Origin of the sequence: Zhouia amylolytica AD3, from assembly GCF_000511935.2 — a bacterium.
Taxonomy (GTDB): domain Bacteria; phylum Bacteroidota; class Bacteroidia; order Flavobacteriales; family Flavobacteriaceae; genus Zhouia; species Zhouia amylolytica.
The window spans coordinates 1-115,343 of the sequence record NZ_AYXY01000013.1 but is presented as its reverse complement, the minus strand read 5'-3'; the positions used below and the strand labels follow the sequence as shown (position 1 = coordinate 115,343).

The window sequence follows — 115,343 nt, the reverse complement described above, 5'->3', positions numbered from 1 at the left end:
GATAAACATCATAAAAGTGAACTTGCCTTGCTCGGTGTCTTCCTTATAGGAGCTGTAAAATTTCACCAAGGTATTTTGAACACCAAAAGTTAGCAGTGGCATCAGTATGTTTGAAGCAGAAAGAATGTAACCTACCAATCCATAATACTCATCAGACAAAAAATTAGTATAAAGAAAAAGGGTATTCACAGCACCTATACCAAATCCCATATAGGTATAAATGGTATTTTTAACTGACTGTTTAACTACAACTCCCATTGTTATATTTTCTTTACAACTGTTTAATTACATTACTTAAATGTTCGGTTAAAGCCTTCCTGCTATACTTTTGAAGGCCAATAGGGTGAACTTTAAGAGATGCTTTTTTATAGGCCTGATAATATTCCAGAATTGCCGTTTTCAATCTTGTTTTATCATCATACACAAAGCTTTTTCCTGTATTAGTTTCACGAACAATTTTAGCAGCGTCCCATTGATCCGGGCCAATGGCCAATATCGGACGTTCTGCAGCCATATATTCAAATAACTTACCCGGTATTATACACTGAGTTTCCTTTGCATCTATTTCAATTAACAATAACAGCTGTGAAGCTCTTTGAATCTTCAAAGCCTCATCATGAGTCACATACGCCTGTAAGCTTAATGAAGCCTCCAAACCATAATTTTTTATGCTTTGAACAACAACATCACTCACCACCCCTACTAAATTAATTTTTAAATCTTTAGCAAACGACTCACTTTCTTTTTTTAATTCCGATAGTACTTCCCATAGAACTAAGGGGTTTCTTCCGGACAACAAGGATCCGATGTGTGCTAAAGTAAACTCCTCATCTGGTGTAACACTATCAAAATAACTAACATCATATCCGTTGGTTATAACTTCTATAGGTTGTACTGTGAGTTCCTCAAACTCCTTTTTGGTCGTATAACTCGTAACCATTATTTGATCGGCAGTATTAAGCACTTCATGTTCCAGCTCTTTATGCCTCTCCGCAGCATTTTTTGTTAATTTTAGTTCTTTGTGATACCCAATGGTAGTCCATGGATCCCGAAAGTCAGCGATCCACTTAATACCTGATTGCTGCTTTAACTTCAAACCTATAAGGTGCAAGCTATGCGGCGGACCCGTGGTAATAATAGTATCGATATTATTCTCTTCAAGGTATCGAGACAAATAGGTAACCGAAGGATTAATCCAGAATTTGCGAGCATCCGGTATAAAGAGATTACCCCTTATCCACAACATCATTTTCTCTATAAATGATTGACTTCCCGAGGAGATTACGCCTTTACTGATTTGATTGGTTTTCTTTTTAGAAAATACCGAAGCGACCCCATAAGGCTCAAAAATCGGTTGCTTGATGATCGTAATATCTTCAGGCACTTCTTTTAAAAAAGCAGGATCTTTCACAGGATAGTTTGGATTCTCTGGAATGTATACTATCGGATCAATATCAAAACTCCTTAAATACTTAACAAACTTCAGCCATCGCTGAACTCCGGGTCCACCTGCAGGTGGCCAGTAATATGTTATGATAAGGACTTTTTTCATTCAGATTTCATACTTCGTTTCTCTTTGATCGTATAGCCAATACCCCCGAACAGGATTAAAACCAGAATCAAAGAACCCGCTAAGGCAATAGCACTACCTGTTTGTATTACTTCTGGCTGAAACTTAAACTCAATTGTATGTTTTCCAGCTGGAATGTTTAATGCTCTCAGCACATAATTGACTCTAAAACTTTCCGCTTTTTTTCCATCGATACTAACTTGCCATCCGTGTGGATAGTACATTTCTGAGAAAACGGCCAGGCCGTCATTATTATTATTTGAACGATACACCAAATGATTTGGCTCGTACTTTTTCAGGGATATGTTTGCCAAAGAATCAACTTCGAAGGTTTTTCCACTAATTAAATTTCCAAACTTTGAAACGTCTACTACTGCCTCCGTTTTGAAATTCAGACTATCAAGAGCTTGCATTTCCTGGTCTGCATTTTGAACCGTTTTTAGTGTTTCTACAAACCATGCATTACCATTTGCATATGGATTACGTGCCGGATATAAACCTTTATCATTTTGTTGAATAATATACTTGACATTCAACATATTCAAAGTCCCTATATTATTCTTGGAAATCTGATATTCAAAAAGCTCCTGAAGACGGCCGGGTTTAGCTGCATGATAGCCCCCAACAGAATTATGAAAATAAGATGTTCTAGCCCCATTTAATCCTTCACTTGGATCAAACACCCTAAAATGAGCCGTATCTTTTAATATCTCTACATCTGCTCCATTTGGCTGAAATGGCTTTTCTAATTTTCTTGCTGATACAAAATCTTCCTTATTTACATAGCGCTTATCAACCCCTACCAAATCGAAAATCAACAACAATCCAATTGCGACATAAGCATAGGTTACCTTAAGCTTATTCTTTAAATAAGCATACAATACAATTGCTATGACTAGTACAAATCCGAAACTACGCAATAAATCGCTCGAATACATTGCTTTTCTGTCCTCCTTTAGAAAGTCCATTAATTCCGGAAGACCCATTTGTGAAAACTGTTGCGAATAATAGGCATCGTTCAACGCATCAAAACTAAAGAACCCTTTACCAATAAACAGTACGACAATCAAACCTCCGATAATTGCTCCCGCCCTTTTTAAGGCATCTAACTTTTGTTTATGGTCTACCTCCGGTGAGAACATACGACTCAATCCGACGATCCCCAATACAGGAATACATAGTTCGAGAATTACCTGAATGGAAGATACAGCTCTAAACTTATCATACATTGGCATATAGTCAATCATCAAATCGGTAAGAATACTAAAGTTCTTACCCCAGGAAAGTAATAAGGAAAGTATGGTTCCTCCAACCAGCCACCATTTAAGACGACCTTGTACCAAAAACAGTGCTAAAACAAATAAGAATACCACCACGGCCCCAATGTAAGCGGGTGCTGCTACTATGGGTTGATCTCCCCAATAGGTAGGTAGGCCGGAAGTAAAACTTTTAGCCTGATCTCGTGGCACTCCCTTGTTTACAAGGTATTGGTACGTATTGGAATCCTCTCCAAGCGCTTCACTGTTACCGCCACCAAAAAGCCTGGAAGCGAACAAATTTAAGGATTCCGCTTTTCCATAACTGTATTCGGTTATATAATCGTAACTTAAACCATCTGAATTTTCTTTTGGACTACCGTCTGGATTTATTGTCAACTCACTTGTCCCCCGGGTACTCCAATCGGCATATTGCTTGGTGGCCATTATATTGGTAGCATTGGTTGCTACCCCAAGAATAACAGCACAGAACAACAATCCTACTGTTTTAAAAAAATGTGGTAGCTCTTTCTTTTTAAAGGCATCTAATAAATATACGACCCCTAGAACCACAACCAGCAACATCAAATAATAGGTCATCTGAAAGTGGTTGGCATTAATTTCCAGCGCCATAGCTATGGCAGTTAATAAGAAACCCCAAATATATTGCCGCCTGAAACTTAATACGATTCCGGCAAGAACCAAAGGAAAATATCCAATGGCATGAGCCTTAGCATTATGTCCTACCCCCAGAATAATTATAAGATATGTTGAAAAGCCAAAAGCCAAGGAACCTATAAATGCTAATTTCCAATCAATTCTGAGCACCAAAAGCAGTATATAAAACCCAATAAAATACAGAAATAAATAATCTGCCGGTCGTGGTAAAAAGCGAATGGTTTTATCTAATTTTTTCACATAGTTATGCGGATAATTAGCACCTAATTGATACGTAGGCATTCCTCCGAATGCACTGTTGGTCCAATAAGGTTCTTCGCCCTTTACTTTTCGGAAGTCATTTTGCTCTTTGGCCATTCCAATATACTGGACAATATCACTTTGAAAAATCTTTTTCCCCTGAAGTACCGGGGAGAAGTATGCCAAAGAAGCTGCAATAAATAAAACAAATACTACAATGTGAGGTACTAACTTTTTAAAGCTAAAGTTCATATAATTGATTTGGTTAGTCTAATTCTTCGAAATCTATATATTCTCCAACTTTTTTAGAAGATTTCGAGGTGTTTTTTTTATTTCTGGTTGGCTTTTTATCGATTACAGTCTCACCTTCTTTCGTCTGATACTGTTCATTTTTATATGTTGCCTGCTGTTGATATTGACCAAATCCCTCCCTAAACTTCTTCTCCATCTTTTTTGATATGTATTTCAGCAAGAATGGGGCTAATACTCTGCCCAATACTTTTAAACCGAAGTATATCAATAGTATAGTTAATAAAACAATTAAAACATCCATTTATTATTTCTTTTTAACCATCAAAAATACAATCTAATAACCGTAAAAACAGAAATAGTAACTTAAAAAAATAATAAAATCGTATATATTTGGGTTAACAGAATAGGAAATTCTAAAGATCAAAAACCCAAAAAATGAAAAATTTAACCTACCTGACATGTTTTTTTCTGTTATTCACTATAAGTGCTAAAGCCCAATATACCGAAGTAATAAATTCCAACAGACCGGGTAATTCCGTAAGTGCATTTTCGGTTGGTAAAAATGTAATTCAGGGAGAAGCCGGATTTTTATTTGAAAAAAGAGAACACGACCTGTTGAGAACCAGTTCAAATTTAAAAAGTGGCGAATTTGCTGTTCGCTATGGATTTCTTTTCGAACAACTCGAAATAATTTGGAATGGTACTTTCACCAATCAAAATATCACTGACAACTCTACGAGTCCTGCGTATAAATACAGTAGGACGGATTTTACACAAAACACAGTCGGCCTTAAATTCCTGGTTTTTGACCCCTTCAAAAATCCGGAAACAAACAAACCGAACTTATACAGTTGGCGAGCTAATAACAGACCTCAGTGGAGTGACTTAATTCCTGCAGTGGCCTTATATGCCGGTATGAACATGAATTTTGGGGATAACCCATATTACCCTACTGAATCTACGGTAAGCCCTAAGGTAATGCTTGCTACTCAAAATCATATAAGCTGGAACTGGGTATTGGTTTCAAACCTAATCTACGACAAGTTCACCGAAGATGATCCGATGTTAAGTTACATTATTACCTTAACTCATACCTTAAAAAACCCTAAATATTCTATTTTTGCAGAACATCAAGGCTTTAAAAGTGATGCTTATGGAGATGGCCTTTTCAGGTTGGGGGGAGCCACGCTAATTAACAAGGATCTTCAACTTGATTTTTCTATAGGGCTGAACACGAAAGACACACCTTCCAGATTTTTGGCAGGAATGGGAATTTCTTATCGTCTGGACTATCATGAAGATGAATTTAAAAAAGTCGATAACGTTTCCAAACAAGAAAAAAAGGCTTTGAGAAAACAAAAAAAACGACAAAGAAAGAATAATTCTTTCAAAGGTTTAGACAATTAAACTACGCAATGATTGAAGTAAGAGAAGCTATTACAAAAAAGGAACTCACCGAGTTCGTAAAATTTCCTTTTCAACTATATAAAGACTCTAAAAACTGGGTCCCACCTATTATCACCGACGAGGTGGAAAGCTTTAATAAAAAAACAAATCCCGTTTTTGAAACGGCAGATGCCCACTTCTATATAGCTTATAAAAACAATAAAGCTGTTGGCCGGATGGCTGCAATTATAAACTGGACCGAAGTTGAAAAGCAACGAATTAAAAAGGTCCGTTTTGGATGGTGGGATGTAATTGATGATGTAGAAGTAACCAAAGCACTTCTTAAAAAGGTGGAGGCATTCGGAGAAAAAAACCACCTGGATTATATCGAAGGTCCTATGGGCTTTTCCAATATGGACAAAGTAGGTGTCATGACCGAAGGTTTTGACCATTTAGGAACCATGGTAACCTGGTACAATTTCCCGTATTATAAAGATCATCTCGAGCAATTAGGATATGTTATAGAAAAAGAATATAACGAGAGTGAATTTTATCTTGATGATGTGAACCCGAAGTACTTCACCAAAGGCAGTGAGTTAGTTAAAAAACGTTATGGTGTAAAAGGTTTGAACTTTACCAAAACCAAGGATTTAATGCCTTATGTAGATCAAATGTTCGCCCTTTTCAATCAGGCCTATGCTAATTTATCTTCCTTTGTATCCATTACAGATGCACAAATAGCCTTTTACAAAAAGAAGTACATTAGTTTTATCAACCCTGAATACATAAAGTTTGTTGTTGACAAAGACGACAACGTAATAGCCTTTGGAATTGTAATGCCTGGTTTTGCTGAAGCTTTACAAAAAACTAAAGGTAAATTGTTCCCTTTTGGGTTCATTCACTTGCTAAAAGCGAAAAAGCAAAGTAAAAGCGCTGTCTTTTATCTGGTTGGTATTCACCCTGAATATCAAAACAAAGGCATTACTGCTGTATTATTTAATGAATTCTATAAAGTATTCTCAGAAAAAGGAGTTAATCATTTTATACGAACTCCGGAATTAAGTGATAATGCGGCAGCCAGAAACATGTGGAAACATTTCAATCCTCAGGTTTTTGTCATGCGGAGAACGTATCGAAAAAATCTATAAAAAAAAGGTTGCCTCTAAAGCAACCTTTTTTAGTTTTCGAACGCTTTGCCCCCCATAGTTTTAATTCTCCATACTATCATCCTTAGCAACAGCCATATTTACAGGGGTTAAATTCTCGTTTCCCAATACACTTTATAACGGTCTTTTAATTTGTAATTTCTTAAGATCACAATCCTTCAATATGCTTATTTTCTTCAGGTAGCATAGGTACTAACCTTTATGTTATCCCCATGTTATCCCCATGTTATCCCCATGTTATCCCCAAATTATCCCTATAATATCCTAAAACAATCCCCTTAATACAGTAAAATATGTTCTGCCTGAAGCAGCATTATATGCTATAAAAGTACAACCTTAAGATTCCGAAGATTGACCGTTCTCTGGAAGATTACCTACCAAGTATGCCCTGTAACTGCTGGTAAATTCACGTAAAAAGAGATCAAAAAAAAAGAGATCAACTGTATTTAACCCAGTTGATCTCTAAATAAAATATTATAAGAAAGCTCTTATTACATAGCTCCCCATTCTTTCAGAGAATCTTTATTCAATTTAACATAATCAGCATTACCTGCTTTTTCCGCGGCTGCCAAAGAAGCCTTAGCTGCACTAATTGCTCCCTTCTTATCTCCTTTTTTAGCTAAAATAAGAGACTTCTGTCTTAACATCCAGAATGGTGGCTCATCACCCGACATTGAAATTGCCTTATCAATCCACATACTTGCCTGATCAAGATCTTTTCCTTCTTGAAGGTAATATACCGCAGCTTGAAAATAATCTCCCGCACCCGGACCTGCCATGGTTTTTTCTATACTGGCTATCGCTTTCTTGGTTGTTGGTACTTCAAAAGGCACACCCACATAGGTATTTTCCCAATAAATACCCATTGAGGCGCCATTATTAGAGAGGTTATTTAAATCGATAGTAAATGATTCCACCTCAAACGGTAGTGAAATTACTTCTACAGTTGCTTTAGCCGCCACTTTACTTTCATCCCAGTTCTCCGGAGTACCCCAATTATTGGTGTCAGCATAAAAAATAACATCCCATGAAGACTTACCCGGCTTGGTAAAAATGGCATAAGAACCTGCTTTAAGTGTCTGGCCATTAACAGTAACATCATCAGAGAAAGTTATGACAGAGTTTGCATTGGCTCCAGTTCTCCACAATTTATCGTAAGGCACCAAATTACCAAATATGGTACGGCCTCGCATTGAAGGACGTGAATAGGTTAAAGAAACATCGGTAAGACCTACCTTTTGCTCAAAATTAGCAGTAGGGCTTGGTGCCGGCGTTTGTACTTGCGCTTCTAATAAAGAGGTTGACATAAAAGCACATAATAAAATTAAAGCTAGTTTTTTCATTTTTAATAATAGTTGATTTATACTATAGCAATTTACATATTTAACATGTTTTGCCTTATTAAATTATATTAAAATTACGATAATTTAAGCTATAGAAACCATATTTGTTTAACTTTGTTTTAAATTACTTAAACAGATTATGATCCATCGCATCCATAAACAACAAGGATTAACTATAAGTATTGACGAAGGTTGGGCATTTTTATCAGACCCGAACAATCTGAGTGTCATCACTCCAGACCATATGCAGTTTAAAATTTTAAACGGAGCGGAAAGCAATATGTATCCTGGTCAAATCATTGAATATACCGTTTGTCCATTCCCAAAAGTTAAAATGAAGTGGGTAACAGAAATAACACATGTTAAAGATCGGGAGTATTTTGTAGACGAACAACGATTTGGACCTTATGCTTTATGGCACCATAAACACTTTTTGAAACCCACTCGTGGAGGCATTATTATGGAGGACCTGATCCATTACAAACTTCCTTATGGATTTCTTGGAAACATCATCCAACCCATGGTAGCGAGACAACTTAAGGATATCTTCAACTACAGGGAAAATAAATTAAAATCTCTGTTTGGAGAATTAAAATATTAGCACACATATATGAAGTCGGAAAAAGTAACCCTTTTTTGGTTTAGAAGAGATTTAAGAATTGAAGATAACCGTGGTCTTTATGAAGCACTGTCTAATAATGAGCGTGTACTTCCTATATTTATTTTTGATGAAGAAATTTTAGTTAAACTACCTGATCAAGACGCTCGCGTTAGTTTCATTCATGAAAAACTTCTGGTACTGAACGATGAGTTATCAAAAAAATATAATACGGGTATAGCTCTTTATCATGGTAATCCTCAAGACATATTTCAATCACTTCTGGTGAGCCAGGATATTAAAAATGTATACACGAATCACGACTACGAACCTTATGCCATCAAAAGAGACCAGGAAATTTCTAATATACTCTCTAAAAATGGTGTCGAATTTTTAACCTTTAAGGATCAGGTGATCTTCGAAAAAAATGAGGTTTTAAAAAACGACGGCGATCCTTATATAGTGTATACCCCTTACATGAGGAAATGGAAAGAAACTTTTAATCCAAATACCGATATCCCTAATTACCAGATTGGAAACGTAACAAAGCATTTTTATAAAGGAGACTTTAATAAATTAAGTTTATCTGATATTGGCTTCAAAAAAAGCAACATTGAAGTACATCCATACAATATTAGCTCCTCCCTGATAGGCAACTATCATCAAACGAGAGACTTTCCTGCCCAGGATGGTACATCTCTTCTAGGTCCACATTTACGTTTTGGAACAGTTAGTATTCGCAGATTAGTAGAAAAGGCCTTAAATGAAAAGGACACTACTTTTCTAAATGAATTGATTTGGCGTGAATTTTTCATGCAGATCCTTTATCATTTCCCACATACAACCACAAAGAGCTTTAAACCTAAATATGATCGAATCAATTGGCGAAATGATGAAAATGAATTTCTGGCCTGGTGCGAAGGAAAAACTGGTTATCCGATTGTTGATGCAGGTATGCGTCAGCTGAACAACACCGGATATATGCACAATAGAATCCGAATGATCACAGCGAGTTTTCTTTGTAAACATTTATTGATTGACTGGCGCTGGGGTGAGGCATACTTCGCACAAAAGTTACTGGATTATGAAATGTCCAGCAATGTTGGGAATTGGCAATGGGTTGCCGGTACAGGGGTGGATGCCGCGCCTTATTTCAGAATATTCAACCCCATTACACAAATTAAAAAATTTGATAAAGATCTCAAATATATAAATACCTGGGTAAAAGACCTCAATGAGTTTAGCTATCCTCAGCCTATTGTTGAACATAAGGCTGCCAGAGAACGATGCCTGGAGGTTTATAAGAATGCCCTTAATTAAAAAAGCCTGATGAATTTGAAATCATCAGGCCTTAAAGTTTTTATTAATCTACTCTTAATATCTTAGCTCCAATCGCTCGTAGACGATCATCGATATATTCATAACCACGATCGATCTGTTCTATATTATGGATGGTTGAAGTTCCTTTAGCAGAAAGCGCTGCTATTAATAAGGAAATTCCAGCCCTAATATCAGGAGATGTCATTGTCGTTGCTTTCAATTGAGATTTAAAGTCATGACCAATTACTGTTGCTCTGTGCGGGTCGCATAATATAATTTTTGCTCCCATATCGATTAATTTATCGACAAAGAATAAACGGCTTTCAAACATTTTCTGATGAATCAATACCTCTCCCCTTGCCTGGGTAGCGATTGTAAGTACTATACTCAACAAATCGGGTGTAAATCCAGGCCACGGGGCATCTGCTATGGTTAAAATTGAACCATCGATATAATTTTGGATTTCATATCCATTTTCATGTTCTGGAATAAAAATATCATCACCTTTTTTCTCAACTGTAATACCGAGTTTAGCAAATACGCCAGGAATAACTCCTAAACTATCCCAATTTACATTCTTAATAGTGATCTCACTTTTGGTCATTGCCGCCAATCCGATCCAACTACCAATCTCAATCATATCCGGTAACATAGTATGATCGGTACCTCCCAAACTATCAACTCCTTCAATGGTTAATAGATTTGAGGCAATACCAGATATTTTCGCTCCCATGCGATTGAGCATTTTGCAAAGTTGTTGCAAATATGGTTCACAAGCAGCGTTATAGATGGTAGTGGTCCCTTTGGCCAATACAGCTGCCATTACGATATTTGCAGTACCGGTTACCGAGGCTTCGTCTAGCAACATATCAGTTCCTGATAAGGTCTCAGCTTCTACACCATAAAAATACTCTTCCCGGTTATATCTAAAATTAGCTCCAAGTTTGATAAAACCCTGAAAGTGGGTATCCAGGCGTCTTCTTCCTATCTTATCTCCACCTGGCTTAGGTATATACCCCTTACCGAAACGAGCCAATAAAGGTCCGACAATCATAATAGATCCTCGCAATCCTCTTCCGTCTTTTTTAAATTGCTCAGACTCCAGATATTCAAGATTAATATCATCAGCCTGGAAGGAATATGAGCCCTTTCCCAGTTTTTGAATTTTAACCCCTAAATTCTCAAGTAAATCGATTAATTTATTTACATCAACTATATTGGGTATGTTGTGAATCGTAACTCGTTCTGGCGTTAGTAATACGGCACATAAGATTTGTAAGGCTTCATTTTTGGCACCTTGAGGAGTTATTTCCCCTTTTAACTGATGCCCGCCTTCAATTTTAAATGTTCCCATAGAAAGTCGGTAAAGATTTTTTAATAACGTTTTTTATTGCGGCCTCCTTTATGATGCTTTTTACCGTTAGATCGGTGCTGTTTGTTAGGTTTGGAACGGATAAGATTTGAGCTGTCTGAAAGATCCTCATCCCATTTGGCCAAGTTAATCTTCCCTCCACTCAACTCATATAAATGTTCAAAGATTACATCATCTTCAACGGTGTCCTTATTCCAGTTTAAGAAACATTTCTTCATATGGTTTGCAATAGTATACTTCAAGGCCTGCTTTAACTCGCCTTCTTCCCAACCGTTACAAACATCAATCATACGTTTTATATTGTTCCCGTAAAACCTGTATTTAGGATGGTTTTGAGGGTATTCCAGCCCTTCCGGACGCTCTGCCAGCATCTCCTTGGTAGGTATTGGAAAAGGTGAATCGACATCTAATTTGAAGTCTGACATGATGAAAAGCTGATCCCATAGCTTATGCTGAAAGTCGGCCACATCTCTTAAATGAGGGTTTAGGTTCCCCATAACTCCAATAATAGCCTTGGCTACTTTATTCCTCTCTTCCTTATCTTCGATAGAAATGGCGAAATCCACCAGTTTCTGAATATGACGTCCGTACTCTGGAATAATTAACCTTGGTCGTTCACTATTATATTCTAAATTTTCAATCAAAACTATTGTTGGTTTTTAATGCATTAAATGTAATGAAGTTACGCAGTATTTCACTTGCAGGAAAGCATCATACGTTGCACTGCAAAATACTAATTTTTATACAATCAACAAATCAATTTATTAAAGAGAGATAATTCCTTCTACTTTTTCCGCTTCCTGATATTTTTCAATTACAGCTTCAGGGGATTCCATTTTTAAAGAAATTGAAATACTAGTATAAGTTCCTTTGGTAGATTTTTTAGTATTTATTACCGCTCCCATATTATCAAACATAGTTTCTACTTCCTTGATTTTATCTTCATCAGTAGGCACTATGAACTTATATAAATACAGGGACGGCCATTTAGTAGTCTCTTCTAAACGACTTTTTAATTTATCGTAAAAAGCTTTTCGATTCTCTTGATTTTCCATTACGCTTAACTAATCGATATTATTTCTTGCAAAGATAGTCTTTAGAATTCAATTTTTAGGTTATCCTCAGATTTCACTATTTTTGAGCCCTGAATAAATGAAACGTGAGTCATAAAAAAATTGTCATTACCGGAGGACCTGGAACAGGCAAAACATCTGTGGTAGATATCTTGAAAGATCGAGGTTATATTTGCTTACCTGAAATATCCAGACAGGTTACGATAGAGGCACAAAAACAAGGAATCGATCAACTTTTTCTAAAGGACCCCCTTCTATTTAGTAAAAAGCTGCTTGAAGGGAGGATATCGCAATTTAATCAAGCTACTAATCATCCTGAAAACCGAGTTTTTTTAGATAGAGGTATTCCCGATGTGGTTGCCTATTTGGATTATGCCAATCAGGACTACCCTGCTTACTTCTCCGAAGCATGTGCTGAACACTGCTATGACCAGGTGTTTCTATTACCTCCTTGGGAAGAGATTTACATTTCTGACAATGAACGTTATGAAAACTTTGAACAGGCCATACTAATTCATGATTACCTGGAAGCTGCGTATAAAAAATTTGGCTATCAACTTTTAGAAGTGCCAACGGGCACCGTTACAGCAAGGGCTGATTTTATTGAGAAATTTATTTAAGCTCTGGAAATTATTACATTAAATTTCGCTGAAAAATATGGGAGGCTTGCCCCCTAATTAGTAACTTTCTCTCATAAACAACAACTTGTATTAATGCTAGACCCTTTAACGGTTTTAAAACAATACTGGGGCTTTGATTCATTCAGAGCCGCACAGGAACAGGTCATCAAAAACCTTTTAGATAAACACGACACGCTTGCCCTATTGCCTACAGGTGGTGGAAAGTCTGTTTGTTTTCAGGTTCCTGCTTTAGTGCAGGAAGGGATTTGCATTGTAGTATCTCCTTTGGTCGCCTTGATACAAGATCAGGTCAATCAATTAAAAAACAAAAACATAAAAGCCATCGGCTTAACCGGTGGATTATCATATAAGGAGGTTGATGCTCTACTGGATAATTGCATCTATGGCAATTACAAATTTCTTTATCTCTCGCCTGAACGTTTACAGCAGGAGTTAGTTCAGGAACGTATAAGACAAATGCCTGTGAATCTTATCGCAATTGATGAGGCTCATTGTATATCAGAATGGGGACATGATTTCAGACCTGCATATAGAAACTGTGTGTGGCTTCGAGAAACGTTCCCTCATATTCCAATCGCCGCTTTAACTGCATCGGCTACCGCAGAGGTACAAGAAGATATTGTCCAAAACCTGAACCTGAGAGCGGTTCAAAGAGTAAAGAGTTCTTTTTCTCGTCAGAACATTGCTTATATGGTTTTTGAGGAAGAAGATAAAAGACATAAACTCAGCCTTATCCTTAAGAAGAACAAAGGATCGTCAATTGTATATGTAACCAGTAGAAAAGCAACTATCAATTTTGCTGATTTTTTAAACAATCAAGGTATCAAAGCTACTTTTTATCATGGTGGTATTTCTTCGGACGAAAAACAAAACAAACTAAAGTTATGGCTCGACAATCAAATTCAGGTAATGGTAGCCACCAATGCTTTTGGCATGGGGATAGATAAACCGGATGTCCGTACAGTAATTCACTTAAACCTGCCTGACAGCATTGAAAATTATTATCAGGAATCCGGGCGAGCAGGAAGGGATGGCAAGAAATCATTTGCAGTAATTCTAAAAAATAAGGCTGACGAACTTCAGGCTGAAGAGCAATTCGTTAAAGTATTTCCGGACAGCAATTTTTTAAAGCTATTATATAAGAAACTGAATAATTATTTTCAAATCGGTTACGGGGAAGACAGAGAGGAAAGTTTCGCATTTAATTTTAATGAGTTTTGTCATATCTATCAATTGAATGGTTTATTGACCTATAACGGCCTAAAAACGCTCGACAGACAATCTATTATCAACTTCACAGAATCGTACAGGAATAAAGTTATTTTACAGTTCGAGGTAAGCTCTAACAGGTTATTTTCATATTTAGATAAGTATCCTAAAATTGAAACTATTGTTCAGGCCATTTTAAGAACATATGGAGGAATTTTTGATCTGCCAACAAAAATCAACACAATTCTCATTGCTCAAAAAACAGCTTCTTCTGAAGCAGATGTGATGCAAGTATTACAGCAGTTACATAAAGATGAAATTATCAACCTTGAAGCTAAAAATACTGATGCTGAAATAACCTTCTTAGTTCCCCGTGAAGACGACCGGGTCATTAATGTCATTGCCAAGGATATTAAAAGTCAGAACAAGTTAAAAGCAACGAAACTAAAAGCTGTATTTGATTATTGTAACACTAGTGATCAATGTAAAAGTATTCAGTTACTAACTTATTTTGGAGAAACTAATTTACAACCTTGTGGTATATGTTCCTATTGCATTACCAAAAAACACAAGAGAGCCTCGAATGAAGTTTTGGATATTGTGGCAGAACAAATCATTAAATTACTAAAAGAAAAGCCGTTATCCTCCAGAGCTATTAATAGCCAATTAACCTTTCGGGAAGAATATATCCTTAGTGCCATACAGATACTTTTAGAAGATGAAAAAATAATTGTAAACGAAAGGAATGAATATCAGTTCAAATAAATAATTTTGAACCAGAAACTATTTAAAATGGAAAGAGATTTAAAAATCGTTTTTATGGGGACTCCCGATTTTGCGGTAGAAACCCTGAAAACTTTAGTAGAAAATAATTATAATATCGTTGGGGTAATTACGGCCCCTGACAAGCCTGCTGGAAGGGGAAGAAAGTTACATCAATCTGCGGTTAAAGAGTATGCCGTTGAGCAGGGTCTTCACGTAATGCAACCAACAAACCTGAAGAGCGAAGAATTTCTGAACGAGTTAAGGTCTCTAGAGGCCAATTTACAAGTGGTGGTAGCTTTTAGAATGTTACCAAAAGCTGTTTGGCAAATGCCAGTTTACGGTACTTTCAACTTACATGCTTCTTTATTACCTCAATACCGGGGGGCGGCCCCAATTAACTGGGCTATTATAAATGGTGAAACTAAAACCGGGGTGACCACCTTTTTTATAGATGAGAAGATAGATACAGGTGCCATGATTTTTCAGGAAGAGGTATCCATTGGTTCTGAGGAAACTGCAGGTATGCTTCATGATAAACTTATGTTTACAGGTGCACAATTGGTTTTAAAAACCGTTAACTGTATTAAAGAAGACAAAATATCCACCAGGATCCAAAATGAAGATGAGCCTTTGAAGGTGGCTTATAAAATTCATAAAGAGACCTGTAAAATAGACTGGGAAGCTTCTATTGACTCCATATATAATCTTATCAGAGGCTTAAGTCCATATCCGGCTGCATGGACAACGCTTTACAATGGTGAAGAAGAAGTATTCATTAAAATTTATAATGCTACTAAAGAAATCATAGATCACGAAGATAAAACAGGAACGCTATCTCTTACAAAGAATAGTATTAAAGTTGCAGTCCGTAATGGATATATTATTTTAAATGAGGTTCAACTACCCGGGAAACGGAAAATGAATGTGAGAGATGTTTTAAATGGTTATGAAATAAAAAGCGATGCTTACGTTCGCTAAAGCCTTATACAGTGCGAGATAAGCAAAATTTGTCGAAAAAAGCTTACTTTATTAACAATAGAGCCGAAGTTATTAACAAAATACCCGATTTCCCTTGATATTACTTGCATGATTGCATAATCCGTATAAATTTGTATAGGCTAATTAAAATTAATGTTTAACCAACAAGTAAGTTTTAAATTCGTTGAATTATGAACAAAACAGAATTAATCGATGCTATGGCAGCTGATGCCGGTATCACGAAAGCAGCAGCTAAAAAAGCATTAGAATCATTTTTAGGTAATGTAGAAGGTACTTTAAAAAAAGGAGGTAGAGTTTCATTAGTAGGCTTTGGTTCTTGGTCAGTATCTAAAAGATCAGCAAGAGAAGGTAGAAATCCACAAACTGGTAAAACAATCAAGATTGCTGCTAAAAATGTAGTTAAGTTTAAAGCTGGTGCAGATTTATCTAGCGCTGTAAACTAACGAACATCAGAATACAGAACATTTGAAGCGCCATTTCGGCGCTTTTTTTTGTGTTTTGAATTATTTTTCATTCCCAAATTTTGATACTTGGCTATTTTTTAATTAAATTTAAGAGTAAATAAACTAGCCAATGGTAGCCTTAAAGCCAAAAAAAGGACATTTACTCATCGCCGAGCCATCTATAATTGGAGACGCTTCTTTCAATCGATCTGTGGTGCTTTTGGCTGAACATAATGAAGAAGGTTCTATTGGTTTTATCCTAAACAAACCCCTCGAGTTCAGGTTAAATGAACTGATTCCCGATATTAAGAAAAATTTCATGGTATACAACGGAGGTCCTGTCGAACAGGATAACCTATATTTTATACACAAGGTACCGGATTTAATTCCGGGAAGTGTAGAAATATCCAGTGGAATCTATTGGGGTGGAGACTTTGAAAAGATCATTGATCTTATCAATGATGGTCGTATTAAAGAATCTGAAATACGTTTTTTCCTTGGATATTCAGGCTGGGCAATCTTTCAATTAGAAAAAGAACTTACCGGTAATTCCTGGATTGTTACAGAAAACAAATACAAAAGTAATGTCATCAATAAATCGGCCAGTTATTTCTGGAAAGAAAAAATGGTTGAACTTGGCGGGGATTATCTTATATGGTCAAATGCTCCTGAGAATCCAAACTTGAATTAGGAAAGTCTCACCTTCACATTTAACTTCCCTATTATATTCTTAGCTACATTAATTTCAAACTGCTTCTTACGGTATTTTGTAATCGGTCTGATACCTGTAATTACGTTCGTAATGAATAGCTCATCGGCTTTTTGAAGTTCGAATGGTGAAATGGATTCTTCTTTTAGTTCGCACTCCTCCACCGACTCCAAGACATTCATAAGCTGTTTTCTCATTATTCCGTTCAAGCATCCATCAGTTATCGGAGGGGTTTTTATCACATTCCCCTTTACTAAGAAAACATTTCCATTTAATGCCTCTACCACGTTCTTGTTATTATTAACCAGCAAGCAATTATCATATTCATTTTCACTGGCATAAATACTTCCCACAACATTAATAATTCTATTGTTACTTTTCAGAGTTGATAATAAGCCAGGTTCTACATAATAATCTTTGAACAACTCTACTTCGTAAGGCGACTCATCAATCACATAAAATGGGTTTTCAATTTCGACTGCCTCAATAACATAACTTACATCATTGTTCTCCGGAAGGTAATATCCGGCAGCATCTCTGAAGACATTCAATCGCACTCTTGCCGTCGTACTCTCCAGTTGATTTGTTTTAATCAAACTGATAATTTCCTTTTCAAGGAATTCTAAAGTAAATTCCATCGGAATATCCATTCTCAAAATACGCATTGAGGACATGAGTCTAAAGTAGTGATCTTCCCAAAAAAGGATTTTAGCATTTACTACTTTTAAAGTTTCGAATAAACCATCACCATAGCGTAACCCCCTATTGTTATGGTTTAAAAATTTACTCTCGTTTGCTAATATATCTCCGTTAAAATTAATCATAAAAAAATGCCTTGAATGAATCAAGGCACAAATATAGTTTATAGTTTATGAATCTTTAAATTAAACTGAACCGATTACATGTTTCAAATCTGAAATCTGGTTTTCCCATAACATTTTAGCTTCATCCACTTCATCTTCCTCAGTAAAGTCCGTCACAATTAGTGAGACATCTTTGGTTATTTCGTCAACTACTATTTTCATCTCAAAATAACTATCATCTTCATTCTGCAACCACTGAAACTTAACCAACACTCCATTCTTCTTTTTCAAGAGCTTAGCCTGCTCTTCAGAGCCATCCCAAATAAAGGTAAACATCTCTCCTCTGGAGTTAACATTATCAGCAAACCATTCAGACAAACCTGAAGGTGTAGAAATATATTGATACAGTAATTGCGGTGACGAGTGTATGGGGAATTCAAGTTCGTATTTTACTTTATCTTGCATGAATTATTACATTTAAATTTAAAAAGACAATATACTTATTTCTTTGAAATGGCAATACTTTTTCCGAAAAAATATTTTTTTTCAATTTTTGATTTGTGGTAGTAAAATTAGTTTCTATATTTGCACCCGCTAAGCACAAAAAAGTCTATCAGACTTTGCTTGGCAAGGATCAGGCGAGGTAGCTCAGTTGGTTAGAGCGTCGGATTCATAACCCGGAGGCCACGGGTTCAAATCCCGTCCTCGCTACGTAAATACTTATTATAAAGCCGGAACAATTTGTTCTGGCTTTTTTTGTATTAAATCATTTAGACTTTCGCTTTTTCATTGATCAAATATTTCGGTAAACCAGACGATCATAACAAGAGGATTTTACGTTAACATACCTGAAAGGGATCATACCTAATAGTTGTTTTTACACAAAAATTGTGATTGATTATTGAAAGAATAAGGGATTAAGCATAGCATCCAGAGATTCCGCAACAAGTGCGGAATGACAGGTGGGAGTGAAAAGTAGATTCTGCAATGAATGCGGAATGACATTGGGTGCGGCTTGACATTGGTACAAAATGGTCCGGCTTCAGTTACTATATTAATGGACTCTTTAACAGGAACGGAATGACAAGTACCATATATGCTAAATCATTTTTCTTCCAAATACGAAAAAGTGTTCCCTGATCGGTTTGGGGCGAAACCAGATTGAAGCAGGTAGTTAATACTTCGGGTAATATCAGGCTTAAGCAGTCTATAAATCCTATACTATTATTTATTGTACAAAGATCTTAATCTATTTTTCAATCCAGACACAACTTTTGAGATTGATCTATTTTATTGCATCTCACCTACCCTAAAATTGTTTTTACAGGAAACCTTAGCACATACTAACAAGCTCTAATTACAAACAGTTATATCCATAACCAAAGTTTTTAAGCCCTACATCTCTTTTCATTACTCAAGCGCTACTTTAACCATACCTTATCTATGCTTTAACCATACCTTATCTATGCCTTTGCACCGGGCCTAGAGCATCTTAACCATATAATGGGGTTGCTTAAAACACCAATAAACCTAATTAAAAAATCCGGACACAACTTTAGGGGTTCTTCAATTCAGATCACCTAAGCTTTACCCGGTCTCTGGGCATAAAAAAAAGGCCGTTTTTTAAAAAACGGCCTTTTCGGTATGATCACAAGATTGAAATATTATCTGGACGCTAAAAAGTCTTTCACATTCTTCGTTATGCGCTCTTCTATATCAGATACATCAGCCTTCGCAAAATCTTCGCCCATTATATTTTCATATAGTTCGATATATCGCTCAGATACTGTTTGTACATAGGCATCGCTCATTTCAGGCACTTGCTGTCCCTCTTTACCCTGAAAGCCATTTTCTATAAGCCATTGTCTTACAAACTCCTTAGAGAGCTGTTTTTGAGGCTCATTTTTGTCCTGGCGCTCCTGATAACCGTCTGCATAAAAATACCTGGAAGAATCCGGGGTATGAATTTCATCGATTAAAACGATTTTACCATCCTTGGTTTTACCAAATTCGTATTTGGTATCAACCAAAATCAGTCCTCGCTCAGCAGCTATCTCTGTGCCTCTTTGAAACAACTCACGCGTATATTTTTCGAGGATTTCGTAATCTTCTTTAGCCACAATTCCTTTGCTCAAAATTTCTTCACGAGAGATATCTTCATCATGCTCTCCCTGTTCAGCTTTTGTTGCAGGGGTGATTATAGGCTGAGGAAACTTATCATTTTCTTTCATCCCTTCCGGCATTGCCACCCCGCATAAGGTTCTTTTTCCTGCTTTGTATTCACGGGCAGCATGTCCTGACAGGTATCCACGGATTACCATTTCTACCTTGAAAGGTTCACATAAATGACCTACAGCTACATTAGGATCTGGTGTTGCCACCAACCAATTCGGAACAATATCCTGGGTTTGCTCCATAAATTTTGTAGCTATTTGATTCAAGATCTGACCTTTATAAGGAATTCCTTTTGGCATCACTACATCGAAGGCAGAGATTCGGTCGGTAGCTATCATGACTAACAGATTGTCATTGATGTTGTACACTTCTCTTACCTTTCCTCGATATACACTTTTTTGGCCAGGGAATTGAAAATTAGTTTTTGTAATTGTATTATTCATTAAAGTTGTGTTGAATTTTGATTGCAAAGATACAAGGGATTTACGAAAAACAATCTACCAAATCGCGCTTTATATCTCTTATTTAAAATTCATTATCGTGTTCAATTTTTTTATAGGCTTCAATAATATTTTTCACCAATCGGTGACGAATAACATCCTTATCATCGAGGTATATTACCCCTATACCTTTCACATTTCCCAACACTAATAACGCTTCTTTCAGTCCTGAAATAACTCTTCTGGGAAGATCTATTTGTCCAGGATCGCCGGTTATCATAAACTTGGCATTTTTACCCATTCTGGTAAGAAACATTTTCATTTGCGAGTGGGAAGTATTCTGCGCTTCATCTAAGATCACAAAAGCATTATCGAGGGTTCGTCCTCTCATAAAAGCTAAAGGAGCTATTTGAATGATCCCTTTTTCGATATAGTTTTCTAATTTTTCAGCTGGAATCATATCGCGTAAGGCATCATACAGCGGCTGCATATAGGGATCTAATTTTTCCTTTAGATCACCAGGCAAAAAACCTAAATTCTCTCCGGCCTCTACGGCAGGTCTTGTCAATATAATTCGTCTTACCTGTTTTTCTTTCAAGGCTTTAACAGCTAACGCTACTCCGGTATATGTCTTCCCGGTACCCGCCGGACCTATGGCAAAAACCATATCGTTTTTACTCATAAGATCCACCAACTTTTTTTGATTTGGAGTTCTGGCTCGTATTAATTTCCCACCTACGCCATGAACCAACACCTTGCCTTCGCTCTCTGCCTCTTCCACACCATTTAAATCTGTACTGGATAAAATACGTTCAATGGTATCTTCATCGAGCTTGTTATATTTACCGAAATGCGTGACCAGCATATCCATTCGTTTATCAAACTCTTCCAGCATTTCTTCATCACCATAGGTTATGATTTTATTTCCTCTGGCAACGATCTTGAGTTTTGGAAAATATTTCTTTAGAAGTTCAATGTTGGCATTTTGTGTTCCAAAAAAGCCTTTTGGGCTTATCTCTGTTAATTCGATTATAAGTTCGTTCAAAAGCTACTGAATTGTGGTTAATAATTGGTTTATCAATTTTAAGGTAAAAAAGTGAATCATCAAATATGGGTAATGAGTTTCTTTTTTAGTAGGTTTGTGGTTCAGATATTATCGTATTAGATAAATGTACAAATCAATATGATATGTTTGGGTTTCTAAGCTTTTTAAATTTAACAAAATATCAACAGTTATTCAATGCCCATTATTACTTTAACAACCGATTTTGGTGAGAAGGATCACTTTGTTGGAGCGATTAAGGGAGCTATTTATAGCGAATCTGAAGATTTAAAAATTGTTGACATCACCCATCACATCAATCCATTTAATATCCAGGAAGCGGCCTATGTACTTCAAAATGCGTATAAAAGCTTTCCGAAAGGCAGCATCCATATTATAGGGGTTGATGCTGAACTAAACCCGGAGAACAAACATATTGCGGTGAAGCTTAACGAACATTATTTTATTGGTGCTGACAACGGAATCATAACACTTTTGTCTTCGGAATTTAATCCTGAAAAGATTGTAGAGATCAATATCCATGATCGTGTTGAGAGTGTTTTTCCGGTACTTGATGTATTTGTTAAGGTTGCTGCTCATATAGCCAGGGGAGGTACTTTGGAAGTGATAGGCAAACTAACTACGAGTTTAAAACCTATCAAGCAATTAATGCCGATAGTTAGCGCTGATGAAACCCAGATATCCGGTAATGTTATTTATATAGACAATTACGGTAATATCGTTACCAACATTTCTAAAAAGCTATTTAATTCCATTCGTCAAAACAGAAAGTTCGAACTATCTGCCCGTAATCATAAGTTCAACACTATTTATGACAAGTACAGCGATTTGGTGAATTTTGATCTTGACGATAATAAACGGGATTACGATGGAAAAAAATTAGCTATATTCAACTCCCAAAATAATATAGAAATAGCTATATACCGAAGTAATCTTAATACCGTTGGTGGTGCCTCTTCCCTATTAGGTCTTGACTATCGCGATACCGTGAGTATTAAATTTATTGAAGGTTAGATAACTGAAATTATATGCTGGTAAGAATTGTAAAAATGCACTTTGAAGAAGATAAGATTAATGAATTCTTGTCTTTCTTTGATAAAAACAAAGAACATATACGAAATTTTGAAGGCTGTCGTTTTTTAGAGTTGTACCAAGACCTCGACCAGGCGAATGTTTTCTTTACCTATAGTTATTGGGATCAAGAAAGTGATTTAGAAAATTACCGTAACTCTTCGCTTTTTAAAGGAGTTTGGGCAACCACCAAAAAGTGGTTTAATGCAAAACCAGCAGCGTGGAGTGTTCATAAAATTGTAAGTTTACCATAATATGACAGCTATTTTAAAACGTGAAATAAAAAGTTTTTTTGCCTCACCTATTGCTTATTTGGTTATTGGTGTTTTCTTGTTACTCAATGCACTATTCTTATGGGTTTTTAAAGGTAATTTCAATATTTTCGATAATGGTTTTGCAGACCTGAACAGTTTCTTTCAATTGGCTCCGTGGATCCTTATCTTTCTAATTCCAGCCATTACCATGAAAAGTTTTGCTGATGAAAAGAAATTAGGAACCTTAGAGTTATTGCTAACAAAACCGTTAAGCTCTTTAGAAATTGTTCTGGGTAAATATTTTGCTGCCTTATTACTGGCGGTTATTGCCTTAATTCCAACTATTCTTTACGTAATCACCATATGGCAACTAGGTAATCCAGTTGGGAACCTAGATATGGGTAGTACTCTGGGATCATATTTCGGTCTGCTATTTTTAATGGCCTCATACACGGCTGTGGGCACCTTTGCCTCTACGCTTTCAAGCAATCAAATTGTTGCATTTATTGTAGCGGTTTTTATTTCTTTCTTCCTGTATTACGGTTTTGAAGGAATTTCGAATTTGTTTGGAAGTATTGCTTATTTCATTTCGGGTTTTGGAATGAAAGCCCACTTCGACAGTATATCCAGAGGAGTCATTGATTCGAGAGATATTATATATTTTTTGAGTGTTTGCACACTTTTTATTGTTTTAACCTCGCTAAGAATAACCAATAAATAATGTGAATTTTGAGCTTTTATAAAAAAAATAACAAAACCATTTTTCTAACAGTTATCATTCTTGTAATTGTTCATTTAATTTCGGGTCGCTTTTACAGTAGATTCGATCTCACCCAAGACCATAGATATACTATTTCTGAAGCTTCAAAAAAGATTATAAACACTTTAAATGAACCGGTGATTATAGATATTCTATTAGCCGGTGATCTGCAGCCAGAATTTAAAAAACTACAAACAGAAACAAGGCAACTATTAGAGGAGTTTGCTGCTATTAACCCAAACATAAAGTTTAGTTTTGTCGACCCGTTGGAAGGGGAGTCTAATCAGAACGAAACAATTTCCAATTTACAACAACTGGGTCTTACTCCATTAAATGTAACGGTTAGTGAAGGCAGCAAAGTATCTCAGGAATTCATTTTTCCCTGGGCTGTTGCCAATTTGGGAAACAAATCAGTTAAAGTTTCTTTATTAAAAAGTAAACTGGGGGCTTCCTCAGAAGAGCGGGTTAATAACTCGGTTCAACATTTGGAATATGGTTTTTCAGATGCCTTCAAGAAACTGACCATTCAGGAAAAGAAAAAGATTGCCGTGTTAAAGGGCAATGGAGAGTTAGATGATATTTACCTGGCAGATTTTTTAACTACGTTAAGAGATTATTACAGGATTGCACCAATTACCTTAGATTCTATAGTTGACAGTCCGCAGAAAACATTAAATCAACTCCAGCAGTTTGATCTTACACTTATAGCCAAGCCTACAAAAAAATTCAGTGAAGAAGAGAAGTACGTACTTGATCAATACATGATGCATGGAGGTAAATCTATCTGGCTTATCGATCAAACAGTGGCAGAGTTGGATAGTTTATTCAATGATCAGGGCAAGACTATTGCATTTCCGAGGGATCTTAATTTAAACGACCTGTTTTTCAACTATGGGGTACGTATCAATCCGGTACTGGTCAATGATCTGTATTTTACTCAAATTGTATTAGCTACCGGAGCCGGCAATGATTCACAATACAATCCTTTACCATGGTTTTATTCACCAATGGTTTTCTCTAAAAACAATCATCCCATCAACAATAACATTGAAGCTTTACGTTTCCAGTTTGCCAATAACATAGATACTTTAAAAAGCAGTACGAAGAAAACAATACTCCTGAGCAGTTCTCCACTTTCTAAAACTGACGGCACACCGCGTGAAATTAGTTTAGACATCATTGGAAAACAACCCGATAAAAACACCTATAATGACGGAGACCAGACTTTAGCAGTATTGTTAGAAGGTACATTTAGTTCTGCTTATCAAAATCGTGTAAAGCCTCTTAAAATTACCGATGCGAAAGATCAGAGTACCGATACGAAAATGTTAGTCGTGGCTGATGGGGACCTCATCAAGAACCAGACAAGTAATGGGCGACCTTTAGAACTCGGGTATGATAAATGGACCAATAACTTCTACGGGAACAAAGAATTTCTACTAAATAGCGTTAATTACATGCTGGATGACAGCGGACTTATAAACATTCGATCAAAGAAAGTAGCCTTAGCATTTTTAGACACTGAGAAAGTTGTTGAACAAAAAAAGCTGTGGCAAGTAGTAAACATAGGGGCTCCCATTGTTTTACTCCTACTGTTCGGGTGGATTTTCAACCTGGTAAGGCGTAAAAAATATACCACATAAATGTTAATAAGTTATTTTCGGTAAAAAATACAATTCAAATATATTTGTAATACGAGTGAAGGCTATGCTTATTTACCATTAGCTTGTTCACATTTGTACCAAATGAAGAAAATTGTAAACCGATGAAATTTATAGTATCAAGTTCGTACCTTTTAAAACAATTACAAGTTTTGGGTGGTGTTATTAATAACAGTAACACACTCCCTATTTTAGATAATTTCCTTTTTGAATTAGATCAAAATAAATTGACGGTATCTGCCTCCGATCTGGAAACTACCATGAGTTCCGTTTTAGAAGTTGAATCTGATGCTACAGGAAGTATTGCAGTACCAGCTCGTTTACTTTTAGATACGCTAAAAACTTTTCCTGAGCAACCGCTTACGTTTGTAACGGAAGATAATAATACCATTGAAATTAGTTCTAATCATGGTAAATACGCTTTAGCCTATGCTGATGGAGAAGAGTTTCCGAAGGCTGTTGAGTTAACAGACCCCAGCGCTACTACGATGTTAGGTGATGTGCTTGCAACGGCGATCAGCAAAACCATATTTGCCACTGGTAATGATGACCTAAGACCTGTGATGAGCGGGGTATTTTTTCAGTTTTCTCCTGAAAATATCCGCTTTGTTTCTACCGATGCTCATAAATTGGTAAAATACGAACGATCAGACATCAAAGCTTCTGAGGTAGCTGAATTCATTATGCCTAAAAAGCCGTTGAACCTATTGAAGGGTATCTTAGGAGGCAGTGAAAGTGATGTAAATATTGAATATAACGAAAGTAACGCTAAGTTTACTTTTGATAACTTTGAATTGGTTTGTCGTCTTATCGATGGGAAATACCCTAACTACGAGGCGGTAATTCCTAAAGAAAACCCGAACAAGCTTACTATTGACAGAACGCAGTTCTTAAATTCAGTAAAGCGTGTTTCGATTTTCTCAAATAAAACTACGCACCAAATACGTTTAAAGATAGCCGGAGCTGAATTGAATATTTCTGCAGAAGATATTGACTACAGCAACAAGGCTGAAGAACGTCTAACATGTGACTATCAGGGTGACGATATGCAAATAGGCTTTAACTCTCGTTTCTTGAATGAAATGTTGAACAACCTGGCTTCTGATGAGGTACAGTTGGAAATGAGTTTACCTAACAGAGCTGGAATCTTAACTCCGATTGATGGGCTTGACGAAGGAGAACACATAACAATGTTGGTAATGCCGGTGATGTTGAATAACTAAGAACCTAACCAACCCTTATATATTAATGGCCTGTGGAGCTTTGCTTTACAGGCCATTATTTTATACGGCGATGTCTGAATGTTATCTTATTTCTGGGATCTTGACCTAACAGCTTTTTTGTACGGGCATGTTGTCCTTCGAACAACTCCATATCTGTTACTTTACCAATACCTTATGAATAATGATATTTAAAAAATAGGCAAGCTTAACGGGTAATAAGGTTTTTCTCCATTGGAGGCCTTAATAGCATTAATAATTGGGAAAATAAAAGCCATTATTCCAACCGCTATTAAAACTAAAATTCCAAATCCGAGTAGAAATATAAGAGGTATACTAAGCAATGCATACACCAGAATACTAATCTGGAAGTTAATAATCGATTTCCCGTGTTCGTCCATTTGTTCAATTTTATCACGCTGGGTAAGCCAGAGTACAAGCGGTACTATAAACCCGCCTACCCCGGTCACATAGTCTAAAAGCTGACTTAAATGGGTCAAAACGATTAATTGATTGTCTTTTCTCATGGTTACTGTTTTTTGATTGATTTATCTATAAGACGCATTTTCATACAGATTGTTACAAAAAGTTTGCTGAATGAACATGAATAAGATTGTTTGGTAAATTGTATTTTTGCACAAATTAAGTATAGGTATGCAAGCTCAAGACAACATTATAGCCTTAGCAACTCCCAGTGGTGCTGGTGCGATTGCCGTTATTCGTATTTCGGGTAACGACGCCATCGAATTGGTAGCTCCATTCTTTAGATCCAAAAGAAATAAAGATCTTACCAAACAAAAGTCACACACCTTACACCTGGGACAAATTGCAGAGGATCAGCGTGTGGTCGATGAAGTTCTGGTATCTATCTTTAAGGGACCTCATTCTTACACGGGGGAAAATACCGTTGAAATATCTTGTCATGGTTCGCCTTATATTCAACAGGAGATCATTCAATTATTTTTACGCAATGGTTGTCGTATGGCAGATGCAGGTGAGTTTACCCTAAGAGCATTTTTAAATGGCAAAATGGATTTAAGCCAAGCGGAAGCTGTGGCTGATCTGATTGCATCTGACAATGCTGCTTCGCATCAAATAGCGATGCAACAAATGCGAGGTGGTTTCAGTAACGAAATTCAAAAGTTGCGTGAAGAACTCCTGAACTTCGCTTCTTTAATTGAACTGGAGCTGGATTTTGCTGAAGAGGATGTGGAGTTTGCGGATCGCACACAGTTTAAAGAGCTCGTTGAAAGAATAGAAAATGTTTTAAAACGACTGATCGATAGTTTTGCCGTTGGAAACGTTATTAAAAATGGAATTCCTGTGGCGATCGTAGGAGAACCAAATGTTGGAAAATCTACGCTATTGAATGCTATCTTGAATGAGGAGCGCGCTATTGTTAGTGATATAGCCGGGACCACCCGCGATACGATCGAAGATGAAATTGCCATTGGCGGTGTTGGTTTCCGATTTATCGATACGGCTGGTATCAGGGAAACCAAAGACGTTGTAGAAAGTATTGGTATCAAAAAGACCTTTGAAAAGATCGAACAATCTCAAGTGGTCGTTTATTTGTTTGACAGTGCTGCCCTGTTTAACGATAAGGTAGATCTAAAACAGGTTCAGGTAGAAATCGAGAAGATCAAAAATAAGTTTCCTCAAAAGCCATTGGTGATTATTGCTAATAAGGTCGACCTATTGTCTAAAGAACAGGTTTCCACTTTAACTACCGAAATTGAGAATATTCACCTTTTATCTGCTAAAACAGGACAAGGGGTTGAAGAACTTACTAATAAACTCCTGGAATTTGTTAATACCGGCGCTTTACGTAATAACGAAACGATTGTTACCAATACGCGTCATTACGATGCGCTGTTAAAATCGTTAGAGGAAATTGAAAAAGTGAAGTTTGGCTTACAGGATGAATTATCGGGAGATTTACTCGCTATTGATATCCGTCAGGCCTTGTACCATTTAGGGGAAATCACAGGTCAGATCTCATCGGACGATCTACTGGGCAATATCTTTGCTAATTTTTGTATCGGGAAGTAAACTCCACAAACTCCTGTTTAATAAAACTATAAGACAAATAAAGCGGAAAATCCTTCCTGGAAATCCCGCTTTTTAATTGTTTATCAGCCCCTTAAACAAGAGCCTGCTTAATCTAGTTGAATGGTGAAATTATTGAAACTGTCTTTACTATAAGAAAGGTGTTGGGTACTGGGTGAGAGGGCAAAATGGGGTGAAAATGTACGCATTATTACCGTTTTCCCATCGGGTAAGAATTCCATGATCCGTAACCATCCGTCTCCTCCGTTACCATGCCATCCACCTCCCATGGCTTGAGCATTAAACGTTATTTGGTTCACTTTTTTCCCGGCGGCATTCTTATCTTCTCTATAGGCAGTATGTGCCTTAAAATTATCAGCTGCTCCAATATGTCCGGAAAATACCATTTGTACATTCGTGGATGGAGCTATCAATTTATCCCAAATAGCTTTTCCATAATTTCCGTTCTCTATGGGGTAATTTTCTTTTTCAATATGCTGGTTTTCCGCATTTAAATACGAATGGGTCAGCACCACTACGGTATGCTGCTGAAAACGATCTTGAGCCAGCACCTCTTTAGCCCATTCCAAGGTTGTATCACGTGGAGCAAATTCCAGATTTACAAACAAAAATTTACGGTCATGTGGAGAAACAAACTCGTATGCGGCATTCTCTATAGAAGGCATTTCGTCTGCATTTTTACCTACTGCTCTTAAGGCTCTGGCATTCATCAAATTTCTATGCGCCGGAAAATATTTAATATAATTGGTCTTCCTGTTTTCTACATTCTTATAACCAAAATCGTGATTACCTGCAGCCAGAATATATGGAACCTCACCATCTAAGGTTTCAAAGGCATGGGAAATAGCCCTCCATTGGTCTCTACTGGGAAGGTTCCCATTTTTATCATCGGGTACCAATAGTTCATTTTGCTCTACGAGGTCGCCCGTGCACAAAACCATCTTAATATTTAAATCATCTATATTTTCACTGATCCAGCCGGTCATGGTTTCCAAAATCCCATGATTTCTTTCAAACTTCACATAGCTCTGGGTATCAGGGAGTAAAATAATGGACCAGGAGTCGGGATCTGATAATTTTGGTGATGTAAATGATTCTTGACCAAAAGAGACTTGAAAAACAAATAGTCCAGCCAAAAGTAGGTTGGAAACGTTACGGAACAATTTCATTCTTTATTTTAATTAGGTAAGATTAATAATAGTATTTAAATATACATTTTTTTGATTGTTTACCAGTGCCATTCATTAAAATACAACGTAAAAATAACCTTCGTTATCGCCACATTTTACACACTCAATTAACTGATATTCAAATAACATTCTTGAGTGGTATTACCCGCTAGTTTAAACATCATGTTTTTCATAAAAAAGCAGTTTAGGTAATTTATAACGATACAGAAGTGGTTGAACATTCTATTCATCTCTCAATGTATTTTGTTTAATTTTATCATAAATAAGTTAAACAAAATAAATTAATTTCTTATCTTTGAATGGCTATGAAGAAATCAGATAAAATAACCCGAGACAAAATCATTTCCTTGTATATGGATTATGTGTTAATTCATAATACAAATCCGTCTTCCGTATACCATTTTGCCTCTAAGAATGGATTTGAGGAGGCAACGTTCTATGCTTATTTTGCTTCTTTTGAAGCTTTAGAGCAAGATTTATTTAAGAACTTTTTTGATCACACCTATACTGTACTCCAAAAAAGTGATGAGTATCAGGAGTTTGATTCACGTAACAAGCTTCTGAGTTTTTATTTTACTTTTTTTGAAATATTGACGGCGAATCGAAGTTATGTCGTCTATGCCTTAAAATCGGATAAACACCGATTGAAGAGTCTTAAGAAACTATCTCAACTGAAGATTGCTTTTTTAGAGTTTATCGAACATCTGGATCTTGAGGTAAAGCCTATGAAACAAAAGGCAATTAATGATTTTCAAAAGAAAACATTAAAAGAAACTGCGTGGATTCAATTGTTACTGACACTAGAATTTTGGTTAAAAGACACCTCCGTCTCCTTTGAAAAAACAGATGTTTTTATTGAAAAGTCAGTTAATACCAGTATGAATTTACTAGACGCTCAAACCCTTAATAGTTTAATGGATTTGGGTCAATTTCTATTTAAAGAAAGAACGACGATATTCTCATGAAAACTATAGATAAAATTCCCACCGGAAAAATACAGCGGGCCTCTAAACTTTTTAAAACCGGGGCCAAAGTAGGAACCAATTATTTAAAATACTATGGTTCTAAACTGATCAATGATGAAGTTTCTGCAAAGGAACGTTTAAACCAGGATAACGCAGAAGACATATACAACAGTCTGAAAGAGCTTAAAGGAAGTGCCTTAAAGGTTGCTCAAATGTTAAGCATGGAAAAAAGCATTTTACCCAGAGCTTATGTGGAAAAATTTTCTCTTGCTCAATTTTCGGTTCCTCCCCTTTCTCCTCCTTTAGTAATTAAGACGTTTAAGAAATACTTCGGGGAATCTCCGGGCGAATTATTCGACAGTTTTAATCCAGTTTCTATTAATGCCGCAAGTATTGGGCAGGTACATCTTGCTGAAAAAGACGGTAAAAAGTTAGCGGTTAAAATTCAGTATCCCGGTGTAGCCGAAAGTATTTCGTCTGATCTTGCCCTGGTGAAACCTGTGGCGATTAAAATGTTTAATCTAAAAGGAAAAGACTCTGATAAATACTTCAGGGAAGTAGAACAAAAGTTATTGGAGGAAACTGATTATATTCTGGAAATTGAACAGAGTATTGCGGTAGCTGAAGGTTGTAATCATATAGACAACCTTAATTTCCCTAACTATTACCAATCGCTATCTTCTGATCGCATCATTACTATGGACTATATGGATGGTGAACACATTTCTGAATTCGTAGCCAATAATCCCTCAAATGAAGCTTCAAATAAGGTTGGACAGGCTTTATGGGATTTTTATATGTATCAGATGCATGTCTTAAAAAAAGTCCATGCCGATCCACATCCAGGGAACTTTTTAGTATCTGATGACCACGAACTACTGGTGCTTGACTTTGGCTGTATGAAGACGATTCCTGACGAATTCTATTATCCGTATTTTGAATTAGCAAAAAAAGAGAATATTGATAACGCATCGCTATTTAGAGAAAAATTATTTGAATTGGAGATCCTCAGACCTGATGATTCTGATGAGGAGATTGCTTTTTTTTCAGCCTTGTTTCACGAGATGTTAAGCTTGTTTACTCAACCTTTCCATGTTCCTTATTTTGATTTCTCGAATCCGGACTTTTTTAATGCTATTGCTGCATTGAGTGACAAGTACAGTAAAAATACAGAACTGAAAAAGTTTAACGGAAACAGAGGTTCTAAACATTTTATCTACATCAATCGAACATTTTTCGGACTCTATAATCTCATGTTTGATCTGAAAGCGAACCAAATCGATATTAATCATTTTAAAAAATACGTGGATGCAGTTTAAGGATACTGATATAGCCAAGTTAGATCACTTATATAAGATTAATTTAATTAATAGCTGCTCAGGGTATAAGTCCGCTAATCTAATAGGTACGAAAAACACCTCTGAAATAAGTAATGTTGCTGTATTCAGTTCCATTACTCATTATGGATCTGCACCTCCATTACTCGGTTTTGTCTTGCGACCGACTACGGTTCCGAGAAATACGTATGCGAACATCAAAGAAACGGGTTCTTATACCATCAATCATATTCACGAAGGGATTTTAGAGCAAGCCCATCATACCTCTGCCAAATATCCAAATACCACTTCCGAATTTGAGATGACTACATTGGAGGAAGAATATAAGGCCGGTTGTTTTGCTCCTTTTGTGAGAGGATGCCCGGTACAAATGGAAATGCAGTTTGTTGAGGCGCATCATATTAAGGCCAATGACACCCTTCTAGTGTTAGGTAAGATCAAGAACTTATTCGTTGATGACGAACTATTATCTCCGGATGGTTTCATCGATCTTTCAAAGGGTCATATTGCGGCTATTAATGGTTTAGATGGCTATACAGTACCTAAGGTACATCTTCGTCAGTCATATCAGCGTCCAAATATATAAGGTTCGCCACTGATGACCCTTCTTGATATAGCAGAAGACAAATACTAAAATTGAATAAGATGAATACGAAAGGAAATGCATTAGTTTGGTTTACCAATAATCTACGTGTAGGTGATAATAATGCACTTTTTGAAGCTTGTTCAAACCATAAGAAGGTAGTTGGACTCTACTGCTTTGATCCCAAACACTTTATCACTACACGATTCGGTTTTAAGAAAACCGGTAAATATCGGGCTCAATTTTTGATTGAAACTGTTTACGACCTATACGAGCAACTTGAAGCTCTTAATATTCCATTGATCATTCGCTACGAGCATCCAGAAAATTGCATTCCTGAGCTATGTTCTGAACATGCTGTTTCTGCTATTTATAAACTTCATGAATGGATGTTCGAGGAGACTCAAACAGAGCAAGCAGTAATAGATCGTTTAGATTCTTCTATTGAAATCATTAAAAGTTCAGATCAATTCTTATATCATCCAGATGATATTCCCGTGGCATTAACTGACATTCCAGAAGTATTTACGGACTTTAGAAAATACATCGAAAAGGACGTGATGGTTCGTCCGATTGCCTTACCAAAGAGAATGCCTGTTGGAAACAATTTTAAAGTAGCGCGCCCTACTATAACACCAGATACTCTTGGGCTACCGGACTTTATCCCTCATCCAAATAGTGCTTTTCCTTTCAAAGGGGGAGAAAACGCTGCGCTAGACAGGTTGCACTATTATATATTCAAGTCTGAAAAACTGAAATCTTATAAAACCACCCGTAATGGGTTAATCGGTATTGATTATAGTACTAAATTTTCTCCTTGGCTCGCTAACGGTAGTTTATCTCCCAGAACTCTTTATCATCGCATTAAGTTATTTGAAAAACACGTTGTCAAAAATCAATCTACATACTGGTTAATTTTCGAACTTTTGTGGAGAGATTATTTTAAATACATCAGTCTGAAACACGGAAATAAAATTTTCCACGGCAATGGTATTTCGGCCTCCAACAAACAATGGGATATTGATTCTAATCTTGTTAAGGCCTGGATTGATGGAGCGACCTCCTCAGATTTTGTCAATGCCAATATGAAAGAATTAAAACAAACTGGCTGGATGAGTAATCGTGGACGACAAAATGTTGCTTCTTATTTTAGTAAAGAATTGAATCTCGATTGGCGTATTGGTGCAGCTTATTTTGAAAGTCTTTTAATTGATTATGATGTGCATAGTAACTATGGTAACTGGCTTTATACAGCCGGGATAGGAAATGACCCGAGAAATCGAAAGTTCAATGTAGACCTTCAAGCCAATCGGTATGACCCATCAGGTACCTATCGAAAGTTATGGCTATAACTAAGCATCTCATGAAAGAAGTTGCCATCATATTTCCGCATCAACTCATTGAGGATTCTCCTTTTCTGGAGCTATCATGCCCAATTTATTTGATCGAAGAGTTTTTATTCTTTCGTCTTTATAAGTTCCATAAACAAAAACTGGTTTTTCATAGAGCAACTATGAAAGCCTACGAGCAACTTTTAAAAGATCGGGGCAAAAATGTTGCCTACATTTCGGCTATGAATAAGCATGCTGATATCAGAGAGTTCATCCCATTTTTAAAGGAAAAAGGGGTCACTATCCTTCATTGTATTAACCCTACTGACAATTGGCTTGAAAAAAGGATTAAAAGCGCAATTGGTGATCTTACCATCAACTGGTATGATTCTCCGCTTTTTATTAATTCTAAATCGGAACTTGAATTCTTTTTCAAAAAGGGTAAAAAGAAATTCTTTCAAACCTCATTCTACAAAGAGCAAAGGCGAATACGCGATATCCTTATGGAAGGTGATCAACCTATAGGGGGCAAATGGACCTATGACACCGAAAACAGAAAAAAATATCCAAAAAACAAACAACCCACAGCCATTTACTTTCCTGAATTAACTGAAGGCTACAAAGACGCTGTACACTATGTTGAAACCAATTTCAAGGAGCATTACGGGACCATTTCAAAAGCTATAAATTACCCCATCAATCATCAACAAGCCAAAGAATGGTTTGATCAGTTTCTCTCCTTTCGGTTCTATGAGTTTGGAATTTACGAGGATGCCATTGTTGCTCATGCACACTTTTTAAATCATAGCGTACTCTCTCCCCTGATCAATGTGGGGCTACTCGACCCCAAGGAAGTCATTAACAAGGCTATCTCATATGCTGACGCTAACGATATCCCCATTAATTCTACCGAAGGTTTTGTTCGACAAATTCTTGGATGGAGAGAGTTTATCAGGGGGGTATATGAAGTAAAAGGATCGCAGGAGCGAACTACCAATTTTTGGAATTTCAACCGAGCCATTCCTGATTCATTTTACGATGGAACGACCGGAATTAAACCCGTCGATGATGTTATAAAAAAAGTTCTGAAGACTGGATATGCACATCATATTGAACGGCTGATGGTGCTTTCAAATTTTATGGTGCTTTGTGAATTTGATCCTGATAAAGTTTACCAGTGGTTTATGGAATTATTCATCGATGCTTATGATTGGGTTATGGTACCCAATATATACGGAATGAGTCTTTTTGCGGATGGAGGTATCATGAGCACCAAACCGTATATTAGCGGCAGTAATTATATTATGAAAATGAGTGATTATGAGGATGGAGACTGGCAAATTATTTGGGATTCATTATTCTGGAGATTCGTTAATGAACATCGCGGGTTTTTCCTTAACAATCCACGTACAAGACTGTTAGTTCGAAACTACGACAAAATGGATGAGAAAAAGCAAGAATCCTTAAAAACCACCGCAAGAGCATTTTTAAAACAACTGGATACTAAAAGTTAACTTTTGGGTGGTTATTTTTTATCTGTATTTATTCAACTTTCAATCGAAAAGTCGAAGCTGGGAGACCTTCTTCATTAAATAAATTTCCTTTACTAAAAGGTTGCCATCCATAATAAACATAGGTTGGCTTCTCCTTAACTTCAATCACAACCTTGTTTCCTTTAATCTTTGCATCTACCGATGATTGGCTATCAATACTAAAACCAGTTAATTCGTTCCCGTATGCTGTTAGACCCTCTCCAACATAATCAAAATACAGATGCAATGCCCCGGATTTATATTTTACACTTTTTACCATCGGACCTGATGGAATTATATTCATCTTATAAACCTCCTTCAGTGCCCACTTTGCCAATCTTTCCCCGACATTTTTCTTATCCCGAGGATGAACATCATTCTTCGATCCAATATCAGAACAAACGGCCATACCTGTGTTTGAAGTCTCCCGAATGAACTTTCTTTGTTCATTTCTGAATTCAGGCCATAACTGACCTTTATAGTGTAAGGTATCTATGGAAGATAACTGAACATAATAAAAAGGCAAATCCGGTGAATTCCAATGCATTCTAAAATCAGACAGCATCAGTCTTTGCAAGTCTTTATATTCTTCTACCCTTTCAGGTTCCTGAGCATTGCTTTCTCCCTGATACCAAAGTATTCCCTTAATTGGAAATTTGGTTAATGATTTAATGCCCGAATCAAAAGCAAATCCGGGTTTATATGCGTGGTTCGGTCCTGAAGAGTCCTTATATATCACTTCAACGTTGCCCACATTTTGATCTCCCCTTTCTCTTATCCATTTTGGCAAGGCTTCATTATTCAACCAATTTCCTTCAACCTTAGCAGAAAATTGATCGGACTTCAACAAAGCATTTTTGTCTATAAATGTTTCAATTGGAGCACCTCCAATCGCCAAATTAATTAAGCCTATTGGTATTTTTTGTTCTTTAATGATCTTACTACCAAAATAATATCCCACCGCACTCATTTTAGCGGCGGATTTCAAATTACTCTGCTCCCATTCCGTTCTATGATAAAATTGATCTTGGCTTAATCTGTTCAGAAGTGAATCACTATAATGAACTCCATATACGCTTTTACCCGCAAAGTTCGGGTTGTAAAATCGCAACAAGGTTTGGTTAACTTTTTTTTGTTCTTGTTTAAAATGCTTCTCTTGGCTTAATGGCCATTCCATATTAGATTGTCCCAGACATAACCATACATCACCTACTAAAATATTCTCAAGCAAGATTTCTTCATTTCCCGAATACACTCTTAATTGCTGCCCTGTAAGGTTTGTATGTTGGGCAGGCAGCTTTAGACTCCAGGTAGCATCAGCAGCTACTTGAGTTTTCACCATCGTTTTTGCGAAGACCACTTCAACCTCTGATCCGGGTTTTCCTTCACCCCATATCGTTACGGGTTCATTTCTTTGTAAAACCATGTAATCTGTAAAAATTCTATTCAGTGAAAGCTGACTGTACAGCTCAACGCTACCTAACACTACAATGCAGAGTACTATGAGTCTTTTATTCATTTTTGGTGGTATTGTCTTTAAATATTAAACTAAAAATATAGCCAAGCACAAAACATGAAACTACTCCTAACAAGGAATACATTAAAAAGTTAATTTCAGTATATACACTTATGTACCATATGAGGATAGCGCTAAGTGCCAAGCCAATTAAGGTTCCGGTGGCATTGGCTTTTTTGGTAAGCATTCCCAACAGGAACATTCCTCCCAATCCTCCGGTAAATAGTCCGAGGAAAGTATAAAACTGATCCCATAAGGATTTAATACCTGAATTAGCCATCCACAATGCTAAGACCACTCCGATCACCCCGGTAATTACAGTAACCAACCGAGCGACCTTCAGCAATTTCATATCGCCTTTAGCAGGGTTATAACGCTTGTAAAAGTCATTACAAAAAGCTGTTGAAACAGAGTTCAGGCTACTACTGATACTTGACATGGCAGCGGAAAAAATACCGGCAATTAACAATCCGGATATCCCTACAGGAAGTTCATTGACAATATACCACGGAAATATGGAATCATTGTTGGATATTACAGGAGACAGTTTTTCAGGCATTTCTTTGTAAAATATAAATAACAAGGTTCCGATACTAAAGAAAATAATCGTTGCAGGAAGTGTTAATACAGCATTGGTATATAAGGTCTTTTGTGAATCTTTTACGTCCGAACTGGTTAAATAACGTTGTACAATGGTTTGGTCTGTTCCCTGGGTAACCATGGCCGATGCTAACCCTCCAATGAATACGACCCAAAAGGTAGTGTCAGTAAAATTAAAATCCATATTGGCCGGATTAAACTTGTGCTTGCTCTCTGCATAAGAAATCATTTCCGAAACGGGTATATCGGTGTGTTGCAAAATCCATATTACTGCCACCACACTACCTCCAAGAAGTACGATCACTTGCAGCACATCGGTCCATATTACAGCTTCTATACCTCCGAATGTGGTATAGATAATACAGATAATTCCCATTATTAAAATACTTACCTCAACCGAAATACCTGTCACAATTGAAATGGCCAGAGAAGGCAATAGTAAGACGATTCCAATCCTCCCAAGCTGAAAAAGGATAAAAGACAAACTTCCAAATGCTCTTGCCAGATAATTAAATCGATCTTCTAAAAATTCGTATGCCGTAGCTATTTTTAATCGATTGAAATAAGGGATGAACAGGAATGCTATAAGCGGTGTTATTGCTATGGCGGCCATATTTAAGAAAAAATAGGACCAGTCTGTTATAAAAGCTTTTGCTGGTATTGCCATGAAGGTTATTGCGCTTAGTAAGGTACCAAACACACTCAAGCCCGAAGCCCACCATGGAATTCTACCACCACCAACAAAATAATCGTCAGTAGACTTTTGTTTATTAGAAAAGTAAAAGCCAATAACCAGGGAAATCATTAAGTATAATGCCAGCACGGTATAATTTAACCAGCCAAACCTGTTGATATCCGTCTGATCGCCAAATTTATAAACTTTAGGTGTCCGTACCCCGGGTGCAACTTCCCCTGAAACGATCATAAAATCATCGTTCATTTTAAAACTCAAGGCAGTTACGGGGATTTGAACCTGCAGGCTATCGTATATAAACCATTTGCCTGTTATGGTATTGAAGGCCAGAATTTCTTTTTGGAACCCCGGATGATTTCTTAAGATTTCCTTCCTCCGGTTGCTTAAATCTAATTTGACAGTATCCTGGTCGGCTGCGATTTCATCCAGATACAGCTGTTCTAATTGATCGAAGAGCCTTTCATCGGAGCCACCATAAACCAATACATGCATAGATCCTTTGGCTTCTGCTGCAGCCCCCATCAATACTTTTTTATCTCCATCTATAACTACATCTCCTTCCTCTTTCCAGACCTCATCTTTTAAATCGTAGCTAAGGAAGCTGGACAACCCTTTAGACTTTTTACCTTTGCGTTCATTTCTACCGCCAATTACATATATTTTTTTTGAAAAAGAACTTTCCTGAACTACAGCTGAATGGACTGCACGTGGAGGTCCTGGAAAATCTTTTAATTTTTCCCACTCTCCCTCCAGCCTATCATCAATTCTATAAAAACTATTTGTACTACCTGAGGGATTCTTACCTCCAATAAGGTATATATATCCCTCCACATGTACAGCTGTTGCATAGGCTAGTGGCTCTGGTAATTGTTGAATTTCTTCAACGGTAATTTCTTCCAGAACATTATTGTATTTTAAAATAAGCACCTGATTTACAATTCCTTTGCTATTATCTCCTCCAATGCATACAACACCTTTTTCGGTAGATACGCAACCTGCATAAGCCAATGGCACAGGTAGTTTTACTTTAGATAAATTCCACTGTTGGTCTTTATAATAATAAATATGATCGTACCATTTTTTATCACCACCTTCCCATGGCATTCCATCGGGAAAATTAGCGCCTCCTGCTGCGATGTAAATATCATTATACACTCCACCTAACATTCCTGCATATCCCAAAGAGGAATGCTTCGTTTTCAGTTTAGAAAAACCCTGAAGTTCTTCTACCTGTAATTTTTTGGCTCCCTGACCAAAGGTGAAGGATATAGATAATATACAGATTAGAAGACATATACTATTTTTCATTTTCATACTTTTTAACATGAATATTTACATCATCAATTCAACAATATATGGAATCATTACAGCTGATATCACTCCGTTAACACACATTGCGAGTCCGCCATATACTCCTGAAACATTACTTAATTCATATGCTTTGGCTGTACCAATGCCATGTGCAGTTGTCCCTAAAGCGACTCCCATTGCGCTATTATTTTTGTTTCCAATGATTTTCAAAAAAACCGGACCAAAAACACTGCCTAAAATACCCGTGAAAATTACAATTCCAGCAGTGATCTCTGGAATCCCCTTTATGGATTGAGCGACCTCTATGGCAATAGGACTTGTTATTGATTTGGGTGCAATGGACTTAATGATTTCCGGTTGGACTTTAAATTGCAACAACAACAGAACTACAGAAACAATCCCTATAATTCCACCGGTGACTACGCTTATCAGAAACGGTTTTAATTGTTTCCACAATTTATTTGAATGTTCATATAATGAAACTCCCAATGCAATAACCGACGGCCCCAACAGCATACTCACCCAGGAGCCTCCATTCCAATAAGCATCAAAATTGATGTCAAGAACATAAAGCGTACCCAAGATGAAAAGCACGGTCCATAGTACTAATCCTGAGGACAAAAAGGAATACTTTTTAATCAACTGCCTGGATGCATAAAAACCCATGAGTGTAATAGAAATTCCTACTATTGGAAGCTCAACATAGTTACTCATTCTTTTCAAATACTTTAAAAAGTTTCATTGTAATGTACATAGCGAGAAAAGTGCTAAGGACTAATGCAATGATAATTTCTGTTAATTTCCCATTTAAAAACTTGTATTGTGTAACTAAACCAACCCCATATGGAACATAGAACAACGACAAATATTTAAGTAAAAAATCTGAGGTAGGTTTTACCTGTTCTAATCTGATCCATTTTAATTTTAAAACCATAAAGATTAACACCATACCTATAATACTGCCGGGAATCGGTAAGTTGAATACCATTTTAACCAATTCTCCTAATAGGAGAAATAAAATGATCAGGATTACAGATATTAACTTGTTTTTATTTTCCATTAATCGCTTTAAATGGATTTACTACGATATTTTCTTCTAACGGCGCAAAGGTGAACATCCAGTTCTGATATGCATTAGTTCCCGGAACCTTTATCAGAATTTCATTCCAGCCTTTCTTTAAAGGAACCATAACAGGTTCCCTTGTCCAATACAACTCTTCGTCTTTCCAGGTAATTTCCTGATCGTCTGCATTCCCCCATCCTGATGTTTTGGACGGTTTCCACCCAGGGTTCTTCCACTCAGGAGCAGGAAGGTTTTCTCCATTAATCCATACATCCCCTCCATGAGCATCCCATGCCCCCTGATCGGGCATACCTCCATAAACTCTATTGGCTCTAAAAGGAGTTTCAAAACCTACCCAAACCGGGATTTCTTTCTCTTCTTCTGCGTAGATGTAGGATAATGCAAAACAGGTTTCTCCGGGTTGAGCATCGGGATAATAACCTCCAAGCTTAAATCTATCTTTAATATAAATGGTATTACCATTAGCTAGTTTATAACGATCCTTTTGATCAAATTTTTCACGAATGGAATTCATAGTCATTTCTATTGCAAGGGAATCCGCAAACTTCATCAATTTCCATTGGTTTTGAGATTGCTCCACATATTGAAAAGGTTTATTTGCAAAATATTTTTCTTTGTGTTGCATCAGGTATTTTTCAAAAGCTTGAAAATAGTCATGTTCTGAGGTTCCTGAAAGGGGTATTTTGGTTAAGTATTCTTTAGAAGCCGTTTTGACATCATGGGTCCATGTTTTCCATGCATAGGTTAACATTGATGGATACAGCGGATTAAATCTAATAAAATCATCCTCTTTATCAAGATTAACATCATGCCACATACATAAAATTCCCCCTTGTACCTTATTCGTTGAACCTTTTCCTATAGGTTTAAAAAATAGTTTTGATATGTGAACAAATGGATCTCCATTATTAATGTAGTTATTCCATGAATCTATTTCTTTATAGGTCTTTTCTTCTATGTGATCTGGCTTCCAGGTTTGTCTTATTACATAATCATTGGCCGGAAGTCCGGGATTCCAGATGATTACTTCACGCTCATTAGCCTCACAGATCGCTACCATTTTGGTGATAAACACTTCAGGATTCTTTATTCTCACCTCATCTGAACCGATATGAATAACAGGGCAAAGTTCTTTAGGAACTTCATCAAAAAACTCATTCAACACCTTTTCGAGAATTTTCATGCCTTCAGGAGATTCCATTTTGTGACCCGTAGCTGTAACAAAAGAATCACTATGCCCTGGCATATCAATTTCCGGTATTACCTGTATGTGCTTATCTTTTGCATATATAATTAGCGCTCTGATTTCCTCATAGGTATAAAATGCTCCAGGGTCTCTGGTAGGGCGATGATTTTCGGCTCCGGTTAATTCGGGATAAGCCTTACTTTCAATTCTCCAGGCAGGTCGGTCTGTTAAGTGCCAGTGAAATGTATTGAGTTTATAACTTGCCATCACATCAAGCTGTGTTTTAAGCAATTCTATACTTTGGAAGTTTCTCCCAACATCAACCATATAACCCCTGATGGGAAATGCGGGTTGATCTTTAATGTTACAAAGCTGAATTCTCGATATTCCTATATCATTGGAAATAAGCTGACGCAAGGTTTGCAATGCATAAAATGCACCTGCATCGCTAGATGTTTTAATGGTTATTTTATTTTTTTCTACGTTTAATTCATAACCTTCCAGGGGTACCTCCTCATCTGAAATAAATTTGATTGTTACTTTAGAATGTTTAGAATTTTCAATACCATACTCACTGCAGATGCGTTCAAGCTCAGAAGTAATATTTTTGTTTAATGTGTTTTCTGAAGTTACTTTGAAGCTCAAAAAATTAACCATCTCCGGTCCCCAGACAACTTCTTGAGGGTATGGTATTAATTTAACCGGAGCTGCATGAAGTTCTTCTGCCGAGTAGTTTGTTTCAAAATTTATGTTTTGTCCTTTTAGTTCTGTTGAAAGACTAAAAGTAAGAAGGGAGGCAAATAAAGTGAGAAATAGTTTTTTCATATTATTTGTAAAGGTTATTTAGGGCTGTATCATTTAGGTCTATAAGAAACTCAGCGATAGCATCACTCGTTGCCTTAAAATAAGCAGCTCCTTTTGCTGCAGTCGCTTTTTCAGGGTTCCCTACCCCGGTATCTTTGGTTACGGAAGTCCATTTGCGTTGCGTAGTTACCCAACCTTCTCTCAGGGCCTTAATGGCAAATTGTTTTGCTTCACCCTTACCCGCTTCTTCAAGGGGCAATACTAACTCAGGAAATAAATGCAATATCATTGCGGTTTCCAGTTCTCCTGCATGATCACCCGGGTCATCAAAATAAGCCTTCGCATTGCCCGCATGCCACCAGTTTAATGCGCATACAAAAACATCCGGAAATTCAACACTTAATTCCCGAATCATTTGTTTAAAATTATTACCTCCATGAGCATTAACGATGACAAGTTTTTGAATCTTTTGCAAATGCAGCACCTGTACGATATCTCTTAAAACTGCATATTGAGTGCTAGGATTCATATTAATGCAAAGGGAAACATCGAGCTGTCCTGTATTGACTCCGAAAGGAACTACCGGGAGCACTATAGGTTTTGCTCCCCGATTCCAGGCTTTTGAAGCTGCTTCTATTGTTACAGATTCCGCCAACATATTATCGGTTCCATAAGGCAAATGATAGTTATGTGCCTCTGTAGCTCCCCATGGTAAAATGGCAACTTCAAAATTCTGGTCTTTTACTTGTTTCCAATTCGTTTCGGCTAATACAAAAGGTCTCATTTTCGTTTATTTTATAAGTTCTTCTATGGCTATTTTTTGAAAATATAAATCTCCGCTGCCCTCATACAAGATTCCTAAATAGTCTTCATCAATTTTGGTTAGGCATGAATAACCATAATTTGATTCTTCATACAATTCAATCTGATATTCTTCCGGCCATGTCATACCATCATCAAAACTTGTTTTTATTGTGATATGGTCTCTCTTCGTTTTTGAATCAGGATTTGAAAAGAATAAAACATGTCCTTTATCCTTCACTTCTGTAGTAATAATGCTGGCCATACAATTAGGTTCTATCAACGCTTTTCGCGAGGTGCTATGTTCGGTCCAGGTAGCACCTAAATCGGTTGTAATTGCCACAGAGCGCCCGTTCTGAGGATCTTTTCTATTCGCTCTGTTTCTATCATCTCTCATATTCAACATCAAACTTCCATCGGTAAGCTGAACCACCTGGGCTTCTGTAGTCTCAGATTTTGCGCCTGTACCCACTTTCCAGGTTTTACCCCTATCTTTACTGTAAATAATCGTAGAATGAGGAATGGCCTCTTTATCTTTGAATTGGGCAGGGAAAACCAATGTTCCATCTTTCATGGTAATTCCCATTCCAGGACCATTAAAGAACAGTTTCCAATCAGGGTTTTTAATTTGTTGTGTTATGTTTATAGGTTCTGACCAGGTTAGCCCGTCATCTTCACTTTTTACTAACATAAACTGGCCGGTTTCTTCCGGAGTCATTCCCTGATCCGATGCCCACCAGGCTCTTTTATCTTTATTTCCATGCAACCATAAGGCCGCAACCCATATAGTGCCTGTATTTTCATCCACCAATACCGCAGGATCTCCAATTCCGTTTTCATCTTGGGGCAAACCACCATATTCTCCCATATCCATAATCACCTTCATCGGTTCCCATGTTTGTCCGCCGTCGGTGCTTCTGCTCATTCCCACATCCACATCTTCCTGAAGATCGACGGCACTGTTATATCTAATATCATATACAGCTATCAATGTTCCGTCTTTAGTAGTAGCTAACCCTGGAATCCTATACGTATCAACATCATCATCGAATTTATTTCTTATCGCTACTCCCAAACGCTGGGCTGGAGCAGGTTCATTTAATAGATTAAGAACACCACCATTGTTAAATACTATGGTTTCCGGAATAGCTTTAATTTTATTACTTAGTTCGGGAGTTCCATTTAATTTCACAGACAACCAGAAATAATTATTTCCCGGTTCCAGATCTAAGACTCCCTGAAAACTAACTTCTTTAGATATTTCAGATACTGAAGAAAGTAAAGTAGCTTCTTTAAAGTTCTCCGTCTTAGCATGATAGACAGAAGCTTCACCAATATTCTTTAAGTCTGTTGTTCCTTCAAAGTTTACCAATATCGATTTAACCGGAGCTAGTTCATCCGTTATTTTTTGTTCGTCAACAGTTAAACTGAATTTGAATATTTTGTTTTTCTCTTTATTAACCAAGACCGGTAAAACAAATTGACTTACTTCTGAGGGCTTTACCGCTTCCGCTATTTCCTTTGATTTTTGATTGCTATCACAAGAGGTAAAGGCAATTAATACTGCCGTTAATAAAATATATGTAAACTTCATTATTTAATTAAAATTTAAAGTTAGTTGATTGTTCTATTTTTTCGAAAGTTTTCCAGCATTGAAACATAGCCCTGGGAACGTGGAAACATCCTTTCCATTTCCCTCCTTTAAGGGTTAGTAATGGTTTTCCTGCTCTATTAAGATAACCAAACCACTCACCATTATCGGGATCCGCAAAATGCGACCAGGCATAGTTATGTACCTTTTCATACCAATCTAAAACCCTTTGGTCTCCTGTATGCTCATATGCTTTTGCCAGTGCCACTAAAGTTTCCAAATGGACCCACCATAATTTCTGATCCCATTCCAGTTGTTGTGGCGGGTTTCCTTTTACATCCATAAAGTAATAAATTCCACCAAACACTTTATCCCAACTATACTCCAATATGGTTATAATGGTTTGTACTGCTTTATTAATTAATTGAGTATCATCATTTCTACTTCCGATATCAATCATGAACCACATGGCTTCAATTCCATGTCCGGGGTTAAGCAATCTTCCCTCAAAATTATCAGAAAAAGAGCCATCTGGATTTACGTTTTCATGAATCAGGCCGGAATCCTTTTGGAGGAATACATTCATGACTTCATTTACACTAAAATCAATGGTCTCCTCCACCTCTTTTTGACTTAACACATCTTCCAACTCCAACACTAAATTAGATAAAATCATGGGTAAGGAAAACCCTTTAAGGGGTCTTACACCTGTTCTTTTTTCGTACTTTCCTTTCGGATCGTCTTTCTTTTTTAAAATATTAAGATACGTGTTTCTGGCTAACTCTTTATAGTCTTCATCTTTTGAAGCTTTGGCATACTGAGCAAAAGCCATGGCTGCAAAACAATCCGAAAAAATATTGTAGGGTTGCACTAGTGGTCTACCGTCCTGGGTAGTTGCGAAAAAGAAGTTCCCATCTGTATCCATCGCTTTCTCTTTAAGAAAAGAAACACCAGATTCAGCTACTTTCAACCAATCTTCTTTAGCTTCCACATTATTGAATAACATAGAAAACATCCAGGCCTGCCGACCTTGCAACCAAATAAATTTATCGGTATCGTAAACCTTTCCATTCTGATCAAGACAGGTAAAATAACCTCCAAATTTATGATCGACAGAATGTCGTTCCCAAAAAGGTATTACGTCATTTAAAAGTGTATTTTTATAATGTTCAGAATATTTCATATCTTTATTATGTATGACATAAAACAAAAATAATATATTCTTTTAATAATCAAGCATTAAATTTGTTAAATACATAAAAGTTTAGTGAATCTTATTGTACTTATAGTAACAATACTATTTTTGCTATGTTTCCCTGAACAAAACAGTACAATTTTAATGTGATAAGGTTTGAATCATGAAAAAATCAGATAAAATACAGCCCATTGACACCCTTTCTCTTGTTGACAAAGTTGAGCTTCGTTTGATGCAGTACTTTAAGGAGAATAACCTTAAACCTGGAGACCCCATTACGAAGGAACTTGATCTGGCAGCATCATTAGGCGTTAGTCGCACTGTGGTTAGAGAAGCCTTACTTCGTTTACGAACCCTTGGATTTATTGAATCCAAGAAACACAAGGGAATGACTTTCAAAGAACCTGATATCATCAATAATTTTGAAAGAATCCTGGATCCGAATTTACTTGGAAATAAGACCTTAAAAAGTCTTTTTGAACTTCGGTTAATTTTAGAAATGGGCATGGCTGATTTTCTTTTTCAATATAAAACGGAAGAAGATCTTGAAGAGTTAGAGCGTATTGTTGAAGAAGAGGAAGCAACCAGTTATGACAAGACTGTTTTTTCACTTGATAAAGAAATAGCATTTCATGCCAAACTTTATCAAATATCAAAAAACACCACTTTACAACGATTTCAGGATCTATTACTACCTGTTTTTGAATACCTATACCAGCAAGATGAGTTTATGAATAACGGGCGTTATGAATATTCTTCCGGACAATTTGTTACGCATCGTATGTTGCTAGACAATTTAAAAGTTGGTACTCCTGAGACTTTCAGAAATGCTATGCGACGTCACCTTGAACCTCATTTTGACAGGGTGTTTCACGATAAGCATATGTAACTAATAAAAGCTTAAAAATTTCCAATAAAAAAGGAGACTGATAAAATATCAGCCTCCTTCTCAACCAAATTAATAAAAAACTAAACTAACTCTGTGTAAATAAACTTCGCATGTTATTCATATCCAGGGGTTTGTTCTAAAGCAGGGTTTCTTCCGATCATATCAGGTGTTATCGGCAGTAAAAGTTTATAAGCTTCTGAAGCCGGCAAAGTTTCTACCTCATCAAAAATATAACTACCACCGGCCCTTCTTAGGTCCCACCATCTCTTTCCTTCTCCCACAAACTCTTTTAATCGCTCATCGAGGATGGCTTTTGTATTATCATCTTGAGAACCATTAACGTAAGCGTGAGTTAATGCATCGTAATTTTCACCATATGCACGTTGTCTTACGCCATTAATTTCTGCAGATGGATCTTCACCCAGGCGGTTTTTAGCCTCGGCCAGCAACAACAAAACATCAGCATATCTGTATACAGGTACATTATTCGTTGAAATTCGAACTCCTGCTACTACCTCTCCTAAAAATTTAGATAAAATAGAGGCACTGTATTCGTCTACCAACTGATATGGATAATAATTTCCTGCATCATTTGAGTAAAGCCTTGTAAAAGTGGCGTCTCTACGCGTATCCAAAGTATCGTCTAAGGCCAGCAATAACTTTTCTGAAGGTCCATAACGGTTCCCTCCATTGGCTACAAAATCAGCATATGAATTCCCGCGATCATCCCAGGTTTGATTAATTTCGGTGGAACGTCCGGTAAACAAGCCAGTGTAAAAATTCCCAGCCTGATCCTGCTGGTAATCGATAGCAAAGATAAATTCGTCGTTAGCTTCATTAGCTACACTGAACATATCTTCAAAGCCAGATTCAAGAGTAAAGCCCATACTCCCAATTTGTTGGAGTGCATTTTTTGCTTCAGTGTAATCCGAACTTCCTCCATTAAGAAGGGTTCCAGACCAAATGTATACATCACCTTTCAATGCTAAGGTGGCTGCTTTAGACCAATAGACATTACTTCCCTGCCAGAAGGAATTATCAGAACCAAATGCATCTAAAGAACTTTGAATATCTGCTTTAATCTGAGCCATTAACTCTTCCTGAGAAGCTCTTGGCTTGCTTAACTCATCGGGATTAACAGAAAGTAATGGTTCTGTAGTAATAGGTACACCTCCCCATGTTTTCAACATGGTGTAGTAATAAAAAGCCCGAATACCGTATACCTGACCTTTCAAATGTCTTTTATCGATTTCACTGGCGAATGGAACATTCTCAATATTATACAGAAAATCATTTATCCTGTGAATATGACTATAAAACCCAGCCCAATTAGCAAAAGGTACCTGGGTGGTATTTATAATCTGATTGATCAAATTTAAATTACTGGGTGACTCAAAAGTTCGCCCCCCATAAAAGTCGCTACGAACTTCTCCCATTACCCAAAAAGTAGAAGCCCCTCCTCTGAACGTTGAATAAATTCCTGATTGTGCAGCTCTAGCGGCTTCTTCAGTATCCCAAAATCCATTGTAGGTAAGATCACTTATTGGCTCTAATTCAATTTCTTTTTCACAAGAAGTGAAAAGCATTACAGCCGTTATTATGAATATATACTTTTTCATGGTTAATTATTTTTAAAATGTTACGTTTAATCCCAAAGTAAAAGTTCTTGGTAATGGAAATCTACCAGTGTCAAAACCTCCACTTTCAGGTGCTGCTCCGGAATAACCACTGATATAGGCCAAATTGGATCCGGTTGCATACAGTCTTAAGTTTTTAATAAAATTGTCAAAAACTGTAGTTGGAACGTTGTAGCTTAAAGTTACTTCACGAAGAGCGAAGTAATCTCCTTTTTCCCAATACCTGCTTGAGCCTCTTTTATGGTTAGCCTGGGGATCCGTAAAATCATATCTAGGTACGTTGGTTTGTGTATTTTCCGGAGTCCATGAGTTTAAAACTTCCACTGGTGAATTCTGGTTACCCTGTACCTGCGACATTCCTCTAACACGTAAGTCATTCTGAATGATATGACCGGTTGCAAAATCTGTCTTTACGAATAAGTTAAAATTCTTATAAGACAGGTCTGAAGTAAATCCTCCAATAAAATCAGGTGTTGTTCTTCCCAATACCTCTCTATCGTATGAATTAATTACATTATCACCATTGACATCCTTCCAGGCCACATCGCCGGGATAACGCTGTGTAGGGTTTCGCAGGAATGCATCTTCCCTGGTGACATGCTCATCAACCTCTTCCTGATTGGCATATACATATTCTTGTACATACCCAACAACTACATCGTATCCTACGCGCTCACCTTCCTGAAGACCACCAACCCATACAAGCTCTCCTTTGTTCGGATCCCAGATCTGTGTTCCGCCTTGTCTGTTCTTTTCATTATCATTCTCAGGTAACTTATGAGCAAAACTCTTTTGTGTAAAAAAGGTTGCACCCAGGTTCCACTTTAGATCCTGACCATCTATCACTCTGGCATTAAGTTCAAGCTCTAAACCTTTATTCCTCAAGGTACCATTGTTTGTAGTAATACTGCTAAAGCCAGTCCATAGCGGCAGGGTTAATCCGGCTAACTTATCCTTTACATCTTTTATGTAATAATCTGCCAATAGACTAATTCTATTATTGAAAAACCCTAAATCGAATCCCATATTAAGGGTTGTAGAACGCTCCCATCTCAAGTCCAGAAGTGGCAGTGATGTATTTGCATATCCGGTCTGCCCGTTATAAGTTCCGGTATCACTATAAGTTCCGAAAACTGAGAAGTTTCCAAAATTATCTACATTACCATTCACCCCATAACTTACTCTTGGTTTTAAGGTACTCACCACTTCACCTATTTTAGAACCTTTAAGGAAGGACTCATTATGTAAATTCCATCCTAAGGATGCACCTGGGAAGAAACCGTATTTATCATTCCCTAACCTGGAAGTACCATCTCGTCTGAAGGTCAACCCGAGAAGTAATCGATTATCATAGTCATAATTCACCTGCCCAAAGGTTGATACAATCGAATAATAGGTTTTATAAGAAGAAGGAACACCCGCCGCCTCGGCTCCGGCATTCATCGTGACAATTAAATCGGTGGGAGATAAACGGTTCCTTGCATTAAAATTAAAGAAATTTTCTTTAAAATATTCAGCGCCCAGAATCGCGTCTACATTATGATTTTCGCCAAAGGTCTTTTTATAGTTGAACATTGCCGTTAGCTGATTTCTCATGGTACGACTATGACTGGCTGAAGCTTCTCTCACCGTATTCAGAGAACCTGCATTAAGATAGGCCTTATTGAATGATTCGTTTGAATTATTTATCGTAAAATGACTTCCTCTCAAGGTAAACCTTAAATCTTCATATATATCCCAATCCAGGTTAACTGAAGCCGTTAAGCGTTGCTCTAAATTTTCTCTAATGAACTTATCCTTATAATATAACGGGTTTCCGAAACTAACATTAGTTCCCGGATTATATTCATTGCTTAAACTACCATCAGGATTATTATTATAAATTCTTGATGTAGGTGGCTGTCCTGCCGCTCTCTGAAATACCCAATTATCATTGTTAAGGTATGTGCCATTATATTTAGAATGTGCATAAAGAACGTTTGAAGATACCTTAACATTATCCAATACCTTATATGAGCCATTAAAAGTACCTGAATACCTTTCGAATCCGGAACCAAAAACAAGTCCTTCATTATCCAAATATCCTAAACTCAAATAATAAGTTCCTTTATCGTTTCCGCCATCAAATGAAAGGGTATGGTCGCTTATAGAACTATCCTGGAAAAACAACTCAGACATATCATTAGCCTGAAATAATAAAGTACGTGTAGGATCTACCGGATCGGCTACTGTTTGCCACCCCGGATAATTTAACAGATACCTGTTACTATCCGTTAAAATTTGAGTTGTGAACGGTGAATCTGTAGTATTATTACCGATCCCCATTCCCTGGGCTCCATCTAAAAACTGCTGAAAACCCCCAGGATAAATTCGCTGGTAATTTAAAATAGCCTGTCTGTTGTAAGTAACATAATCTTTGGCACTCAAGTAATCGAAACCTGTTCTCAGTTTATTAATTGAGTATTTATGTCTGTACGTAATACTCGATCTACCTTCTTTACCCTTTTTGGTTGTAACCAGGATTACTCCGTTTGCAGCTCTAGCACCATAAATAGCAGTTGAAGCAGCATCTTTTAATACTTCGATAGACTCAATATCATCAGCGTTAAGAGCGAAAAATGAGCCTGGTACTCCATCGATTAAAATCAACGGATTACCCCCGCCTCCAAAAGCGGTACCTCCTCTCAACTGAATGGCAGGAGTTGCTCCTGGCTGACCCGTGGTCTGTGTTACTCTTAATCCAGCAACCGTACCTTGTAATGCGGTAGCTGCGTTAGAAACTGACGCACTTTCTAACACCTGGGTATCTAATTTAGAAACCGAGGTTGCCATGGTATTCCTTTTTTGGGTAGAATACCCTGTAACCACCACTTCGTCTAAAGTAGAGGTGTCTGCAGCCAGGGTTACATTAAATTCGGTTTTAGCTCCTACTTTAATTGATTGTGTGGTGTACCCCACATAGCTTATGACTAAAATGTCATCCTGGCTTGCCTGAATAATAAAATTTCCGTCAAAATCTGTTTGAGTTCCATTCGTCGTTCCCTTAATAAGGATGGTTGCTCCAGGAAGCGGCGTACCATTCTCATCTACTACAGATCCTTTCAATTCTTTTTGTTGTGCATAAATTCCTGTCACCAACAACATTGCGAAACAGAAAATCCCGCGCCCCTTAGTCCGAAAGACTTTTTCTAAGGACAGAATCTTTACCTTAATTTGTCTCAAAAAATAATTCATAAAAAATTGTTTGGTTAATAAATAATTAATGATGGTTAGCAATTAAATTGTATTATGTACTACATATATTTATAAAAATTTTTAGTTACACTTAGAGAAGTTTGGAGCTGTCAATCCATATTCCTCCATTTTAAGCTGTGCATTTTTTAAATCCTTTTCAGACAGTGTTGCATGCGGAAATCTGCTTGGGCCACAATCTAACCCCAAAAGCTTCATAAAGCTTTTACCCGCACCATTGAATCCCCCGTATCCATCCAGGATCTGAACGAATTGAACAGCCATGTTCTGCAGCTCATTAGCTCGTTGATAGTTTTTTAACTCAAATACTTTATATATCTCGGTATACAAAGGTGCCAAATGATTATATGTGCTTCCCACCCAGCCTTGCCCTTCCAGACTCAGGCTATTTACAAACATCTCATCTATACCGAAAAAAAGTTCCAGGTCCTTGCCCTCTTTACGCTTATACTGTAAGCACTGCTGAAAATCAACAAAGTCATTATGCGTAAACTTGACCCCTCTGAAATTTGGAATTTCCTCATAAGCCAGTTGAACAAAATCGTGCATTTTAAAATAAGTTCCGGATAATACCGGAATATGATAGTAGTAAAATGGAAGTTGAGGAGCTGCTGCAGCTACTTCTTTACAATATTGAACCAATTGATCTAAAGTACGTACCTTAAAATAATAAGGCGCAATTACTGCTATACCGTCAGCAAGACCGGCTGAATGTCGGGCTAGTTCAACAGCTTCAAGAAGGGAAGTATGACCAACGTGATTAATCACCTGAAAGCCTTCACTCCTATGGGCACTCCATGCCTTCATGATATTCTTACGTTCATTGGTGCTCAACGAAACAAAGTCTCCAGTAGAGCCATTAATAAAGGCTCCCTTTATATTATTAAATTTTAAAAAGTCTCCATATCCCTCAATAACCTCAAGGTTTAAACTTAAATCGCTATGCATCGGAGCATAGGTAGCAGCTATCAAATTCATTTTAATGTATTATGTATTACATATACAAAAGTATTAAAATTTATTATTTATCATAATTTTTCATAAAAAATTTAAAGATTCGTGTTTAATGAAGTCATTTGAAGATAAAGTAAAAAATGCTCGTAATAGTGGACTATACCCATGTATAGTCCTGATGAAGTATTAAACCGATAGTTTTGGATCAGGTCAATGGATGCTTTTAAAAAGCTGCAAGCCTGAGCAATAAAAATAATCTACTGATACGAAAACATCATGACCTCCTTTTACGCATAACTATTAAATCATAATCAAGCTAAATCAATATTCTATTTACGTAGTTGACTATCGGCTATTTTATAATGATATAGCTATAATCATTTGCCGGAACCTGAACTGAAATATCCATGCTATAGTCTCTGTTTAATTTAACTTTGGTTTTATAGCCTCCTTTCATTTCGATAGCAACTTTATCTTTAATTCCGGTATAATACAATGGTACATTTAAATGCTTTGTAATAACCTTATTCGTAGGATTAAATACCATAAGAAGTCCTTTCTCTTCACCTTCGGGGTTCACATTCAACCAATAATCAAGATCATAGCCATTAGCTCTTTTTAAATGAATTAAATCTCCTTCCAAAACCTCTCTATGCTTTTTATACCAGTTAACCATTTTTTTGACCATCTGTTCAGTAGCCGGAGTGTCGTATAATCGAGGTCCTCTGTAACACGCCTGTACTCCTGCTCCCAGGTTATTTGCCATCATCATTTCATAGTGATCCAAATGCTCATTTAAAGGTTCTATCGTTGCTGCAGCTCCTCCACCGTGATATTCGGTTAATGGCACAAACATCCACCCCATAGAGGAGGTTTTCTCCCAGGTGCCATCAAAGATGTTCTGACGTGCATGAATTAGCTGTTGTTCTCTTGGCAAGCTCCAATTTACTTCGCGGTATCCCATTGCACATTTATTTCCACCAGCCATATAATAAAAATCTGGGATATTCAGGTAAATCCCTTTAGAACGGCACCATTGATAGAACTCAGCTATCCTCTGATATTGGTTCCATCGTGAATCCTCCAAACCCTTGTGACCTGGATGTTGATGAGAAGTACAGATATCACCCGGGTAAGACCCATCATGTTCTAACAATGCAAACCCTGAAGACTCATAAAACTTATATAATTTTTCAAAATACGTCTGTCCCCATGTACTCTCAAGGCAAGGAGAGTTTCCGAAGGTAGGTCGTTCCCCCGGTGGCATAACCACGTCATTTCCACCCCCAACACGTCTTGAAGCGAGCAGTGAATATCCTCCAATTTCAATGCCTTTACTTTTCGCATAATCGGCATATTTCTTCATTTTATTTAAATACTCTTCACTGTCGTCTTCAATATTGAATCCACTTCCAAAGGTTAATATCACCATCTCAAAACCGACTTCTGCAGCCTGATCTATGGCCTTTTTAACCCTGTCCCAATCGGCAAATCTAGCATGCATCATTAATGGATTTTCAGTCGTCCACGGTGCTAAAGTTCGATACATCTTTCTTAATGCCAAACCTTGTCGTTCTCTATCATAAGAGTCATGAAGAAGTACAAACGTACGGAAAGAAGTAAAGGTTTCACCTTTCTTTACTAATTGATCAGGACCTAATTCAGGACCAACATCCAGTAAACAAGGGGTTTTCCTTAAATAGTTCACCTGGGTTTCATAATCCGGATCCGTGGTCCATCTTACGGCATGATGATTGGCATCCTTTACAGACATACTTGCAAAAGCATAATCGGTTTCTACATGAATATTCGGTTCTGGAATTTCATATTCCCTGTCCTCTACTTGTGAAGCGTATTCAACTGCCGCTATAATCTCACTGGTAAATTTATTAACTGTAATATCTTTATCTCCCAGGTTTTCGATACTAATCCATTTAGCGATTACCGGAAGGCCATCATAAACCTCATAATGAACAGAAAGCTTCAAATCTTCTTTACTAAGGTCATCATTTACAACCTCTGAAACTTCCCCATAAGCTGCATAATCCATCACTTGTAAACGCACCAATTCACCTTCATTATTTTCAGCGTCGAGACCTTCTCCCTTTCCATTCGTCTTTCCAATTCGAACTTTTTGAGGCATACTTTCAAACACATCAAGTTCCGCAACTGAAATCCACGATCCCCCTTTTCGCTTAGCTTCACAATAAATCTTGTCATCAGTAATACGATATCTCAGACTCCATGGCACACTAATATCCAATGACTGACGACCACCGGCAGCCTTATGTGACTTTTCACCATCCCATAAGCCAAACATAGCAATTCCATCATCATAGGTATTACCGCCTGGACGTATATAAAATTTTACCGTTTTATCAGGCCATACCAGGGTAATACCCGGACCAAACTCCATCGATTTATCGGTGCCTAAATTAAAAGTAGCCTCAATAATTCTTGTAGATGGATCTACCGCTCTTTCTGCATAAACAGCCGTATTAGCCGGGGTGTAAATTTCTCCAATTTTACCTTCATTTTGAAAAGATGACCGCTCATGAGAATTGGAGTAAAAAACACTCCATGAGTCATCTAATGTTTTAAAATCCGTCTGATACTTTAAGGGTCTGGAAAAATCACTCGGAAGCAGCCCATTCCCTTTTATCAAACCTTCATAACCGGGTAATTCATAATCCATCCTCAAATGAATACCTTTAGGTGGCCATGGGGTATTACTATTTCTTGCATACCGTACTTGTTTCCACTCAAATGGAGCTTTTGGTTCACTGATTTCGTATCCAACAAATTGCATGGAGGAAGGATCTGATGTCATATCATTGAGCCATTCCGGATTTAAAAAAGCATAATTAGGCTGTCCTTTCAAGCCTCCAACATCATATTTAATTCCATTAATAGTTACTCTTGCCTCTGGTTTCACTCCTCTCAAAAATGATTCTCCACTACTAACATTTTCTAATTTTATAGTAGCAGCATTGGGTTGTAATCTAAACACACGCTTTACCAGGCCGTTAGATATTTCAAGCTCATTCACCTCTTTATTCTCATAAATTTGTGTCCTGTATGAGTTGTTGTTGATTAACCAGTCAGTCTGAGCTAATATTGATAATGGTAATAAAAGAAAAGCAACTATTCCAATAAAAAGTCTTCTTGTAAGCATTTCAAAATTTGAGTTGGTGTTAATTTTAAATTATCTGTGTAATGCTATAAAAATATTATTTTTATTATCAAGAAAAAAAATTCAACCTATAGTATTTTAAGTTTTTAAAACAACAGAGTCTATATCGCTATCCTAAATAAAAACAACAAACTGAATAACAATATATTACAAATAGATAAATCAATTTAAAATATTCTGTAAACCTTTCGATTTCTGAATTAAGAGTCAACCCAATTTTTACTTATACGAAAGTTTTAAAATAAAATTAGTCAGTGTTTGACTGGTTTTACTGCATTAACCTTGTTTCAAAAGGGTGGTACTTTTCATTCCTTAATCGCTCAATTAACTAATAATTTGATTCCTCCATATGTCAATATCCAATTTAAAAGTTAAACCTGGATGATTATAAATTGAAATTACACTACCTTTAAAGTAAAGCGATTAAAAACCACAGTTGTTTCCTTTACCAAAATATAACTTTTTTAAGGTGACTAAGCTATTTAGTTTGCTGGCTGTGCTAATTCCTTATTTTTTATATTCGCAAGCCTTTGAAAATTCTCTTGATTTAGCATCACCAGAGAAAGTATACCTTCAACTCTCCTCAAAAGTCTATGCGATAGATGAAGAAATTTGGTTTAAAGCTATTGTTACAGATGCCAAACATCACACGAATGAAATATATAGTAGTTTACTTTATGTAGAATTAATTGATGCTGAGGGTCAGATCATCGATCAAAAAAAATTAAAATTATCAATGGGAATAGGATACGGATCCTTCCTATTAAATGAGAACCTCTCAGATGGTCGTTATCTTATTAGAGCTTATACCCGGTGGAACAGAAATTTTGGTAAAGACTTTATTTACGAATCTTATATCAACCTGATTTCTAACACAAAAGATAATACAAACAAACTCATAGACTCCCTTTTAATCGTAGAAGACAATTCAAACAATTATCTATTGAAAGGCAGGCTGCTTCATGAAAACTATACCTCCAAATCAAAATCAGAAAATCTAATGGTTCATTTAAAGTGGGAAAATGGACAGGATTCATTCAAAATAAAAGCAAAAAAGGAACCGTATTATCAATTTGAGCATGAGATTAACGGTCGTCCCGATTGGATAAGCGTCTCTATCAATGAAATGGGAATAAGACAAAAAGAATCGATCGTTCTTAAAAACTCAATTGATCTACAGTTTTTTCCGGAGGGTGGCCATCTCATTCACGGCGTCCTTAATAAAATAGGCTTCAAAGCCATAGATGTTAGTGGAAAAGGAATCTTTGTACAGGGGGGCATTTATGATCAAAGTGAACAATTAATTTGCAGTTTTGACAGTAATCACCTAGGTATGGGGGTCGTTTCTTTTCAACCGGATTCTAACAGAACTTATCATGCCAAAATACTATCTAAGGATTTTCAAAACGACAGAATCTATGCACTACCACCTGTCATGGCAAAAGGTTCTATATTATCAATATCCAGAATTAATAAGCATATAAGACTGAATGTATTTTCGAGCCTGAAGACCACCGATTATATTCATATTAAAATCTCCTGTCGGGGAGTCGATTACTATTTAATCGAAGGTCCTTTAAAAAATGGTTATTTGACGAAGGATTTCTTAGCTGAAAAACTCCCGGAAGGCATTCTTGTGTTTACCTTAATGGATAAGTCAAAGCGGCCTGTTTCTGAACGATTATTTTTCAACAGCACAAGTAAGCATCGATTAAATTTTAGTCTGAAGTCTGATAAAAGTTTATATACACAAAGAGAACCATTAAATATAAAGGTTAAACGTTCTCAAAACGAAACCATAGCTTCAAAAGCTGATATGTCTGTATTGGTCATTAATAAAAAGCTCTGGAATATTAAAAAATTCGAGAGCATCCGATCTTATTTTTTATTAAGTTCAGAACTTCGAGGAGCCATTGAAGAACCTGATTTTTATTTTAGAGGAAATGAATCTAATCGAATTGAGGATCTTGATGCCTTATTGTTAACTCAGGGATGGCGTAATTATAAATATCCTGTACAGAAAACTACACAGCGGTTCTTCTGGCCGGAAAATAATATTTCGGTTAACGGGCACATAATTTCTAATAACCATAAATCATCTCCTAAAAACATAAACGTTAGTCTCATAACTTTTGGGAAGAACCCTTCCTTTTATAGCGCTGTAACTGATAGTATCGGAAGGTTCGAATTCCCTCTTTACAACACCTCCAATCGTGCAATGAGAATTCTTCTGAGCGCGAAGGATTCCACAGGAAATTCCAATTACAATATTGTATTAAATACTACTGATCCTCCAGCTATATCGTTTAATCATAAGCCGGATTTTAGCGAAACAGGATTTACGACAAAAGCAGCTAAAACATTATTCAGGCAAAGAAATATATCATACCAGGCTATGGACCTTCCAAATGATGTTACAGCATTAGAAGAAGTCGTGGTCTCTGAACGCAGATTAACTCCACTACAGCTTAAATTGAATAAAAAATATGGGGCTCCGGATGTGATAATATCAGGTGACGAAATCAAAAAGAAAGAAAAAAAATGGTCTTACGGACTTTATAGCATTCTACTCTTTAACTATGGAGATCAAATAGAAATTGAGAATTTTTCGGATGGATTCATGCTTGCTCATATTCGCGGCGGACGTGGGGAACCTACGCTTCTTATGGCTGATGGCAGATTACTTGAAAAACATGAATATGACAATGTTCCACATATATCTCCAGATATTATTGATCGGATCGAATTAATTAAATATGCCAAATTCTTTAAATCACATTTCTTAAAAGTATTTCCTGAAACCAATCCTTTAGAGGCACCTCCATTGGGGCACATAATCTCTATTGTGACTAAAGAAGGTAAGGGTATTTATGCATCCCGAAAGCCTCAACCCGGTACCATTCATTCTTCCATTAAGGTATTTGACACGGTTAAGGAATATTATACCCCTAAGCACACTACTTTTTCCGAAAAGGAATCTGATATTGGTGATTATCGATCATTGATTTACTGGAATCCAAGTATTTCTATACAACCCGGTGAAACCAAAACTATAAATTTTTTTAATGGAGATATAACTGGTAAACACCTCATTATTGTAGAAATGATTACAGAAGATGGACGTATAGGTTATCGAGAACTTCCGTACGAGGTTATTTCTAAAATTCCTTGATCTAAAAGAGTCGCTCAATTTCCAAATTCACTTTCAACTCCTTGGTTTTAATATATTATCCTATAAAATACTAAGTAGACATGTTACCAAGGTGGATAATTCTACTCCTTAAAACAAAGTTCATAACATTAGGCAATTCGTTATTTTTCTTTATAATTTTGAAGCTCTTATAGTGTAAAATACCCGATAATCAATAAGGCAATTAATAAGTACCACTCATAGATTTATTTATATTTTGGAACACCGATTTTATTCAAAGTCAAAAAACAAACAAAATCAAATTCAATTATTCATTGCTCTTGGTGCACTTACGGTCATTATAATTTTATGCTACCTTTCATGGGCAACGGGTATCTATTTAATTGGTTTATTCACGTTTCCGATGGTTCTAACCATAATTGCTCCTTTTTTTGATGTTCCTTCCCTTAAAGAAAATGGAAAATTGACATACCACTCAAATCTTTTTCTTTCGGAGAAACCCACCTCTGGGGTTATAAAAATACATGGAGGCACCTTATTTGATTATGTTTTTGTCATAGACAATAGCATGAGCGGAAGTCAAAGAACCAATTATATCATACATCAATATCTCGAAGGAATTTTAGATTTGATCGATCGTTATGATGAGTTCAAAGAAAAAGACCTCAAAATAAGAGGAACGAGTTATATAATTAATGAACGCACAGGAAGACGAATAGGATTCAAAACCATTGAGACCGATAACATTCAGAAAATCATATTGATCTTTAACTATTTTAATGTAATGCTTACATATTGCATTGCCAAAGGCAGGCTATCATTCCCCAATTTAAATCACACCAGAACTTTCGAAACCTCTTTATCCCAATTAGTTGCGCATAGAAAACATATAAATGAGCTAAATAAAAAATTTAAAAAAATAAGTACCCGATCGTTTATGAAATAATTAAGCAACAAATCCTTGTCGCTCTTTCTCTGTTGAAAGAATATGCTTTAAGATCTTAATTAACATTAAAAAAGGAAGCCATTTTCGATACTCCCTTTTTTATTTTTCACTTAACTACTACTACTTATTAGGTTTAAGCAGCAGTTTTCAAATTCGATAATATGATTAACAAGGCTTTGTTATAGAGAAGTTTCCTCTAACTTAAATTTAATCTCATTTAACTCCTTCATCCAGTTATTCCCTTCGTTATTATCAAAAACTTTCTTAGCATTAAATAATGATTGGTAGTACTCAATTCCTTTTAACAGATTTACTTTAAACAGTCTCATTTTCTTTTGGTTTAAGACAGATTGACCATTTACATTCTTTTTTAACTCCTTTTCGAAATAATTAAAATTAAGCATCAATTCTTTCACAAACATATTTGGACGATTAACGTTTTTTAATAAATCATGCTTTCCATAAATATGTCCAATCATATCCAATAAGCTCACCTCTTTGTTAAAATAAGCCATATTGGGACCTGGACACACAACGACACCCTGAGCTTCCTGCTTTACCGGGATTTCACAATCGATGTATGCAGGATTTGCCAATCCCACACACAAACAAGATTTTTCGGTAATCGCTCTTTTTTTATTGGCTATTTCTTCCGGATTGAGGTTTTCGGACAATAACTCATTGAGTTTACGCTGTTGAAATTTTCGGGAGGCTGTGCATTGTCCCTTATTTGCATATTCATAGTTTAAGGCAAGGTGCTTTTTTGGGCACGAGCTACCAGCTTTACTATTTTCTATTCTTTTCTGTTTAAGATGCTCATTTGTTGTATTTCTCACTGTATTAAATGGAACTCCAAGTGGCGATATATTACTGAGGTATAATTCTTCCTCTTTAGCTTTCATCAACAATTCTCTTGTTTCTGTATCAACCAGTGTGGCTTCCGGAACCAGTAAAAAAGGAGAACCCCACCCTACAGAATCGACCTTAAAATAATCTGTTAAAAACTGATGTTCCTCTGAAGTTCCCACGCCTCCCTGGACACTAATTTTTAAGTTCATAGGGACTTCAGGCACAAACTTCCCATCCATTTCCAGTGTTTTAATCAGACTCTCGTGCAGCTGATTTTGAAGCTCGACTTTTCTTTGTTTGAATTCCTCTAATACAGGTCCTAACAAATTTCCATCACTTGCAAAGGCATGGCCTCCGCAATTCAATCCTGATTCTATTCTGAATTCAGACACCCACAGTCCTTTTTTAGCCAGAAATAGACCTTGAATTAGAGCTGATCTATAATCACTTACTTTTAGAATTATTTTCTTTTTTAAATAACCATTTTTATCCGGATAGAAATCACTAAAAGTAGCCAGATAGCTGTAAAGTCTTGGATTCATCCCAGCCGAAAAAACCACAGAAGATTCCAAACTACTGGTGGCAAAACCTCTCAATGCTGCATGAGCATCATTAAACTCAACCCCTAACTTTTTATTACCGACATAATTTTCTCTGTCGACCTTGGTCATTATATTGACATCTATTTTACCAGGGCATAACCATTTATCAAAGATACTTTTAAGTTCATTTTCAACATTATTCCCCTGATTCAACCACTTTTTAATATCAAGGCGCATTTCAGCCTTGGGTGCTATCATTTTCAAATACTTCTCTAATGAAGTGCGATCCTGAAGCAATTCTTGTTTAAAGATTTCAAACTTCTTCTTTACGATACTATCTAGTAAATTCAGATAAACAGAAATCCTTCGTGCTCTGTAATCTGTCATTTTCTTTGTAATGGCCTGATAAGGAAGCTTAAATCTTTTGCTATAATAAGCCCTCATGGATTCCATTAATTCATCATCAATAATGGAAACAACCGAATCTATACCATAATTAGCTACTCTCACGGGGCTATCAATTGTATAAGCCAATCCCATAACCGGGATATGAAAATCATGCATTTTTTATCCTTTTATTTAATTCTTTCTTTTTGAAAATCAAATTTGAAGTTTTGGCATGAGGGATCTTATGATAATTGTCATATTAAAAAGCATATAATTTCTCTATCTCCTACCGATGTTTTCAACAACTCCTTAGATACTACAACTAACATCATCTGGCAAACTACAAAAGTTTTTATCAGACGGCCTGAATTATAAATTTCACAAATTAACTTTAATCATCATACATTTAATGACTATATTACATCTCCGTTTTTTACGGTGGTAAAATAGATTGAATGCCTATGAAGAAAAGAGATGATGCACCTTTAATCAGTATCGAAGGATTCCGTAAAGGGCAAATTGCCGGACGTGAGGAAATAATATTTAACGAGCTTCATGGGGCGAGATCAATTGACAAGCCTCACAAGCACGATTTCTTTATTATTATTCTTTTCGATCAAGGGAATGGAATACACAACATCGATTCGCTGGATTATCCTATAGGCGATCATGAAATTCACGTATTGTTTCCAGGACAAATGCATAAATGGGAAATTCAAAGGGAAACGATTGCCTATCAATTAATGGTAGAGAAATCATTCTTTGAACATTTCTCACCATATTTCAGGTTCTCATTTACAAACTATCAGAATCATCCGGTGATACAATTAAGTGAACAGGCATTTAAGCTATTACTGTATGAATTTATCGCCATTAAAAACGAGTTGAAGCAACCTCAGTCTTTGGTACAGCTAATTAGTGCACGTGCAGCAGTAATCGCAGCTATAGTTAGTAGAGAGGCTGAATACACTTTTACAGAATTTAAGGTTTACCAAACCAATCCGCGACTTGCCAAATTCAATTTGCTTATTGATGAATTTTTTAAAGAACATAAATTTGTAGCATTCTATGCAGAAAAGCTAAACGTTTCCGCTAATTATTTAAACATTCTTTGTAAAAAGCATTTAAAAGTATCCGCTACAACACTCATTCAGCAACGCGTAATTACCGAGGCCAAAAGGTTATTACAAAGTACTACACTTTCTATTAAAGAGATAGCTTTCACACTAGGTTTTACAGATCATGCATATTTTTCAAACTTCTTTAAAAGTCAAACTGGAATAACCCCGAGTGGTTTTCGTGAAAATTTATAAATTTTACAACTGATCATCTAAATATTACACCTAAATACGTAAGGGTGTAACGTACCTTTACCCCCATCAAAGAAAAAATAGATTTATGAAAAATGCCAATATATCAAGGAAAGATTTTCTTAGAAACTCAGCATTAGGTCTGGCAGGATTATCCCTGACCCCGGCATTGGTAAAAGGACAATCTAAAGTTGAAAGTGGCGTACTTAAAAACCCCAAGACTACCAGTCGTTATACCCTTAAAAATGTACGGTTAGAGACCGGGTTCGTTTACGAAGATGGAGATGTTATTGCCACCAAAACTGATTTATTCTCAGTAGTAATTGCTAATGGTAAAATTGAAAGTGTTGGCGCCAATAAATCAGATGCTGATAGCATCGATGCTAAAAGCATGCTCATGCTTCCTTCTTTTAAAGACATGCATATTCATCTTGATAAAACTTATTATGGTGATAAATGGCAGGCAGTCAGAAGAAAAGGTGGTGTTAAAGGGATGATCGCATTAGAACAGCAAATGTTACCAGAAATGCTCAAAGACTCTACCTATAAGGCCGAAAAAATTATAGCGTTATTACAATCGAAAGGGAGTGCATTTGCAAGGAGTCATGTGAATATAGAGCCTACCTCCAGGTTACAATCTCTTAAAAACCTTCAAAAGGCTTTAGCCCATAAAGAAGAAGGATTCGGAGCCGAACTGGTAGCATTTCCACAACATGGTGTTTATTATACTGATACGGTCCCATTTATGAAAGATGCTGCACAGACCGATATTGATTTTATTGGTGGCCTCGATCCTTACAGTATTGATGGAGCAATTGAAAAAACAGTAGATTTTACGGTACAATTAGCTTTGGATCATAACAAAGGGATCGACATCCACTTACATGAAACAGGTGAATCTGGATTAAAAACGGTAGAATATCTGATTGACAAGGTAAATGAGAACCCGAACCTTAAAGGTAAAACTTACCTAAGCCACTGCTTTGTTTTAGGGAAATTAGATAAATCAAAACAACAGGAGGTCGCAGAAAAACTAGCAGCCGCACAAATAGGTATTGTCTCTACGATTCCATTTGGATGGCTTATTATGCCTATTCCGACTTTAACAAAATACGGAGTTGAAGTCATGACTGGTAATGATAGTATTGTAGACCACTGGAACACGTTCGGTACTGGAAGTGTACTCTACAAGGCAAATATAGCTGCTCAGCTATACGGTCAGGTATCCGAATTTGGGCTATCAAGAATGTTAAAATTAGCTACCGCAGGTCCAATTCCACTGGATGACAACGGAGCACAACAGTGGCCTAAAGCAGGAGATGAAGCAAATGTTATTTTAGTTGATGCCAGTTGCTCTGCAGAGGTAGTTTCTCGAATGTCGCCTATAGAATCATTGATTTATAAAGGAAACATTGTTTACTAAATAAATAATATTTTAAGGTTTCAGGTCTCTGTAGAATTAAAAGGAGACCTGAGACTTTTAGATCGCTTCCATAAAAAGTCTGTTTTTCGGACACCTCAAACAACAGGCAGAACTTCCGCCCCCTTATATCATATTCCTATTTGTTTTTATCAAAATTAAGGGTAGATCCTATTATCTCTGATCTATTAAAAACAAGTTACTAATCATTATTTATTGGAATTACATCCTCCTTCCCTTTTGATAATCAACACTTTCTTATAATTTTATAGAAATGAGCTTTTTATTACGAGATACCCTGGCAATTTGCAATGCGAACATCCAGGAAAATTAGCATTGCGAATTTAATCTTGGTTACTCCATAAAACAACCTATCACAAAATGAACAAACAATTGTTAGTTATGGTAATGGTGTTATCACTGTTGAATTGCAAAGCACAGGAGAAATACTTGTTGTTTTCATCAAGCAGGTCGGGCAACTCCGATATTTATGTCATGCATGTCGAAAACCAAACCCTAAAACAAATCACCAATTCTTCATCTGAAGAATGGGCTGGCACCTGGATAAACAACAATGAAGTATCATTTTTAAGGCAAGTAGGCGATAACATAACCAGACACAAAATTAAGATTTCAACTCAAAAAGAAACTCCTTTAGAACAACCTGAAAATTGTACGCTAGATGACAAAAACATTTTGTATGCTTCAAATGGCAGGCAACAACTTTATCAATGTCGGTCTGACATCTTTATTTTTGATTCCGAAACCCAAACAACCGTTAATCTTACCAAAGATGTTCCAGGAAACTCTCGTTATCCAAGTTGGAATTTTAATGGAGAGCAGATCATTTTCACCAATGATCAATCAGGAAACAATGATATTTATAGTATTCAACTTAAGACCAATTCCCTTACACGTTTAACGAACTATGAGTCCAATGACGAACGTGGTGATCTTTCACCCGATCAACAATTCCTGGTCTTTAGCTCTGATAAAGATCATCCCGGTAACCAGGATATTTTTATAAAGAACCTTAAAACCGGGGTGTTAACCAATATTACCAATAGTGAAGGTACCGAATTAATTGCCCGATGGAGTTCTGATGGAGAACGTATTTACTACGGTGGTAATAAAGATGGTAATTGGGAACTCTACCTTTACCACCTGAAAAATAAAAACACCAAGAGACTTACAAATAATGACGCTTTTGATGGTGACCCCAGAATTTATAAATTTGAAAAACATTAAATAACTTTAAGGTTGATTAAATTTCAACAATTTTTTTCATCTAACCACTTACTCATATTTCAGCTAATGAAAAATAAAATTTTAAGTTTTATTCTGCTCTTTACTGCAGCACTTGCATTCAGCCAATCCATTCCAAAACAACTAAGTGAAGAAGAATTCTCTATCGGGAAGACCATAGAAATTGAATCGAAACTATTACATGAGTCCAGAACCTTAAACATCTATTTGCCGTCAAGCTATATAGAGAACCAATCAAAAAAATATCCTGTTATTTATTTACTAGACGGTTCAAAAGACGAAGACTTTATCCATATCGCCGGTATTGTACAATTTGGTTCTTTTTCCTGGATAGAAATGGTTCCGGAATCTATTGTTGTTGGCATTGGTAATGTAGATCGCAAAAGAGATTTTACTTATCCATCTACTCTGGAGATTGATAGAAAAGAATTCCCAACCTCCGGGAAGTCTGCCCAATTTATCAATTTTATCAAGGAAGAACTACAGCCTTTTATAGACGCTAATTTTCGCACTGAAAACAACAAAACACTTATCGGGCAATCCCTTGGTGGACTTCTCGCAACGGAAATATTATTTAAAGAGCCGGAGCTTTTTAGTAATTATATTATTATAAGTCCGAGTCTTTGGTGGGACAACGAAAGACTTCTCGACTATAAACCCTCTGAGGTAAAAACAGGGAAATCAATATATATTGCCGTCGGTAAGGAAGGTGATGTTATGGAACGTACGGCCAAAACTCTTTATGAGAAAATAAAAGCGGAGCGAGGAAAAAACACCAAGTTGTATTTTGAATTTTTAGCAGATAAAACCCATGGAGATGCTTTACATGAAGCCGTATATCATGCTTTTGAAAAAATTTTCGAATAAAGTCATTCAATGGAGCTTATAAAAGCCTTTACCTGAATATTGTGTTTAAAAAATAGAACTATGGAACAACAAATTAATTCATTAAAAAAAGTTCAAAAGATACAAACCCTTATCATTCTTCTGTTGATTGTTGCCATCATTTGGGTCTACCTTAATCCAAGAAATCAAGAATTAAAATCGAACGAAATTATACATTCCAAAGGCATTGTTATTCATGATAATGAAGGAAATCCAAGAATGGCAATCGGTTTTCCAGTTACCAATGAAGTCAGAGTACGAAAAGACACCTTAAACGGAATGGTCTTTTTAGATGATAAAGGAATGGACCGTATTCATTTAGGACCGCATGGAAAACTATTTCTGGGTGGTAACTATTACAATAGAACAAATAATGAAGGTTGGTCGCTGTTTTTTAATGACCCTAAAGGTGAAGAACGTTCCGGGTATGGATTCAGCGACAGCGATAACAGTATCGGACTGGGCATGGATTACGGAGGAGCTCATGGTGGTGAGGCCATCTATCTTTATGCAGCCCCACAAATAGCCTTTATGACCATCAATGCAGACTTACAAGACAAGCAAGGAATCCGGGATAGAATCGTATTATGGCATGAAACCGATAAAGATTTAAGCATTGCTAAAATTAGTGATGCAAAAAAAGACGGCAGAATAATTTTAAAAGCTGAAAACGGATCAAACCCTACCATTGAATACACTGATAGTCTTTTATACAAAGTAAACATCCATAAAAATCATAAGTAACGACAGGATATTAATACGTAAATTCCCCAAATGAAAACACAATTTTTATTTTACTTTTTTATTTGTACAATTTCAAATTTTTTATCCGCACAAGATTTACCCAGTGATGTATATCAGGAAATAGAAAGGAGGATTAAACTCGAAATTAATCCGAGCATATCCATCGGTATTCTATTACCTAATGGAGATACTAAATATCATTCATTTAGCATAGAAGAAGGAGTGATAAACGTAAAAACAGACAGCTTAACCCTTTATGAAATAGGATCTATCACAAAAACGTTTACGGCTACCCTTGCTCAGCTTTCTTTAAAGGAATCTATGAGTGTTTCGATTAAAGATTTTTTTCCAGATGTAGATAATTCAAATTTAGATCGAATCGAACTTTCGGAATTGCAAAATCACATTGCCGGAATACCCCGCTTGTCGGCACAATTCACTCCTGATGATTGGTCTGATCCGTTTAATGGATATTCAGACAGCTTATTAAACATTGAATTACAAAGCTTAAAAACAGATACTTTAAAGGTTTGGAGATACTCGAACCTGGGTTATGGCATTTTGGGAAAAATCGTAGAAAAATCTACCAACAGAACATTTGAAGATCTCATGGGCGGACTACTGTTAAAAGCAGACATGACCAATACCTATCTTAATCATCAGTCAGCTATAATTAACATTATTGCTCAACCAACCAACATGGGTACTCAAAATAGTTATTGGAACTTTACAGGTCCTAGCAGATATGCCGGTGGACTGATAAGCTGTACCAGAGACCTCATTCACTATTTAAAATATCAGCAAAAGTTTAATTCTTTATTTACCCCGAATAGTATAAACAAACTGATTCCTACTGGAATTACAGATTTGGGGAAAGATCGTCTTTTTTACAAAGACGGATGGTTTGTATTTAACCCGGAGCAGCATACTCAAATTTTATTTCATAATGGTGGCACCGGAGGTTACCGATCTTTTCTGGGCTTTAATAAAGAAACAAAGTTTGGTGTAGTGATACTAACAAACTCTGGGAATTTAGTTGATGATATTGGTCTAAAACTCCTCTATCCTGATTTTCAGTTAAACCACCCGGAAAGAACCATTGCCTATGAACTGGCAGATATTATAGACCAAGGAAACCCAAAGAATTTAGTCGCTACATATAAACAACTTAAGGCTGAAGAATACCCTGGAAACATCCTTAATATTTACTGGCTCGAACGATTCTTCTTTGGAAAAGGTAAATATGCCATTAGTCATCAGTTAAGTAATATTATGGTAATGGAATTACCTGATGACTGGGAAGTCTTTGAGATCAATGGTCAAAATCTGGAAAAATTAGAACGGTATGAGGAAGCCATTATCGCTTATAAAAAGGCATTGAAGCTCAATCCGGGAAACACCCTATTGATAGATCACATCGAACGCTGTAAAACATTAGGCAAATCCTAATAATTTGCCTTTACCAAGCAAAGCACTGTAGATATTCTTCATACGGTTCATTTAGTATCGCACCTGTCCTTAACCAAAACTTCAATAGCTACGAAGGCAACTGAACAATTTCAACCTTGTTCGTTACCTTATCCATATAAGCTTTTATAAAGTGGTCAATCTCCCGATTATTTGGTTGCAGCTCAATCCAGGCTTCAAGATCATTTATGGTAGTTAAGCATTGGTCATTAGGTATAAACCCATGCCCTCTATAGTGTTCATCTTCTATTAATATAACGGCCTTTTCCTTTGGTGTTCTCCCCTTTTCAATCAGTAAGAAATCGGTACTTTTCGTTTTTGTTCCTGCTATCGCTTGTTGTACCCTATTGTTATACTCATCGATAACTTCCTCTTCCCTGCAAATACCTTTACACTCGTTCAACTTATAATGAGAACAATGCTTAACATTACTTTGCAACTGGGTATACTTAGGACAAAGGTTATAGGCTTCACAAAGCTGTTCCATAAAAGCTACACACTCTCTTGTGGAATAAAATACCTTTATTGGCTGCTTAACTAGTTTCAGGTGGTTATAAGCCAGGTGTATAATACCCTTCCTGTCGGTATAACTAAAAACTCCATATCCTTTACTCCTGCGTTTTTGAGCCCGGTTATATTTTGGAAAATGGTGTTTAATCTTAACGGACTCTACTATGAGTGCTAACAGTTCGCTTCCTGTTTCTTCAAACTCTATATGGGCAGTTTCCTTGCTCAAGGCTAACTCCTTGGCTTTTTTATCATAAAAATGACTCAATACTCTTTTCTTAATATTGACTGCCTTTCCCACATATATAATATTACCTGTATCATTCAAAAAATAGTATACGCCTGAGGTTTCGGGTAATTCTTCAAAAATAGTTTTAGGTAAAAGGGGTGGTAAGGTAACCTCTCTGGAACGTTGATTGAGATGCTGTGCCACGGTACCATCCTGATCATTTTTAAGCAGTTTTTGTAATAAAATCACGGTAGCATCTGTATCTCCCTTAGCCCGGTGTCTCTGTTGAATAGGAATTTCTAAATTACGGCATAAATTCCCCAGGCTATACGAGCGTAACCCCGGAAATATTTGTCGGGAGAGGCGCACAGTACATAGGCGTTTCCTTTTATAGTCAATTCCAAGTCTCTTAAATTCATTCCTGATTACATTATAGTCAAAATTCACATTATGAGCTACAAATATTTTATTCGCTGTAAGTTGCTCTATTTTTTCTGCTATCTCTGAAAATTTTGGGGCATCATGTACCATTCCGTCGTCTATGCCGGTAAGACCTATTACATTTCTTGAAATAGGCATTTCCGGGTTTACCAGGGTATGGTACTCATCTACTAATGTAGTTCCATTATGAATTACCACCGCTATTTCTGTTATGCGGTTATTTTCTCCCCCAAAACCCGTTGTTTCTACATCTATAATTGCGTACATTAAAATTTCTTTTTACTGAAAACGAGGATCTTGAATATAATCTTCTTTTTTCATTTTAACTACTTCTAAACTCAAATAACCAAACTCACTAACCACTTTACCATAAATACGATATATCCCTTTCCCCCTAAATTTATTTTTAGCAGCAATCTGAGGAAATAGCACCACATCAAACACTTCTCCTATCTGATCTATAAAAGTGGCAAAGTACATCTGATTCCCGTTCTGGGTAGTACTGCGCTTTGTCGTTACCAGGTATCCGTATATATCGATATGCTTGTTTAAATACTGCTGAAAATCGTTGGTAATTCTATTATTCTTTGGCTCCTCCAGCAGTAGGTCAAACGGACTGCACAATGTAAAACCTAAAAGTTCTATCTGTTCAAAAGCTTCCTCCAGCTTTGTGGTTTGTAATACAGGGACTTCATAATTATTTTGACGCACCTTAAACAGCTGGTACTGGTCTTCAAACCGTTGTATATGTCCCAGGCTAAAATGAGCCTTCCAGAGTAGTTCATACTTGTCAACTCCGGTAAATCGAAAAGCGCCTATGCGAATTAAAATACTTAATTGATCAATACTAATAGTAACCCGTTCTATAAAATCCTCTAAAGACGTAAAAGCTCCATGTGTACGTTCTTTTAAAATACGTATACAACTCCGTTGCTCTAAATCCTTCAAATAACCAAACCCTAAATAAATATGTTTCCCGTATATTTTATTTTCCATACTGCTTCTATTAATGCAAGGAGCATGTACGATCGCACCCAACATCCGAGCCTCATGAATATAAATTTCAGGGCGATAAAATCCACCTCCATTATTAAGTACGGCAACCATATACTCCAGTGGGTAGTAAGCCCTTAAAAATAAGCTCTGATAACTCTCTACAGCATAGGAGGCAGAATGCCCCTTTGCGAAAGCATAACCTGCAAAACTTTCTATTTGCTTCCAGACCTCTTTGGTCACCTTATCATCATACCCCCGCTTTCGGCAATTATCTATAAACTTTTCTTCAACAGCTTTAAATTCATCCCTCGAGCGATACTTTCCGCTCATTCCCCTTCTCAACACATCAGCTTCCCCAAGGCTTAAACCTGCAAAATGGTGAGCGACCTTTATAACATCCTCCTGATATACCATTACTCCATAAGTATCCGGCATAATTTGCAGTAGTACCGGATGTGCTTGCTTAATACGCTCCGGCTTATGATGACGTAGAATATACTCACGCATCATACCACTTTGCGATACTCCCGGTCTTATAATAGAGCTTGCCGCTACCAGCCCCAGGTAATTATCGACCTTAAGTTTACTAATAAGCATTCGCATTGCCGGCGATTCGACATAAAAACACCCCATACATTGTCCCCTGCTCAACATCGTATTTACCTTAACATCGGTTTTAAACTGCTTTACATTATGGATGTCAAAAGTGTTATTGTCAGGCTGGTTATATGCAATGATCTGTAACGTCTCCTTTATTTTCGCCAATCCCCGCTGCCCCAACACATCGTATTTATACAAGCCCACATCTTCAGCTATATGCATGTCTATTTGTACGGTAGCGAAACCTTTTGGAGGTAAAAATGTAGCGCAAAAGTGCTGTAGCGAATATTCACTTATTAGTATTCCACTCGAATGCACGCTTATGTAGTTAGGCATTCCTTCTATAAGCGTACCATAACGCAATACCAGTTCCGATAACTCATCGAGCTCATTTAATTTAAATTGTCCATCGCTCAAACGATCTATATCTTCTTTAGGCAAGCCAAACACTTTACCCAGTTCTCTAACCACCCCTTTGTATTTAAAAGTAACATAGGTCCCCATAAGAGCCACATTCGGAAAGCGATCAAAAATATATCGGGTAACATCTTCGCGATCCCGCCACGAAAAATCAATATCAAAATCAGGCGGGGTACTTCGAAACAAATTCATAAATCGTTCAAAGTACAGATCGAGCTCCAATGGATCTACATCTGTTATTCCCAGTAAATATGCTACTATACTATTGGCTCCACTACCGCGACCTACATGGAAGTATCCTTTCGATCTCGCATAACTAATGATATCGTAATTAATTAAAAAATACGATACATACTCCATTTTACGAATCAACTCCAGTTCTTTCCGCATTCGTTCAATAGCAGCATCCTGCTCGTCAGGATATCGATAATCCATCTGCGCCAAACAAAGCTTTTCCAAAAGCAGGTAATCCTCTTCTTTACTTCTGGTATATGTTTGTTGATTCTGACTTTGCTTACCGGCAGAAAAATCAAAATTAATACTGCACTGTTTTAAAAGTTGGTCTGTATTTTCTAAAATAAAAGGGTATTCTTTAAACGCCTGATAAAGGTTTTCTACCGGGTACATCTTTTCATCTTCATTAGCCTGTTCCTCAGCCTGAAGCTTACTCAGTAATGTATTATTATCTATAGCACGTAACAAGCGGTGGGCATTATAATCTCTTTTATTTCTGAAGGTAACAGGTTGCTGTACTACCAATCTGTCTTTATAGGTAATGTATTTAGAGAATGGTAATTTTCTAAGGTCTTTTACCGAAATACCGATATACTCATAAGGCTTAAAAGTATCCATTTCATTCAACAATACTTTTTCAAAAGGATAGACGATAAACACGTCTGACAATTCAGGTGCCTGTTGCGGGATTAGCTTTTCTGTATGTAAATGTGCCGAAAGCAAATCATTAAGCTGTTTAAACCCATGATTGTTACGTGCTATACCCACAAACTGCTGATCTACTCCATTTCTAAAGTCAACACCTACAAGCGGCTTTATACCATACGATTCCGCTTTACGAATAAAATTCAGGCAGGCCGAAGTATTATTGATATCGGTAAGCGCTAATTGAGTTACATGGTTTTCTCTGGCCAGTTCCAAAAGCTCTACTTCTGAAAAGGTACCAAAACGCAAACTATAGTATGAATGACAATTTAAATACATTATTGTTTTCTATGTGCTAATATGGTTGGTGGCTGTCCGTTAAAAGGGTTATGCATTCTACCAATAGTCCTGGCACCCATACCCGCTGCTCTCAATACACTCTTATCTCCATACCGTTGCCTGATTTTATCCAGTGCCTGATAGAGATTAATAGCTTCTTCAGAATCTTCAAACAGATTAATCTGGTAATTACCATGTACCAAATGACTAAACCTTATCCCTATAAGTCGTACCAGCATTCTACGGTTATAGAGTTGTTTAAAGAGTCCGAGCACCTTCTCTATTAAAATATGGTCAGCACTGGTATAAGGTATTTTAAGCTGTTTCGATACCGTTTGAAAATCAGAGTATCTTAATTTAACGGCTACACAGGCGGTTAGTTTTTCGCCTCTTCGCAACTGATAGGCTAAATTCTCTGTCATAGCGATCAGTAATGTTCTAAGCTTCTGTACATCAGTAGTATCACGATCAAAAGTACGTTCAGTAGAAATCGATTTTCGTTCACAAAACGGTATAACCGGGGTTGTATCCACCCCACTGGCTCTATCCCAGATTGTAAGTCCGTTTTTACCCAAAACCGTATAAAGCATTTCTTTAGGCATCTCCTGAAGGGTTTGTACTTGTTTAATTCCAAGATTGCGCAAGGTCAAATAAGTCTTGTCTCCTATCATGGGGATTTTCTTAATTGACAAAGGCGCTAAAAACGGTTTTTCAAAGCCATAATCTATTTTTAGCTGATTGTTTGGCTTGGCCTCTCCGGTTGCTACTTTCGATACTACTTTATTAACCGACAAACCAAACGATATAGGCAGTCCGGTCTCCTTTGTAATAGTTCTCCGCAGTTCCGAAGCATACTTATAACTGCCAAAAAACTTGTCCATCCCCGAAAGATCTGCATAAAATTCATCGATGCTCGCCTTCTCAAACAAAGGAACTTTTTCTTTAATTATATCAGTAATCACATCTGAATGCTTAGAGTACACACCTGCATTTCCCTTTATAATCACTGCCTCAGGACACAATTCTTTAGCCATGCGCATTGGCATTCCACTATGTACCCCGAAAGATCGGGTTTCGTAACTGCAAGCCGCCACTACACCTCGATCGCTTACCCCACCTACAAGTATTGGTCGCTGCTTTAACCTACTATCAAGCAAACGCTCAACAGATACAAAGAAAGTATCCAGATCAAGATGTAATATTGTGCGACTCATTAATAAATTGGATTTTTTCCAAAATTATGGAATTTTTCCATTTATTAGGAAATAATCCATGTTAAAAACGGATTATTTCCATGAAAGAGCTATATTTGTTTTATGATCAAAGATTTACCCATAGCAAGTATTCGCTTCAAAAGTATCAGACAAGAGCAAAAATTAACGCAACAGACTTTTGCCGAATGTTTGGGTATCAGTGGTACTACCGCCGATATAGAACGTGGTAAAACAAAGATTTCAGGTGAAATCGTCACCAAACTATTTCAATTATATCGTATCAATCCGCTTTGGCTCTTTGGTGAAAGCAATGAAAAATACCTCCATCCATCTGACAATACCTTACCCAAAGTAGTAACCCTTAACAGTGAAGAACAGGAAAATGTAATGATGGTGCCCGTAAAGGCATCAGCCGGCTATGCACATAATCTACAGGATGTAGAATGGTATGAAAATCTCCCTGCTTTCGATCTGCCACTCCCTGAATACCGCAATGCTACGCACAGAGCCTTTCAGGTAAAGGGAGATAGTATGCATCCCGTATTACACCAGGGAGAATGGGTGATTGCCCGGGCAACCGAAAGACTTTCCGATATTAAACCCGATAACCTATATGTAGTAGTGCTCCCCGATACCGTAGTCGTTAAAAAAATGATCGTTACTAATGAGCATACACAGCTTATTTCTATAAACAAAGAATATCCACCCATTGAATGCCCTACCTCCGAAATACAAGAAGTATGGCAGGTAGTGAGTAAGATTACCACCAATTTTGAAGTTCCTGAATATACCTACGATAAGCTGGCTCAAGAAATGAAGGCCGGGTTTGAGGCTATTAAGTCGAGGTTATAACTCACAAATTAATACGATTGCAAATATTAAAATTCCTTAATAACTTTATGAAAAACATAAGGTTATGTGCTACCATATTTCGCAACGCCAAAAGAACCCTCAGAAAATATCAGAACTCTTCGATGCCGAAAATGTGCTTAATCCAGAACACGTACCTGTTTACTATCATCTTAATGGTTTTTCTCATGCCAATGTCATGGTGATGACACAGGAAGAACCTGACATAATACAACTGGCTACCTGGGGTATTGCTCCTCCCCATTATAAAGACTCCCTGGAAACATACTGGAAAAAATATACTGGCGGAACCCTTAACACCCGTGATGATAAATTTTTTCAAAACTACTTCAGCTGGAAAGATGAAGCCCTGTTAAAAAATAAATGCCTCATACTCATAGACGGACTTTATGAACCTCACAAACCCTCACAAGGTAAGAACATCCCTTTCTTTTTCGAAAGACCAAATCACGAAATGTTCGGACTGTTAGGAATCTATACACATCAAGGAGGGATACTCACCTGTTCCGTTATTACTACCACCGCCGATCCGCTGTTTGAAAAAATCCACAACGGCGCTAAACGAATGCCTATGTGTGTTGCACCGGAGGACAAAGACTATATGATTCTGATGAATCGTGAAGACTCTTTAAAAGAAGAATTCAAAATATTCAGATCCATCGAATTAAATGCCTACCCGGTAAGCAGAGATGTTATCAATGCCCATAAACAATCAGATTACCCAGAGATCATCAACCGATTGGAGTATGCAGAACTTTCCTAAGTCACTATATGAAATCTATATTTCTTTTAACCATTACTTATAAACTTCCCGGTTCCTATTGGTTCATATAACCATAGCCAATTGAATACCCCGCCCCGCTCTATTTATGAAGAAGGATACTACCCCTAATTCTTATATAAACCGATGGAATCAATGGCTGTTCCCTTCAATTTTGCCAGTTTAAAAACTTCTTGTTCATATTTATCAATGGGAACAGGCTCCTGATTCATGAGCTCATTCGATGCATCCATGTCCAGCCACTCTTTATTACCATCGAGTATGCTCTCTTCCATATTAACAAAACTGTTATCCTTTAAAATGTTCCGTTTAGGAATTGATGGCTTATCTTCAAAATACCTGGAAAGCTCGGGATAAGCCTCGCTATATGGAGGCTGGTCATAATGTACGGCCATTAATCTTTTATAATATAACCCTTCCTCATCTAATAAGCCTTTTGACCAGTTTTCCAGGCGATTATCTATATGAATCCCAAATTTAGTATCCACAAATAAATTATTGATGTAGGCATTATCAGATCCGCCACCGATTAATACATTCCATTTTCCGGCTTTATAAAAAACATTAGATTGAACCTTCAGACCACAAGCCCCATCATCATGATAAACCGCACAAGTATTATAATGATCAGGAATATCTTTAAAATAATTATACCGAATCACACTTCCTCTCTCTGAGGGATCCCTTCCATAATAAACAGCTCCTTGATCTTCTACTTCAAGACAAACATCATGGATGTAATTGTATTCAATAAGATGATTATTTCCATGCATTAGAATAGCCATACTCGGGAGGTCGTACATTTCACAATGACGTACCTTATTTCCAACACCGGTTAAGTGAACAGCCGGCCGGTAAGACTTCTCAATTCTGTTTAAATCATAGAACTCACAGTTTTCCACTATGTTATTTCCGGGTGCTAAACTTAACCTGTCTCCACCACCTAAAGATACCCCACCGGCTCCCAATTGGTAAAAGACACAACCCCTAATCATATTATTTGTACCTGCCAGACGATTAAAAGTAGTGTTTACATACAAATGCTGCTGCAGACTCCCTACTAGACCGGAAGTTGCCGTTCCCGTACCTTCATGCCGATACTTTTTAAAAGGTGTTATTCCCTGGCCAACAGTAATTCCAAGACTCCCCAGGTTCTTAAACACGCAATTTTCGATAGTTACATTTTCAGTTGCATCCATAGCAATACCCAAGCCCCTGGAGCACTCGAAGGTAATCCCCTTAACGGCTACATTTTTCACTCCCTCGATTTGAAAAAAAGGGTCCTCCAAAACGGAAATTTCTACTTGCTTAACATCCTCTTCACTTCTAAAATATAACATACCACGAGAGCGATCAATGTAATATTCCCCATTTGCATCTAACTCCCTTAATATATTTACCCCATACCATTTACGCCAGGGCTTTTGATCTCCAAACCCATAAAGGGTAGGGATCTTGGTCGTAATAGTACGCTCTGTATCATTAATTTCTTTTACCGAAACCATATCATCCGCATATCCCCACATAAAATATCCAGCGATCCATGGGTCACTTTCATACTTCCATGCATCTACTCTTAGAGAATCGTAACGAAACTTACCTCCTAGGTTACTAAAATCATCATTCCTGGGAACAGAACCCTTATCGAGCACTTCTTCTATAGGAATCATCCCTTTATTAGGCCACCTTGAAAGGTGAAACGGTTTTTTGTTGACAAATAGCTCAGCCCAGGATGCCCCGTAGGGTCTTGCAAATCCTACACTCCTGATATTACCGTAGTCGTCCAGACCATAAGCTTTAAGGTTTATAGCCAATACAGTATCCGATACACCATTTAATTTTACACTTTTGATGGCATTGACAGGAATGGAGACTCCTCCGAAAAAGCTAACCGCTTCATTCTTATAAGCCGAAATACGAATATTAGAATAGTTTGAATCTAGTTTGATCGCTTGATGAAAATTATATCGCCCCTCCCGGATAAAAATTTCAACAACTTCAGCATATCCCTTTTCACGAAATTCAAGTACCTGCTGAAAAGCCCGATCTAATGTTTTCAATGGTTTGGAGATGGTCCCCTTGTTCGAATCATCTCCTCCATTAGCAACAAATATTTTGTGTTGTGCCGTAGTGGTATAACAAAAAATTAAAGCCGTTAGTACTGAAGTAAATATGCTATGTAATTTTCTCATTTTATTGGGTTACATGGCTATCATACATAGCCCGATGAATTCAAAGCATAAATATAAACGTTCGATCAGTAACTTAGAATTTTTCGTTCCAGAACCTTTCAATTTCCTCTAAAGATTTCCCCTTGGTTTCAGGGATGTATTTCTTTATGATCCAAATTCCGGGCATACAAACCAAAGCAAAAAGTAAAAACGTTAATGGCGCATTAAATCCTGCCAATATCATTGGAAATACCTGACCTACAATAGCATTTGTAACCCAAAGAAAAAGTGTGCTAATAGTCAGGGCCCTCCCCCGAATACTCGTTGGAAAAATTTCTGAAGCCACTACAAACTGTACTGGCCCTAAAGAAAATGCATAACAGGCAATAAATAACAAAATACCCACAATAACATAACTGTCAAAACTACCTCCTATAAAGAACATCAAACTAATCATTAACAGTGATAGGATCACGCCCAAAGCTCCGAACCTCAAAAGCGGTTTACGTCCCCATTTATCGATAGTATATATAGCCACAAAAGTAAATAGCACATTCACAAAACCTATAGTTACCTGCCCTCCCAAGGCATCGCCTAAGGTAAATCCAGCTTCATTTAAAATTGTAGGACCGTAATAGATGATCGCATTGATTCCGCATATCTGTGAAAAAATCATTAAAAAAATGGCGATATACATCGGGCGTTTATAAACACCTCTTATCAACTGGAAGAAATTCATTTGCTCCTTTTCTTCTTTATGTACTGGCTGGTCATATTCAATCTTATATCGCTCCGCAATTTGCTTAGCTTTTTCCTTACTTCCATGAATCATCAGCCATCGCGGACTCTGAGGTATGAACAATAAGCACCCAAGGAACAATAATACTGGAAATACTTCATTAGCAAACATGCCACGCCAGTACTCATCCTTGTATAAAAATTCAAAAACAAAACCATCCATACCACCATCCTGGTGTACAACAGAGGTCCAGTAGTTACTAAAATATGCGATTAAAATCCCTGCCGTAATAGCCAATTGATAAACGGAAACAAGCTTTCCACGTACATGTGCCGGCGAAATCTCACTGATATATAAAGGGGAGACCATAGAGGCTATCCCAAAAGCAACACCTCCCAATAATCGATACAACACCAGTTCAGTAAAAGAACCTGATATGGCACATCCCATGGCAGAAATAAAGAATAGTAGTCCGGAAATGATAAGCATCAATTTCCTACCGTACTTATCACTCAGGTACCCGGAAAAAACAACTCCGGAAATAGCGCCTACCAGGGCAGAGCTTACAAACCAACCTATACCCGCGTCTGATAGATCAAACTGTGCTTTAACCAATGCTACCGTTCCGGAAATTACAGCCGTATCAAACCCGAATAGAAATCCGGCCAATGCCGCTGCAAAAGCAATAAAAACAATCTTAAGATTCATAATTACAAACTTCAGGTTTAACAAAGGATTTCACCACCTTGGCAATACTTGACCCCAGGTTATTAATGGTGTATGAACCAGCATTGGATGGAATAACAAAGGTTTCGGCATAAGCCACTACCATTTTTCTATCTCCGGTAACTACTTCTACCTTACTTCCTTCAACCAGGCTCAAGATATGACATTGATTGTTACCCTCAACATGAATTTGATCATTAAATTCCATCCTATACACTTCATAGAAATGTTGTGGATGCGTACTTAATTGCACCACTTTCCACCCTTTACCTTCGGCTGTAACCGTTTGTTTGGAAATATATTCTTCTTCTACCACATCACCCTGACAGTCGAAATTAAGATTGGCCATTCCCCTTTCTATATTTAGTGGTCTCGGTTGACCATTGAGGTCTAAACGCATCCAATCATACATTTTAAAAGTATAAATATACGGGGTACTGCTTATCTCAAGAACCAGGTTATTGATACCAGAACAATGGATCGTACCATGTGGAATTAAAAATAAATCGTGTTTTTTAGCAGGATGTGTTTGCACATATTTTTCGACCTCAACTTCTTTACCCTCTTGCTGACTTTTAACCAAGGCCTGGTGAAATTCATCCTTATTTACTCCCTCCTTAAATCCAAGGTACACATTCGCATCATCTGCTGCATCCAGAATATAATAAGTTTCATCTTGCGTAAACTTTTCTCCGAATTGCTCACTGATAAAGTTAGGCTTTGGGTGACACTGTAATGAAAGATTCTCTCCATTAAACGTATCTAAGAAGTCAAACCTGATAGGAAAGTCGGTTCCAAAAGTCTTTGCAGCATCCCCTAATATTGCCTGATGATCATTGTACATCAAAAAGTCAAAAGACACTTCGAGGTTTACACCCTTTTTAGAGATCACGATCCCATTCTCCGGTACAATAAGTTCAAAAGACCATGCGTAATTCACCACCTCATCAGAAAGTCCGTCAATATTATTCTTGATCCAGTCGCCTCCCCACACACCAGGTTCAAACCACGGACGTGCCCTGAATGCATGTGTAGACATTTCGGCTAGTGCCGCCCGTAAAGTACTTCCGGCGCACCAGGATATATCATTTAAAAACTGACCGTCCACCACAAAGTCAATAGCACTTAAGAGATTTTGTTTATGCCTGTTTAATACCGGCCAGTCAACGAAAAACATTCTTTTATACTGAGGCTTTGCCGAAATCGATTTTTGTGCTCCTATATTCCGGACCCATCCTGCCCGCGAACGGTATTGTATCTCATTCTTTGGAATATCAACATAAACCAGTTTAGCATCCCAGTTACACAATGAAGCCCCGGAACCATATACAATCGATAAACAATCGTCATCAGCCACCAAAGACTCGAGCTTATCCCTTTGGAAGAAATCTTCCAGATCGCCTTCATAAAGTCTTCCAAAGACCGGATCATCTCCACCCAAAAATGGTGCTATCATGGCATCAATTACATCAGCATCCTTATAGGCTGCATCGATCGAGTAAGTAATGTTTTTAACCCCTAATTGCCTGAGCGCTTCAGATAAACCACCCATTAAGTAATCCCAGTCTACCCCAACATAACCATCAATACACACTTTTTTATAGGATGAGAGTTCCCTTGCTAAACTTTCAAAACCTTGTGATACTGTACCCTCACTAATTTCAAAAGATGGAAAAACATCGTAGCCCTCTAGCTGCTTTTCTTCCCTGTTAACGGGCATTAAAAATTGCGCTGTGTTTCTTTTGTTAAAATCCATTTCATTCATTGCTAATATATTTTTTACAGCCCCCAGTATAGCTGCATTTTCAGTTTCTTTTGCAAAATGTATTCTCGGGGTTACTTCCCCCAACTCCTCCTCAAATGTTGCTTTAAAAAGGGGATAACTTTTAGAAATATTTCCCCCAAGTATTAATAAGTCAGTTCCAAACTTGGCTAAAACCGGACTTAAAACAGTACCGAGATTGGATCCAAATTCCTCAAAGATCATTCGGGTATTGGAGTCCGTAGCTGCTTGATCTGCTATTTCTTTTACATTGGCTGCTTCATATCCGCATTGCTCCTTATAACGGTGCAAAAACCATCGTGTGGAAATCCAATCTTCTACCGTTTTACTTTGATACGGAAGGTTGAATAGTTCTCCATGATCAGGGATCGTATCGTCGTCAGAAAGTAACAATCCATCTTTCATAAAACCAGAACCGATTCCTGTACCTAGTGTAATCGCAGTAATTTTTTCTTCTGTTAAATATTGAGACCAGGTCTCTCCCAATAAAAATCCGGCAGCGTCATTAATAAAAAAGACGTTATCGGGATACAACAGCAAACCTGCCAATTCATTCGTTAGAAAATGCCTCATATTAATGGCAAATAACTTATCGTATTTATCCACTCCTTGAATATGAACAATTCCTTTATCATAGTCAGCAGGCCCCGGTATTGAAATCCCCACACCACCTATGGGCAACCCTTCTGATTTTTTTATACTTTGCTTGATGCATTCAAGCCAAACCCTCAAAATAATACCTGCATCTTCGTGTGAATCCAATTTTGAATGCACCTTGGTTTCAGGAATTATTTTCCGGTATTGAACATCCACCACGGCTGCAGCTATATGCGAACCCCCGATATCTACTCCAATGGCATATTTTATATCCTTCACAACCATTTTTTTATTCTGTTTTATAACTTGCCCCAGCTTTTATTTGGGTTTTTACCCATATGTAATTCTAAGGTTCCTCCCCCAACTACATCTTTGAATTTTAATTGACATGATTCTAATGGTTTCCCATTAAATTGAGCCGATTGGATGTACAGGTTTTCCTTAGAATTATTACGCACTTCAATAACGAACTCCTTCCCTGAGTAGTAGTTACTGTCGAGTTGAACAACCATTTTATCAAACAACGGACTACTCAAATCCAGTATAGGTTCTTTATCTCCACCCCCATTCATTTCGAACAATCCTAATGAACTCATCACGAACCATGCGCCCATTTGCCCTTCATCTTCGTCTCCTTCCCAACCATGATATGGGGTAGAACCATAATAGGTCTCCATGATATCACGGGTATACTTTTGGGTTAACCAGGGTTTACCCGAATAGTTAAACAGCCATGCCGCCTGCATATTTACCTGGTTACCATGGTTGATATAATATTCCGATTTTCTTCCACCGGTACGATCCAGCGCATGGGCTGCGTATTTGTGTTCTTTTGATTTTTCAAACCCTTCTTCCAGTCTGGTGTTAAACAGATCTTTCCCCACCAACTCGATCACACCTGGTATATCATGGGGTACATACAGGGTATATTGCCAGCTATTCCCTTCTATAAAATTATAATTGTCAAAAGCATTAAAATCTTCTTTCCAGTTTCCTTTACTGTCTTTAGGTACCATGAATTTTAAGGTTGGATGAAAAGAGTTTTTATAATTTTCCGAACGCTTCATAAAACTCCTGTAATCTTTTTTATTACCAATGGCACGGGCCATTTGTGCCACACACCAATCATCAAAAGCATAGTCAAGGGTTTTATTCGTAACTCCTTTATCCGAAGGCATATATCCATGATTGATATAATGATCTAAACCGGGGTTTCCTACATATCCACCACACTCATAACGTCCACCACTCACGGTTACATTCTTTTTCATGGCCTGGTACAGCTTATCAGGATCTTCTGTGTAAATTCCTTTCTGGTAAGCGCTAAGCATTAAAGCCATTTCGTGAGAACCTTCCATGATTCCGGAATATTCTAATCCCGTTGGCCCTTTGCCGGTCCAACCGGTCTTTTCAAATAATTCAAGTTGAGTCAACACCCAATTTTTACTGATATCCGGGGTTATTAATGTGAGTAAACCATTAATGTTCCAAAATGAATTCCAGAAAGCATCTCCTCCATACATAGCAACACCATCAGGTAATTGCTGTACATTTTCACAAGGATCCATATACAGTCCGTTTACATCATTCCAGGTTTGTTTGGCGGCATAAACTCTATACAGATTAGTATAGAACTTAACCTTATCAACCTCGTTACTACCCGACACCTTAATTCGATTTAATATATGCTCCCATTGCGTTTTGGCATTTTCCTTTACGGCGTTAAAATCCCATCCAAAAGGTGTATTAATTTCTGTATTTAAATTCAATCTTGCCTGATCAATACTCACCATTGAAATACCAGATTTCACGAGTATTTCTTCATCCTTTTCCGTCTCATAAACCACATACACTCCAATGTCGTCTTTCCCGGATATTTCTTTGATACCGTCTTGCTCCTTTCCCTGATTCCATCCGTTCATGTTTTTGAATGGCTTACTGAATTGTAATACAAAGTGAAGTTTGTAGTTATTCCAGCCTGCACTTGAACAGTCCGCATAACCCTCAATCTCCGTATTACTAACCTTGGTGATTCTTGCATCATTAATTTGCAACCCGTATTCCGATGGTAATAGCAGGTCGACCAATACCCTTGATTCTTTTTTCCTGGGAAACGTATATTTCTGGAATCCACAACGCGTGGTCACGGTCATTTCGGCTTTAACATCATGATCGTATAGATAAACTTCATAATACCCGGGCGATCCTTTTTCACTTTCCTTAAGTATCCTTGAATGATATCCTGCATTCGCTCCCTTATATGGAGCATCAACCGGTCGATCTTCTAATACCAGGTCTGCAGTCGTTGGCATCATTCTTAAACCCGCCATGGTCCAGGCATGAATATGGCTAAAACCTGACACACTATTGATGGCATATTCATAGCCGCCCATCCATTGGTCTCCCTGATTGTCCGGGCCCAATTGTATCATTCCGAAAGGCATGGTTGCATAGGGTCCAAGCATCCACCTGGAATTTGAAGTCCCCATAAACACATCAACATATTCCAAAGAAGATTTTGACGATTGCCCAAAACCAGGGGGTATAAATAATATAAGATTAAGTATCAGTAATAATGTTCTCATAATTGGTTCATCGGTTAATTAATACACGTCAGTTGTTTAAATGTCTAAACAAACTATCAGTGTAAATAAAATCATAAACTTGTCAATACTATATTTATTAATACTCTACCTGCTCAGCCCAGTCATAAAACTGTTCAATAGCTATATAAAGAACTCCGGCAGACCCTCGGAAGGTACCGGAACCTTCCGGTTTATTATCAACCGTATACCATTCGAAAAATCCATCATTCACGATTACGCGATCAGTCATTGGTTTCATTTGCTGATAAGCTTCTTTCACAAAACCATAGTTGATTAATTGCTGAATCATCCTGGCTCCAAACCAGGTCCAATCACCTCCGTTTTGATATCCGTACGGATACATTCCTTTATTTTCAAAAGCCCATTCCGGATATGGTGGATACATCGTCAGTCCGATAGACCCTGCCCCGGATTCTTTTACATTGGAGATCATTTTATCCAGGGAAGTCTTTATTTGTTTTTTATTTAACAAACCAGCCTCGATGGCTACAGCGGTGCCCCCGTGATAGTAAATTTCATTTTCATTAAAATCATCAGGATAAGGCGATCCTTCTAAATATACATGAGGAATAAATTTTTGGTTCTTTTCATCCCAAAGAACATCCATGGTATTCTCAGCAATCTCTTTACGAATCGGTTGCCACTTAGCCTTTGTTGCAGGAATGAGCTCCATCATATTATCCAGTGCAATTAATAGCATGGCATTATCATAAATATCTACACAATAATGAGTGTCGTCGGTAATGAAAACTCCCCATGGATGTGAATGCTGAACATCTCCCCAATCGGCGGTCGTAGCACCATAAATCAAACCGTATTTATCACTCCACCGGGCATTCATTAAAAACTCCATGGACTTTTCCATACGCTCAGCAACAGTTAGCTCCCCCACCTTCTCATTCATAAATTCACGATCTCCGGTCTTGTTTACATATTTATAGACAGCTTGAACCAGCGAACTCTCATGATCAGTTTCTACGGTATTCTTATGACCGCAATAATTGGGTTCCAGATCAGAATAAATGTACTTATAACCACCTTCAGTGGCTACCGCCTTTTCTTTAGGAATAAATCCATCAATTATATTTCCATCTTCCCCTTGTAATCTAAAAAATACTAACAAGTTTTCCTTTAATGTTTCCTTATCAAATACCTCCGCAGACAGTTCGATAAAAGTATTGTAATCTCTGATCCATACTTCGCCATAACCATCACCGGCATTAAATCCGGTTTTCACCACCTCCAGGGCTCGTTCTTTTACTGATTTAAATTCTTCATCTGCTAAAATCGTAGCGGCCAATTCTTTGTTTTCTTTATTTGAAGAACATGCTGTCAGGATAATTAAGAGACTGCTTAAAATGATCTTTTTCATAATGTTCAATTACTAGTTTTTAATATTTGACATTGATGGTGGTACCGATTCCGTACCCCAGCTTTTATTTGGTTGGTTTCCTAATGTAAAAATGAGTTTACCTCCGTTCATCAACTTTTCATGGAGCATCCAGTTCGAATTAAAGTTTTCTCCATTAAAAGATGCTGACTGTATATATAAATTATCACTCCCCTGATTAAGTGTTTCTATAATCAGTTCATCTCCCTCATAATAAGTGCCATCTAATTTGATGCGAATCTTATCGAAAAGGGGAGTTCCGAACTGAAAGGTAGGGTTTGCATTGGAATGCCCCTGAACATCAAATAAGCCCATGGATGCCATTACATACCAGGCACCCAATTGTCCTTGATCCTCATCTTGTCCCACGCCATAACCATGTAGAGGTTCAGTACCATAAAATTCATTGCAAATCGTTCGTACCCACTTCTGTGTAAGCCAGGGTTTTCCAGAATAATTAAAAAGCCATGGATTGTGTAAACACGGCTGATTTCCGTGATTATATAACTTTTCTACCCCGGAAAAACTATGAATCTCTTCCGATCCTCCTCCAAACATACTTTTTTGGGCATCGATAAACATTTTTTCCAGACGTTCGTTAAAACGTTCTTTTCCTACCAGGTTCATTAATCCGTTTACATCATGAGGCACATACCAGGTAAACTGAAATGCATTTCCTTCCTGGAAGCCATCCCACCCTCTCATGGGATCAAAATCTTCAATAAAACTCCCATTCTCAAGCTTCGGTCGTATAAATTTTGTTTCCGAATCGAAAAGATTTCTATAGTACGCTGCCTGATCTATAAGTTTTCTATGATTTAACGAGTCTTGTAAGTGCTTTGCCATCTGAGCCACAGCATAAGAACTAAAGCTATATTCTAAGGTATGTGAAGCACCAAAATTAAAAACCCAGCCATTAGAAATAATCGTGTCTTTATAAGGTACGTAACGATCCTTTACAAAATAACTAAGGTCGTATTTCCCATTACCAAGATTTCGACCGTGATACTCCAATTCATTTTTCAAAGCAGCTTCATATCCCGCTTTTACATCAAAATCACGAATGCCAACATTATAAGCCGAAGCAATAAGCAAACCTTGGAAATTTGTTTGTACACCATTGGTATAAACGCCTGCGGCCTCCCCGTCATGCAACCAGCCTCTGTCTATATAAAAATCGATATTTGATTGTATGTATTCTTTAAAGTAATCAGGATATGCTAAAGCCCATAGCTGACTAAGGTTCCAAAATCCTCCCCAAATCCCATCGGTATTGTAATGATTGTATTCTGGACTACCATCGGGAGCGAGAGGTATTTGTCCGATTTTCCCATTCACCATCGGATAGTTTCCATTGACATCACTGGCCAATCCCCGACCTAATAAGGCGTGATACAAACCCGTATAAAACTTAATGCGATCATTTTCCGCTCCTCCTTCTACAACAATATGATTCAACTTTTCATTCCATGCTTCCTGAGATTCCATACGAACATCATTAAAGGACTTCCCTGTGGCTTCTGCATTTAGATTATTTCGTGCATTCGCGATAGACGTATAACTTAATCCAGTCTGTACCTCCAACTGTTCTCCTTCATCCATAGAAAACGTAAGGAATAAACCATTTCCGGTTCCAGTTGTTTTCGTAAGGTCAGGATTTTGAATATTATCTTTAAAAGACCCCACACTTACAGGGGTTTCACTAAGTCGGGCAACAAAATACATTTTCACCCTTTTGCCCGGATCACAAAACTTTGCATATTCGGGGTATGTTTCAATATACCCTTCAATCTCATTCGTATTTACCAACTGAGCCATCGCATCCGTAACATCACTGCTTTCTCCTTGTTTATGTCCGATATCTATAATAAGGTTAGCCTGATCAGTTTTTGGAAAAGTATACCGGTGGTACCCCACTCTCTCTGTGGCTGTAATCTCGGCCTTCACATCATAATCCTGCAATACTACATGATAATATCCGGTTTCTGCATTTTCCGTGCGTTTATCAAAACGAGAGCGGTATCCTGCATCGGGATTATCTAAGGTTCCCGGAACGGTTTTTATCGAGCCCACGGTGGGCATAAATACCAATCCTCCTATCTGAAATTCATGGAAGTGTCCGAACCCCTCGATTGAAGTATGACGGTCATCATATCCAGTTGGACCCCAACCACCTTCACTCCCATATGCATTCGTGTGCGGAGCTAACTTAGCCATTCCGAACGGACGAGCCGCAGGAGTATAAAAAAACCAACGTCCATGTACCGATCCAATTTGCGGATCTACATAGTGCGTCAATGGTACTAAAGAATCAGTTACTTTTTCCTTTTTGCCACAGCTAACAGCCAGTAAGGATAGTACGATTAAACTAATTGCAACCCCTGTTTGTCTATGTATTATATACCTCATCATAACTTAGTAAATTAATTTCATTCTTTGCTATAATATGCCTTTTAGCACTCTGCAAAACACTACCGTATTTAAGCCTACACGCTAACAAGCTTAGTTAGTTAATCTATAGAGGCCTCTTCAGCAACTATTTCCTGGCAGATAAATAAACCCCCTCTATACGTTCACCAACAGGGTGATTGGCCTTAAAGGTCATCCCTAAAATATGAGCAGCCGTTTGTGCAATCTGATCTTGATATATTTGATTTTCTTCAGATACTTCTCCCAATGTTGGTATTCCGGGACCTAAGGCCGCAAACCAGGTTTCATTACTATGTGGTGCTCCGGTACCGTGATCTGTCCATTTATCACCCAGCCCTCTTCCATGATCCGGAAAAATTAACAAAGCTGTTTTATCTTTATAAAACGGATCATTTTGAAGCGTATTCCATAAATCGGCAATCATTTTATCAATACGATGTGCAGCATCTAAATACTTACTATACTCACCATTATGCCCATAGATATCGGTATCACAAAAATCAATATGAATCACTTTTGGCTGGTTCTTTTGAATATATGCTTTGGTCATTATATAAGTTAATTCATCAGGTCGGCAATCAGGATAATGATCTGGAATTAAATGCTGCAATTCATTAATAAGTTGTTGTGCCTCTGAACTATTGGCTCCTAAAACATCCTCTTCTGGTAAATTCACCAACATCCCATTACGATCGCGATTTAAAATTCTACCCAGGGCATTCCAGGAAGCAAATGTGATTACTTTCCCTTTGTATGCTTTATGACTATTAAAAAACTCCAAAACATTTTCATTGGGGTTATTCGGGTAATCGTTCGAATTAACCTTAGGGTCGTAATACCCACACAGCGTTTCACTTCTTCCGGGATATGAAAACCAGTATTTGTTTTTTACATCTACCTTATTACCATGGTCTCTGTTACCATATAACTGTCCCTTTGCAGCAATTTCATTCCAAAAAAATGGCAGTAACTTTTGCCTTCTTTCTACTTTATTATCTGTCCAAAATTTCTTGTCCTCTATTAACAGTGAGTCAGCTCCTTTAAATACCTCCTGCCATCTAAAACCATCCACAGAGATTAATATAATATTTTCAACGTTATGATGCTTTTGGGCTAAACCACTTAAAGACAAGAAGCCCAGTAATAATAAGAATTTGATTTTCATAGGTTTTAATTTCTAAAGTTTTGTTTGTTTTGGTTTTAATTTATCTATTTCACTAAGAATTCATCGGTAACATTTCTTAATTTCCGGGATGTTCTGAAGGAGGCATTGCTCCAATCCCCCAATTTTTATTTGGCTCTGGTCCCATTTGAAGTTCGAGTACTCCGCCTTTCAACAATTCCGCAGAAGGAAACCAGAAATTATCAAGTTGCGATCCATTCAATATGGCACTTTGCACATACTTATTAGTTCGAGATACATTTTTCGCTTTAATAGTAAAGTTTTTTCCTCTGCCATAGCGTTCTCCCAGATCAATAGTGACCTCTTCAAAACTCGGACTCCCAATTTCATAGATCGGATTTACTCGCGTACCCCCATCCGTTTGAAAAAGACCTAAAGCAGACATAATAAACCAGGAACTCATTTGTCCTTGATCTTCATCCCCTAAATAAGCATTTGATACGCCATAACCATAAAAACGATCGATAATATCCCTACTCCATTTTTGGGTAAGCCATGGTTTTTTGACCCAATTAAATAAATAGGCAAAATGCATCGACTGCTGATTACCTTGTATAACCGGAAAATCCCAGTACAATTCATTTGGCGCATTGTAACGCCAGTTGCTACTTAGCGTAAATCCATCATCGAGGCGTTTAACAAAATTATCTTCTCCTATGAGTTGAGCCAGAGCCGGAACATCCTGAGGCACAAAAAATGTAAGTTGCCAGGCATTCCCTTCTACAAACTGATGATTCCCCCCGGTTCTGATTGGATCGAAATCTTTAAACCAGGAACCATCTGAATGTTTTAACCTGGCGAATCCAATTTCAGGATCAATAGCATTCTTCCACCAATATGCCCTGTCTATAAACTCATCATATACCTGCTTTTTACCCAAGGCCTTGGCTAATTGTGAAACGGCATAATCATCAAAAGAATACTCGAGGGTATTAGAAAACCTCCCTTTATTATACGGCACATATTTATAGTGTAAATAACTCTCGAGGTCTCTATTACCGGCATATCCGCCTCCTACCTGTTGACCTTTGGTGGTTTGCATCTTATAGACCGCCTCCATGGCTTTTTCTGCGTCAAAATCGCGTATTCCCATCTGATAAGCTCCCACGATAAGAGGTATCTCATGTTCCGCTACCATAACAGGTATATATTCCATACCAGCAGGACCTTTAGCTAACCAGCCATTAGCATCGTACATAGCTAATTGCGATTTCACCCATTTTGAACTCCATTCAGGAGTTACCAGGTTCCAAAACTGGTTTAAATTCCAAAAGGTATTCCAAAAGGCATCACAACCTAAAGCTACATCCTCCGGATCATCAAATTTTCGAATGTGTTCTGAAGCATCTACCCAACTCCCATCTACATCACTGAATATATTGCGACTTACCAAAGCTCTGTACATATTTGAATAGAACCTCCTTTTCTCTTCCCTGTCAGGGGACTTTATTTGTATCCGGCTAAAAAGTTCATTCCAGGCAGCTACCTGCTGTTGTCTGACTTTTTCAAATTCCCAATCAAAAGGCTCGGTAATCTCTTTTTCTAAATTTAAAGCCGCGTTATCGACACTTACATAAGAAAGTCCGGTTCTCGTTTGAACCACCTCATTTTCTGAAGTATCAAATCCGATAAAAGCAACAATCCCTTCCGGATTTTCCGATTTAAATTCTTCGGCATTTTCTATGGTCAACATATCCATTTCTCCATTTTCCGGGCCGTCGATCCAAACCCCAAAACTTTTAATAGGCTGGTCAAACTCCATAACAAAATGAATCGTATAGTTCTGAGCGATATCATCCCATTCCTTCGGTTCATCGCCTCCTTCTACCATTATTTTGCGGTAGTACTGTTCTCCCCAAATATGACGAGATACCTGCTTGCTGTATCCTATTATTTTATGATCACTTACTTTCTTAAAATAGGCCTCTTCGATATCATAACCATACTCACCCGGTATCTTAAGATCGACCAAAATTCTTGAATTGTTATCATCTTTCGAGTAAGTATATCGCTGAAAACTACATCTGGTAGTGGCCGTAAGCTCCGCTTTAATATCGTAATCACTCAAATAAGCAGAATAATAGCCCAACGGGGTCTGCTCTGTATGTTTATCAATACGCGAACGATAACCACTTTCTGGGGCCCCCTGCTTCCCCATTTTGGTGATCAAAGGACCATTAGTGGGAAAGGTACCCAAACCAGCCATGGTCCATTCGTGAATATGACTAAACGTCCCAATACTTTCGAAGGTTGGTTGGTATCCGGCCTGCCAGCCTTCATTTTGATTATCCGGACCGATCTTAACCATTCCAAATGGCATCCAGGGGCCCGGAGCTATCATCCATCGGGAATGCCCTGTACCTATTTTAGTGTCCACATAATCCGAAAGAGAAACCAGTTCCTTCGGATTTCTGTGAACGCTATCACCCTCAACCTGAATTCCGTTAATATATATTTGATAGTTACTAACAATTGACGCTTCGACAGCAGGCATAGGGACCTCAAAAACATACCTCCCCATTTCCACTGTTTGCTTAAAAACTCTTTTACCATCAAGGTTCACTGAAAGTTCAGCGGCACCTTCCAAATGCTGCACATCAATAAGCAAGGGCTGAAAACGCTTCCCTGCTTTTTGGATCTCATAATCTGCCGGTTCTACATTCCGAACAAACGCATGTTCAGGCTGCATCAACTTCATCTGTTCTGAGGTCGATAAACGTATATGATCAAATACCAGCCAACTTCCTTCCAGCGTGGTAATCTGTATTTTGTTTCCCCCTTTTTTTAATAAATCTGCATCAAATTCTATTTTAACAAGCTGCTCCTTAGCTCCAGATAGCTCACCCTTTAAAACATTCGCACCACTCCCCTTCGCTAATCGATATTTCCAGGATCTATCATTGATGGTCACTTTCACATAAGGAGCTTCTTTAGCACTACAGTCCAAAATATCAAACAACAGCTGGCAGTTGCCTTTTTTTGGAGAATCCTTCAATCCGAAAAGCATATTAATTTCGTGTGGCCTAATACCAGCCAAGCCCGAGGTACCACCCCAGTAATCGATCGCACCTGGCAATACATATGGAAAATCTTGCTGCTCTTTAGAAGAGCCTATCAGATAGTAACGATCCTCCCATCCAAAATCATGTTCCAAAAAATTTTCATAAGAAGATGGAGCCAAGGCAAATTCCTTTGCGCTATTATCCGATTTACCGATTTGCCAAAGTATATGGTTTTGAGCAGTACTTAGGGTAGTAAATAAAGTACTCAGTATAAAAACAAAGATTTTATTATGCATAATTCAATTGTTTAAATGTACAGACATTTGTACAAATGTAACAATTAAAACATATTCTTTTATTTTTTGAATTAAAATTTTTAAAGAATTATTGTGGAGTCCTTATTTATTTATGACTTATATTGAGGTTAAATCCTATCACGGGACCAGGTAACCATCAGACACTTCGTACGATATCGATTTTATATTTCATTTTATCGTGTCTGTAATAGCATTTATTATACTCGATGATCCGCATCCCCGCATCATAAACAATTCGTTTCCTGTATAATAAAGGCATTCCTTTTTCAACTTGTAAAATCTCAGCCAGTTCTTCGGTCGCCATAATTGCCTGAACTTCTTCAGAGGAACGCATGGGGATAATGGAGTATTCCTCTTCAAGTATATCATTCAGAGGTTTAAGGAAATCATGATCGTCCGTTATGGGAATTCTGGGATGAAACCAGGATTCAAACATCACAAAAGGCACTGACTTATCACCTTTCACACGGGTCAACTTTTTCACCTTCCTGCCAACTGGTACATCGAAGATCTCAGCTAATTCTTCGTCACACGGTACTTCCAGGAATTGCACCTGGTAATTCTTAATCACAATCCCTTTTCGTTTCATCTCCTTCGAAAAAGAAATCCACTCGTTAAGCTGTGTTATAATATTCCCGTGCTGTGCAACAACAGTACCTTTGCCACGCTTACGTTCCAGCAATCCTTCATTCACTAACGTATTAAATGACTGTCGTACCGTACTTCTGGAAACCCCAAACATATTACTCAATTCAATTTCACTTGGTAACAACTTTCCCAGATCATAATCACCAGTATCAATTAACATGCGTAATACTTTTTCGATCTGTTTATGTAAGGGAACATCCGAAGAATGGTCGATATATTTAACTAAGTTAGATTTCAAAACAATTTATTTAATGATTTCTCTCAATTACTGCTGAGATAAAATTAACCGTTATAATTAAGGATGCAACAATATTAATAAGAAAGAATTGATTTTTAATTTTCCTTATCGGATTATTTGATGTCCAAAAAAATTTTACACTTCATCATTTCAAAGGCCATCCAAAGGACACATCAATATTAAACATCAGAAAATCAAATAATTACATAGAAATATAATTTTATTGAATTAATAAATCTATTAGATTTGTAGAGAAGCATCTATGAAAAATTAGTCCAACAAGGAGTTGATATACGAGTATTGTTAGACTAAAATCAACATCTAATTATGATTAAACTCTTTAGAAGAATCAGACAAAAACTACTTTCGGAAAATAAGCTTAGTCAATATATAATCTAGGTTGTGTCGCATTAATCAATTGAAATTCTAAAAATCTATTCAAATTTATAAACTAAGCGGCCAATGAACAAAAAGTTTTAAACACCGTTGATTTAGAATCTATGATCTGACCCTTTCTGATTATATGTACCACTTCTATGCCCGCCAATGTCCTTTGAGCGGACTCAAATTCCTTAAATCCACAACTTATTGTGATACGCCGTTTGATCGTTCGGTGGTCTTGCTCTACTATATTATTCAGGTACTTACATTGACGAATTTTTATCTTTTTCACTGTACAACTACGATTATTCCATGTTTTTATACCTGAGGTATTTGCTCCACTTTTATCGATATTTATTATTCTGGGTTTACCATTATTCAATATCGCTTTATTGAGAAACTTCTGTGCCGAACCCTTCATTCTGCGCTTGGTTAACAAAAAATCAACGGTATTGCCATATTTATCTACCGCTCTATATAAATAGTGATCCATCCCTCCTACCTTTACATAGGTTTCATCCATTCGCCAACTACGACTAACTCTACGCTTCCTTTTAATTATTTTGCCTTCTAACACTTTAGAAAACTTGAAAACCCATCGCTGAATCGTAGAATGATCTACTTTTACGCCTCTTATTGCCATTAATTCTTCCACATCCCGATAACTCAAAGTGAATCGTAATTTAAAATAAACCGCTTGTAAAATCACAACCCTGGGATAACGATGATGCTTGAACATAAAATATCTTTTTAGTGATTCCTAAAAATAACACCTTTTTAAATTCTCGATATTTAATGCGACAGAACCTAATGCAGCAACTGTACAAAAAAGATTTGTTTAGAAAAAAAGAAAATGAAATTATAGAAAGTGAATTACAAATGACACTTTTTGAATTTAAAAACTTCAAGATTTCACGTATAGTTGAGTATTGGTAGGCTCTCACCTAAACGTACTCAGCATTTTATGAAAGTTATTGAAAGTCGGATCTTAAAAAGTTCTTGAACTGATTTTTCATAAAAAACTTTAACTTCCAGTCATAACCAAGGAAATAAATCTATTAGCGACTACAATCATAAACGACAATGAAAAAATATCTTACCCTACTAGCGCTGGTTCTTTTTGGAATCAAACAACTACAATCACAAAATTTAGAACAAATTACAATCGGCTCTAAACATAGTCTCCATTCAAATACTTTAAATGAAAATAGGGAGTACTGGATTAGCCTTCCTGATTCATACCATAATATTGATTCTTCCCATAAAAGATATCCGATACTGATTGTTCTTGACGGGAATGTACACTTTAAGGCTATAACAGGAATGACAAACTACATGAGTTCTGATCTTTACAGAAGCTGGAAAATTCCAGAAATGATTGTGGTTGCAATTCAAAATGTAGATAGAAGAAGAGATTATACCCCTGATAAAGTCATTACAGTTAGGGAAAATAATACAGGTGGTGGCGAACGGTTTCTAAGTTTCCTGGAAAATGAACTCATTCCAGAGATTGATAAGAAGTATCGTACCACCTCTTATAGAATACTCTTTGGACATTCATTAGGAGGACTATTAGCTTCCCATACCTATTTAAAGGACCAAACACTTTTCAATGCCTTCATTGCTGTAGATCCAAGTTTTGGAACTTGGGATTCCGAAACCATGGATCGTAAATTAAATGCCATAACTGAAAATTCATTTAACCGGTTCTTGTACATCGCTACCGCGAATTGGGGTAAAAGAAACATCAGAAATCGCGATCGCCATGTCAGATTTTATGAGACCCTAAATAGTAAATGCGTCAGTGAATTTCCAGCAAAGATGGAATACTTTGAGAATGAAAACCATAGCTCTCTTCCTATTATTGCTTTTCATAATGGAATCTCCGCTATTTTTGAAGGCTATGGAATTTCCTATAGAGATGTGGAAAGTACAGAGCAACTAACGCTCGAATTTCAGAAACTTTCACAGCGACTATCTTGGGATTTCCGACCTCCCGAAAACCTTGTAAATCGCATTGGTTATAGGATGCTTCAAAGTAGAAATAAGAACGAAAAAACAAAAGCAATTGAATTCTTTATCCTAAATACACAAAACTATCCCAATTCACCCAATGCTTTTGATAGTCTGGGAGAAGCTTATGAAGTTGCAGGTGACACTCAAAAAGCAATCGAAAACTATAAAAAATCACTTCAACTAAATCAAGGCAATGAACACGCCAAAATGAAAATAAAAGAATTAAACAAGAGTGAATAATTACGATTTTTAATAACAAATCTTCTGATGAAAGAAACAACCAAACATGAATATCGGTTTTACTTTACAAGAAATAACTCCCGGTATATTTGATCCAAATAGTTATGCAGGTCATTTAAAGAGTAGTTCGTTTTTTTACAATTTTTGTCCTTCCTTTAGTTTTAGCTTTGTCAAAATAAGGCATTAAATGAACCGCCCGTATTAGTTCTTTTTCAATCTCATGATTTTGTTATGAACCCTGAGACTGTAACAATACACGAAATTGTTGTCTTATTATTAATTATTATCATCAATCAAAAATTTAAAATGAAGTACCTTAAAATTATCACACTACTTGTATTTGTCAGCACAAATTTAAATGCACAGAATAAAACATTATTAGAAAAGGACAATACGGCACATAATAGATATGCTATTAAAAATGTGAATATCATTCCGATGACTAAAGACAATAATGTCATAGAAAATGCTACCATTGTCATTGAAGACAATAAAATAGCATCTATTAATAGTAATGTGCTACCCAAAGACGTAAAAGTTATCGATGGAACTGGTAAGTGGCTTATTCCCGGTCTGATAGATATGCATGTTCATACCCTTGCAGAAGGAACCCCTTTTATAATGTACCCTACCAAAGGTCCTTTAGTAAGTATGAAAACTCAAAACATTATGACTCCATACATAGCAAATGGTGTTACCACTATTTTTGAATTAAGTGCAAGGCCAGAAAATATTGGACAACGTAACGAAATTATAAGAGGAGGTGTAATTGGGCCAAGAATAGCATTAGCCAAAGTTATTGGTGGCAAAAAATCAAATCTTACGGCTTCAAACCCATCTGATGGAAGAAACGCTGTTCGTTTGGCCAAGGAAGAAAGTTATGAGTTTATCAAAGCATATACTTGGTTGAACGAAGAAACTTTTAAAGCAGTTGTAGATGAAGCCCAAAAACAAAATATGAAAGTAGTGGGACATATTCCAAATGCATTTGAAGGCAAGCCTGCACAAGATTTTTTTATTCCCCATTTCGGTTTAATCGCCCATGCTGAAGAATTATCAAAGCAAACAGAAGACCACAGCTTCGAAAAAGCACAGGAGTTTGCCCGCCTTGCCAAAGAAAATGGAACCTGGTTAATTCCTAACTTAACCAATATGGTATCTATTAGAAAACAAGCGGAATCGCTACAAAATGTTAAAAGTTTAGCAGGTTTTAAATATGTACATCCACTTATGCAAAGCAAGTGGTTAACATCAAACAGTTACCATGGAGCATCAGACAAGTTAATTGCATACTATAAAAAATTAATTGACTTCCACATCCTTATCGTAAAAGCTTTTAAAGAAGCAGGAGTTCCTATGGTCGCAGGAACAGACGCTGGTATTTCTGGTATTGTTTCGGGGTTTTCGCTTCATGGGGAGCTTAAATTATTAGTAGAAGCCGGCTTAACAAATAATGAAGCTTTAGCTTCAGCAACACGTTTGGCTGCTGAGTGGTTAGAGATTAATGATAAAATAGGAACCATTGAAATAGGAAAATTTGCCGATATAGTAATGTTAGACCAAAACCCATTAGATGATATTAATAATACTCGTAAAATTTCAGGGGTTTTTGTCAATGGTAATTGGATTGATAAAAATAAACTTGATACAATGCTCTCCGATGTTGAAAAGTGGAATAATGCCAATAAAGAAAATTATAACTGGAAGGAACTCTTGAATAGCTTAAAAAATTAAGGTGAAATTACGTTTAATACTAACCTGGGCATTAATTAGTACAGCAAGGTTAGTCAACATATTACCTGTTCAATCAAAATGACGCCTAACAATAAAACATTTCTATAAGGGGGCTAATTAGCTGTTGGACACCCAATGCTATAACTGACTAAAATTTGCTTCCAGAAAAACCATAAATCTCATTTGAGTTCTAAATGAATCAGATGATCTAATTACCTGAAAGTAATGTCATTCAGGAATGAACGTTCCCTGTATTAAATCTACCAACCAGAAAACTAATAGTCATTATTTGATAATATAATTGCCCAAATGTAGAATAGTAAACCCATTATCGGGTAGTAGTTTCAAATTGAAAATAGAAAAATGAGGCTTTTCAAAAGTTTTATAAAATATAACTGCAGAGTTATAAATCTAAAAAATTGAGATTGATAAAACTTTAATTACTGTTTAAAAAGTAAGTATCATAAGAATTAATGAACACACTAAAAAAACACCTTCTTTATACATCGTAAAAATGAATAAAATAAACTTAAGTCTAATCACGCTAGCTTTCACCCTTTTATCATGTAATTCGGTAAGAAAAAAAGAAATTAAAAACTCTTCTAAAACCTACGAAACCTTCTCATTACAAGAACAAGTGGAAAAAAACATTTATCGAATAAACGAGAATAATAAAAGTGATTCTATTCCAACTACTATCGAGAGGCGAATGAGCGAATTAAACATTCCCGGAATCAGTATTGCAGTATTCGATAATAATAAAATTCTTTGGAAAAAAGGGTTTGGAATAAAAGATAAGACAACTGGTGAAAGGGTAAATGAAAACACTATTTTTCAAGCGGCATCAATATCTAAACCGGTGGCCTGCGCGTTAGCCTTTAAACTTATCGAAAATGGAAAAATTATTTTGGATGAAAATGTCAATATAAAACTGAAAAGATGGCAAATTCCTGAAAACAAGTTTACAATAAAAGAAAAGGTAACTCCCAGAAGAATAATGAGTCATACCTCTGGTTTAAGCACATCTGGTTTTAGAGGTTATAATAAAAAAGATACTATACCTACTCTCACACAGATATTAAAGGGAGGTAAAACAATAAATTCAGAGCCTGTACGAGTCTTTCAAAAACCCGGTACATCTAAATTTTATTCAGGTGGAGCAATGCAGGTATTGCAATTATTAATGGAAGATGTTAGCAACCAGAACTTTTCTAAGTTAACTAAAGATTTAATTTTTAAACCAATTGGAATGAAAAGTAGTTCTTTTGATTATCCCCTTCCGGAAAGAATAAATAATTTAACGACCCATGGATACGATTCCTCCGGAAACGTTATTGAAGGTGGCTATTTCCTGTATCCTGAAAAGGCGGCTGCAGGGCTTTGGTCTACCCCATCAGATTTAGCACTTTTTATGATCGCCTTGGGAAAATCTTATAGAGGTGAAGATGGAGGTCTGTTAAAACAAAGTTCTGCACAATTAATGATGAAAAGAGTACCAAATGCAGGTGGTACAGGAATAGGATTAGACGGAACCGGAGCGGCATTTCGTTTTAGGCACACTGGTGTTAATGCAGGATTCAGGTGTTACGTGGTTTCTTTTGCCGATAAAGGGCGTGGATTAGTAATTATGACAAATTCCGATAATGGATTTCCATTAATACATGAAATAACCAGAGCCATTTCGAAAGTATATAATTGGCCGGCTTTGTGGATGGAAGAATAAAAAACAATAGCCAAATATTGATATAGCCATTATAAACAAAGGATAATGTCCTTTCGGCTATACAAGGTCTATCTTTAGTTATGAGGATTCTCAAGGAAGATTTGGTGTCTTATAATTTATGTCCATTTATAAAAAATATGCGACATTATTTACTTACACCCCACTGTAATTTTAACAAATACATCTCTTTCTTTACAACTAGCTAATTCCGCTTCAATTTTTTCTAATAGTTCTTTCATAAGATTTAATTTATAATTTCGAAATACCCTACCCTAACGATTAGATCGGTGAAATTGTATATCCATAGGCCTAAAAGTTTGATTTAATCCATCGATCAAATCGCATACTTTTTATTTTTTAAATAGTTAATCCAACTCTTTATCGTATGAATTTTATAATATAATATTACATTTGCCCGCAACTTTTAATCGATCTATGCGCATAACAGTCACCTATGACAATTCTACGTTAAATGCTATCTGTGATGCAGATTTAAGCCAATCTTACATCCTGTTAGATAAAAACAAGATTGCCATTTATCATGGATATCACGCAAAACGTGTCGTAGACAAATCCTTAAAGACTACAGCTAATATTCACTATGAGCTAGAAGAAAGCATCATTAATGAAAGGTTTAACCCCATTAAACTATCTCCCAAGGATCAGAAGAATCAAGGTGTAACTGAAAACTATATGCTCAAACTCCCCTATTTTAGTTATCCCAATCTATACTTCAATTTAAGTAAGAGCCAACACCTTATGAACTGGTCTTACAGGCATCTCAAATTAGTTTATATCATTCCAGGCCTAATAGGCATTGCCATCATTATATTACTCCTATTGACTATAATTTAATCCTCCTGAAATATTGCACACTTATATCCTTGCTGATAAATCACTAAAAATATTTACTTAAAAGAAGTATCCAATACATCTCCTTTTATAACTACTCCTCTATTAAAAAAACTCTATAGCTTACAGGGTTTTACTAGAATTCATAGTAGTATTAGCATTGTTGAGACCGAAACGCATAATGAACTTTAAATCACTTTTTTTTTGACAAAAATATTCTCAATCCGGTAACGAATAAGATTAATGGAATAAATCCTGAAATAAAAACTAAAAGCCTACCGGTTAACCCCATAATTTCCCCAATGTGGATAGGGTAAAATTGGGCAGCAATTCTCAAACTATTAGCATCGATATCATAATCAGACGAGGTTATAGCGGTACCATTTGCATTTAACACAACCTCTTTGGTTTTTCGTAGTCCAGATTGTATAAAGCGATCTTTTATATACCGGATTTTGTAACCATCCGTCTTTTCTTGAGGAAAATAAATTGCTCTAATGGCATAATCATTATTTTGATCTAATAAATACTCATTTAGAGTTAACGATTCATTGATAATAGATTTCTCTGAATAATCTGATACCTGCTCTCTCTTGTCAAACAATTTTAAAGCTTCTTTATAAGTCGTATTATAGGTAAAATAAGCACCGGTAAAGGAAATAACAAACAAGGGAGTTATAAAATAGATCCCCAGAACTTTATGCAGATCAAAATTAAATTTTCTCTTTTTACTTTTCCATTTAATTCTAAATCCTTTTCTCAATTTCCTGGCATAGATTTTCCACCAAATATAAATACCAGATGTTAAAAGCAACAGGAAAAAAACAACCGCACTGGTTCCTATAATATATTTACCAAATTTAGGAATCCCCAGGGTTCTATGTACACTTAATAGATTCTCAAAGAATTTTATTGAAGTAGATTTCTCACCCAAAAACGTGTTATTTACTGGATGGTAATAATGGGTTTTACCATTATTGAATAGTAAAGATATCGTTTTTTGCTCACGATAGGGAAGGAAGACTTTGTTGATACTGTCATTGTGCGCTTCTATTAAAGTAGATGCCGAATTTAATATAATAGAATCATTAATTTGTTCAATGTTTTCAACTCGTAATAATTCAGGATTAAGTAAAGCCGCTATTTCCGGTTGCCAGACATATAAAGATCCGGTAAGTCCGGAAAACGATGCAATAAGACCACAGGTTAACCCTAACCATAGATGTATTTTCCGTATTATCTTGTGAAATGAAATCAACAAATAATTTGAATTTAAGAAATCAGCGCTCATGAATTCATGAGCACTGATTCAACGTGTTTAAAAATTATATTGAAGACTTAATTTAGCATTAGTCCCCTCGCCTGTACCGGTAAACGTTCTTAACGGTGCTGCCCATTGTGATCTGGCCGGCATGTAATATTCATTTAATAGATTGTTTATAGCTAAAGAAACTGACATATTAGCTTGTATCTGGTAGGAAGCAGACCAATTTAACAAGGTATAGCCCTCTACAGGAAACTGGGTATGTCGGTAAGTATAGTTATCATTTGCATCTAAATACGGATCAAACCTTTTTCTATCACCAAGATTAGTCATCCTCAATGAGGTGGTCAACCTTTTAATAGGGCTCCATGTTACATAAGCAGTCAATTTTGGAGCGGCAATAACATCACCTCCTAAGTAAACCAAATTATTTTCATTTCCGGCATTATGGGTATGCCCTTCTACATAAGAGTATGAAGTGCCCAACTGTAACTTATTGTTATCAAAGACATAATCGATAGCCACTTCACCCCCATATATGTTTTGAGGTCGTTTGGAAGGAACAAATGAATTTATATTTTCATCAAAAGTTACACCTGTACCTAAATTAGAAGTACTATAGTATCCTACCGCCTCTAGCTTAAAATTATTAAATTTAGACATGAATCCAAATTCATAATTTTTGGTCACAGCCGGTTCTAGCTGAATATCATTAATATTATCAGCCGTAGCGGATCGAAGTACTGAACCAAGGTCTGCAATAGAAAATCCCTGCGAGTAACTTACGTATGGGATAAATTCCTGATGCCTTATATACCTAATTCCTGCATTGAAAGCCAGGTTATTGAAATTAATTTTACCACCTTCAACTGCTACCGAAGGGTTGTAGTTACCATCGCCAAGCGGTGAATAGGGCAATGTATTGTAGTCGTCAATATCAAGGTTCATGTCATCATATCTCAATCCCGCTTTCAGAATCCATTCTTCATCGAACTTAAAAGTTGTTTGAAGGTATGGAGCCCAACTTAACATTTTAATATTCGGAACCCATAATCTTCCATCAAGCAGCCCTTGATTTGTTTTGTCTTTAAGAATGTCTAAACCGTAAGTTAACGTTACATCTGTGGTATTACTTGGATACAATGTGGTACTGAAGTTCGGTCTGAAACCAAATTTCTCTGCATTAATAACAGATTGTCCTCCATTTTCAAACTTATCAGAATAAAAAAAGATATTCTCCGTATTCTGATAATAAACATCTGTGGTAAAATTGGTAGTACCCGAAAAAATATCTTTCAGATCATAGGTTAGTTGTCCGTTTATGAGCGTTGATCCTGTAGGTTTTTGGCCATCAATAGATCCTTCAACGCCATAACCAGGTGTCAGTTCATAATCACCTTCTTCATTAAAAACTTGAAATTCGGCAGGAACTGGTATAAATGGAGTGTCTTGTTCCGATTTATATAAATTACCAGATAGGGTTATACTCTGATTATCAGATATCGAATAGGCAATTTTAGCAAGCGTACTATATATTTGAGTATTATCCAATCCATAAGTTGGTAAAATAACAGCACCATCGGCATCATATTTATTAGCCGTTTTTTCATAGCTTCCGCTAATATAATAATTGAACTTATCTAAATTGCCCTTCAAGGATTGGTAGAATCCATAACCAAAAGCATCTTTGGTTTTAGCTAAATTTCCAGTGCCCCACACATTTGTGGAGCCTTCTATTTTTTTAGTGGCATTAGGTTTTTTAGTAATATAATTTATAAAACCTCCGTTACCTCCATTACCAAAAATAGAAGTAGCACCTTTTATAACCTCAACACGGCTAATATCGTTAGGATTTATTGATTTAATTCCCAATTGGCCATTTCTCAGCGGAGTAGATTGAGGAATGCCATCAACCATTACGAGCAACGAACGTCCTCGTAATGTTTGCCCCCAATTTGAAAAGGTTCCTGTTGATACTGCCAAACCAGGAACGGTAAATTCTAATATCTCACTAATGTTAGTTGTAGCATTGGAAAGTTCCTGTAGTTTGGCTTCATTTACAACGGTAACAGAAGCAGGTATTTCAGAAAGGTATTCCGAATTTCTACTTGCCGAAACAACCACCTCATCTAAGCCGTTTAACTCCTCCTGCAAAACAACAGAAAAATGAAGTACTTCGTTGGGCTTAAAAGTCAAAGTCTTAGTTTGTGATTTAAAACCTAACATTCTAAAGGTCACTTTCCATGAACCTTCTTTTATACCTGTCAGCCTGAAATTTCCATTGGTATCTGCTGTGGTTCCAAGTTGGAGGTTTTCTATATAAATAGTCGCTCCATAAACAGGTTGGTTTTTATTATCAGTAACTGTTCCCTCCAGTACAGATTGGGAGAATGCACTAAATGATATTAGTAAGCATGTGAAAAGAGTAATAAGTTTCATTATACTTAATCTTATTTAGATTCATTTAAAATTAGAGGCAAAAGTATAGGTTATTATTAGAAAATCAAACATTATTTAAAAAGATTCTAAATAAAAAACTTCTCCCTTTTTCCATGATCCTACAGGACACTGATATCCAATCAAATACCTCCAATAGAGTGTTCCGAAATAGATTTAAATTCTATGGTCTGGTTTTTTACTGCATACTATTCATACTTTAAAAACGACTTAGGCTAATATGTGTAGAACCAAATTTTATCACAAAAAATGGTTGATTCCGTTTATGTGTCTTAAACCTAAAATCCAGATAAGAATTATGCATCAAATCTATCCCCTTAATGAGTAACAAATAAGTTATTCTCTATATTCATCTTGCTCCGCTCCTCTTAATTTGGATGAGAGTGCCCTCATATCCTCACTAATCTTTTTATCCAACACCCGCGCATAGATTTGTGTAGTGGCCAGTTTGGTATGCCCTAACATTTTTGAAACCGTTTCAATGGGTACGCCATTCGATAGCGTAACAGTCGTTGCAAAAGTATGCCTTGCCATATGAAAGGTTAGAGTTTTTTTTATATCACATAGAATAGCCAGCTCCTTTAAATACGCATTTAACTTCTGGTTCGATATTTTGTGAAACAACCTCCCCTCATGCCTGGCTCTTGGATCTTCTCCATATTTAAGCACAATGGCCTTTGCTTTTTCCAATAATGGGATCTTAGAGGTAGTTCCTGACTTTTGACGTTTACTGACAATCCAAATATTGCCATCAAATCCCATTTGCAAATGCTCTTGTTTTAGATGCATGATATCAATATAGGATAGCCCGGAATAGCAGCTAAAAACAAATAAATCTCGTACATATTCTAGTCTCCCAATACTTAAAGACTTTTCTTCAATGATTTTAAGTTCTCCGGCGTTCAGATAGGTCCGTTCAGATTTTTTATATTTCGTCTTGTAATTCAGAAAAGGATCCTTCATTAACCATTCAAGCCTTATTGCCATATTGGTCATTTTCTTCAATCGGGTCATATGACGCATCACTGTATTATTCCCTATAGGTTTTTGATGGTCTGTGGGAATATAGTTTCTTAAAAAATGCTCAAACCCAATCAAGAATTTATAATTTACCTGATCTAGCGCAACATTTTTTAACCCCTTATTCTCATAGATAAATTCTCTTAAATAACGCTGAGTGGTTTTATAATGCCGAAGGGTAGCTTTTTGCAATTGCCTTTCCGAAATCTTGTTGTGATAGGCAAACAACTCCTCGAGGCTCTTGTATTGCTGATCTTCTTTTAAATACTTTCTCCGGATGGCATCAGCAGTTATTACATCCGTTTCTTTTCTGAGCTCTTCATAGGCTTGAAAAATCTCCATATGAGTTTGGTCGAGGTATTTGTTGACCGAACGAGCATAAGCACTGTTACCTTTCAGTTTTGATCTTTTTGGGTCCCAAAGCGATAGTTTAATATGTCTTTTAAGACTAAAATTAGCTCTTTTACCATTTACAGTTACCCTGGCGTATAACTTCGCCTGACCGTCGATTGCCCTGGATGCATTGACCCAAAATAGAATGGAAAATGTTTGTGAAGTTTTCATAGTTGAAATGTGTTTTTAATTAAACTTAAAATCCCTTGAAAGTCAAATCAACTATAACTCTGTATATCAGCAAATTAACCCCTAATTCGGTCAACAAAATTGATCAATCAAAAGTGTTGACCGATTTGTTGACATTTAAACCCGTATTATATCAAATTATATGGGGTCTTTAAAACTACAAAACCTTGCTAATCATCTGATTTGCAAGGTTTTGCTGTTTTTTGGTTTCAAAAAAAGTGATTGCGGCAGGATTCGAACCTGCGACCGTCTGCTTAGAAGGCAGATGCTCTATCCAGCTGAGCTACGCAACCAGCTTTGTAATTCTTTGCTACAAAAGCGGTGCAAATATATAACCCTTACAAATACTAAGCAATATAAAATCGAATATTTTTAAATAAAATCGGGATTTTTATAAAACTAAAAAGCAAACGAACTGATAATCAAAACAATTAAAATTCCTGTTTCTCCAATAATCCCTTACCAATTTTAAATATCGTAGTATCCAAAGCGGTTACAGCGGTTACAGGAATAGATTCCGAAAAGAAGAGCTGCCATGAAACACCTCCGTCTGTGCTATATAAATTCCCGCCCTCTTTAGTTAATATATAAATATTATCGGTGTCAAAAAGATGTATATAAATGATTTTTTGATTCGCTATAAATTCTGGTAAACTAACCATTTTCCACAGATCATTCGGATTCTCTTTAATATAAAACGATTGCTTATCATTTATAGAGGCATTCCAAAAAGCATATCCTATATCGCCATAACCAACTTTGGCACCCACGCCTAACTCCAGATCAATTGCTCCTTGAAACCATTCAACTCCTAAATCACTTGTTGTATAAAGAGTTCCGGTTTTGTAATCTATTAGCTGAATACTACTGGTAGAAGTCTGAACTATATCCAAATCGTAGGCATTAATTTCAATGGACTGCTTCCATTGTACTCCGCCGTCTTCCGATTTAAACACATAGGTGTTCCCCCCTCGTTCTGCAATCAAAAAACCGTCCTGGTCACTTACAAAAAATAAACGCTTAACAAGATACCTTAGATCCAGCACTGTAGTTTCATCCCAATTTAAACCACCATCCATTGATCTGTAAAAACGGTTTGAACCCGCATATACCCATAGCTGGTTCGAATTATAGGCATCAAAAAAGAACGAAGCAGCCTCTGTCTCTAAAATTACTGTCCAGTTCAATCCTCCATCTATTGTTTTATAAAGTCTTCTTTTACTCAAACTTCCATCATCAATAGTAGCATATCCAACCAAAGAATTTACCATTTCAAATTGGGTAAAGGGTAAGGAAGGTAACTGCCCCCATCGGTCATCCACTACCTTAATAAAGGTGTCAAAATAAAAATCAGCTTGTTCAAGACTTAGTTCCAGAACTCCACTGCTACTACCTTCGGGTAATTGGAATGTAATCCGCTCCGAACTAACCGTAAAATCGGAAATGGTATTGCCGTTATACACTATAATCGGTTTATTATCTAGCCCCTCACCTTCAATGGTTATGGTCTTATCAGAGGTAACCAATTCAGGAAGAACCACAGCCACATAGGGTTGGTTTAAATCATCATCTCCATCACATCCATAAGTCAGGAAATATAAAAAAACGAATAGCAATACTTTATTCATCATAAGATTTGATTTCAGAATTACACATTAATGAATGATTCAAATAAAGAATATAAAACCCATCCATTTATCACCGTTTTCCGTGAATTTTAAGTTTCTATAATTTCATACATTTGTTTTTAAACACCCCGAAATTACATGAACAAAACCATTTTATTAGCGTTCTGCCTTTTCATTTCAGCTTTTGTTCATGCACAAAATTATCGTCTGGACCTTACCTCATTCGAAGAAAAATATATTGAAGAAATTCTTAACGAGGTTTCGAAGCACAAAGATCAAAAGGAATACGTAAAAGCCATTTCCGGCTATAATGAAATCAAAAAATATCTGGATACAATACCACGACTGGTTCCTTTAAAATTAATACTCAATGCTGAAAAAGCAAAGCTATTTGAAAAACTGAATCAGTACGATTCAGCTGCAACACTTTATAAAGATTCAAAAGAAATCTTTAACTACATCCCCGGTATCATACAGGATCTTCCGGATATCTATGTCGATATTGTCATAGGAGGAATCCAGGTAGATAAAAAAACAGAAAATTATCCCCAGGCGATTCAGGAACTTTACAATGCATTATTAAAGGTTCCGGGCGATCAGGAAAAGTTACGCAGCAAGTTATACTATCACCTCGGTTATACCTATTGGTATATAAAAGACTTAGAACAGGCCGAAAAACAATTCAGAACAGCACTGTCATACTCCAACATTAGTCCATTTTTTAAGAACAGCTGCTATATGGGATTAGGAGATGCCCTTATTAAAAAAGACCTCGACTCATCCTTGTATTACTACCGAAAGGCAGAAGCCTATTTTGCCAACAAAACAGACAAAACGAACTACCAGATTAATCAAACCAATATTGCCAATGCATTAATCTTGAAAGACTCCCTCGCAAAGGCAGAAAAGATTCTCTTGAATTCAAAAGAATATTTTGAAAATATAAAACTGACCCCATATTTAATACCGGTTTACACACTTTTAGCGAACATCAACCTAAATAAACCAGACCTAAAAAGTGCATTGTATTACCTGGAAATGGCTAACCCGATAACATTGACGAAAGGATCATTGCGGCATCGGGAAAAATTCTTTGAAACCTATGTTGAATACTCCCGAACCATCAGGGATTCCAGTGCAGCAAGGCACTATAACAATCAGGCAAAAGCTGTAAAGGACAGTATCTTCAATTCCGAAAAATTAACCCAAATTGAAGTATATGAAGTTAAACACCGCAATGAAATCAATGAAATAAAAATTGCAGCACAAAACGACCTGATCGCATCTCAAATAAAACAGCGAAACATACTCTTGATTTCCTTGATTGTATTGGGAGTGTTAATTTTCATATTGTTCTTACTTTACAAACAAAAACTCAAATTCCAAAAAGACCTCCTAAACAAAAAAGATGAACTGGCAAATCAACAACTGGCTACATTAAAAGAAACTCAAAAGGCAGAACGCATTCAGGCGAAATTGGACGGTCAACAACAAGAACGAAGCAGAATTGCTAAAGATCTGCATGATAGTATAGGCGGAAATCTTGCGGCTATTAAAATGCAATTAACCCACCTGAAGTCTGAAGAAGAACAGTTAAATTATATAATCAAAAATGTAGACACCACCTATAACGAACTAAGAATGGTTTCTCAGAATCTCTTCGTTCAACCTGCAGACAAACCCTTCACATTATCTCTTGAAGATCTGGTTGACCAATATAATTCTAATAAAACAATCGTCGAACTTTACCTGTTTCCGCACAACCAAATTAACTTTATTTCGAATACCATTCAAACCGAACTTTACCCTGTATTAAAAGAAATTTTAACTAATATTTTTAAACATGCTGAGGCCAACTACTGTAACATCAATATAACGGTACATGAAGATTATCTCAACCTTATTATAGAAGATGATGGAGTCGGTTTTAACCCATCCAAGGCAAATCTTGGATTAGGACTTTCAAATATTAAAACCAGAATTAATACGCTCAATGGTGAAATTCAAATTGAATCTATTCCTAATACTGGAACCACTATCAATATAAATATCCCTTTAGCTCATGCCTGAAATCTATAGAATACTTGTTGTAGACGACCATAAAATGTTCTTGGAAGGAATAACCGCTATCTTAAATCAAGAGGAGCATCTTGAAATTATTGGGATTGCTTATAATGGTATACAAGCCCTAAATATTTTAAAAGAACAAACCCCCGATTTAATTATAACCGACATAGAAATGCCCGGCTTAAACGGTATATCCTTCGTTAAGGCCGTAAGAAGTTTCGATACCACAATTAAAATTTTAGCAATCAGTTCACACCAAAGTAGTGCTACCATTCATCAGTCCATAAAGGCCGGGGTTAACGGATACATCCTGAAAAATTCCGGAAAAGTAACCTTGCTCAAAGCCATAGCAGAAATTTGCAGCGGACATCGTTTTTTCCCTCAAAGCGTTCAAGCAATTTTGAACAACAGCATTTTTAAAAAAGATAATTCGAACCAAAATATTATCCTAAGTAACAGAGAAAAAGAAATTTTAAAACTAATCGCTCGGGAATATAGCACTCAGGAGATTGCTGATACCCTGTGCGTTTCCAAAAACACAATCGAAACGCATAGAAAAAACCTCATGAGAAAAACGGAAGCTAAAAACATGATCGGCCTGGTGAAATACGCTATCAAAACGGATCTTATTTAATTAATTTCATGAGAATTTCAAACCGCCATTATACATGAAATATATTAGGGCAATACTCCTAATTTTTCATAAATTGCTTGCCCTATTATTCAGAATAATGACAAATGCATTCAGAATTCATTAAGCACCATGAAAAATACCTTTACCATCCTGTCTTTACTGTTTATTTGTGCACTCCTACCGTTGAAAGCACAAAATTTAAAGAACGACGCTAAGAAAAAGATGAATGTACTATTCATCATTGCCGACGATCTGACTGCCACAGCGGTTTCATCGTATGAAAACAAGGTCTGTAAAACTCCGTATATAGATCAATTAGCACAGGAAGGCACCCTCTATTCTCGTGCCTATTCTCAATATCCGGTTTGTGGTCCTTCTCGGGCTTCCTTAATGTTCGGTTACTATCCAAATGCCACACAAACCTATGGCTATGTCAGCGGAAGGGAAAATGTAGGAAATGATAAAATATCGTTTGCCCAGTTATTCAAAAACAATGGATATTATACCGCCAGAGTAAGTAAAATATACCATATGGGAGTACCCATTGATATCGAAAAAGGCAGTAATGGCAAAGATGATGAAGCATCATGGACTGAACGCTTCAATAGTCAAGGCCCGGAATGGCAAGCAAAAGGGGAAGCAGAACTAGTCCAAAACAATCCGTATAATACGATCGAACGTAAAGGTGGAAATGTAATGACTACCGTGAAAGCCGACGGTGATGACCTGGTACATTCTGATGGAAAAACAGCTCATAAAGCTATTGAGCTTATTAAAAAACATAAAAAGGCCCCATTCTTTTTAGCCGTAGGTCTCGTTAGACCGCATGTGCCTTTCGTAGCCCCCAAAAAGTATTTCGAACCTTATCCTTACCAACAAATGGTAGTTCCTCCACAAGTTGAAAATGATTGGGACGATATACCAGCAAGGGGCATCAACTACGTGACTTCAGTAAATGCTAAAATGAGTACAGAACAAGAGCAAAAGGCTATCGCTGCCTATTATGCTTCTGTATCCTTTATGGATGCACAGGTAGGAAAAATACTTAAAACCCTGGAAGAGGAAAATTTAGAAGATAATACCATCGTTATTTTCACATCAGACCACGGTTTCCATTTAGGTGAGCATCGCTTTTGGATGAAGGTAAGCCTTCATGAAGAGTCGGTAAGAGTCCCTATGATCATTAAAGTACCTGGAAAAGCCCCAGGAGTATGCCATTCTTTTGCAGAACTCTTAGACTTGTATCCTACCGTTGCAAGCCTGGCTGGGTTAAAAGCACCCGAAGGACTTCAGGGAAAAGATCTCAGTCCATCGCTAACGAATCCTGAAGTAGAAATCAGAGACTATGCATTTTCTACCACCCAGGGAGGAGATACCTTTCTTATCAGAACTGATAAATGGGCATATATTCAATATGGGGAAGACGCCAGCAAAGGCATGGAACTCTTCGATATGGAATACGACGAAAAACAATACAATAACCTCGCCTATAATCCGCAGTTCAAAACCATTGTTCAGGAAATGCAGCATAAGCTGAAAGAAAAATTGAAAGCCGTAAGGACTAATGATTTAAACATTAACTACGCGAAAGGGAAATAAGAATTAAAAACAAACTAAAGAATATAAAAAAGATGATCGTAAGTATAACCTACGATCATCTTTTATGAATAACCAAAACCTCAACCTTACTTAATATCATCTTCCGGTGAAATATCGCAGCCTCCTCCGCTACAGTATCCTCCGGCACAACCAAGCCCTTAGAGCCCTTTAAGAAACAAATAAAGTCCTAAAAGAAGCCCTGGCCACTGCCCATATTGAATACCCTGAATAAGCACTAGAATCCCCGTACCCAGAAATACTACTCGTGATATATTCCAACCCTTTAGGATTTTGCTTTTAATCAAGATATCTTATAATATAGATTCCTCCAACCACCGCCGTTGTGCACATTCGTATATCCCTGATTTTTAAGAATATTTTTGGCCGTGGCACTTCTCATACCCGAAGCACAACAAGTAATGATAGGCTGACCCTTGTCCTTTAACTTAGAAAGATTAGCGGGTAACACATTTAATGGAATGTTTTGAGATCCTTTAATATGACCCGAGGCGTACTCACCAGTGGTCCGTACATCAATGATAATTCCATCGTTTTTTAACAATTCAGTAAAATCCGGACTTGTCCCTGATCTAAAAAGTCTTTTAAATATATTCAGCATAATTATGAGTGTTTAATATAATTAACGTCCATCCATGAACCGGCATTCACACATGGAATATTATTTTCTTTTAAAAACCGCTCTACTTGTCCGCTTCGCATTCCTGAGGCACAGCATAGCACTAATGGCCCTGGTAATTGTTTTAATTCTTCAAGTCTCCCTGAGATCTCATTTAATGGTATATTCTCCGAGCCCTCAACATGCCCTGAACTAAACTCATGTCGGTTACGCACATCTATAATCGTACCCTTATCTTCCCTGATTAGATTCTCCATCTCCATAATTTCTCTTTTTAAAAATTATACCACAAAAATAGATGTCAACAAAAAGCTAGTCAGCAACTTTTGTTACCTACGGCATTATATTTCTAAAAAAATGCCATTTACTCGTATGAGTGATTAAGTGCAAAGCATCAATAAGTGTATATCAAATAACCAGCCAATTAATTTTAATAATTTTTTATTATCTTAAATAAGAAAAATACCATTTTATATAAATATTCCTTATCTTAGAAATCTCCTCTGAAATTTGAATTCTAAAAGAAAATTAAATTTCGACCTCGTATGTTTTTATAGCACATAAAACAAACATACATGCTAAGACTATTTTTTCATAAACCATTTCCTACTGTTATAGATCAACATAGCCTCAACCATGATTATGAAAAAAACATTCGTTTGCTTTTGTTTACAGTGCAATTGGGTAAAACAACATTTCCTGATAGCTATCCCTCACTTCGGAAAAACCTTAACAACTCATTTATTAAATCATTAATTAAATTAACTCATGAAGAACACAGCTCGCTTTTTCAAGACACTTTGCATTTTACTACTCATTCCATTAGTCAGTAATGCACAAGACAAACCTAACATTCTTGTCATTTGGGGAGACGATGTAGGAATGTGGAACATTAGTGCCTATCACCGCGGAATGATGGGAGGCACTTCTCCGAACATCGATCGAATTGCCAATGAAGGAATGTTATTTATGGATCACTACGCCCAAGCCTCATGTACAGCCGGACGTGCCGCTTTTATTTTAGGACAATACCCAATGCGTACGGGGTTAAGTACCGTTGGCTTACCAGGGGCCAAAGAAGGTATACAGGGTAGCGATCCCACCTTGGCTCAAATGCTTAAACCTTTAGGCTATGCCACCGGTCAATTTGGTAAAAATCATTTAGGAGATAGAGATGAACACTTACCAACAGCACACGGTTTTGATGAATTCTATGGCATCCTATATCATTTAAATGCCGGAGAATATCCTGAACAATACGATTATCCAAAAGACGACGCTACTTTAGAGCGCCTGCATCTTAAGCAACGTGGAATCATCCACTCAAAAGCTTTAAGCAACGGAAAACAGGAAATTAAAGACCTCGGACCTTGGGGACGTGATGTGCAACGCAATTTAGATCAGGATGTATTAGAACAATCTAAGCGCTTTATCAGAGATGCTGCCAAAGACGATAAACCGTTTTTTGTCTGGCATAATATGACCCGTATGCATTATCGAACCAATTTAAATGACGAATATGATGGCAAAAGTGGCTATGGTATATATGCCGACGGCATGATGGAATTAGACGATGATGTTGGAGAATTATTAGACCTTTTGGAAGAATTAGGTCTTGACGAAAATACCATTGTTATGTTTTCTACCGATAACGGAGCCGCATCAAACAGCTGGCCTGATGGAGGTAACCAACCATTTCATGGCGAGAAAGGTGTCGGCGGATGGGAAGGCGGATTTAGAGTTCCCGTTGCAGTAAGATGGCCGGATCATATCCCTGCTGGAACTGCTACAGGAGAATTTATGACCATGGAAGACTGGATGCCTACCCTTATGTCATTTGTAGGGGAACCGGGCATAAAAGAAGATTTACTGACAGGTCGTAAAATTGGTGATAAAACCTATAAGGTACATCTCGATGGTTATGACCAAAGCGATCTTTTACTGAATCAAGGTAAGAGTAAACGAAAGGAATTCTATTATTTTACAGAAGCTACTTTACACGGCATGCGTTATGGTGACTGGAAAGTACTGTTTAGAGAACAAGATGCCTGGTTCAGGTCGACGCAGTCAGTATTAACCACGCCGTATATCATTAATTTAAAATTAGATCCATTTGAGCGATTTACAGAATCACGCGGATATGATGAATGGGCAGAAAACAGAAGTTGGATTATTGGTCAGGTTGGAACTCACCTATCAGGGTTCCTGGAAACATTCAAAGAATTTCCGCCGAGTCAAGAAAGTTTATCCATTC

Annotated in this window: 85 protein-coding genes and 2 tRNA genes (1 of these 87 running past the window's edge); 40 read left to right on the top strand and 47 right to left on the bottom strand. The window is 36.9% G+C overall.

What is annotated here, in order from left to right; translation table 11 throughout:
• The 4 genes in view from P278_RS04080 to P278_RS04065 are tightly spaced (at most 13 nt apart) and all read right to left on the bottom strand, a layout consistent with a single transcriptional unit that may run on beyond the window.
• Positions 1 to 258, bottom strand: the beginning of a protein-coding gene (locus P278_RS04080) for an oligosaccharide flippase family protein (RefSeq protein ID WP_038262765.1). Its footprint begins 1,209 nt before the window's first position; only the first 258 of its 1,467 coding nucleotides appear in the window; the start codon lies at positions 256 to 258; the stop codon falls past the left edge of the window.
• Between the two features lie 13 nt (positions 259 to 271).
• Positions 272 to 1,552, bottom strand: a complete 1,281-nt coding sequence (locus P278_RS04075; protein WP_038262762.1) for a glycosyltransferase family 4 protein — start codon at positions 1,550 to 1,552, stop codon at positions 272 to 274.
• On the bottom strand, positions 1,549 to 3,996 hold the full coding sequence (locus P278_RS04070) for a YfhO family protein (RefSeq protein ID WP_038262758.1): 2,448 nt from the start codon (positions 3,994 to 3,996) through the stop codon (positions 1,549 to 1,551). The genes P278_RS04075 and P278_RS04070 overlap by 4 nt, the downstream gene beginning before the upstream one ends.
• 13 nt (positions 3,997 to 4,009) lie before the next feature.
• Entirely contained in the window at positions 4,010 to 4,297 is a 288-nt protein-coding gene (locus tag P278_RS04065) for a DUF4834 family protein (protein ID WP_038262755.1), read from the bottom strand.
• Between the two features lie 134 nt (positions 4,298 to 4,431).
• Between P278_RS04065 and P278_RS04060 the strand changes: the two genes are divergently transcribed.
• Positions 4,432 to 5,403 carry a transporter gene (locus P278_RS04060; RefSeq protein ID WP_038262752.1) on the top strand — a complete coding sequence of 324 codons (972 nt, stop codon included), beginning with the start codon at positions 4,432 to 4,434 and terminating at the stop codon, positions 5,401 to 5,403.
• A gap of 8 nt (positions 5,404 to 5,411) precedes the next feature.
• On the top strand, positions 5,412 to 6,530 hold the full coding sequence (locus tag P278_RS04055; RefSeq protein ID WP_038262748.1) for a GNAT family N-acetyltransferase: 1,119 nt from the start codon (positions 5,412 to 5,414) through the stop codon (positions 6,528 to 6,530).
• A 509-nt stretch (positions 6,531 to 7,039) separates the two neighbouring features.
• Here P278_RS04055 and P278_RS04050 read toward each other — a convergent pair.
• A complete protein-coding gene (locus P278_RS04050) occupies positions 7,040 to 7,891 on the bottom strand; it encodes a DUF2911 domain-containing protein (protein WP_038262745.1) in 852 nt (283 codons plus the stop codon).
• Positions 7,892 to 8,027: 136 nt separating this feature from the next.
• On the opposite strand from P278_RS04050, the gene P278_RS04045 reads away from it, so the two are divergent.
• Both P278_RS04045 and P278_RS04040 read left to right on the top strand, forming a co-directional pair.
• On the top strand, positions 8,028 to 8,492 hold the full coding sequence (locus P278_RS04045) for an SRPBCC family protein (protein ID WP_038262742.1): 465 nt from the start codon (positions 8,028 to 8,030) through the stop codon (positions 8,490 to 8,492).
• A 9-nt stretch (positions 8,493 to 8,501) separates the two neighbouring features.
• On the top strand, positions 8,502 to 9,809 hold the full coding sequence (locus tag P278_RS04040) for a cryptochrome/photolyase family protein (protein WP_038262738.1): 1,308 nt from the start codon (positions 8,502 to 8,504) through the stop codon (positions 9,807 to 9,809).
• A 43-nt stretch (positions 9,810 to 9,852) separates the two neighbouring features.
• On the opposite strand, the gene murA is transcribed toward P278_RS04040, so the two are convergent.
• The 3 genes from murA to P278_RS04025 form a co-directional block, all read right to left on the bottom strand.
• Complete coding sequence (gene murA, locus P278_RS04035; protein ID WP_038262735.1) at positions 9,853 to 11,163, bottom strand: UDP-N-acetylglucosamine 1-carboxyvinyltransferase; 1,311 nt, start codon at positions 11,161 to 11,163, stop codon at positions 9,853 to 9,855.
• A 20-nt stretch (positions 11,164 to 11,183) separates the two neighbouring features.
• Complete coding sequence (locus tag P278_RS04030; RefSeq protein ID WP_038262732.1) at positions 11,184 to 11,825, bottom strand: DUF4290 domain-containing protein; 642 nt, start codon at positions 11,823 to 11,825, stop codon at positions 11,184 to 11,186.
• 120 nt (positions 11,826 to 11,945) lie between these two features.
• Positions 11,946 to 12,236 carry a DUF493 family protein gene (locus P278_RS04025; RefSeq protein ID WP_038262730.1) on the bottom strand — a complete coding sequence of 97 codons (291 nt, stop codon included), beginning with the start codon at positions 12,234 to 12,236 and terminating at the stop codon, positions 11,946 to 11,948.
• A gap of 104 nt (positions 12,237 to 12,340) precedes the next feature.
• On the opposite strand from P278_RS04025, the gene P278_RS04020 reads away from it, so the two are divergent.
• The 5 genes from P278_RS04020 (at position 12,341) to P278_RS04000 (ending at position 17,002) form a co-directional block, all read left to right on the top strand.
• Positions 12,341 to 12,874 carry an AAA family ATPase gene (locus tag P278_RS04020; protein ID WP_038262728.1) on the top strand — a complete coding sequence of 178 codons (534 nt, stop codon included), beginning with the start codon at positions 12,341 to 12,343 and terminating at the stop codon, positions 12,872 to 12,874.
• A 93-nt stretch (positions 12,875 to 12,967) separates the two neighbouring features.
• Positions 12,968 to 14,869, top strand: a complete 1,902-nt coding sequence (locus P278_RS04015) for a RecQ family ATP-dependent DNA helicase (RefSeq protein ID WP_038262725.1) — start codon at positions 12,968 to 12,970, stop codon at positions 14,867 to 14,869.
• 27 nt (positions 14,870 to 14,896) lie between these two features.
• Positions 14,897 to 15,847 carry a methionyl-tRNA formyltransferase gene (gene fmt / locus P278_RS04010; protein WP_038262723.1) on the top strand — a complete coding sequence of 317 codons (951 nt, stop codon included), beginning with the start codon at positions 14,897 to 14,899 and terminating at the stop codon, positions 15,845 to 15,847.
• A 191-nt stretch (positions 15,848 to 16,038) separates the two neighbouring features.
• Positions 16,039 to 16,311 (top strand): HU family DNA-binding protein, encoded by a 273-nt coding sequence (locus P278_RS04005; RefSeq protein WP_038262720.1) that lies wholly within the window; start codon positions 16,039 to 16,041, stop codon positions 16,309 to 16,311.
• Between the two features lie 130 nt (positions 16,312 to 16,441).
• The gene (locus P278_RS04000; protein WP_038262717.1) at positions 16,442 to 17,002 is read left to right on the top strand and encodes a YqgE/AlgH family protein; all 561 of its coding nucleotides are present in this window, start codon (positions 16,442 to 16,444) and stop codon (positions 17,000 to 17,002) included.
• On the opposite strand, the gene P278_RS03995 is transcribed toward P278_RS04000, so the two are convergent.
• Positions 16,999 to 17,844 (bottom strand): aminotransferase class IV, encoded by an 846-nt coding sequence (locus P278_RS03995; protein WP_038262716.1) that lies wholly within the window; start codon positions 17,842 to 17,844, stop codon positions 16,999 to 17,001. The genes P278_RS04000 and P278_RS03995 overlap by 4 nt on opposite strands.
• A 60-nt stretch (positions 17,845 to 17,904) precedes the next feature.
• Positions 17,905 to 18,288 carry an START-like domain-containing protein gene (locus P278_RS03990; RefSeq protein WP_038262713.1) on the bottom strand — a complete coding sequence of 128 codons (384 nt, stop codon included), beginning with the start codon at positions 18,286 to 18,288 and terminating at the stop codon, positions 17,905 to 17,907.
• A 172-nt stretch (positions 18,289 to 18,460) separates the two neighbouring features.
• Between P278_RS03990 and P278_RS03985 the strand changes: the two genes are divergently transcribed.
• Positions 18,461 to 18,534: transfer RNA gene (locus tag P278_RS03985), tRNA-Met, on the top strand.
• A 953-nt stretch (positions 18,535 to 19,487) separates the two neighbouring features.
• On the opposite strand, the gene P278_RS03980 is transcribed toward P278_RS03985, so the two are convergent.
• Together P278_RS03980 and P278_RS03975 are read right to left on the bottom strand one after the other, a co-directional pair.
• Positions 19,488 to 20,441: a phosphoribosylaminoimidazolesuccinocarboxamide synthase gene (locus tag P278_RS03980; RefSeq protein ID WP_038262710.1), complete on the bottom strand. Its 954-nt coding sequence runs from the start codon at positions 20,439 to 20,441 to the stop codon at positions 19,488 to 19,490.
• Positions 20,442 to 20,523: 82 nt separating this feature from the next.
• Entirely contained in the window at positions 20,524 to 21,483 is a 960-nt protein-coding gene (locus P278_RS03975) for a PhoH family protein (protein WP_038262707.1), read from the bottom strand.
• Between the two features lie 195 nt (positions 21,484 to 21,678).
• On the opposite strand from P278_RS03975, the gene P278_RS03970 reads away from it, so the two are divergent.
• From P278_RS03970 to dnaN, 5 genes are all read left to right on the top strand, one after another.
• A complete protein-coding gene (locus P278_RS03970; RefSeq protein WP_038262704.1) occupies positions 21,679 to 22,515 on the top strand; it encodes an SAM hydrolase/SAM-dependent halogenase family protein in 837 nt (278 codons plus the stop codon).
• A gap of 14 nt (positions 22,516 to 22,529) precedes the next feature.
• The gene (locus tag P278_RS03965; protein ID WP_038262701.1) at positions 22,530 to 22,826 is read left to right on the top strand and encodes a putative quinol monooxygenase; all 297 of its coding nucleotides are present in this window, start codon (positions 22,530 to 22,532) and stop codon (positions 22,824 to 22,826) included.
• A 1-nt stretch (position 22,827) separates the two neighbouring features.
• Positions 22,828 to 23,547, top strand: a complete 720-nt coding sequence (gldF, locus tag P278_RS03960; protein WP_038262698.1) for a gliding motility-associated ABC transporter permease subunit GldF — start codon at positions 22,828 to 22,830, stop codon at positions 23,545 to 23,547.
• Positions 23,548 to 23,555: 8 nt separating this feature from the next.
• Positions 23,556 to 25,229, top strand: a complete 1,674-nt coding sequence (gldG, locus tag P278_RS03955; protein ID WP_038262695.1) for a gliding motility-associated ABC transporter substrate-binding protein GldG — start codon at positions 23,556 to 23,558, stop codon at positions 25,227 to 25,229.
• Positions 25,230 to 25,351: 122 nt separating this feature from the next.
• Positions 25,352 to 26,470, top strand: coding sequence for a DNA polymerase III subunit beta (gene dnaN / locus P278_RS03950; protein WP_038262692.1), 1,119 nt, complete (start codon positions 25,352 to 25,354; stop codon positions 26,468 to 26,470).
• A 188-nt stretch (positions 26,471 to 26,658) separates the two neighbouring features.
• On the opposite strand, the gene P278_RS03945 is transcribed toward dnaN, so the two are convergent.
• Positions 26,659 to 26,994 carry a DUF4870 domain-containing protein gene (locus P278_RS03945; protein ID WP_038262689.1) on the bottom strand — a complete coding sequence of 112 codons (336 nt, stop codon included), beginning with the start codon at positions 26,992 to 26,994 and terminating at the stop codon, positions 26,659 to 26,661.
• A gap of 127 nt (positions 26,995 to 27,121) precedes the next feature.
• On the opposite strand from P278_RS03945, the gene mnmE reads away from it, so the two are divergent.
• On the top strand, positions 27,122 to 28,519 hold the full coding sequence (gene mnmE / locus P278_RS03940) for a tRNA uridine-5-carboxymethylaminomethyl(34) synthesis GTPase MnmE (protein WP_038262686.1): 1,398 nt from the start codon (positions 27,122 to 27,124) through the stop codon (positions 28,517 to 28,519).
• Positions 28,520 to 28,626: 107 nt separating this feature from the next.
• Here the strand turns inward: mnmE and P278_RS03935 are convergent, their stop codons facing one another.
• Positions 28,627 to 29,706, bottom strand: coding sequence for a metallophosphoesterase (locus P278_RS03935; RefSeq protein WP_038262682.1), 1,080 nt, complete (start codon positions 29,704 to 29,706; stop codon positions 28,627 to 28,629).
• Positions 29,707 to 30,032: 326 nt separating this feature from the next.
• On the opposite strand from P278_RS03935, the gene P278_RS03930 reads away from it, so the two are divergent.
• From P278_RS03930 to P278_RS03910, 5 genes are read left to right on the top strand one after another with little or no spacing between them, the layout of a single operon-like run.
• Complete coding sequence (locus tag P278_RS03930; RefSeq protein WP_316930400.1) at positions 30,033 to 30,692, top strand: TetR family transcriptional regulator C-terminal domain-containing protein; 660 nt, start codon at positions 30,033 to 30,035, stop codon at positions 30,690 to 30,692.
• A complete protein-coding gene (locus tag P278_RS03925; RefSeq protein ID WP_038262678.1) occupies positions 30,689 to 32,011 on the top strand; it encodes an ABC1 kinase family protein in 1,323 nt (440 codons plus the stop codon). Before P278_RS03930 ends, P278_RS03925 begins: the two co-directional genes overlap by 4 nt.
• The gene (locus P278_RS03920) at positions 32,001 to 32,615 is read left to right on the top strand and encodes a flavin reductase family protein (protein ID WP_038262673.1); all 615 of its coding nucleotides are present in this window, start codon (positions 32,001 to 32,003) and stop codon (positions 32,613 to 32,615) included. The genes P278_RS03925 and P278_RS03920 overlap by 11 nt, the downstream gene beginning before the upstream one ends.
• Positions 32,616 to 32,674: 59 nt before the next feature.
• Complete coding sequence (locus tag P278_RS03915; RefSeq protein ID WP_038262670.1) at positions 32,675 to 33,964, top strand: DASH family cryptochrome; 1,290 nt, start codon at positions 32,675 to 32,677, stop codon at positions 33,962 to 33,964.
• A gap of 11 nt (positions 33,965 to 33,975) precedes the next feature.
• Positions 33,976 to 35,457 (top strand): cryptochrome/photolyase family protein, encoded by a 1,482-nt coding sequence (locus tag P278_RS03910; RefSeq protein ID WP_038262667.1) that lies wholly within the window; start codon positions 33,976 to 33,978, stop codon positions 35,455 to 35,457.
• A 28-nt stretch (positions 35,458 to 35,485) separates the two neighbouring features.
• On the opposite strand, the gene P278_RS03905 is transcribed toward P278_RS03910, so the two are convergent.
• From P278_RS03905 to P278_RS03870, 8 genes are read right to left on the bottom strand one after another with little or no spacing between them, the layout of a single operon-like run.
• Positions 35,486 to 36,994, bottom strand: coding sequence for a sialate O-acetylesterase (locus P278_RS03905; RefSeq protein ID WP_038262665.1), 1,509 nt, complete (start codon positions 36,992 to 36,994; stop codon positions 35,486 to 35,488).
• Positions 36,987 to 39,593: a sodium:solute symporter family transporter gene (locus P278_RS03900; RefSeq protein WP_235444244.1), complete on the bottom strand. Its 2,607-nt coding sequence runs from the start codon at positions 39,591 to 39,593 to the stop codon at positions 36,987 to 36,989. The genes P278_RS03905 and P278_RS03900 overlap by 8 nt, the downstream gene beginning before the upstream one ends.
• 24 nt (positions 39,594 to 39,617) lie before the next feature.
• On the bottom strand, positions 39,618 to 40,310 hold the full coding sequence (locus P278_RS03895) for an LrgB family protein (protein ID WP_038262662.1): 693 nt from the start codon (positions 40,308 to 40,310) through the stop codon (positions 39,618 to 39,620).
• Positions 40,303 to 40,656 (bottom strand): CidA/LrgA family protein, encoded by a 354-nt coding sequence (locus P278_RS03890; protein ID WP_038262659.1) that lies wholly within the window; start codon positions 40,654 to 40,656, stop codon positions 40,303 to 40,305. The genes P278_RS03895 and P278_RS03890 overlap by 8 nt, the downstream gene beginning before the upstream one ends.
• Positions 40,646 to 42,691: a family 20 glycosylhydrolase gene (locus P278_RS03885; protein WP_051413391.1), complete on the bottom strand. Its 2,046-nt coding sequence runs from the start codon at positions 42,689 to 42,691 to the stop codon at positions 40,646 to 40,648. Before P278_RS03885 ends, P278_RS03890 begins: the two co-directional genes overlap by 11 nt.
• 1 nt (position 42,692) lies before the next feature.
• Positions 42,693 to 43,454 (bottom strand): creatininase family protein, encoded by a 762-nt coding sequence (locus P278_RS03880; protein WP_038262656.1) that lies wholly within the window; start codon positions 43,452 to 43,454, stop codon positions 42,693 to 42,695.
• Positions 43,455 to 43,460: 6 nt separating this feature from the next.
• Complete coding sequence (locus P278_RS03875) at positions 43,461 to 45,065, bottom strand: sialidase family protein (protein WP_038262653.1); 1,605 nt, start codon at positions 45,063 to 45,065, stop codon at positions 43,461 to 43,463.
• 7 nt (positions 45,066 to 45,072) lie between these two features.
• Positions 45,073 to 46,245 carry an AGE family epimerase/isomerase gene (locus P278_RS03870; protein ID WP_038262650.1) on the bottom strand — a complete coding sequence of 391 codons (1,173 nt, stop codon included), beginning with the start codon at positions 46,243 to 46,245 and terminating at the stop codon, positions 45,073 to 45,075.
• Between the two features lie 175 nt (positions 46,246 to 46,420).
• Here P278_RS03870 and P278_RS03865 point away from each other — a divergent pair, with 175 nt between their 5' ends.
• Positions 46,421 to 47,146 (top strand): FadR/GntR family transcriptional regulator, encoded by a 726-nt coding sequence (locus P278_RS03865; protein ID WP_038262648.1) that lies wholly within the window; start codon positions 46,421 to 46,423, stop codon positions 47,144 to 47,146.
• A gap of 113 nt (positions 47,147 to 47,259) precedes the next feature.
• Here the strand turns inward: P278_RS03865 and P278_RS03860 are convergent, their stop codons facing one another.
• The 4 genes from P278_RS03860 to P278_RS03845 all read right to left on the bottom strand — a co-directional run bounded on the left by P278_RS03860 (position 47,260) and on the right by P278_RS03845 (position 56,164).
• Positions 47,260 to 48,765, bottom strand: a complete 1,506-nt coding sequence (locus tag P278_RS03860; protein WP_038262646.1) for a RagB/SusD family nutrient uptake outer membrane protein — start codon at positions 48,763 to 48,765, stop codon at positions 47,260 to 47,262.
• Between the two features lie 12 nt (positions 48,766 to 48,777).
• Entirely contained in the window at positions 48,778 to 52,017 is a 3,240-nt protein-coding gene (locus P278_RS03855) for a SusC/RagA family TonB-linked outer membrane protein (protein WP_082436082.1), read from the bottom strand.
• An 81-nt stretch (positions 52,018 to 52,098) separates the two neighbouring features.
• Positions 52,099 to 53,013: a dihydrodipicolinate synthase family protein gene (locus tag P278_RS03850; RefSeq protein ID WP_038262644.1), complete on the bottom strand. Its 915-nt coding sequence runs from the start codon at positions 53,011 to 53,013 to the stop codon at positions 52,099 to 52,101.
• Positions 53,014 to 53,341: 328 nt separating this feature from the next.
• Positions 53,342 to 56,164: a hypothetical protein gene (locus P278_RS03845; protein WP_038262634.1), complete on the bottom strand. Its 2,823-nt coding sequence runs from the start codon at positions 56,162 to 56,164 to the stop codon at positions 53,342 to 53,344.
• A 487-nt stretch (positions 56,165 to 56,651) separates the two neighbouring features.
• On the opposite strand from P278_RS03845, the gene P278_RS03840 reads away from it, so the two are divergent.
• Positions 56,652 to 59,354 (top strand): hypothetical protein, encoded by a 2,703-nt coding sequence (locus P278_RS03840; protein WP_152973884.1) that lies wholly within the window; start codon positions 56,652 to 56,654, stop codon positions 59,352 to 59,354.
• A 382-nt stretch (positions 59,355 to 59,736) separates the two neighbouring features.
• Positions 59,737 to 60,279: a hypothetical protein gene (locus tag P278_RS03835; protein ID WP_235444243.1), complete on the top strand. Its 543-nt coding sequence runs from the start codon at positions 59,737 to 59,739 to the stop codon at positions 60,277 to 60,279.
• 179 nt (positions 60,280 to 60,458) lie between these two features.
• On the opposite strand, the gene P278_RS03830 is transcribed toward P278_RS03835, so the two are convergent.
• The gene (locus tag P278_RS03830) at positions 60,459 to 62,234 is read right to left on the bottom strand and encodes a hypothetical protein (protein ID WP_038262628.1); all 1,776 of its coding nucleotides are present in this window, start codon (positions 62,232 to 62,234) and stop codon (positions 60,459 to 60,461) included.
• A 284-nt stretch (positions 62,235 to 62,518) separates the two neighbouring features.
• Between P278_RS03830 and P278_RS03825 the strand changes: the two genes are divergently transcribed.
• The 6 genes from P278_RS03825 (at position 62,519) to P278_RS03800 (ending at position 69,131) form a co-directional block, all read left to right on the top strand.
• Positions 62,519 to 63,370, top strand: coding sequence for an AraC family transcriptional regulator (locus tag P278_RS03825; protein WP_038262898.1), 852 nt, complete (start codon positions 62,519 to 62,521; stop codon positions 63,368 to 63,370).
• 85 nt (positions 63,371 to 63,455) lie between these two features.
• Entirely contained in the window at positions 63,456 to 64,790 is a 1,335-nt protein-coding gene (locus tag P278_RS03820; protein ID WP_038262625.1) for an amidohydrolase, read from the top strand.
• A gap of 378 nt (positions 64,791 to 65,168) precedes the next feature.
• Complete coding sequence (locus tag P278_RS03815; protein ID WP_082436081.1) at positions 65,169 to 66,035, top strand: TolB family protein; 867 nt, start codon at positions 65,169 to 65,171, stop codon at positions 66,033 to 66,035.
• A 66-nt stretch (positions 66,036 to 66,101) separates the two neighbouring features.
• A complete protein-coding gene (locus P278_RS03810) occupies positions 66,102 to 66,920 on the top strand; it encodes an alpha/beta hydrolase (RefSeq protein WP_038262619.1) in 819 nt (272 codons plus the stop codon).
• Between the two features lie 60 nt (positions 66,921 to 66,980).
• Complete coding sequence (locus P278_RS03805) at positions 66,981 to 67,682, top strand: hypothetical protein (RefSeq protein ID WP_038262618.1); 702 nt, start codon at positions 66,981 to 66,983, stop codon at positions 67,680 to 67,682.
• A gap of 30 nt (positions 67,683 to 67,712) precedes the next feature.
• On the top strand, positions 67,713 to 69,131 hold the full coding sequence (locus P278_RS03800; RefSeq protein WP_051413390.1) for a serine hydrolase: 1,419 nt from the start codon (positions 67,713 to 67,715) through the stop codon (positions 69,129 to 69,131).
• A gap of 88 nt (positions 69,132 to 69,219) precedes the next feature.
• On the opposite strand, the gene P278_RS03795 is transcribed toward P278_RS03800, so the two are convergent.
• From P278_RS03795 to dinB, 3 genes are read right to left on the bottom strand one after another with little or no spacing between them, the layout of a single operon-like run.
• Entirely contained in the window at positions 69,220 to 70,593 is a 1,374-nt protein-coding gene (locus P278_RS03795) for an exonuclease domain-containing protein (protein WP_038262617.1), read from the bottom strand.
• A gap of 12 nt (positions 70,594 to 70,605) precedes the next feature.
• Positions 70,606 to 73,560 carry a DNA polymerase III subunit alpha gene (locus P278_RS03790; RefSeq protein WP_038262616.1) on the bottom strand — a complete coding sequence of 985 codons (2,955 nt, stop codon included), beginning with the start codon at positions 73,558 to 73,560 and terminating at the stop codon, positions 70,606 to 70,608.
• Positions 73,560 to 74,774 (bottom strand): DNA polymerase IV, encoded by a 1,215-nt coding sequence (dinB, locus tag P278_RS03785; RefSeq protein ID WP_038262615.1) that lies wholly within the window; start codon positions 74,772 to 74,774, stop codon positions 73,560 to 73,562. The genes P278_RS03790 and dinB overlap by 1 nt, the downstream gene beginning before the upstream one ends.
• 102 nt (positions 74,775 to 74,876) lie before the next feature.
• Here dinB and P278_RS03780 point away from each other — a divergent pair, with 102 nt between their 5' ends.
• Both P278_RS03780 and P278_RS03775 read left to right on the top strand, forming a co-directional pair.
• Positions 74,877 to 75,626 carry a LexA family transcriptional regulator gene (locus P278_RS03780; protein ID WP_038262611.1) on the top strand — a complete coding sequence of 250 codons (750 nt, stop codon included), beginning with the start codon at positions 74,877 to 74,879 and terminating at the stop codon, positions 75,624 to 75,626.
• Positions 75,627 to 75,690: 64 nt separating this feature from the next.
• The gene (locus P278_RS03775) at positions 75,691 to 76,407 is read left to right on the top strand and encodes an SOS response-associated peptidase (RefSeq protein WP_038262608.1); all 717 of its coding nucleotides are present in this window, start codon (positions 75,691 to 75,693) and stop codon (positions 76,405 to 76,407) included.
• Between the two features lie 125 nt (positions 76,408 to 76,532).
• On the opposite strand, the gene P278_RS03770 is transcribed toward P278_RS03775, so the two are convergent.
• From P278_RS03770 to P278_RS03725, 10 genes are all read right to left on the bottom strand, one after another.
• A complete protein-coding gene (locus P278_RS03770; RefSeq protein ID WP_051413389.1) occupies positions 76,533 to 78,617 on the bottom strand; it encodes a right-handed parallel beta-helix repeat-containing protein in 2,085 nt (694 codons plus the stop codon).
• A gap of 73 nt (positions 78,618 to 78,690) precedes the next feature.
• Positions 78,691 to 80,043 carry a sugar porter family MFS transporter gene (locus tag P278_RS03765; RefSeq protein WP_038262605.1) on the bottom strand — a complete coding sequence of 451 codons (1,353 nt, stop codon included), beginning with the start codon at positions 80,041 to 80,043 and terminating at the stop codon, positions 78,691 to 78,693.
• Positions 80,033 to 82,720, bottom strand: coding sequence for an ROK family protein (locus tag P278_RS03760; protein WP_161808337.1), 2,688 nt, complete (start codon positions 82,718 to 82,720; stop codon positions 80,033 to 80,035). The genes P278_RS03765 and P278_RS03760 overlap by 11 nt, the downstream gene beginning before the upstream one ends.
• A gap of 20 nt (positions 82,721 to 82,740) precedes the next feature.
• Entirely contained in the window at positions 82,741 to 85,026 is a 2,286-nt protein-coding gene (locus tag P278_RS03755; protein ID WP_051413388.1) for a GH92 family glycosyl hydrolase, read from the bottom strand.
• A 97-nt stretch (positions 85,027 to 85,123) separates the two neighbouring features.
• Positions 85,124 to 86,419: a glucosidase family protein gene (locus tag P278_RS03750; protein WP_038262603.1), complete on the bottom strand. Its 1,296-nt coding sequence runs from the start codon at positions 86,417 to 86,419 to the stop codon at positions 85,124 to 85,126.
• A gap of 12 nt (positions 86,420 to 86,431) precedes the next feature.
• Complete coding sequence (locus P278_RS03745) at positions 86,432 to 88,849, bottom strand: GH92 family glycosyl hydrolase (RefSeq protein ID WP_038262599.1); 2,418 nt, start codon at positions 88,847 to 88,849, stop codon at positions 86,432 to 86,434.
• Between the two features lie 124 nt (positions 88,850 to 88,973).
• Entirely contained in the window at positions 88,974 to 90,032 is a 1,059-nt protein-coding gene (locus P278_RS03740; protein ID WP_038262596.1) for an alkaline phosphatase family protein, read from the bottom strand.
• Between the two features lie 76 nt (positions 90,033 to 90,108).
• A complete protein-coding gene (locus tag P278_RS03735; RefSeq protein WP_038262593.1) occupies positions 90,109 to 93,348 on the bottom strand; it encodes a GH92 family glycosyl hydrolase in 3,240 nt (1,079 codons plus the stop codon).
• Between the two features lie 157 nt (positions 93,349 to 93,505).
• The gene (locus P278_RS03730; RefSeq protein WP_038262590.1) at positions 93,506 to 94,255 is read right to left on the bottom strand and encodes a GntR family transcriptional regulator; all 750 of its coding nucleotides are present in this window, start codon (positions 94,253 to 94,255) and stop codon (positions 93,506 to 93,508) included.
• Between the two features lie 451 nt (positions 94,256 to 94,706).
• Positions 94,707 to 95,375 carry an IS6 family transposase gene (locus tag P278_RS03725; RefSeq protein WP_038262587.1) on the bottom strand — a complete coding sequence of 223 codons (669 nt, stop codon included), beginning with the start codon at positions 95,373 to 95,375 and terminating at the stop codon, positions 94,707 to 94,709.
• 344 nt (positions 95,376 to 95,719) lie between these two features.
• Here P278_RS03725 and P278_RS03720 point away from each other — a divergent pair, with 344 nt between their 5' ends.
• The 4 genes from P278_RS03720 to P278_RS03705 all read left to right on the top strand — a co-directional run bounded on the left by P278_RS03720 (position 95,720) and on the right by P278_RS03705 (position 101,204).
• The gene (locus P278_RS03720) at positions 95,720 to 96,892 is read left to right on the top strand and encodes an alpha/beta hydrolase-fold protein (protein WP_038262584.1); all 1,173 of its coding nucleotides are present in this window, start codon (positions 95,720 to 95,722) and stop codon (positions 96,890 to 96,892) included.
• Positions 96,893 to 97,123: 231 nt separating this feature from the next.
• On the top strand, positions 97,124 to 98,626 hold the full coding sequence (locus P278_RS03715; RefSeq protein ID WP_235444242.1) for an amidohydrolase family protein: 1,503 nt from the start codon (positions 97,124 to 97,126) through the stop codon (positions 98,624 to 98,626).
• A gap of 514 nt (positions 98,627 to 99,140) precedes the next feature.
• Entirely contained in the window at positions 99,141 to 100,349 is a 1,209-nt protein-coding gene (locus P278_RS03710; protein ID WP_038262581.1) for a serine hydrolase domain-containing protein, read from the top strand.
• A 435-nt stretch (positions 100,350 to 100,784) separates the two neighbouring features.
• Positions 100,785 to 101,204: a hypothetical protein gene (locus tag P278_RS03705; protein WP_038262578.1), complete on the top strand. Its 420-nt coding sequence runs from the start codon at positions 100,785 to 100,787 to the stop codon at positions 101,202 to 101,204.
• Between the two features lie 190 nt (positions 101,205 to 101,394).
• On the opposite strand, the gene P278_RS03700 is transcribed toward P278_RS03705, so the two are convergent.
• From P278_RS03700 to P278_RS03680, 5 genes are all read right to left on the bottom strand, one after another.
• Positions 101,395 to 102,492 (bottom strand): PepSY-associated TM helix domain-containing protein, encoded by a 1,098-nt coding sequence (locus P278_RS03700; RefSeq protein ID WP_051413387.1) that lies wholly within the window; start codon positions 102,490 to 102,492, stop codon positions 101,395 to 101,397.
• Between the two features lie 27 nt (positions 102,493 to 102,519).
• The gene (locus tag P278_RS03695; RefSeq protein WP_038262575.1) at positions 102,520 to 104,904 is read right to left on the bottom strand and encodes a TonB-dependent receptor; all 2,385 of its coding nucleotides are present in this window, start codon (positions 104,902 to 104,904) and stop codon (positions 102,520 to 102,522) included.
• Between the two features lie 354 nt (positions 104,905 to 105,258).
• A complete protein-coding gene (locus P278_RS03690) occupies positions 105,259 to 106,506 on the bottom strand; it encodes a site-specific integrase (RefSeq protein ID WP_038262572.1) in 1,248 nt (415 codons plus the stop codon).
• Positions 106,507 to 106,743: 237 nt separating this feature from the next.
• Positions 106,744 to 106,817 (bottom strand) — tRNA-Arg (locus P278_RS03685).
• Between the two features lie 138 nt (positions 106,818 to 106,955).
• The gene (locus P278_RS03680; RefSeq protein WP_152973883.1) at positions 106,956 to 108,155 is read right to left on the bottom strand and encodes an IPT/TIG domain-containing protein; all 1,200 of its coding nucleotides are present in this window, start codon (positions 108,153 to 108,155) and stop codon (positions 106,956 to 106,958) included.
• A 135-nt stretch (positions 108,156 to 108,290) separates the two neighbouring features.
• Between P278_RS03680 and P278_RS03675 the strand changes: the two genes are divergently transcribed.
• The 3 genes from P278_RS03675 to P278_RS03665 all read left to right on the top strand — a co-directional run bounded on the left by P278_RS03675 (position 108,291) and on the right by P278_RS03665 (position 112,452).
• Entirely contained in the window at positions 108,291 to 110,222 is a 1,932-nt protein-coding gene (locus P278_RS03675) for a tetratricopeptide repeat-containing sensor histidine kinase (protein ID WP_038262566.1), read from the top strand.
• Positions 110,215 to 110,853 carry a response regulator gene (locus tag P278_RS03670; protein WP_038262563.1) on the top strand — a complete coding sequence of 213 codons (639 nt, stop codon included), beginning with the start codon at positions 110,215 to 110,217 and terminating at the stop codon, positions 110,851 to 110,853. Before P278_RS03675 ends, P278_RS03670 begins: the two co-directional genes overlap by 8 nt.
• Positions 110,854 to 110,982: 129 nt before the next feature.
• Complete coding sequence (locus tag P278_RS03665; RefSeq protein ID WP_038262561.1) at positions 110,983 to 112,452, top strand: sulfatase; 1,470 nt, start codon at positions 110,983 to 110,985, stop codon at positions 112,450 to 112,452.
• Positions 112,453 to 112,753: 301 nt separating this feature from the next.
• Here the strand turns inward: P278_RS03665 and P278_RS03660 are convergent, their stop codons facing one another.
• The gene (locus tag P278_RS03660; protein ID WP_038262557.1) at positions 112,754 to 113,071 is read right to left on the bottom strand and encodes a rhodanese-like domain-containing protein; all 318 of its coding nucleotides are present in this window, start codon (positions 113,069 to 113,071) and stop codon (positions 112,754 to 112,756) included.
• Between the two features lie 2 nt (positions 113,072 to 113,073).
• Positions 113,074 to 113,352: a rhodanese-like domain-containing protein gene (locus tag P278_RS03655; RefSeq protein ID WP_038262554.1), complete on the bottom strand. Its 279-nt coding sequence runs from the start codon at positions 113,350 to 113,352 to the stop codon at positions 113,074 to 113,076.
• Positions 113,353 to 113,857: 505 nt separating this feature from the next.
• Between P278_RS03655 and P278_RS03650 the strand changes: the two genes are divergently transcribed.
• A partial coding sequence (locus tag P278_RS03650; protein ID WP_152973882.1) for an arylsulfatase occupies positions 113,858 to 115,343 on the top strand: 1,486 nt, incomplete at its 3' end.

Coding starts and splice junctions, on each gene's coding strand:
- P278_RS03995 (WP_038262716.1), bottom strand. CDS start 17,844: ATGATTAATTTTAACGGAGATATATTAGCAAACGAGAGTAAATTTTTA.
- P278_RS03665 (WP_038262561.1), top strand. CDS start 110,983: ATGAAAAATACCTTTACCATCCTGTCTTTACTGTTTATTTGTGCACTC.
- P278_RS03715 (WP_235444242.1), top strand. CDS start 97,124: ATGAACCCTGAGACTGTAACAATACACGAAATTGTTGTCTTATTATTA.
- P278_RS03945 (WP_038262689.1), bottom strand. CDS start 26,994: ATGAGAAAAGACAATCAATTAATCGTTTTGACCCATTTAAGTCAGCTT.
- P278_RS03820 (WP_038262625.1), top strand. CDS start 63,456: ATGAAAAATGCCAATATATCAAGGAAAGATTTTCTTAGAAACTCAGCA.
- gldF (WP_038262698.1), top strand. CDS start 22,828: ATGACAGCTATTTTAAAACGTGAAATAAAAAGTTTTTTTGCCTCACCT.
- P278_RS03885 (WP_051413391.1), bottom strand. CDS start 42,691: ATGAAAAAACTATTTCTCACTTTATTTGCCTCCCTTCTTACTTTTAGT.
- P278_RS03710 (WP_038262581.1), top strand. CDS start 99,141: ATGAATAAAATAAACTTAAGTCTAATCACGCTAGCTTTCACCCTTTTA.
- P278_RS03810 (WP_038262619.1), top strand. CDS start 66,102: ATGAAAAATAAAATTTTAAGTTTTATTCTGCTCTTTACTGCAGCACTT.
- P278_RS03790 (WP_038262616.1), bottom strand. CDS start 73,560: ATGTATTTAAATTGTCATTCATACTATAGTTTGCGTTTTGGTACCTTT.
- P278_RS03690 (WP_038262572.1), bottom strand. CDS start 106,506: ATGAAAACTTCACAAACATTTTCCATTCTATTTTGGGTCAATGCATCC.
- mnmE (WP_038262686.1), top strand. CDS start 27,122: ATGCAAGCTCAAGACAACATTATAGCCTTAGCAACTCCCAGTGGTGCT.
- P278_RS03765 (WP_038262605.1), bottom strand. CDS start 80,043: ATGAATCTTAAGATTGTTTTTATTGCTTTTGCAGCGGCATTGGCCGGA.
- P278_RS03740 (WP_038262596.1), bottom strand. CDS start 90,032: ATGAAAATCAAATTCTTATTATTACTGGGCTTCTTGTCTTTAAGTGGT.
- P278_RS03775 (WP_038262608.1), top strand. CDS start 75,691: ATGTGCTACCATATTTCGCAACGCCAAAAGAACCCTCAGAAAATATCA.
- fmt (WP_038262723.1), top strand. CDS start 14,897: ATGGAAAGAGATTTAAAAATCGTTTTTATGGGGACTCCCGATTTTGCG.
- P278_RS03970 (WP_038262704.1), top strand. CDS start 21,679: ATGCCCATTATTACTTTAACAACCGATTTTGGTGAGAAGGATCACTTT.
- P278_RS03980 (WP_038262710.1), bottom strand. CDS start 20,441: ATGAATAATACAATTACAAAAACTAATTTTCAATTCCCTGGCCAAAAA.
- P278_RS03900 (WP_235444244.1), bottom strand. CDS start 39,593: ATGAAAAATAGTATATGTCTTCTAATCTGTATATTATCTATATCCTTC.
- P278_RS04015 (WP_038262725.1), top strand. CDS start 12,968: ATGCTAGACCCTTTAACGGTTTTAAAACAATACTGGGGCTTTGATTCA.
- P278_RS03865 (WP_038262648.1), top strand. CDS start 46,421: ATGAAAAAATCAGATAAAATACAGCCCATTGACACCCTTTCTCTTGTT.
- P278_RS03795 (WP_038262617.1), bottom strand. CDS start 70,593: ATGTACGCAATTATAGATGTAGAAACAACGGGTTTTGGGGGAGAAAAT.
- P278_RS03770 (WP_051413389.1), bottom strand. CDS start 78,617: ATGAGAAAATTACATAGCATATTTACTTCAGTACTAACGGCTTTAATT.
- P278_RS03830 (WP_038262628.1), bottom strand. CDS start 62,234: ATGCATGATTTTCATATCCCGGTTATGGGATTGGCTTATACAATTGAT.
- P278_RS03875 (WP_038262653.1), bottom strand. CDS start 45,065: ATGAAGTTTACATATATTTTATTAACGGCAGTATTAATTGCCTTTACC.
- P278_RS03935 (WP_038262682.1), bottom strand. CDS start 29,706: ATGAAATTGTTCCGTAACGTTTCCAACCTACTTTTGGCTGGACTATTT.
- P278_RS03965 (WP_038262701.1), top strand. CDS start 22,530: ATGCTGGTAAGAATTGTAAAAATGCACTTTGAAGAAGATAAGATTAAT.
- P278_RS03780 (WP_038262611.1), top strand. CDS start 74,877: ATGATCAAAGATTTACCCATAGCAAGTATTCGCTTCAAAAGTATCAGA.
- P278_RS03735 (WP_038262593.1), bottom strand. CDS start 93,348: ATGCATAATAAAATCTTTGTTTTTATACTGAGTACTTTATTTACTACC.
- P278_RS04050 (WP_038262745.1), bottom strand. CDS start 7,891: ATGAAAAAACTAGCTTTAATTTTATTATGTGCTTTTATGTCAACCTCT.
- P278_RS03890 (WP_038262659.1), bottom strand. CDS start 40,656: ATGGAAAATAAAAACAAGTTAATATCTGTAATCCTGATCATTTTATTT.
- P278_RS03800 (WP_051413390.1), top strand. CDS start 67,713: ATGAAAACACAATTTTTATTTTACTTTTTTATTTGTACAATTTCAAAT.
- P278_RS03925 (WP_038262678.1), top strand. CDS start 30,689: ATGAAAACTATAGATAAAATTCCCACCGGAAAAATACAGCGGGCCTCT.
- P278_RS03725 (WP_038262587.1), bottom strand. CDS start 95,375: ATGTTCAAGCATCATCGTTATCCCAGGGTTGTGATTTTACAAGCGGTT.
- P278_RS03870 (WP_038262650.1), bottom strand. CDS start 46,245: ATGAAATATTCTGAACATTATAAAAATACACTTTTAAATGACGTAATA.
- murA (WP_038262735.1), bottom strand. CDS start 11,163: ATGGGAACATTTAAAATTGAAGGCGGGCATCAGTTAAAAGGGGAAATA.
- P278_RS04060 (WP_038262752.1), top strand. CDS start 4,432: ATGAAAAATTTAACCTACCTGACATGTTTTTTTCTGTTATTCACTATA.
- P278_RS04000 (WP_038262717.1), top strand. CDS start 16,442: ATGGTAGCCTTAAAGCCAAAAAAAGGACATTTACTCATCGCCGAGCCA.
- P278_RS03705 (WP_038262578.1), top strand. CDS start 100,785: ATGCGCATAACAGTCACCTATGACAATTCTACGTTAAATGCTATCTGT.
- P278_RS03915 (WP_038262670.1), top strand. CDS start 32,675: ATGAATACGAAAGGAAATGCATTAGTTTGGTTTACCAATAATCTACGT.
- P278_RS04055 (WP_038262748.1), top strand. CDS start 5,412: ATGATTGAAGTAAGAGAAGCTATTACAAAAAAGGAACTCACCGAGTTC.
- P278_RS03905 (WP_038262665.1), bottom strand. CDS start 36,994: ATGAATAAAAGACTCATAGTACTCTGCATTGTAGTGTTAGGTAGCGTT.
- P278_RS03845 (WP_038262634.1), bottom strand. CDS start 56,164: ATGCTTACAAGAAGACTTTTTATTGGAATAGTTGCTTTTCTTTTATTA.
- dinB (WP_038262615.1), bottom strand. CDS start 74,774: ATGAGTCGCACAATATTACATCTTGATCTGGATACTTTCTTTGTATCT.
- P278_RS03670 (WP_038262563.1), top strand. CDS start 110,215: ATGCCTGAAATCTATAGAATACTTGTTGTAGACGACCATAAAATGTTC.
- P278_RS03660 (WP_038262557.1), bottom strand. CDS start 113,071: ATGCTGAATATATTTAAAAGACTTTTTAGATCAGGGACAAGTCCGGAT.
- P278_RS03855 (WP_082436082.1), bottom strand. CDS start 52,017: ATGAATTATTTTTTGAGACAAATTAAGGTAAAGATTCTGTCCTTAGAA.
- P278_RS03990 (WP_038262713.1), bottom strand. CDS start 18,288: ATGCAAGATAAAGTAAAATACGAACTTGAATTCCCCATACACTCGTCA.
- P278_RS04005 (WP_038262720.1), top strand. CDS start 16,039: ATGAACAAAACAGAATTAATCGATGCTATGGCAGCTGATGCCGGTATC.
- P278_RS03680 (WP_152973883.1), bottom strand. CDS start 108,155: ATGATGAATAAAGTATTGCTATTCGTTTTTTTATATTTCCTGACTTAT.
- P278_RS03920 (WP_038262673.1), top strand. CDS start 32,001: ATGCAGTTTAAGGATACTGATATAGCCAAGTTAGATCACTTATATAAG.
- P278_RS03750 (WP_038262603.1), bottom strand. CDS start 86,419: ATGAAAAAGATCATTTTAAGCAGTCTCTTAATTATCCTGACAGCATGT.
- P278_RS03825 (WP_038262898.1), top strand. CDS start 62,519: ATGAAGAAAAGAGATGATGCACCTTTAATCAGTATCGAAGGATTCCGT.
- P278_RS03850 (WP_038262644.1), bottom strand. CDS start 53,013: ATGAATTTGATAGCTGCTACCTATGCTCCGATGCATAGCGATTTAAGT.
- P278_RS03695 (WP_038262575.1), bottom strand. CDS start 104,904: ATGAAACTTATTACTCTTTTCACATGCTTACTAATATCATTTAGTGCA.
- P278_RS03910 (WP_038262667.1), top strand. CDS start 33,976: ATGAAAGAAGTTGCCATCATATTTCCGCATCAACTCATTGAGGATTCT.
- P278_RS03860 (WP_038262646.1), bottom strand. CDS start 48,765: ATGAAAAAGTATATATTCATAATAACGGCTGTAATGCTTTTCACTTCT.
- P278_RS03655 (WP_038262554.1), bottom strand. CDS start 113,352: ATGGAGATGGAGAATCTAATCAGGGAAGATAAGGGTACGATTATAGAT.
- P278_RS04065 (WP_038262755.1), bottom strand. CDS start 4,297: ATGGATGTTTTAATTGTTTTATTAACTATACTATTGATATACTTCGGT.
- P278_RS03880 (WP_038262656.1), bottom strand. CDS start 43,454: ATGAGACCTTTTGTATTAGCCGAAACGAATTGGAAACAAGTAAAAGAC.
- P278_RS03745 (WP_038262599.1), bottom strand. CDS start 88,849: ATGATGAGGTATATAATACATAGACAAACAGGGGTTGCAATTAGTTTA.
- P278_RS03895 (WP_038262662.1), bottom strand. CDS start 40,310: ATGAGTAACTATGTTGAGCTTCCAATAGTAGGAATTTCTATTACACTC.
- P278_RS04070 (WP_038262758.1), bottom strand. CDS start 3,996: ATGAACTTTAGCTTTAAAAAGTTAGTACCTCACATTGTAGTATTTGTT.
- P278_RS04040 (WP_038262738.1), top strand. CDS start 8,502: ATGAAGTCGGAAAAAGTAACCCTTTTTTGGTTTAGAAGAGATTTAAGA.
- P278_RS03700 (WP_051413387.1), bottom strand. CDS start 102,492: ATGAGCGCTGATTTCTTAAATTCAAATTATTTGTTGATTTCATTTCAC.
- P278_RS03930 (WP_316930400.1), top strand. CDS start 30,033: ATGAAGAAATCAGATAAAATAACCCGAGACAAAATCATTTCCTTGTAT.
- P278_RS03755 (WP_051413388.1), bottom strand. CDS start 85,026: ATGAGAACATTATTACTGATACTTAATCTTATATTATTTATACCCCCT.
- P278_RS04025 (WP_038262730.1), bottom strand. CDS start 12,236: ATGGAAAATCAAGAGAATCGAAAAGCTTTTTACGATAAATTAAAAAGT.
- P278_RS03675 (WP_038262566.1), top strand. CDS start 108,291: ATGAACAAAACCATTTTATTAGCGTTCTGCCTTTTCATTTCAGCTTTT.
- dnaN (WP_038262692.1), top strand. CDS start 25,352: ATGAAATTTATAGTATCAAGTTCGTACCTTTTAAAACAATTACAAGTT.
- P278_RS03815 (WP_082436081.1), top strand. CDS start 65,169: ATGAACAAACAATTGTTAGTTATGGTAATGGTGTTATCACTGTTGAAT.
- P278_RS04075 (WP_038262762.1), bottom strand. CDS start 1,552: ATGAAAAAAGTCCTTATCATAACATATTACTGGCCACCTGCAGGTGGA.
- P278_RS03835 (WP_235444243.1), top strand. CDS start 59,737: ATGGTTCTAACCATAATTGCTCCTTTTTTTGATGTTCCTTCCCTTAAA.
- P278_RS03805 (WP_038262618.1), top strand. CDS start 66,981: ATGGAACAACAAATTAATTCATTAAAAAAAGTTCAAAAGATACAAACC.
- P278_RS03720 (WP_038262584.1), top strand. CDS start 95,720: ATGAAAAAATATCTTACCCTACTAGCGCTGGTTCTTTTTGGAATCAAA.